Raw genomic sequence first — 114664 nt, 5'->3', positions numbered from 1 at the left:
GCTGATCGAGATGGAACGCATGCGCATGGGCGTCGCGGCCGAATAGATTTTTGAGAATTGCCGGGGAGCCCAGGCTTCCCGGCCCCTTCATCGACAGTTTGACCTCGGGCTCAAGGTTGCCATGGCTGCCTCAAGAGGTTAACGGGTGCGGCGAAAACCGCACCATCTGGACAGCAGGAACTGGACTATGGGCAAGGTAACAGGCTTTCTCGAAATCGACCGGCAGGTGCACAAGTACCAGCCGGCCTCCGACCGCATCCGGCATTTCCGCGAATTCACGCTGCCGATGTCGGACAAGGAGGTGGAGAAACAGGCCGCCCGCTGCATGGATTGCGGCATTCCGTTCTGCCACGGGCCGACCGGCTGCCCGATCCACAACCAGATCCCCGACTGGAACGACCTCGTCTACAACAGGGACTGGGACAACGCGATCCGCAACCTGCACTCGACCAACAACTTCCCGGAGTTCACCGGCCGCATCTGCCCGGCACCTTGCGAGGAAGCCTGCACGCTGAACCTCGAGGACATTCCTGTCGCCATCAAGACGGTGGAGCAGGCGATCGCGGACAAGGCTTATGAGACCGGCCACATCAGGCCCTATCCGCCGGAAAGGAAGACCGGCAAGCGGGTCGCCATCATCGGGTCCGGCCCGGCCGGCATGGCGGCCGCCCAGCAACTCGGCCGCGCCGGCCACGACGTGCATGTCTATGAGCGAGAGAGCCGGCCAGGCGGGCTGATGCGTTACGGCATTCCCGACTTCAAGATCGAGAAGCACTATATCGACCGGCGCATCGAACAGATGCAGGGCGAGGGGGTGACCTTCCACTGTGGCGTCAATGTCGGCGTCGACAAGCCCGTGGCTGAACTCCTCGCAGAACATGATGCCGTGCTCTATTGCGGCGGTTCGGAAACGCCGCGCGCCGCCGGGATACCCGGCGATGATCTCGGCGGTGTGCATGACGCGATGCCCTATCTGGTGCAGCAGAACCGCCGCGTCGGCGGTGAGCCAATCCAGTCCGTGGCATGGCCGTCGCATCCGATCATCGCCGGTGGCCAGCATGTCGTTGTCGTCGGTGGTGGCGATACCGCCTCCGACTGCGTCGGCACCGCCTTCCGCCAGGGCGCCGTGCGCGTCACCCAGCTCGACATCCGCCCGCAGCCGCCCGAGAAGGAAGACAAGCTCGCCGTCTGGCCCTACTGGGCAACCAAGATGCGCACCTCGTCCTCGCAGGCCGAGGGCGCGGAGCGCGAATTCCAGGTGGCGACGCTCGAATTCATCGGCGAGGAAGGCCAGCTTACGGGCGTCAAATGCTGCGAGGTCGACGAGAAGCGTAAGCCGATCGCCGGCACCGAATTCGTCATCCGCGCCGATCTCGCCTTCATCGCCATCGGCTTTGCCGGACCGGCGACGGCAGGCGTTGCGGCGGAACTGGAGGGTGAGATGAAGATCACCACCGACAGCCGCCGTTCCAGGAATGTCGAGGCCAATGACCGCGACTACAGGACCAGCGTCGACCGGCTCTACGCGGCGGGCGACGTGCGCCGTGGCCAGTCGCTGGTCGTCTGGGCGATCCGCGAAGGCCGCCAAGCGGCACGCTCGATCGACGAGGCGCTGATGGGGACGACCGTCCTGCCGCGTTAAGGGGTAATCGCCGTCGTGGTATCGGCGGCCGCCGCCGCGGCTGCCGGACTTGCCTTCGGCGGCCAGGAAAAGTCGTCGGCGCGTCCGGGCGAAGCTTCCGGCGCCTTGCCCTCGATCACCAACCTTTCCCCGGGAAGAGCTGGATCGGCCTTCGGCAGTGGGGCGGCGCCGAGCAATTCGGTGCCGCCGTCGAGCGCGGGATCGCTGAGCAGCATGGGTTGGGTGCGATCGATGACGATGGGGGCGGCGGCCGAACCGGGCGCCTCGACCGGTGCGCCCGCCGGCGCCGCCGTCGGTGCCACGCTTCCCGGCGCGGCCAGTCCAAGGATCTTCACCAGCGACTTTTCGGTGTAGAAGGCGAGTTTGCGCTTGCCTGCCTTGGACACGTTGATGCCGTCATCGGCGCGCAGCCGCACGGGCTGGCCATTCATGTCGGGGCCGCTGGTAATGAAGGCCCCGTTCTCGTCGACGAAACCGTCCCAGACATCGACGAATTCGCCGCCGTGGCTTTCGGCCGCCTTGTGGTAGATGTCGTTGAAGGCCAGCATGTCCGAGGTCATCTTCGGCACCCGGAAGGCCGGCATGCCCACCCATAGGAAAGGCACCTTGGCGGTGGCGATTGCCTTGCCGAACTCATCGGTACGGTGTTCGTACTCCTTGGTCCAGTTTTCGGAACGAGGCTGCTCGCGTACGTCCCCGACCTTCATCTGCTGGCGGTCGTTAGACCCCAGCATGACGACCACCGCGGCGGGCTTTTCGGTTTCGATCAGCGATTTGATCTGTTCGGGCCAGTTGTAGAAATCATCGCGCACGAAGCCTGACGAGCCATTGCTGCGGTCAACGATCCTGACGCCGGTATTCTCGGCGAAGGCTTCGTCCAGACCCTCGGCCAGACCCGCCGCCATGAAGTCGCCGACCACAAGGACGGTGCGGGCGTCCGGCGCTTTTTCGGCCACGAGCGTTGCAGGCTCCTCGGGTGGGCGAGGCGCACGAGGTTTCTTCTTCGGCTTGGGTATCGCCTTCTGGATGTCCAGTGGCGGCTCGACCCGCTCGCTGCGGCGCGGAAACAGAAGGTCGCGCAACGACCAGCCGCGGCTCTGCTGCGGCTGCTCCTGCGCCATGGCTGGGGCGTGGACGGCGCCGGCCACAGCGATGGCGAGCACGGCGAAGGCCAGAATCAGCACCGGCATGCGACGAACGACCGTCCCGATGCGCGCAGGCCAAACCAATCGCCCCCTCCCTACTCAACTACGCCAGGTTTTATTTTTGCCTGAGCCATTTCAGCACTTCCAAGCTCGGATAGCCATCCTGGGCCAAGCCAACCTTCGCCTGATAAGCCATGATGGCCGTCTTCGAGCCGTCACCGATCTTGCCGTCGAATTTGCCATCATAAAGGCCATGCTGGGAAAGTCGCTTCTGCAACTCCTGCCTTTCCTCGAAGCTGAGCTTGGTGAAAGGTCGCTGCCAGTCCTGCACCAGGCCGTTGCCGCCAGCGATCTCATCGGCAAGCAGACCGACAGCGAGCGCGTATTTGTCGGCATTGTTGTAGGCCTTGATGACCGAGAAATTCCTGATCATCAGGAAGGCCGGCCCGCCGCGGCCGTCCGGCACTTTCAGCGTCGCCTTGTCGGTAAGGGTCTTGAACGGTTTGCCGCTGGCCCTGACGACGCCGAGCGCCTGCCATTGCGCCAGGGTCTTCGATCCGCCCGGCAATTTGCCTGCCGGCAAGGTGACTTCGTAGCCCCAGGTCTTGCCGGCCTGCCAGCCATTCTTCTTGAGCAGGTTAGCCGATGTCGCCAACGCATCGGGAATGGAATTCCAGATGTCGCGCTTGCCGTTACCGTCCATGTCGACGGCATAGTGCTGGTAGCTGGTCGGGATGAACTGGGTCTGGCCCATGGCACCCGCCCAGGAGCCCATCAGGTGGCTTTCGTCGATGTCGCCGCTCTGCAGGATCTTCAGCGCCGCGACCAACTGGGTGCGGGCGTATTTCGAACGTTTCGGGTCGCCATATCCCAAAGTCGCCAGCGAACGGACGACATTGCGCATGATGTCGTCGCGCTTGAGGATCTCGCCATAGTTCGATTCCATCGACCAGATGGCCAACAGCACGTAGCGGTCGACACCGAACCTCGCCTCGATCCTGTCCAGCCAAGGTTTCCACTTTTTCGCCATCTGCTGCCCGACGGCGACGGACTGGTCATGGACGCGGTTGTCGAAATAATCCCAGGCGGGTGCGGTGAATTCGGGCTGGGTGCGGGCCTTTTCCAGCACCACCGGATCGGGCTCGTTGATCCCCCGGAAGGCCTGGTCGTAGACGGCGCCGGAAACGCCGCCGGCCACGGCGGTGGCGCGGAAGCCGGCGACCCATTGCCGGAACCCGGCGTCGGCGAAGGCCGGCCCGGTGGGAATGAGCAAAGCGAGCGAGAGGCTTGCGGCCGTCATGACGCTGCTGAAACGTTTTGCGGCATTGCGAACGGACATCTTTTCCTCCTTCTTTGTCTCAGGAAAGACCATTCATCGCCGAACCGGGTTAGGAATTAGTTTACCATAGGCGTCGCCTGGAACGAAAAGACACCTCGATGCTTTAACCGGTGGAAGTTTCCCTCACCCGCTCCAGTAATCTTCAATTCCGGCGTGAAAATGTCGCGAGATGGGGATTGCGGAGCCGGCCAGCAAACGGATAATTGAAAGCATGAAGAGAGTTCGCAAGGCAGTTTTCCCGGTCGCCGGCCTCGGAACCCGGTTTCTCCCGGCCACCAAGGCCGTTCCCAAGGAAATGCTGACCGTCGTCGACAGGCCGGTCATCCAGTATGTCGTCGATGAGGCGCGCGAGGCGGGCATCGAGCATTTCATCTTCGTCACCGGCCGCAACAAGGCGGTCATCGAGGACCATTTCGATATCCAGTTCGAGCTCTATGACACGCTGGCACAGCGCGGCAAGGACGAGCAGCTTGCCCGCCTGCAGCGGCTGCAGCCGGCGCCGGGCCAGACCAGCTTCACCCGCCAGCAGGTGCCGATGGGTCTCGGCCATGCCGTCTGGTGCGCGCGCGAACTGGTCGGCGACGAGCCGTTCGCGCTGTTGTTGCCCGACATGATCATGCAGTCGGAGAAGAGCTGCACGAAGGCGATGGTCGAACTCTACGAGGAAACCGGCAACAACATCATCGCCGTGCAGGAATGCGACCCGGCGGAGGCTCACAAATACGGCATTGTCGGCCGCGGCGAAGACACCCATCACGGCTTCCGCATCACCGAGATGGTGGAAAAGCCGAAGACCGGCACAGCGCCCTCCAACCTCTACATCAACGGCCGCTACATCCTGCAGCCGGAAATCTTCAAAATTCTCGAAGGCCAGGAGAAGGGCGCCGGCAACGAAATCCAGCTCACCGACGCGATGCTGAAGCTGGAAAAGCAGCAAGCCTTCTACGGCTATCATTATCAGGGCCGCACCTTCGATTGCGGCTCGCCGGAAGGTTTTGTCGAGGCCAATGTCGCCTTCGCGCTGTGGCGCAACGACATGAACCAGAGCATGGCCGGCGTGATCCGCACGCTTCTCGACGAGATGAAGCCATCAGAACGGCGCGGGGCAGCGTTTTAGGCCCCATACTTTCGTCATCCTCGGCGAAGCAGGAGCCAGAGAGATGCTCCAGGCCTATCACCGCAGAGGCGACCCATAAGTCGCTGCATGGGTCCTGGGGTCTGCGCCGGGTCGCTTCGCTCCTTGCTACGCCCCAGGATGACGAAGTGCATACGCGTTCAGCGCTGCACTTTCATGCCGAGGTAGATGCTGTTGGCGGTGTAGTCGCGGCCGGGCAGGTTGCTGGTCAGTTTTTCGGTTCTCACCCGGGTGGTGAGGCCGGCATAGCGGTTCAGCCACCAGGTCAGGCCGGCCTCGGCGCTCAAGATCCTGTCATGGCCGTCGATGCCGACATAGTCGCGCCAGTCCAGGCCCAGTGCCGCATTCGCGGTGAGATTGGATCGGATCACGCGTTCGCCCGTCAGGCGTCCGGAGTAGAGGATATCGCCGCTTTCGCCTGATGTGGTCGTGGTCTCGACAGTGGTCTTGCCGGTCAGGCCGATCGTGCTGCCGCGTTCGGGCGACCATTTTAGATCGGCATTGACGGTGGCACCCGAAATCGCTTCAAGGCTTTTGTCGTCGATCGCTTCCCTGAGCCAGCCGGCCGAGAATTCACCCGACAGCTTCTCGCCCATGTCGACTTGCAGGCCCGCGCGGGCGCCGAGGCGCGTCGAGGAGCGCTCGAAGCCTTCATCGTCGATGCGCTGGTCATAGGCCCGGCGGCCGACCTCGATTTCGGTGAAGGGCGTGAGCGCCGGGGAAATCTCGTAGCCGGTGCGCAAGGTTGCCGTGTAGAGCGTGTTGTCTTGATCCTCCTGCGACAGCGAGGTGCCGTCGGCGAGCTTGGCGTCACCGTAGAAGTCGTGTGAGACCGCCCCGGTCAACGTGTACTGCATCTTGCCGACGGCCTTCTCGACGCCGATGCTGCCATCAATCGTCTGCCGCAGCGGCTGGGTGCTGACGCCGGCAATGGCATCGGGCGAAGACGCCGATTCCGGCACGGCTTCGTAGCCGAGCTTGGCGATGGCGCGCAATTCCTTGTCGAGGTCGACATTGAGTTGGCCTTCGATGCGGCCCTGCGCATCGTGAACCGGGTAGCCCGACACGGTTTCGCGGAAATTGCCATAGCCGTCGATGGTCGCGGAGTTTTCGCGCCAGTCGGAAGCGGCGGTAAAGCGCAGCGCCGTCTCGGACAGCAGCGCCGACGTGCCGGCACTGCTCGAATCGCCGTTCGTCGTCGCCGTCAGCCCCTGTTCGATGGTCGGCCGGATGACGAAGGAGCCCCATTTGACACCGGTGGCGGCGAACGGATCGTCCTCGGGCTTCTTGTTCTGGCCTTCGATCGCAGCGGTGCGCTCGGCGCCGGCGTCGAGTTTCTGCCTGTCCACACTGTCGATGGTGAGTGCGCGGCGGTTGGCCGCTTCCTGGTCCGTCGCGGTGTTGTCGGTATCGTCAGTCGTCGCCGTGGTGGTCGCCGTGGCGGTGGTGGTTGGATCCGTAGCCGCCGTGGTGCCCTTTTTCTTCTTGGACTTGTCGGCAGCCTTGTCCTTTGCCTTGTCGGCCGCGTTCTGCCTGGCGGCCGAAGTGCGGCGCGGCTTGGGCGGCGTCGGTGCGTCGGCGGAGATATCGTCACTGGCCTGGGGCGGGTCGAAGACGCTGGTGGTCGAGTTCGCGGCGTCGGTATCGTCAGGCACGGCACCGGCGCTGGCCGGCAGATAGGTGCGCGCCGACGCATCGTCCTGCGCGGCAGCATTGGCCGCCGCTTGCTGGGCAAGAACAAGGTTTCTTGCCTTGCGCTGCTGGTCGGAGAGGATCGCCGATTCCGACACTTCTCCACGCAGTTCCGTTTCCTGGGCCTGGAGTGGCGCAGGACGCAGCAAGGCAAGGACGCTGGTCGCAAGCAGCAAGGCGCAGACCGCGTTGCCCCGTCGTCCTCTCGATTTTTCTGGCTGGACCCCGGACATCGCCACCACTGCTCGCGCGGCGCATGCGCGCCATACTTACCGAACCGTAAATGGGGATGGTTAACGGAGGGTTGAGGCCGCGCGCGTCCCCGGTTCAAACGCGATTTCCGCGGGCGACAATGCGGGTCCGCGTCGTGCCTTCCGTTTTGATCCTTGTCGTTGTCCCAAATTGCCGCACACATTCAGCCGTCATGCGGAAGGCCATTTCTGTTGGACAGGCGGGCGGCAAAGCGCTAATCGCATCAGCCATGCATGCGAGACCTCTCGATAAGAAGCCCCTGGACAGGCAAGCGTCGATCGAATCGGCGCTGAGAACGGTGGCAACCGAGCAGGCCGGGATCGCGGCCCTTGCCGAGGCGCTCGAGAACGGACTGGCGGCGCCCTTTGCCCATGCCGTCGACATGATCTCGAAGATCGAGGGCCGGCTCATCGTCACCGGTGTCGGCAAAAGCGGCCATATCGGTTCGAAGATCGCGGCGACGCTGGCCTCGACCGGCACGCCTGCCTTCTTCGTCCATCCCGCCGAGGCCAATCATGGTGATCTCGGCATGATCGCCAAGGACGATGCCATCATCGCGATCTCGTGGTCGGGCGAGAGCAAGGAGATGATGGGTATCGTCGCCTATTCCCGGCGGTTTTCCATTCCGCTCATCGCCGTCACCTCCGGAGAGACGTCGGCGCTGGCACGCGCGGCCGACGTCGTGCTTTTGTTGCCACGCACCCCCGAGGCCTGCCCGCATGGCCTGGCGCCGACAACATCGACGCTGCTGCAGCTGGTCGTCGGCGACGCGCTGGCGATCGCGCTGCTCGAGGCGCGCGGCTTCACGCCGGACCATTTTCGCACCTTCCATCCCGGCGGCCAGCTTGGCGCCAACCTGACCATGGTCTCCGAGATCATGCGGGTCGGCGACCAGATGCCGCTGGCCGTCGTCGGCACCAAGATGCCGGAAGCGGTGATGACGTTGTCGCAGAAGAAGGTCGGCTGCGTCCTGATCGTCGACGCGAATGGCGAATTGGCCGGGATCATCACCGACGGCGATGTGGCGCGCAACCTGCACCGTAACCTGGCCGATGTCATCGTCGACGAGGTGATGACCCGCACACCCAAGACGGTCGACCCGCAGACGCTAGCAGGTACGGCCATCGCGCTGCTCAACGAGCACAATATCGGCGCACTGGTGGTGACCAGGAACAACATGCCGCTGGGCGTGGTGCATTTTCACGACCTGCTGCGCATCGGCGCAGCCTGAGGTGCGCTGATATTCAGGTGAGGTCGGCCTGCAAATGGCTGATTCCTGGGCTTCCCCGTTCTACTGCGTCGCAGTAGAACTGAGCTCGCGTACGAAAAGTACGCTCCGCTCCGGTTCTCGGCATCAGCCATTTTCGACTCGCCCTGACCTGAATCTCAGCACACCTGCGCGTCGGCGGCATTCAGGTAATGGCGAGCTGAAATTCAGACCTGCTCCACCGTCAATTCCAGATCGGTGTCGGCGGCGGCGGTGACGCGGACTTGGGTGCCGGCGGGCAGGTCCGGGCCGGAAACGCGCCACAGCGTGTCGCCGAGCTTGATGCGGCCACGGCCGTCGCGGATCGGTTCGGCAAGTGTCGCCATCCTGCCGATCATCTGCGCACCACGGCGGTTGAGCAGGGGCTGGTCGGTCGGCTGGTCGCGTCCGCCCATGAGTTTCTTGCCGACAAAGGCTGAAACCAGCGACAGCACGAGGAACAGCAGCACCTGGACCTGCCATGTCCAGATGGCGGCATCCCAGATCAGCAGCGACACCGCGCCGACGATCAGGGCGGCGATGCCGATCCAAAGCATGAAGAAACCCGGCGCGATGACCTCTATAACCAGCAGCACGAAGCCCAGAACCATCCAGTTCCACGGGCCGAGTTCAGAAACGATGCGGTCGATCATGAGCGTGGCCTATCTCAGTTTTCGGAGGGCCTGACGACAGGCGGACGCGCTGCCTGCCTTTGCGCACCGGTCGTGCCTTCGCTGCGGAAGACTTCCTTGGCGATCTCGCCGATACCGCCGAGCGTGCCGATCAGCGAGGAGGCTTCCAGGGGCATCAGCACGACCTTGCTGTTGGTGGCCGAACCGATCCTGGTCAAGGCCTCGGTGTATTTCTGGGCGACGAAGTAGTTCAGCGCTTGCACGTCGCCCTTGGAAATCGCTTCCGACACCACCTGGGTGGCGCGGGCTTCGGCTTCGGCGGAGCGTTCGCGCGCCTCGGCGTCGCGGAAGGCGGCTTCCTTGCGGCCCTCGGCTTCGAGGATCTGCGACTGTTTGAGGCCTTCGGCGGCCAGGATTTGCGCGCGCTTGTTGCGCTCGGCGGTCATCTGGCGGCCCATCGATTCGATCAGGTTCGCCGGCGGGTTTATGTCCTTGATCTCGACGCGGGTGATCTTGATGCCCCACGGATGCGCCGCTTCGTCGACGACGCGCAGCAGGCGCTCGTTGATGGCGTCGCGGTTGGACAACAGCTCATCGAGGTCCATCGAGCCCATGACAGTACGGATGTTGGTCATCGTCAGGTTGAGGATGGCGTTCTGCAGGCCGGCAACCTGATAGGCGGCCTGTGCCGCGTTGAGGATCTGGTAGAAAGCGATGCCGTCGACGCCGACGATGGCGTTGTCGCGGGTGATGATCTCCTGGCTCGGAACGTCGAGCACCTGTTCCATCATGTTCATCTTGGCGCCGATGCGGTCAACGAATGGTGTGATGAGGTTGAGGCCGGGGCTCAGTGTCTTGGTGTAACGACCAAAGCGTTCGACGGTATAGTTGTATCCCTGCGGAATTGTTTTGATGCCCTTGAACAGCACCAGCACGACAAGCGCGACCAGAACAACGACCGCAATATCGAAACCACTGAAATCCATTTGGTTCTCCCTCAGAGGCAGGCCGCGCGAGCCATTCCCACGCAGCCGACTTCACCAAAGACTTAAGTGTGTTTCAGCAACGTTACAATTAGGTGATGAGGGATTGTTTGCGAGTATACACTCAGTGGTTGAAGGCAAACAGGCTTGCATCCGTGTCTTCAAGCCCGCGGATCGAGGCCGGAACGATCTCGGCAGCGATGCGCGAGAAGGTGATGCCGTTGCCGCCATAACCCATCACGGCATGGATGCGCGGATGCCTGGGAATGGCGCCGATGCAAGGGAGGCCAGTGGTCGTCGTGCCGAAGGAGCCGGTCCAGGCAAATTCGGGCCTGGTGTCGAGATGCGGCAACAGCCTGCCAAGCTTTTCGGCAATCCGTTCGCTCTTGTCGGGGATGAGTTCGTCTCGCTGTGTCTCGTCGACGAAATCCTCGTCCTCACCGCCGCATACGACCCGGCCGTCGGTGGTCGCCCTGACATAGAGGTAGGGATCCGACGCCTCCCAGATGAACGTCGCACCCGGCCAGAGCTTTCGTGGCTGTGGGCGCGTCGCGATCGCCCAGGTCGAGATGATCTGGTGGGCCGCCGCCGGCACGATGTCGACCAGTTCGTAACCGGTGGCCAGGACGACATGCCGCGCCGTGATGGTGGGGCCGTCCCTGGTTGCCACGACCACCTCGTCGGCACTGTCCTTGATCGCCGTCGCTTCGACGGGCATGTAGAGACGAGCCTTGCGCCCGAGCGCCTCGAGCAGCAGTCCTGCTGTCAGCTTGCGCGGGTCGAGCGCGATGTTGCCATGGCTGAGGATGGCGCCATCGCGGTCGATGCCGAACGCCTCGGCGAGCGGCCGAGGGGTCAAGTAGGTCGCGGCGATGCCAGCTTGCCGGCGCGCTTTGGCCTCCTCACGCAGTTCCGAGGGGCCGAGCGCGGTGCCGGCCAGATAGAGCGATTGGGTTCGGCTCATGCCGCAGGTGATGCCGAGTTCGGTGACGCGGGCGGCGAGATTGGAAACGGCCAGCCGCGAGCGTCGCCAGGCCTGCCGTGCCTCGGCCTTGCCAATCATTCTCGACAGAATTGAAAGCGGCTGGTCGATTTCGAACTGCACCAGCGCCGTGGTTGCCGCCGTCGAGCCTTTCAGCGGTCCGCGGCGGTCGATGCACGCCACGGAGTGACCGTCTGCTGTCAGCGCCTCGGCCATCATGGCGCCGCTGATCCCCATGCCGATGATCAGCACATCGGTCTTGACGTCCCGGGTCAGACTGTCGGTCGGCACCGTGGGCGCGCGATAGGCCGACCAGACAGGCCGGCCGGTTCTGAGGTCGAGTTTGCGCGGCATCCACGTCTCCGGAAGGTGCGCGTCAACGCCCCGGAGTGGCGGTGGTTCCGGCGTCAGACCCAGCCAGACAGCTCGCGCCGTACCATCGCTTCGATCACCGCCATGCCTTCCGGACTGTCGTTGAGGCAAGGAATATGGGCGAATTTTTCGCCACCGGCATGATGGAAGGTCTCGGCAGCTTCGCGGCCGATCTCGTCCAGCGTCTCGATGCAATCGACGGAAAAGCCGGGATTGACGATGGCGATCGACTTGACGCCGTCCTTGGCGAGTTTCTCCACCGTCTTGTCGGTATAGGGCTGCAGCCATTCCTGCGCGCCAAAACGCGACTGGAAGGTGGTGATCAGCTTGTTCTCGTCCCAGCCGAGCTTTTCGCGCAGCAGCCGCGTCGTTTCCAGGCACTGCGCCTGGTAGGGATCGCCCTTGTCGGAATAGGGTTTCGGGATGCCGTGATAGGAGGTGATGACCACCTCCGGCTCGAAATCCAGCGTTGCCAGATGTTGCTCTATAGAAGCTGCCAGCGCCTCGATGTAGACCGGCTCGTCATAGTAGGGCGGCACGCTACGGATCGCCGGCGCGCGGCGCATCTTCATCAGCGCGCGAAACAGCTGGTCGTTGGCGGTTGCGGTGGTGGTGGCCGAATATTGCGGGTAGAGCGGAAGCGACAGGATGCGGTCGCAGCCTTGCGCGACCAGCCTTTCGACGACGCTTGATGTGGAAGGGTTGCCGTAGCGCATGGCCCAGTCGACGACCACGCCGGGCAGGCCGCGCAATGCCTCGGTCAACTTTTCGGATTGCGCGCGCGTGTAGGTGCGCAGCGGCGACTCGTTCCTCTCCCGGTTCCAGATCCTGGCGTAGTTGGCGCCCGACTTCTTCGGTCGCGTGGTCAGCACCAACCCGTAGAGGATCGGATACCAGATCGCTCTGTTGAGCTCGATGACACGCGGGTCGGACAGGAATTCCCGCAGATAGCGCCACATCGGCTTGAATTCTGTGCCGTCGGGCGTGCCGAGATTGACCAGCATGACGCCGACCTTGCCCGTCCTGACCGGTGGATGGCCTGGCGGCAGCGGGCCAACCGCCTTTGCGGCGTCGGCATCTATCGAGGAAGAAAGCGTCATAAGGGTTCTCCGGATGGCGCGAACCTAACCATCTTGCGCAGGCTTTCAATGCTGCGTCTGGCCGCACCTTAGCCTTAAAAAGCGACACCCGCCCGGTTTCCCGGGCGGGTGGTGTATTCCAGGCTTCGAAGCGAAGGCTATTTCGGCGGGATGGTCAGCGTGCCGCCAATCGGAAGCCGGTGAGGCTTCTGCCCCTTGTTCGCCTCATAGATGAGTTTCCATTTGGTCGCGTCGCCATAGGCCTTCTTCGCCAGATCCCAGTAGGTGTCGCCGGTCACGATGACATGGCTGCCAGTGGCCGGCGCGGCTTCAGCGGGCTTTGCCGGCTCGGCGGGCGCGGGTGCCGCCGGGGCTGGGGCGGCCTCGGCAGGCTTTGCCGGTTCGGCAGGTGCCGGCGGGGCCGGCGGGGGAGGCGCGTTTTCCGTCGATATGGCTGGCGGCGTGTTGGCGATATCGCCTGAGTTGGCAGGCAGTTCAGGCATCGCCGGTGCGGCATCGGCGGGCTTTGCCGGTTCAGCCGGTTTGGCGGCCTCGGCCGGTGCCGGCGCCGCGGGCTTTGCTGGTTCGGCAGGCTTTGCCGGCTCGGCGGCAGGCGCCGCCGCGACCGTCGCCGCGATCTCGGTGATGCGGCCGTCGAGCTTCGGCGTATAGGGCTGGTGGGCGCCTAGATAGTCGGCAACCACCTGTTCGAGACCGGGGCCGTAATCATAGGCACTCTTGGCCTTTTCGGCGAACACCTTGTAGCCGTCGCCGCCCTGGCGGACATAGTTGTTGGTGGCAACCAGATAGTCCTTGTCGGGATTGATCGGCGTCCAGGCGCCGTTTTCCATCACTTCCACCGACTTGACGCGGCCGGCATTGGGCGCGACCGACCTGTCGAAGGAATATTTGAGGCCCGCCACCTGAGGGAAGCGGCCGGCGCCGTCCTCGATCTGGCTGAGCCCGCCTTCGAGCCCGGCGACCAGGTCCTTGCCGGAAATCTGGAAGGTCGCCAGCGTGTTCTGGAACGGCAGCACGGTCAGCACCTCACCCATGGTGACGGTGCCCTTGTCGATCGAGGCGCGCAGGCCACCACCGTTGGAGATGACGATCTCGACGCCCTGTCCCTTGACGCGGTCGAGGATGGCGTCGGAGACGAGGTTGCCCATCGCGCATTCCTTGGCGCGGCAGTTCTCACGGCTGCCGTCGATCACGTCGGTGGTCTCGGCCACTTCCTTGTTCTTCAAAGCCTCGATCGGCGCGCCCAGCTCCTTGATGCGGGCGAGCACCGCGGGATCGGGCGTGATCGACTTGTCGAGATGGATCGGGTCGCCGCTCGCCGATTTGACGACGCCATTGTCGTCAAACACGACCTTGAACTCGCCGAGATATTTCGAATAGGACGCCGCCTGCACCACAGGCACCTTGTAGCCGCCGGGGTTGTCGACCATCGTCGGGTAGGGTCCAGCCGCCTTCGGGTCGGTGTTGGACAGAAGCGTGTGGCTGTGGCCGCCGACGACGACATCGATGCCGGGAATCTTGGCAATGACGTCGCGCTCCCTGTTATAGCCGATATGGGTCACGGCGATGATCTTGTTGACGCCTTCGCCCTTGAGCTTGTCGACCTCCGCCGTGATCGACTTGACGTCGTCCTCGATGGTGATGTTGGGGCCGGGGGAGGCGAGTTCGGGCGTGTCGTTGGTGACGGCGCCGATGATGCCGATCTTCTGGCCGCCGACCTCGACGACGATCGACGGCTTGACGCGGTCGCCGAGCTTGGACTGGGCGTTGGCCTTGACGTTGGCGCCGAGCACGGGGAACTTGATCATGTCGAGGAACGGCGCCAACGCCGTTTCGCCATCGTCGAATTCATGGTTGCCGAGCGCCATGGCGTCGAACTTCATGTCGTTGAGGAACTCGCCTTCGACCTTGCCCTTGTAGGTGGTGTAGAACAGCGAACCCTGGAAATTGTCGCCGGCGCTGAGCAACAGCACGTTCTGGCCTTCCAGCTTCTTGCGTTCCTGGGCGATCGCGGTGATCAGCCGACCGGCGCCGCCGATGCACTCACCCTTGGTCTCCTCCTCGGCCGAGCAGGTCGATTCATATTTGTTGTTGCCTTCGATGCGGCTGTGCCAGTCATTGATGTGCAGGATGTTCAGTGTGTAGTCGGCAAAGGATACGCCGGCCGACAGGCCAAGCGTCGACGCGGAAAGGGCGGCAATGGCGGCAAGCTTCTTCATCTTCGTCTCCCGGCAGGCTGATCCGAGGCGTCTAACGCCCCTACTTGACTGGGATATAACAGCCAGCGTTTCGATCATGTTCCCATCGCGTTCCAGCCGACGCAAGCAGAAATCCAGGTGAGCTTTGCCGGCATAAAAAGAACGGCGGCCAATGGCCGCCGTCCTTGAGCAAGCGGATGTTCGCGGGGTTCAGGTGCGTCGCGTCAGCACGAAATTCTGGCCGCCCGAACTGGTGCAGTTGAGCTGGCTGGTCGACACCAGCAGGCAGTTGAAGCTGACGCCGGTCTGGCGGATCAGCGAGGTGCCGTTGATCTGCACCGAAGTGGCGCCGGTCATCGTGTAGCTGCCATCGGCCAGCTTCTGGCCGGTGTCGGTAGCGACGGTCGTGAACTTGCCGCCGTTGAAGGTCGACAGGCCGGTGCCCTTGGCATCGATCCAGGACCCCTCGACGCCTTTCGGCGTGGTTGCCATCGGCGGCTCGCCGGGGCCGCTGGTGGTACAGGCAGCGAGCATCGAGACAACGGCGCCCGCCACGCCCATAGAAAGAACTTTGCGCGCAATAGTCATATAAAATCCTCTCCAAACGCGTCGGGTCCAAAAATCGGGCCGATTTCTGGAAAGCGCGACGCGAACGTCCAAAGTGCTGGGGTGTGCTTATGCGTCCAACGGGACGCACTCGCCACTCCAGGCCGCATCCCTTCAATCGCCCGATTTCCGGGCGATTGCAAGGCAATGGCATAGGGTCCGCGCGATGCTATCGGACGAGGATGTTGCGGAATTGCCACGGGTCGCTGCGGTCGAGGTCCTCCGGGAAGAGGCCCGGGCGCCTGTCGAGCGGCGTCCAGTCGGTATAATAGCCCTTGACCGGTCCGAGATAGGGCGACTGCACGTCGAGGCAGCGCTTGTAGTCCATCTCGTCGGCCTCGACGATGCCGGCGGCCGGATTTTCCAGCGCCCAGACCATGCCGGCCAGAACCGCCGAGGTGACCTGCATGCCGGTGGCGTTCTGATAGGGGGCCAGCTTGCGCGCCTCGGCGAGCGACAGCTGCGAACCGTACCAGTAGGCATTCTTGTCGTGGCCGTAGAGCAGGACGCCGAGTTCGTCGACACCGTCGACCAGTTCGTTCTCGTCCAGCACATGGTGCACCGGCTGCGGCTTGCCGGCGGCACCGAACATCTCGTCCAGCGACAGCATCGCATCGTTGCAGGGATGGTAGGCGTAGTGGCAGGTCGGGCGGTATTGAACCTTGCCCTTCTTGGAGCGCACGGTGAAGAAATCGGCGATCGAGATTGACTCATTGTGCGTCACCAGCAGGCCATATTGCGGGCCTGATGTCGGGCACCAGGAGCGCACGCGCGTGTTGGCGCCCGGTTGCTCCAGGTAGATCGCGGCCTTGGAGCCGTGCTTGTGCTTCTTGCCGTTCTTCGGCATCCAGGTCTCGTGCGTGCCCCAGCCGAGCTCGGCCGGCTGCAATCCTTCGGAGATGAAGCCCTCGACAGACCAGGTGTTCCAGAACACATCCATCGGCTTGGGCTTCTTGGTGCGCTGGGTGTCGCGCTCGGCGATGTGGATGCCCTTGACGCCGGCCTTCTTCATGAGTTTCGCCCAGCCCTCCCGGTCGTCCTGCGCGGGCTCGGAGAATTCCATGCCGAGATCGGTGGCCAAATTGACCAGCGCCTGCTTGACGAACCAGGACACCATGCCGGGGTTGGCGCCGCAGGTGGAGATTGCCGTCGCGCCGCCGGGCTTGTCGTGCTTTTCCTTGATCAGCGCTTCGCGCAGCGCATAGTTGGTGCGGCTGGCATTGTCGGCCTTGGCGTCGAAATAGAAGCCAAGCCAGGGCTCGACGACGGTGTCGATGTAAAGCACGCCGAGCTTGCGGCAGAGCCGCATCAGGTCCACCGAGCCGGTGTCGACCGACAGGTTGACGCAAAAGCCTTGGCCTGCGCCATTCGTCAGAAGCGGCGTCAAAAGCTTCCTGTAGTTCTTCTCGGTTACCGCTTCCTGGACGAAGGCGATGCCGCGCTCGTCGAGCAGCTTGCGATCGGTATCGCGCGGGTCGAGGACCGTCATGCGCGACTTGTCGAACTTGAAATGGCGTTCGATGAGCGGCAGCGTTCCGCGTCCGATCGAGCCAAAGCCGATCATCACCACGGGGCCGGTGATCTCACCGTAAACGGGCCAGTTTTCATTCGCCATTTTATCGAGCACTCCTTCAACTGCGTGCAAAGCCGGGCAACTCCGTGCAAAAGCCGAGCAACCCCGTGCAAAAGCCGGGCATTTTCGCCCAACGGCCATGCGCTACATCACAGATCATTGTCATAAACCAGCGAAAAGCGCCAACCCGCGACTACGCGTCCTTGGCCATGTGGTTAAGGACAGCGATCAGCCGATCGCGATCCGATGTCAGGCCCTTGTAGTCGAGCTGGGCGATATCGAGCGCTTCGAGTTGGGCGGCGAAGGACGCCGCCAGCGTCGCCCGGTCCGGGTGCCGCGCCAGCACGGCGAGCGGGTCGAGATGGATGCGGATGGTGAACAGGATATCGCGCGAGGCGGGCAGTTTGCGCAGCGTCTGGCGCTCCACCCGAATGAAGGCGTGCGCCTTGACGTCACCGTCGGGGAAACGTGTCGGCCGGCTGGTGGCGCGGTCGATGCGCTCGACATTGGACAGCGGATGGTAGAGCGCGTCCCCTGACTGGATCGACCAATTGTAACGCTCGACCGCCTGGCCCTGCAGGCCATCGAACATCCGGTTGATGAGGTCGGCCGGCCTTGTGCCCGGGCCGAAGCCCGGCACCGGCTCGTGGATCTGCTGCAGCGGCTTGCCGAATTTTTCGGTGAGCGCCCAGGATGAAGGGAAGCACAGCGAACCCGCGGCCAGACGCCAGCCGCTGTCGTCGCGGCGCATGAGGATGAGGTCTTCCTGGACAAGCAGCGAGGCCGCGACCAAGGGAGCGGCGGCGAGGTTGGAGGGGATCGTGGGACGGCCCGTCACGCCCATGACCTCAACGCCCGCATCGCCGCGCCGGTGGATGTCGGGGAATCTTTCCGGCAGGTAGGCGCCGAGCAATTCGAGCACCTCCTGCTGGGCGGCGCGCGTGCCGTCCTCCTCGACGAAAACCCGCTCGGGGATCTCGGCATAGAGCCGGCGCTTCTCGGCGAGATAGGGTAGCAGGTGACCGTCGACCTCGATCCAGTTCGCGGGGTCGAGCGGCTTCAGCCCGATGGTGAAGAGTTTCGACGAGCCATCATAGGGCGTGTGGGCGGGTAGGGACGTCATGCCTCAGATCAGTCTTGCCGGGATCAGTCCGCGCAGCGAATTGCCGACGAACAGCGCTTTGGCGGATTTCAGGTCATCCAAGCTGTAGATCGCTTCACTGGCGCGGCCTTCATCCAGAAGCACGGCTCGCAATACGCCAGGCAGCAGGCCGCAATCGAGTCGGGGCGTCGCCAGGATGCCGTCGCCGAAATCGGCGAAGACATTGGTGATCGTGCCTTCGCAGATCTCGCCGCGCTCATTGGCGAGCAGCACCTCATCGGCCTGGGTGATGAGATATTCGGAGCGGGCATTGGTGTAGAGCTGCCGCCGGCTGGTTTTGTGGCGCAGCAGCATGTTGCTCGAATCGAGCCTCGTCCGTGCCAGCCGCAGCGTCCACACCTTGTCGGCGGCAAGGGGTTCATAGGGTTGCGCAGAGGCGTTGGTCTCGCCATTGCGCGACAGAGCGAGCCGCGTGCGCATGGCGATGGGCGATCGGTTGACCGCGCCGCTCAGGGCCTCGCCGACCTTTTGCGGATCATAGCTGAAGCCCAGCTCCACCGCCGAGCCATAAAGGCGCGCAAGATGGCGATCGAGGCGCAGGAAACCCGAGGCGGGTTCCCAGCGCATGGTCTCGATCAGCTCGAAACCGGCGGTGTCCCCGTCGCGAAGCGGGCTTTGAGCAGACACTCCTGGTACTCCTCTTCCGCGACCGAATCGAAGACGATGCCGCCGCCGACATTGTAGATGGCCTCGCCGCTGGCAAAGAGCGAGATGGTACGGATCGCCACGGAAAAGCGCATCGTGCCGCCGGGTGCGATCCAGCCGATGGCGCCGCAATAGACGTCGCGTGGCGTGCCCTCCAGATCGCGCAGGATCTCCATGGCGCGGATCTTCGGTGCGCCGGTGATCGAGCCGCAGGGAAACAGCGCCGCGAAGATCTGGCGTATGCCGAGGCCGGGCAGCAGCTTGGCCCTGACGTCGCTCACCATCTGGTGGACGGTCGGGTAGGTCTCGATGCGGAACAATTCCGGCACCTCCAGCGTGCCGACCTCGCTGATCAGCGATATGTCGTTGCGCAGCAGGTCGACGATCATCCGGTTTTCGGCCTGGTTCTTCTCGTCGTTACGCAGGAAATTCTTCTGCCGCTCGTCCTCGTCCCTGGTTGCGCCGCGCGGTGCGGTACCTTTCATCGGATGCGTCTCGATCCTCCCCGCCGCATCGATCTCGAAGAACAGTTCGGGCGAGCGCGACAGAACGATGGGATCGCCGAGCGCGATCAGCGCGCCATATTTCACAGGCTGGCGTTCGGTCAGCGCGTCGAAGGCGGCGAGCGGATCGCCCGACCATTGCGCGTGCACCGGAAAGGTGAGGTTGCCTTGGTAGCAATCGCCTTGCCTGATGTGCCGGTGCAGCCGCGAGAACCGCTTCTCGTAATCCTCGAACGACCACGTCGCCCTTGCATCGAAGATCGGGCCATTGGTGGGCGGGCTTGGCGGCGGCACGGCTTCTTCATCAGGAGCATCGAAGACCCCGAGGCAGACCAGCGGGGCTCGGCGCCGGCCGGGCAGCACGGGAACGAGTTTCGGCTCGAGCAGGTAACCGGCCTCATAGGAGAAATAGCCGGCCAGCCATTTGCCGGCGTCGTGCGCGGCCTGCGCCGCTTGCAACGCCGCCGGAAAGTCCTTGGCCTCATGCGCGACGATGATATCGGCCGGCCGCTCGAAAACGAGCTGGCGCGCGCTTTCGTCGTTGCGGAAAATTGCGGCGGGCAGGGACATGGGAACCGGGATCGATGTAGCCGACGATCGCTCTATATGGGGGGCGGTGCGCGCGCAATCGAGGGAACGGCACCCTGTCCCTCAAAGCCGACCTTTGCCGGGTCGAACCTTGCCGGCAAAAAAGAAAGCGGCGGCGCCCTTGGCGCCGCCGCTCACATGATCCCTGGATCCACCGCTCAGGTGTTGCTGGCGGTTCCGGCCGTCGGAAACTGCTTGGCGAATTCGGCCTCGTTGCCGGCGGCAAGCAGCTTGGCCTGCTCGATCCAGCGTTCGCGCGCGATGCGGCCGTCGAAGTTCATCACGTCCTCGATCCGCTTGATGTCGGCGGATGTCCAGGCGGCGATCTGGGCGAAGGTGGTGACGCCTTGCGCCTTGAGCAGCTTTTCGTTGACCGGGCCAATGCCGATCAGCCGGCGCAGATTGTCGGGCTTGCCCGACGCCGGCTTGGCAGCTGCCGGTGCCGTTTTTTTGGCGGCGGGCGCTGCCTTGGGCGCGGCCGAGGTCTTCGCCGGAGCCTTGGCCGCCGGAGCCTTGGCCGCCGGTGCCTTGGCCGCCGGTGCCGAAGCGGTTGCGGATTTGGCCGCGGCGGGCTTCGGCGCCGCTTTTGCCGGCGCGGCCTTCGCCGCGGCTGGCTTGGCTGTCGCCGGAGCGGATTTACCAACGGCAGGCGTCGACATCAGGGCTGCCGGTGGCTGACTTGACGCCTTTGCGCCGCCGGCGCCCGAGGCCTGTGCTTCGCGCAGCTGGCGCTCGAGGTCGGAGCGGGTCTTGCCGCATGCATTGAGTTCGCCGGTCAGGCGGTCGCTGTCGGCGCGCAGCTTGTCGCGCTCGCTGCGGGTGCGATCGAGGTCGCCGCGCAGGCTGTCGAGTTCTCCGCGCAGACGCCCCCAGATGAACCAGCCGACCAACACGCCTACCAGGAACGCCAGGACCACGTAGAAAAAAGTGCCCATTGTCTCTCTCCAGTCAGATCCGTCTGCCGCGGGTCATGACCTTCGGCGAGGGACTACTCGATGATGGTTCCGCTGATACACGGAACAGCCGGCTTCGGTTCGAGCTGTCGGCGATCGGCTTTGCTTGCCCATGGCCAACGGCCTTGTCGCGTTCGCCTGAGCGCACGGCTGGCGGAGACTTTCCCTCGCCGATCCGCATGCGCTCCGGCTGAGCTTAAAGGAAAGCTACCATAGAGCTTGCGGAAAGCTATGGGAAAACGTCCGTGGAGAGTTCTTCAAGAACAAATATTTAGGGCAAGAATAGCGAGGCCCAAACATGCATTCCGGCTAAACTGTTCTTGCCCGACCAGAGGCGTCTCAATCGTCCAGCGTTTCCAGTTCGTCGATCAGGCCGCCGATCACACCGAGCCCGATCTGCCAGAAGGCGGGGTCGGTTGCGTCGAGGCCGAAAGGCGCCAGAAGCTGCGAATGATGCTTGGTGCCGCCGGCACGCAACATATCGAAATATTTGTCCTGAAAGCCCCGCTCGGCATTCTGGTAGACCGCATAGAGCGAGTTCACCAGGCAGTCGCCGAACGCATAGGCATAGACGTAGAAGGGCGAGTGGATGAAATGAGGGATGTAGGTCCAGAACACCTCGTAGCCCTCGCGCAATTTGATCGCCGGTCCCAGGCTTTCGGCCTGAACCTCCAGCCAGAACTGGCCGAGCCTGTCGGATGTCAGTTCGCCGTTGCGGCGCTCGGCATGCACCTTGCGCTCGAATTCATAGAAGGCGATCTGGCGCACCACAGTGTTGATCATGTCCTCGACCTTCTGGGCGAGCATGGCCTTGCGCTCGCGCCGGTCGGTGGTCCGCTCGAGCAGCGAACGGAAGGTCAGCATCTCGCCGAAGACGGATGCCGTCTCCGCCAGCGTCAGCGGCGTCGAGGCCATCAGCGCGCCTTGGCCGGCGGCCAGCACCTGATGCACGCCGTGCCCGAGTTCATGCGCCAGCGTCATCACGTCGCGCGGCTTGCCCATGTAGTTGAGCAGCACATAGGGGTGAGCCGATGGCACGGTCGGGTGGGCAAAGGCGCCGGGTGACTTGCCCGGGCGCACCGGCGCGTCGATCCAGTTGCGGTCGAAAAAGGTGCGCGCGATCTCGGCCATCTCGGGCGAGAAGCGGTGATAGGCCGACAGCACCGTGTTCCTGGCCTCGTCCCAGCCGATCACCGCCTGCGGCGTCTCCGGCAGCGGCGCGTTGCGGTCCCAGTGGTTCATCACCTCCATGCCGAGCCAGCGCGCCTTCATGGCGTAGTAGCGGTGCGACAGGCGCGGATAGGCCTCGCGCACGGCGGTGGCCAGCGCATCGACCACGCCGCGTTCGACGCGATTGGCGAGGTGGCGTGAATCGGCGATGTCCTCGAAGCCCCGCCAGCGATCGGAAATTTCCTTGTCCTTGGCAAGCGTGTTGGTGATCAGCGTGAAGGTGCGCAGGTTCTTGCGGAAGGTGGTGGCTAGCGCCTCCGAGGCGCGCCGGCGGACCTCGCCGTCGGCATCCTGCAGGCGGTTGAGGGCCGGCTCCAGCGTTAGTTCCTCGCCGTCGATATCGAAGCGAAGATCGGTCATCGTCTCGTCGAACAGGCGATTCCAGGCGCCGCGTCCGGTGATCGATTTTTCGTGGAAAAGCTGCTCGACGCGATCCTCGAGCTGATAGGGCTTGTCCATGCGCAGATCGAGCACCCACGGGCGGTAATGCGCAAAGGCGGGGTCGCTGGCCAGCGCGCCTTCGATCGCCGCATCGTCGATCAGGTTCAGTTCGAGCGCGAAGAACAGCAGATGCGCGCTGGCGTCGGTCATCTTCTCCTGGATGTCGCCATAGAGCTTGGCGCGCTGCGGATCGGCGGTGTTGCCGGCATAGACGAGGCCGGCATAGGAGACGATGCGGCCGATCAGTTCCTCGAGCGTCTCGTAGGCGACCAGCGCCTCGCCCAGTCGGCCGGCACTGCCGCGCCCGGCCTCGGCGGCGAGCGTGCCTTTCCAGCGGGCCTCGAATGCGATGGCGTCGGCGGCCGCTTCGGCAATGTCGCGCTTCAGTTCCGGCGCCTCCATGCCGGCATAAAGGTCGGCGAGATTCCATTCCGGCAGATCGCCAAGCCCGGCCGCGCCCTGACCGGACGCTGGCGCCGCAATCCGCCGATCAAACATCACGCGCATCGAAATACCTTCTTTGAACCAAACTGGCCTTCTTTGAATCAACCGGCCTTGTTTGAATCGACTGGCCGCTTCGAATCAAGTGGCTGGAATTAGCGAGCCAGACTCAACGGGAATGGAGAAGCCGGTCAAATCCTAAGGAATTCGTTCACCGGGTTTTTTGAAACCTTATTTAGAACCCTGTGCCAAGATGATCCATGGGGAATTCGGGCGCGGGCAGACCAAGACAGTCATGACAGGTTCCATACTCATAGTCGATGACGATCCCGTGCAGCGCCGGCTGCTCGAGGCGGCGGTGACGCGGTTCGGCCATACCGCGATCGTCGCCGATGGCGGTATGGCCGGCCTCGAAGTTCTCGACGGGCCTGCCGCCCGCGATGTCTCGGTTGTGATCCTCGACCTTGTCATGCCCGGTCTCGACGGCATCGGCGTGCTGAAGGCGATGCGCGAGCGCGACATCAGCGTGCCGGTCATCGTGCAGACCGCGCAGGGCGGCATCGAAACCGTGGTTTCGGCGATGCGCCACGGCGCTTTCGATTTCGTCGTCAAGCCGGCTTCGCCCGACAGGCTGCAGGCCTCGATCTCCAATGCGCTCAAGGTCGAAGCGATCGAGGACGAGGTCAAGCGCACGTCGCGCAAACGCGGCGGGCTGCTGACCTTCAGGGACATGATCACCCATAGTCCGGCCATGGACAGGGTGATACGCCTCGGCCAGAAAGCGGCGGCTTCCCACATTCCGATCCTGATCGAGGGCGAATCCGGCGTCGGCAAGGAGCTGGTGGCGCGTGCGATCCAGGGCAGCGGCGACCGCCGCTCGAAACCCTTCGTTACGGTCAATTGCGGCGCCATTCCCGACAATCTGGTGGAATCCATCCTGTTCGGACACGAGAAAGGCTCGTTCACCGGCGCCACCGACAAGCACACCGGCAAATTCGTCGAGGCGCATACGGGCACGCTGTTCCTCGACGAGATCGGCGACCTGCCGCTCGACGTGCAGGTCAAGCTGCTGCGCGCCGTCCAGGAGGGCGAGGTCGATCCGGTCGGCGGCCGCTCGACCGTCAAGGTCGACATCCGGCTGATTTCGGCGACGCACCGCAACCTCCTGCAGCAGGTCAAGGACGGCAAGTTCCGCGAGGATCTGTTCTACCGGCTGAACGTCTACCCGATCTTCGTGCCGCCGCTGCGCGACCGCCGCGACGACATTCCCCATCTGGTCACGCATTTCATGGAAAAGGTGGCGCCGGCCGACCCGCGCCATCGGCTGAAGGGCATTTCGGCGGCGGCGCTTGGCGTGCTGCAGGCCTATGACTGGCCCGGCAACATCCGGCAGCTCGAAAACGCCGTCTTCCGCGCTTCGGTGCTGTGCGAAGGCGATGTGTTGAGCGCGGATGACTTTCCGCAGATCCGGGCGCAGGTGGAAGGGACCGTCAATCTCGAAGCGGACGACGCGTTGGAAGCAAGCGGGGCTGCCCCTTCGCTGGCGCCGCGCGATGAAGACGTTGTCCCCGACGAGGCCGCTCCGGCACCTGTGCATCCGGCCGGGGCGCAGCCCCGCTTCGGCACGCTGCGGGCGCTCGACGAGCGCGGCAATGTGCGTGCGCTGGCCGATGTCGAACTCGAAATGATCAAGCTCGCCATCGATCACTACAACGGCCAGATGAGCGAGGTCGCCCGCCGGCTCGGCATCGGCCGCTCGACGCTTTACCGCAAGCTCAAGGAATACGGCATCGACCCGGAAACCGGCCGCGTCGACAGGCTTGCTTCCTGAACCGCAAGGCCGGGACCAGTTTCCCTCGTCATTATAGGGGCTGACAGAGTGCCTTCCCCGGACTATGGCGAGTCGGAGGCGGCACTCGATTGGGTGTTGTTCACGCATTGAGGCCAATGGTAACAGATCGTGTTCGGCCAAAGCCGGAATCCTGATCTAAACCAGCGGTTTACCAAGAAACCGTGCGGACAATTTTTGACGGGATATCGCCACGGTGTTACCGCATTTTGGCTTCAATAAGCGATGATTAACCATTAGGATCGATATTCGGATGTGAAAACGACACGTCCGTTTGGGCAAATCCGGGGACAAACGGCAGCCTGCAAGGCCTTTTGATTTGAACAGAATCGAACGACTCACAAACGGGCGGCACTATCATTTGAGCGTCTGGCCGAGATGGTTGGCGGCGGTGATTGTCGCATTTGGTTTTGTTGCCGCGGCCGCCACGGGCGCCCAGGCCGAAGTTCGTTCGCTGAAACTCTACCACCTCCACACGCACGAAAAGGCGGAGATCGTCTACAAGCGCAATGGCCGCTACGTTCCCGAGGGCCTGAGGAAGATTAACATCATCCTGCGCGACTGGCGCCGCAACGAGCCGACCAAGATGGACCCGCGTCTGCTGGATCTGGTCTGGGAGGCGTATCGCGAAAGCGGCGCCACCGACTATATCCAGGTCGTCTGCGGCTACCGTTCGCCGTCGACCAATTCGATGCTGCGCAGCCGCAGCCGTGGTGTCGCCGAGAAGAGCCAGCATATGCTCGGCAAGGCGATGGATTTCTATATTCCCGGCGTGCCGCTGAAGAAGCTACGCAACATCGGCCTCAAGATGCAGGGCGGCGGCGTCGGCTATTACCCGACTTCCGGGTCGCCATTCGTCCACATGGATGTCGGCAATGTGCGCCACTGGCCCGGCATCAGCCGCCAGGAACTGGTCAGCCTGTTCCCCAATGGCAAGACGCTGCATGTGCCGAGCGACGGCCGGCCGCTGCCCGGCTATGAACAGGCGCTCGCCTCCTACAAGTCGCGCAAGGGTTCCGGGACACCGAATATCGAAATGGCCAGCGCTGGCGGCAGCGGCAAGAAATCCGGCGGATTCCTCGCTGCCTTCTTCGGCGGCGGTGGCGCCGATGAGGCCGACGACAGTGCCGACGTGGAGACCGCCTCGGCCGCGCCTGCGCCGAAGGCTGGAAATCTGAAGCCGGCCGCGACCGCCAAGAGCAGCAACCTGCCCGGTATCGCCATCGTCGCCCCCGAGAATGCCCAGCGCGCCGAGATTCCGCAGGTTGCCGACGAGCAGGCTCCGGAACCGGAGAAGAACACGCCGGAGACGATTATCGCGGCGCTGCCGGCCAAGGAAATCCCGCTGCCCGATTTCGCGCCGCGGCCGAAGGCCGATGTGGGCGCACAGCCACCTGAGAATGTTCCCTTCGCCATGGCGGACGCCACGGCCACCACCGGACAGGCAGTGGCGACCGCGCAGGCACCGGCGAACATGCCTTTCGGCAAGTCCGATCCGGCAGCGATCGCGGAAGCCGCGGCTGCCGATCCAGCGCAGGTTGCCCTCAACAACATCCCACTGCCGACATGGCGCCCCGAGCGCTCGCTGCCGGCCGATCTCGCGCCGCCGCCCAGCAAGGATGTGCTGATGGCGCTGGCCGAAACGGCCGACCAGGGCAAGACCGCGACGGACGCCTTCTCCGTGGTGCCGACAGCGCGTCCCGAGCCGACCAAGCCGGATGCCGTCAAGGCCGTGCTCGACGAGGCCAACGCCCAGGTCGGCACCGCCGACGAATATCAGGTGGCCTCGTTGTCCGAAGAACCGCGTTCGGCGTTCAACGATCCGTCTGGTGTCGATGCGGCGTCGCCGCGCCAGGCTGTTGCCGCCCGTCCTGCCGGTTCCGATCCGGCCGCCGCGATCGGCGCCGGCGTGAAGACGACCCGCAAGGAAGCCAGGGCCACCGCCCGCGATCAGAAGCCTGGCCCCAGGGCCGTGGTTGTGGCCGCGGCGCCGCAGGCCGCCCGCTGGGCGCTGACCAGCGGCGAGAACGTCGCCACCGTTTCGAGCGCGACGACCGCGCCGGGCTACGCCTACAGCATCGTGCATACGCCGCCGAGCGAGGTCTATACGGCCGGCTTCCAGCCGAGCAACCAGATGGCCGACGCCAGCCGCTTTACCGGCAATGCCGTCAAGTTCATGTCGGTCGCGCGCTTCCAGACGAAGTAGCGAACAGGCCACAATATTGCCGAAGCCGCGCCGGGCGACCCGCGCGGCTTTTTGCTAGGCACGACACGCGCGGCGCCTTGATCCTGCAGGATCGGCTGAACTTCTCGTGAAGCCGGAACAGCCCAGCCGTTTCCGGGTTGAGGTGGGTCCGTTCCAACCTGGGGATCTTCATGAAAAAAATTCTACTGGCGTCAGTTCTGGCACTGGCGGCGGCATTGGCCGCGCTCGCTCCGTCACAGGCGGAGACAGTTGTCGTCAGACCGACAATCATATGCACATGAAGAAGCACTGCAGGACCAGGATGGTGATGCACTGGCGGCATCATCGCAAGGTGACCGAGACGGTCAAGGTCTGCAACTAACCGCGTCTAGAGCGGCCCTGAGTTTGATAGAATCTCTGACCCGCTCTAACTTTTTGTTTTTACGCAATTCCCAAGGGGAAGCGCTACGCGCTTCTCCCGGGAAAACGGCTACGCACTTTTCCTGGAATTGCTCCAGCCAGTCAAAGAGCCCGGTCGACGCGAGTCATCCGGGTTTTTTCGTGCCGTCCGGAAAGGCTATTTCGCGAGTTTGCTGGCAGCGCGTGCGAGAGCTTCGATCTCGTCCCACTTGCCGGCCTTGACCATGTCGTCGGGCGCCACCCACGAACCGCCGACGCAGATGACATTGGACAGGCTGAGATAGTCGGCCGCGTTCTTGCCGGTGATGCCGCCGGTCGGGCAGAATTTGACGTCGGCCAGCGGCGAGGCAAAAGCCTTGAGCGAAGCGATGCCGCCGGACTGTTCGGCCGGGAAGAATTTCAGGAAGCGCAGGCCAGCTTCGCGCGCCGCCATGATCTCGCCCGGCGTGATGGCGCCGGGCAGCAACGGAACCTGGCTGTCGGCGGCGGCCGCCAGAAGCTCGCGGGTGATGCCTGGGCTGACGATGAAGCGCGAACCGGCACCGGCCGCCTCGTCGAACTGCTTGCTGTCCAGAATGGTGCCGGCGCCGACTATGGCTTCCTCGACCTCGCCCGCCACGCGACGGATCGCTTCGAGCGCATCCGCGGTCCTGAGCGTGATCTCGATCGCCGGCAAGCCGCCACGCGCCAGAGCACGGGCCAGCGGCACCGCATCCGCCACATTGGCGATCTTCAACACCGGAATGACCGGCTGGCCATTGAGGAGCGACAGGAGTTTCTCGGTCTTGCTGGGCATCTGTCTCTCCTTGTCGAGGGCCGCATCGAGGCGAATTTCAACCGATTAGCAGACGGGTATTGCCCTGTCCACGGAACCGGTCGCGGCGCGATGTCACGCGTTGCCTCCGAGCTTAAAGGTTCTTTCCCGACAAGGCCATGACAGTCGGTCCGAACCCGTTTCACCTTGAATCGACTTCCACGAGCGTCTAGTTGCTCTGGCAATGACAACACTGCCCGCGCCATCCCAGCCAGTCCGCGTCGCCGCGCTCTACCGCTTTGCCCGGCTCGACGCTTTCGAGGCGTTGCGCGCGCCGCTTGCGGCCTTCTGCTGCGGACGCGGTATCAAGGGTACGCTGCTCCTGGCGCATGAGGGTATCAACGGCACCGTCGCCGGCAGCGATGAAGCGATCGCCGCGCTGATCGAGCACATCGAAACGATCGACGGCCTGTCGGGCCTCGAGGTCAAGTTCAGCAGCGCCGCGGCCATGCCGTTCCACCGCATGAAGGTGCGGCTGAAGCGCGAGATCGTCACCATGGGTGTCGAGACCATCGACCCGGCGACAAGCGCGGGCACCTATGTGGAGCCGGGCGACTGGAATGCGCTGATCTCGCAGCCCGACACGATCGTCATCGATACGCGCAACGCCTATGAAGTCTCGATCGGCACCTTCAAGGGCGCCGTCGATCCGGCGACGGCGAGCTTCCGCGAATTTCCGGCTTGGGTGGAAGCGCACCGGGCGGATCTCGCAGGCCGCAAGGTGGCGATGTTTTGCACCGGCGGCATACGCTGCGAAAAGGCGACCGCCTATGTGAAGTCGCTCGGCTTCGAGGATGTGTTCCATCTCAAGGGCGGCATCATCAAATATCTCGAGCAGGTGCCGGCGGAACAGAGCCTGTGGCAGGGCGAATGCTTCGTCTTCGACGAGCGGGTTTCGGTGTCGCACGGCCTCGCGGAGGGCGGTGCTGAATTGTGCCGCGCTTGCCGCCATCCGCTGACGGAGAGCGACCTGATGTCGCCGAAACATGCCGCCGGGGTTTCGTGCCCGCACTGCTTCGATGCCCGCTCGGATGAAGACCGCAAGCGTTACGCCGAGCGCCAGCGGCAGGTCGAGCTCGCGCAAGCCCGGGGCAGGGGACCACACATCGGATCCTGATGAGGGGCCGGGCCGGGCAAAGCGGCCACCTGTCATTGCAATGTCAAGCTTCGGGACCTACGTCTTCGGCGTTCGAAACCCGCCCGTTCGGCCGGGCAAATCCTGGAGGCATTGATGTTCGATCCCAAGAAGCTTCTCGACGATCTGCTCGGCTCGCAGGTTCCCGGCACCAGCGGCACCGTCCGCGACAAGGCCGGGCAAGCCGTGCAGATGGCCAAGGACAATCCGCTGGCCGCCGGTGCGCTGGCCGCCGTGCTGCTTGGAACGGGTGCCGGCCGGCAGGTGACGGGTGCCGCGGTGAAGCTCGGCGGCCTGGCCGCCATCGGTGGCCTCGCCTACAAGGCCTATCAGAACTACAAGGCCGGCAACGCACCGGAGCAGGCGCCCGCCGCCGGCGAGCCGGAATTGCTGCCGCCACCCAAGGATACCGCCTTCCACCCGTCGCAGGCGCCGCAAGGCGAGGATGAGTTCACGCTGACCCTGGTGCGGGCGATGATCTCGGCGGCCAAGGCCGACGGCCATGTCGACGACGAGGAGCGCCAGAAGATCGCCGGCAAGCTCAGCCTCGCCGGCATCGGCACCGATGCGGAAAAATTCCTGATGGCGGAGCTGGAGCGCCCGCTCGACCTCGACGCGCTGGTGGCGGGCGCCCACACCGACGCGCAGAAGCTCGAGCTCTATACCGCGTCGCGCCTCACCATCGATCCCGACACGCGCGCCGAGCGCGGTTATCTCGACCTGCTCGCCGGCCGGCTTGGCCTGCCGGACGCGCTGGTCGACCATGTCGAGGCGACGGTTTCGGCGGCCAAGGTGCCGGCGGCAAAGGCTGGGACCTCGCCCAACCCGCGCTGGTAGGCCAAAACGGAGGCGGGGCCTTTCCGGCGTTAACTTTTCGTTAACTCAGGAAGCGCATGATTTTACACAGTCGGATCGGCTTTCCTCCTCCCAAGCCCGGTTCAGATCAGGGCGGTCGCCAATGACCGCCCTTTTTGTCGGCCCTTGCCGGGATTTCTCCGAAAAAACAGGTCGTACCTTTCGAGCGCGTCGCCCGGTGGCCGCGCTTGCCATCACCGCCGTCATTTGCGATGCCTTCCTGTCTTGAGCCAAAACACTGACAATCAGACAGGCACGCGCGGCGCTGCCGGAGGACATCTGCCATGACCGAGCAAAAAACCGCCATCGTCACCGGCGCTGGCACCGGGATCGGCAAGAGCGTCGCCACGGCATTGCTCAAGGCTGGCTGGAACACGGTGTTCTGCGGGCGCCGCAAGCCGGTGCTGGATGCCGCGATCGCCGAGATCGGCCCGACCGAGGCCAAGGCATTGGCGGTTGCCTGCGACATCAGCAAGGCCGGTGAGGTCGACGATCTGTTCGAGACGGTGGTGGAGGCTTTCGGCCGTGTCGACCTGCTCTTCAACAATGCCGGCATGGGATACAAGTCGACACCGATCGACGAGATCCCGGTCGAGGTGTGGAACGATATTGTCGGCGTCAATCTCACCGGTTCGTTCCTGTGCGCGCGCGCCGCCTTCGGCGCCATGCGCAAGCAGAAGCCGATGGGCGGCCGCATCATCAACAACGGCTCGGTATCGGCCTATGCGCCCCGTCCGGGCTCCGTGCCCTATACGGCGACCAAGCATGCGATTACGGGGTTGACCAAGACGCTGGCGTTGGATGGCCGCCCCTATGACATCGCCTGCGGCCAGATCGACATCGGCAATGCGCTGACCGACATGGCACAGCCGATGACCGTCGGCGTGCCGCAGGCCAATGGCTCGATATCAGCCGAAGCGGTGATGGATGTCCAGCGCGTCGCCGATGCGGTGGTGCACATGGCCAGCCTGCCGCTCGACGCCAACGTGCTGTTCATGACTGTGATGGCGACCAAGATGCCATTCGTTGGGCGTGGGTGAACGACGGGCACCGGCATGGCTTTCGCCGCCGGCTCATTTGCCCGCCAACGGCACGCCGGGCTTGAACAGTAGAATCGGCCTGATCTCGTAGACGGCGGTAGGATTGACCCTGCGAAGGTCACGGGCGATCGCGATGGCCGCGTCCCTCGTGGCGCAGTCGACGACATAGAGGCCGAGCAACTGTTCCTTGGTCTCGGCGAAAGGGCCGTCGATGATCACGCCGTCGCCCGGGCCGCGCAAGGTGCAGGCATCCCGTGTCGCCCCCAAACGCGCGGACGGTCCAAGGATGCCCTCGTCACGAAGCCGGGTGTTGATCTTCAGCAACTCAGCCATCAGTGCCGCATCCTCTTGCGGCGTCAGCGCCTTGATCGCATCTTCCACGTGATAGGCAAGGATTGCATAGAACATTGAGGGGCACCTCGGTTGGATCTTGATCCCAAAACCGTAGCTGTTCTCGGCATTTGCGCCCAGCCTTGACCACGCGTCTCCCGACGGCTCATGACACCGCCATGGCGGCCAGCCGCAAATAATCCGGAAGGGCAGCGGGCCGCTTTGAAGCTCACTTGGCGAGGAACGCCCCGATCCGCTCCAGCGCGCGCAGGATGTTCTCCTCGGAGTTGGCGTAGGACAGCCTGATATAGCCTTCGCCCAGAATGCCGAAATCGGGGCCGCCGATCAGCGCCACACCGGCCTCGTCGAGCAGGGCCGAGGCGAGCTTCTTGGCCTTCCAGCCGGTCTTCGAGACGTTGGGGAAGGCATAGAAGGCGCCCTTGGGCGTGATGCAGGAGATGTTTGGCAAGGCATTCAGGCCTTCGACCACGATCTTCCGGCGGTTGTCGAAGGCGCGCATCATCTTGTCGACATCGTCCTGCGGACCGTCAATGGCCGCGATGCCGGCGAACTGGCTCGGCGCGTTGACGCAGGACCAGCAGTTGACCGCCAGCTTGCGCACCTTGTCGTAGAGATGGGCGCCCTTGTCGCCGTTCGGCCAGATCGACCAGCCCATGCGCCAGCCGGTCATCGCCCAGGTCTTCGACCAGCCGTTGAGCACGATCAGCCTGTCGCGGATCTCGGGAAAGCCGAGCAACGAACAATGCGTCTCGCCGTCATAGGTCATGACGTCGTAGATCTCGTCGGAGAGGATCGCGACACCGGGGTGCTTCTCCAGCCCCTTTACCAGTTTTTCGATCTCGGCCCGGGGCGTGACGCCACCGGTCGGATTGGCCGGCGAGTTGAGGATCAACAGCCTGGTCTTCGAGGTGATCAGCGCCAGCGTCTCTTGCGCCGAGAAGGCGAAGCCGTTCTCCTCGCGCATCGGCACGGGAATGGGGGTCGCACCGGTGAATTCGATCATCGAGCGGTAGATGGGAAAGCCGGGGTCGGGATAGAGGATCTCGGCGCCCGGTTCGCCAAACATCAGGATGGCGGCGAACATGGTCGGCTTGCCGCCGGGCATGATCATCACCGCCTCGGGCGAGACCTCGACGCCGGTGGTGGTCAGCGTGCGGCGCACCACCGCCTCGCGCGTTGCCAAGAGGCCGTTGGCCGGCGTGTAGCCATGGTGACCGTCACGCAGTGCCTTGATCGCCGCCTCGACGATGTGCTGCGGCGTCTTGAAATCTGGCTGGCCGATGCCGAGGTTGACGATGTCGCGGCCCTGTTGGGCAAGTGCCGTTGCTCGCGCCAGCACCGCGAATGCATTTTCCTCGCCGAGACGGTCGAAGGCCGAAATCGTGTGGAGCATTTTTCCCGTCCCTGTGGTTCTTACACTGCGGCAGCGTTTTTGTGAGCGTCCGCTCGCAAAAGTCAACGGATTGGAGATTCTGGTGACGGAAAATCTTGAAAACTGGCAGCCACGTCCTCGGCCCGAGCGCAAGGTGCTGGAGGGACGGACCGTCAGGCTCGAGCCGCTGAACGCCGCGAAGCACGGCGACGGTCTCTACGAAGCCTCGTCCGTATCCGACGTCGGTGGCCGCTTTGCCTGGTTGCCCGACTATCCGCCGGAAACCCGCGCTGCCTTCCAGCCATGGCTGGATAAGGTGGAGGCGAGCGAGGATCCGCTGTTCTTCGCCGTCATCGACAAGGCCAGCGGCAAGATCGCGGGACGCCAGACGCTGATGCGCATCGATCCGACCTATGGCGTCATCGAGATCGGCAATATCTATTGGGGACCGCTCATCTCGCGCAAGCCGGCGGCGACGGAAGCCCAGTTCCTGTTCATGAAATACATCTTCGACGAACTCGGCTATCGCCGTTACGAATGGAAGTGCAACAACCGCAACGAGCCGTCGAAGCGCGCGGCGGAACGGTTCGGCTTCAAGTTCGAGGGCATTTTCCGCCAGCATCTCATCGTCAAGGGTGAAAACCGCGACACCGCGTGGTATTCGGTCATCGACAAGGAATGGCCGGCTCTGCGCAAGGCTTATGAAGCTTGGCTCGATCCGGCCAATTTCGATGGCGACGGCCAGCAGAAGAGGCGGCTCGAGGATTTTCGCGCGGAATTCGGCGCCTAACGGGAGTTTGCCATTTGTCGCATACCCACGATCACGGCGGGCATGACCATGGCGCCGGCCATGTGCATGGCTCGACCGACAAGAAGCGCGTCCTGATCGCGGCCTGCCTTACCGCCGGCTTCATGGTCGCCGAGGCGCTCGGCGGTCTGTTTACGGGGTCACTGGCGCTGCTGGCCGATGCCGGCCACATGCTCGCCGACGCCATCGCGCTCGGCCTGGCCTGGTATGCCTTTCATCTGGCAAGCCGCCCGGCGACCGGCCAGCTCACCTACGGTTTCGGCCGGGTCAAGACGCTGGTGGCCTACACCAACGGCATCGCCATCTTCGTCATCGCGCTGTGGATCGTCTACGAGGCTTGGGATCGCCTGCAGACACCGGCGCCGGTGCTGGGTGGACCGATGCTGGTGGTGGCGATCCTTGGCCTGTTGGTCAACATAGGCTCCTTCCTGGTGCTGCATGGCGGCGATCGAGACAACCTCAACATGCGCGGCGCCATCCTGCATGTGCTTGGCGATCTGCTCGGCTCGGCAGCCGCGATCGTGGCGGCACTGGTCATCCTGGCGACCGGCTGGACGCCGATCGACCCGATCCTGTCCGTGCTGGTCTCGTTGCTGATCCTGTCCACCGCCTGGTCGCTGATGCGTGCCGCCGCCCACGTCCTGCTCGAAGGCGTACCGCCGCGCCTCGACCGCGACCTGATCGCCGGGGACATCCAGGCAACGGTCCAGGGTGTGCGCGAAGTGCACCATATGCATATCTGGTCGATCGACGGGACAAGCAGCATGGCGACGCTGCATGCGTGCCTCAACGAGGGCGTCGATGCGCATCAGGCCGTCAGCGCCATCAAGAAGCGGCTTGCCAGCGAACACGGCATCAGCCATGCCACCGTGGAACCGGAATTCGGCCAGTGCGCCGACGATGGTGACGACCACGATCATGAGCATCAGCATGGGCACGATGCGGCTGCGCATCACGGCCACTATCACTAGGTCCGACCGATGACCATCGATCGGACCTGCCTCAGGAGTTCTCCAGCTTTGAAACTCAGCCCGATCAACGACCGCCGCTCCGGTGCGGCATGATGGACCGTGACACGCGCAATGCGGCCATCGCGGCGGTCTGGATCATGCTTGTGTTCGGCATTGCAGCCTTCTACCTGCCGACCATGATGTTGGCACTCGGCAGTTTTTCGACCGTGCTGGCGGGTATCTTCGGCACCGTCTTCGTGCTGGCGTTTTTCTTGGTGTTCTGGCTGCGCGCGCGCACCCAGCGTAATAATCGGGACAAGTAAGGGATATCGGACATGCGCATTCTGATCACTGGCGCCGCGGGCATGGTCGGCCGCAAGCTCATCGCCCGGCTGGCCAAGGACGGCACGCTGCGGGGCAAGAAGATCACCGCGCTCGATCTGCACGACATCGTGCCACCGCAGGCGCCGGCCATGGACGGCGTCAGCGTCGCACTGCACACGGGTGACCTTGCCGAAGCAGGCGCCGCGGAGAGCCTGGTCGCATCACGTCCCGATGTCGTCTTCCATCTCGCCGGCGTCGTGTCGGGTGAGGCGGAAGCGAATTTCGACCTCGGCTACCGCGTCAACCTCGACGGCACGCGCGCGCTGTTCGACGCCATCCGCCTGGGCGGATTCGCGCCGCGCGTCGTCTTCACCTCGTCGATCGCGGTGTTCGGCGCGCCGTTCCCGGATGTCATACCGGACGACTTCCATCCGACGCCGTTGACCTCCTACGGCACTCAGAAGCAGATGAGCGAAGCGCTGCTCGCCGACTATTCCAGGCGCGGTTTCTTCGACGGGATCGGCATAAGGCTGCCGACGATCTGCGTGCGGCCGGGCAAGCCGAACAAGGCGGCCTCCGGCTTCTTCTCCGGGATCATCCGCGAGCCGCTGAGCGGGCAGGAGGCGATCCTGCCGGTGCCGCGCTCGGTCGTGCATACCCATGCCAGCCCGCGCTCGGCGGTGAATTTCCTGATCCATGCGGCTGGCATCGACGGTGCCGCCGTCGGGCCGCGCCGCAACCTGACGATGCCGGGCGTCGCCGTCAGCGTTGGCGAGCAGATCGAGGCGCTGGAACGCATCGCCGGATCGAAGACGGCAAAGCTGATCCGCGAGGTGCCAGACGAGACGATCTGGGCGATCGTCAAGGGCTGGCCGACCCGGTTCGAGGCGCGGCGCTCTCGGGAGCTTGGCTTCAGCGCCGAGAAGAGTTTCGACGAGATCATCCGCGCCCATATCGAGGATGAGCTGGGCGGCAAGATACCCAATTAGAGGTCCGCAGCCACCCGTTCGATCGTGGTGGAGGCCTAGACGCCGCCTGTCAGGCTCGCCGACAGCAGCAGCAGTCCAAACAGGAACACGAAGGCCGCGCCGCCGATCTCGACGATCGAGTGGATGCGGTTGCCCATGCGGCCGTCGCCGGCGAAATAGACCGCCCAGTTCTTAGCGGTCACGGCCATCGTCGCCAGCGCCGAGACGGTGATGGCGGTGCCGATCGACATCGCCAGCACCGACAGCAAGCCGCCGAGCCAGAGCCCGTTCAGCAGCGCGAAACTCAGCACGATCAGCGCGCCGGAGCAGGGGCGGATGCCGACCGCCGCTACCGCCGACCAGGCGGTGCGCCAGTCGAAGCGGTCACCGGACAGCATTGCCGGATCGGGCGCATGCGAGTGGCCGCAGGTTTCGCAGACCTCGCTCGCCCCATGATCGTGATGCGCATGATCATGGTGCGCGTGGTCGTGATGATGGTCATGGTCGCCATGGTCGTGATGATCGTGCGCATGGCCATGGGCATGCTCGTGATCATCATGCGCGTGCGAATGCGCGGCGTGGCTGTGGACGGCATGCGCGTGGCCGGCATGCGAATGGGAATGGGCGCCATGCGAATGACCCGCATGCGAATGGCCCGCGTGCGAATGACCCGCGTGCGCCGCGGACAGGCTGTAGGCCGGGCCTCGCCCGAACAGGCGCAGGACCGAAGGTCCGAGCTTGCGCCATAGCAGCCACGCACCGAACAGGGTGACGAAGACAAAGCTCATGATCTCCATGAACCAGGCGGCGTCGGTCATCGAGACGGCGGTGCCGCGCAGGACGAAATAGGCGACCGCCATCACCGCGACCGCGGTCAGGCCCTGCAACAGCGCCGAGACGAAGGACAAAAGGATGCCGCGCCGCAGCGCCACTTCATTGGCCACCATATAGGACGAGATGACAGCCTTGCCGTGACCGGGGCCGGCGGCGTGGAAAATGCCATAGGCGAAGGACAGGCCGATGAGCACCCAGAGCTTGCTATTGTCCTGGCGCATCGCCTTCATGGCCGTCGCCAGCGCGCGATAGAATTCCTGCTGCCTGAGGTTGATCCACATCAGGATGTGGGCGAACGGACCGGTGCTGGGCGCCATGCCATCATTGACGCCGATGCCGAGCGAACTCTGGGCGTGCGCGGCATTGGCGAAATGCATCGTGGCAAAAGCGATGGCCAACAGGCCGAATGCCAAACGCAGGGACGGTTTCGTCACCGGGTTCATCCTTCTGGCTGACAGGTCAGTTCGAGCTTGGTGGCGAAGATCTTGCTCATGTCGGTGCCTGTCGGATCGTTGAAGAAGGCATCCGTCAGGGTCTTCTGGTTTTCCTTGATCGCTTCGTCCGGATCAGGACGGACCACCTTGCTGGCACAGTTCGAGGGCAGGCCCTCGACCGTGATGTTGGAATCCTCGGTGAAGTCGATCGCGGTGTAGAACGTCGGATCATAGACGCCGATGTCGATCTTGCCGGTCAGCTTGATCGGCGCCTTCGGCTCGGACTCGAACAGGATGATCAACTGGTCGTTGTCGAAATTGGCCATCAGGTGGGGCGGCGGCGTCATCGCCACGTCCTTGCCGTCCTGCGTGACGAGCTGGAAGTAATTGAACTCGGCCAGCGAGGCGTGGACCGTGTCGGCGACCTCCTTCAGCTCCTTGTCGTCAAGCTTCAGGTCGGAGTTCTTGTCGAACTCCATCATCACCGTACTCGAAAACAGATCGTCGAAGCGCCAGAGATGGCGCAGCGCTTTCACACTTTGGTGATCCGGGGCCAGGATCACGTCGAGGCGTGCCTCGGCGAAGACGTGCGGATGCACCTCGGCCGGTCCCGTCGCGGCGAAAGTCGCCGCCAAGGCCGAAGCCAGCGTGATTGCGTGCCGTTTCAAATACATTCGCGGTCGCGATTCCCTTGGCTTTCGGAAAGAGTTGCCGAAGGTTACCAGAAAGGGGGCGAAATTGGGACTGTCGGCGCATGTCACCCAAAAGTGCGCGGCGGTTCAGGGACAAGGGCACGCACGCAACGAGAACTCAAAGCGCATCGCGGCGCGACGCGCCTCGAGGCCTGAGGCAGGTCAGGCGCTCTCACGCGTCCTGAACCACTGCACCAGGAAGTCGACGAAAACGCGCACCTTCGCCGGCAGATAGCGGCGATGCGGGTAGACGGCGAAGATGCCGCCGCCCGATAGGATGCGGTCGTCGAGCACCGCCACCAATTGGCCGCTCTTGAGGTCAGGCGCGGCGATGAAATCCGGCAGGATGCAAAATCCAAGACCCGACAGGGCCGCGGCGCGCGCCGCCATCGGGCTGTTGACCTCGATCGGGCCCGACACGGCAATGCTCACCGGATCGCCATTGTCGCCCTTGAACGGCCAGTTGTTCAGTCCGCGGCCATTGGTGTCGACGATGCAGGGCATGTGGCTGAGATCCTGCGGCCGTGTCGGCATGCCATGCTTGGCGATCAGTTCGGGAGAACCGCAGAGCTTGATCGAGAACGGCGCCAGGCGCCTTGCGATCAGTGACGAATTCTCCAGCCGCGAGATGCGCACCGCGAGGTCGAAGCCTTCCTCGACGAGATCGACGAAGCGGTCGTCGAGCTGGATGTCGAGCACGATGTCGGGATACTGCTTGGCAAAGTCGATCAGCGACTGGCCGATCGGCGCGTCGGCGAAGGTGCGCGGCGCCGACAGCTTGATGCGGCCGCGCACATCGCCGGAGGACTCGCGCACGGCGTCGGCCAGGCTGTCGACTTCGCGCACGATCTCGGAGGCGCGACGGTAGTAGGTGTGGCCGGCCTCGGTCATCGAGAACTGGCGCGTCGTGCGGTTCAGCAGCAGCGCGCCGAGTTCGTCCTCCAGCTCGCGCACATATTTTGACAGCAGCGCCTTGGAGCGGCCGATCTTGCGCGCCGCCGCCGAAAAGCCCTCGGCCTCGACGACGTCGATGAAGGCGCGCATGCGGGTCAGTGTGTCCATTATTCAGGCCCTTTGTGCTGCGTCCAAAGCGCGTCGCGTCGAAACGAATTCACGCGACGCGCTTTGAGTGTTGTTTGATGCATGTCGTCTTCGCAAAACCGAGGTCACTTTTGCGCGACATGCATTAGAAGTTTTCGGCCGAGCCGTATCAGGGCAATGTCGCTGCCGGAAGGGCCAAGCAGCGAAAGTCCAAACGGTGCGCCGGCAACCGAGCCGATCGGCAAGGTGATTTGGGGAAAGCCGGAGAGCCCGGCCAGGCACAGAAGGTGCAAGGCGCGCTCGCGATAGGCCTGGAACTGCTCGGGTGTGCTGTCGACATAAGGCGCCGGACCCGGCACCGTCGGCAGAATAAGGAAACCGTCCTTGCCGAGCAGGGCGCTCAATTCACCGCGAAAGGTCAGCCGGCGCACTTTTTCGGCCTGTGCCGTCCGGTCGTCGACGGCACGGCCGAAGCCGAACCGCTCCTCGACCCCAGGCCCAAGGTCGCGCTCGCCGCTGGTGATCCATTCGCCATGCACCGTCCAGGCCTCCCTGGCCTGCAGCCGGCGAAAGCACCAGTAGAGTTCATCCGGAGAAGAGCTGAAGCGCGACATCGGCGTCGCCGGCGTACCGAACACCGCGCTCGCCAGCGCCTTCATTCCTGCAAATTCGGCGAGCGCCGGCCGGGCGATCATTTCGTCCAGCCAGCCGAGCGTCAGCGGCCGATCCAGGGAATGTTGATGCGGATCGCGGCCAAGCAGCAGCTTGCCGACGGTCTCGTAGGTTTCGATGTCGTCGGCGAACCAGCCGAACGTGTCGAAACTCGGCGCCAACTGCATGGTGCCGTCGAGGGAAATGCGGCCATGCGTGGTGCGGAGGCCAATCAGCCCGCAGAAACTCGCCGGCGCGCGGATAGAACCACCTGTGTCGGACCCCGTTGCGATGTCGGCCAGCCTGCCCGCCACCGCCGCGGCCGACCCCGAAGACGAACCGCCGGTGACGCGGTCGAGAGCCGCCGGGTTCACCGGAAACGGAAAATGCGCGTTCTGGCCGAACAGAGCGAAGGCGAGTTCGTCGGTCTGGGTCTTGCCGACGAAACGCGCGCCCGCGTCGAGAATCATCTGCACGGCGCCTGCCGTGCGCGAAGCGGCGTGGCCTCCGGCGAATTTCTGCAAATTGCCGCAACCGGTGCGGTAGCCGGCGACGTCGTAAATGTCCTTGACCGCCAGCCGCAGCCCGGCCAGCGGCCCAAGCTCGGCATGCGCCACCGGCATCTGGCGGAGATCGAGAAAGGCGTTGAAGGGGCCGTGTGTGCCTGTCATCGTTCGATATCCGGATACGGTTGCGCCAACATTGTTCGATGCCAGAAATTTTACAACCTGGGATACGATTTTTATTGATTGTGAAATGCTTCGCTCTTATATCGCGCTTGCCCAAAGTCGCACGTGCCTGTGGGTGTCCGCCGATCCTCGAATGGTGAGGGAAATCGGTAAGGTAACTGGAGCCAACCCCTCCAGTCGGTTTAGCGGCCAACCGCCAGACCGAGGACACCTTGAAGCAACGACGGTGCGGGCCTTTCTGGTTCTCTGCCGGTTGTCCAAAGACCGGGGTTACTGAAGAGGCACACCTTCATTGCCGGCAGTGCGGAACGGGGTTCTCCCAATCCAAGCCAAGGCAGACAAAGCGAACCGAAGCCGGGCAAGGCCAAGGTTCATCGCCGCGAGACGGCGTTTCATGGTTCCGGGGTCTCCACCGGCTGGTTCCATGGATTTTCCGTCCCGCCTTTGTTTGACCGCGTGTTCGCGAGGCCGACAGCCAGCGCCCGCACCCTTGTGCGCGCCGAAAGGCGCGATGGAGAAACCCGATGGCCACCCAGCGCATTCTCGACTTCCTCGCCACCCGACGTCCGTCCGGCCCCTGCCTCGTCGTCGACCTCGATGTCGTGCGCGACAATTTCCGCGCCTTCGAGAAGGCGCTGCCCGATTCCAAGATCTACTATGCGGTGAAAGCAAACCCGGCGCCGGAAATCCTGCGCCTGCTTGCTGCGATGGGTTCGTCCTTCGACACCGCTTCCGTTGCCGAAGTCGAGATGGCGATGGACGCCGGTGCGCCGGCGGACCGCATCTCCTTCGGCAACACCATCAAGAAGGAGCGTGACATCGCACGCGCCTACCAGCTCGGCATCAAGCTGTTCGCGGTCGATTGCGTCGAGGAGGTCGAGAAGATCGCCCGCGTCGCTCCCGGCGCACGCGTCTTCTGCCGCGTTTTGACAGATGGCGAAGGCGCCGAATGGCCGCTGTCGCGCAAGTTCGGCTGCGTGCCCGACATGGCCGTCGATGTGCTGCGCCATGCCAAGGGCCTGGGCCTCGACGCCTATGGCGTGTCGTTCCATGTCGGCTCGCAGCAGACCGACCTGACCGCATGGGACCGTGCGCTGGCCGACGCCAAGAAGGTGTTCGCGACGCTCGCCGAGGAAGGCATCGTGCTCAAGATGGTCAATATGGGCGGCGGCTTCCCGACCCGCTATTTGCGTGACGTGCCGGCGGCGCAGGCCTATGGCCAGGCGATCTTCTCGGCGCTGCGCAAGCATTTCGGCAACGCCATTCCCGAGACGATCATCGAGCCGGGCCGCGGCATGGTCGGCAATGCCGGCGTCATCAAGTCGGAAGTCGTGCTGATCTCGAAGAAGGCCGACAACGACAATGTACGCTGGGTGTTCCTCGACATCGGCAAGTTCGGCGGCCTAGCCGAGACGATGGACGAGGCGATCCGCTACCCGATCGTCACCGCGCATGACGGCACCGAGACCGCGCCTTGCGTGCTCGCCGGCCCGACCTGCGATTCGGCCGACGTGATGTACGAGAAGACGCCGTATCCGCTGCCTTTGTCGCTGACCATCGGCGACGAGGTGCTGATCGAAGGCACCGGCGCCTACACGACCACCTATTCGGCGGTCGCCTTCAACGGCTTCGAGCCTCTCCGATCCTACGTGATCTGACGGTTCGAAAGAACCGATCAGATCATCCCAGGTGGGCGCCCGTCGCCCGCTTGGGCTCGCCTGTGGAACAGATCTCCGCTCGTGAAGGGATCGCGGAAATGGAAATGTCAGTTGAAATCGTAGCTCATGCGCCGGCCTTCGCCGTGGTCGCCGAAACCGTTGCCGACGTGGCGGCGCGCGAAGCCTTGCTCGATCGCGCCATGGGGCCGAAGCGCAAGACCAAATCGTCGGAAAAGCTGCGGCGTGGCCGTCGGCCCTCGGAGGGTCTTGCCTTCGTCGCGCGCGATGCCTCGGGCGGCGTGGCCGGCACGGTGCGGCTATGGGATGTCACCTTGGGCGAGGGCGGTTCGTCGGCGCTGCTGCTTGGCCCGCTCGCCGTCGACCCCTCGCTCAAGAGTGCCGGCATCGGTTCGGCGCTGATGCGGCATGCCATCGCGGAAGCCGCGCGCCTCGGCCATGCGGCGATCCTGCTGGTCGGCGACGAGCCCTACTATGGCCGCTTCGGCTTTTCGGCCGCCAGGACCGGTGCGCTCGCCATGCCGGGACCTTATGAGCGGCACCGCCTGCTGGCGCTGGAACTGGTGGAGGGCGCGCTCGATGGCGCCGAGGGTACGCTGAAGGCGTCCGGCCGCAAGCTCAAGGCACAGGCGCCGATCCTGGCGCTTGAGGCTTAAGCGCGACTGCCCTTCAAAACAAACGCCGCCTGAAAAGGCGGCGTTTTGTCATCTCAAAGCCGCTTCTGGCGGCCACGTCCGTTCAGCCGATCAACTGGCTCAGCGCCATGGCGACGGTCATGTCGCCTTCGACCTTTATCTTGCCGGTCATGAAGGCCATGGTCGGATTCAGGTCTCCCGCGATCAGCGAATCCAGATCGTCGAGCGAGAGCTTGATGGTGCAGTCGGCAGGGGCGTCCGTGGTCGAGACGGTTGCGCCGTCGATGACGATGACGCCGTCGCTGCCGGTGTCGAATTTCACGGAACGATCGAACCCGCTGCTGGCCACGCGCGACTTGATCTTCTCGGCAATCTCCTGAACGCTCACGCTGTTCTCCTGTCTGGTTGCATCGTCGCGCAACGGCACTTCGGTCCAGCCGGAGGCCATGCTCTTTTCTGGGCGATCATAATCGCTGCCGCATATAGCTTTGGATTGACGTTTACGTCAACGCAAATTGCGGGAATCGGCCCCGGCGCCGACTGCTATGGGGACCGCTGGCGCCGGCCCGACGGCCGATGGCTCAATGCGCGCTGACCGGCTTAGGCGTCTCGGTCGCGGGGGTGCTGGCATCCTGCCGCCGGCGCAGCCAGTTGTCGCGGATCTCATCCTTGCTCAGGAAATTGACCTGATCGATCAGGACCTCATGCACCAGGGTTGCGCCGACACGTGTGTTGATCGTGTCGCGGATGGCGGCGCGAAAGGCGTCGAGGTCGACCGTCGCCTTCTTGGTGAAGTCGATCTGGGGATGGGCGTAGAGATAGCTGTAGACCTCGTCTGTAATCAGCGCCTCGGCCGGGATCGACAGCTTCTTTATCTGCTCGGGCTCGACGGTGTAGACGAGCTTGGCCAGGAAGTAGCCGTCGATCTTTGAATCGTGGATCAGCGGCACCGAAATGACGTCGGTCTTGACGTAGTCCAGCCCGCCCAGCATCGGCTTGGGTTTCTCGCCGACGCCGCGTTCGCCGGCGGCCTGGAACGAATAGAACACCGCGCCGAGCGTGGCGGCGCAGATCCAGACCGCTATGGCGATGACCTTGATCATTTTGAACCCGGGCCCGGCATCGCCGCGCTCTACCCTTTCAGCCTGCCGAATTCGCCGGCGGAGTAGGTGCCGTCGGTTTCGGCGCGCTGGATGGCGCTGCGCAGCAGGCCGGCGACCTCGTTGACGGCGCTCAGATGCGCCAGGATGGCGGCCTCGTTCTTCGCCAGCTTCTGGCGCAGCCGGGTCAGGCCCTCGCGATGCTGCTCGAGGAATTCGGCCTCGCTGCCGCCCTTCATGGCGCGGGTGAGCTCGTAGAGATAACGGCTCTTGCGGGCGTTCGACGCCTTGAGGTCATAGCTTGTATCGCTGCGGATGCCGGCGGTCTCTTCCTCGACCACCTCCTCGATGCGGCCGATGATGGCGGCAAGGTTTCCAGGCCGAGCGAACGGGGCCGGTGTGTCCGGCGCGGTCGCTCGTGCTGGCAGGTTGGCGGTGAATTCGGAAGAGTCGGCCATGGTGTTTCCCAGTCTAGATCTTGATGTCTGTTTTTATGGTTGTCTCGTCGCCGGTCATCGACCTGGCGGCCTTGCGCTGCAATTCCTGGACGAGCGAGGTGGACAGACGGGTTTGCTGGTCGATCTCGGTCTTTTCCGGTCCATTCGAGACCGGGCCGATCGGCACCTTGCGCTTGCCGTCCATGTAGTGGTCGGCGAGCAGCGACTTGGCGATGCCGATGCCGCCGCGATCGGCCATGACGTCGGCGACGCGCTCGGCGAGCTGCGATTTCCACATGTCGCCGGCGAGACCCGTGCCGTAGACGCCCTCGGTGTCCTTGGGCAGCATGTTCTGGATGAAGGTCTGCAAGACCATCGCCTCGAACTTCTTGAACTTCTTGGCAGGATCGGCCGTGGCGGCGGCCTTGTCGGCCGTCGCGCGTGACAGGATCGAGCCGGCATCGACAGAAGCCGCGGTGTCGACCGAAAACGTGGCAGCGACGCCGCCGGCGCGCTTGGTCAGCGCGGCGCGGGCAGCCTCGATATCCATCGGATCGGCAGCTCGGGCGACATCCATCACGATGTCGCTGGGTGGAGAAATCGCCAAGAAAGTCCGCCTTTTGCCGGGTTTCCTTAGCCAGGACCATGCCTCAACAAGCTTGTGGCAGGCTTGCGGAGGTTGGAGGTGGAACGCAGGGATGGGTGGAAGTCTGCCGCGTCCGATTCTCCTCGCAGAAGCGGGCAGCCTCCTTCTCATGCCTGATCCGTCCCGGACTTACACGTTTGGGGCGTTACGTGCAGCTTCGAACACATTGCGTGCGGACGTCGTACCCGCCACGTGCTCCGTACCCTCGACTCCGAGGTCCATCCCTCCGGCGTTGACGGCCTCATACATCGCTTCGGCCGGGCCAGACTGGCCCTTTGGAATGCCGAACTGTTCGAACGTCGCCGGCCACCCGGCCCTCGGGACGGCAAAGGCTTTAACGTCGAGCTTCATGACTTCACCCAATTGCGCGGCGACTTCATCCGCGCTCACCATCGAACCGAGTTCGATGACCCGATGCCCCGACCATGCCGGCCCGCCCAGAAGCGTTGCGACCTCGGCGCCGATGTCGTCGGTCGCGACCATGGTCGATTGCCGATTGGTTGGGTTGTAGAAGACCGGCAACGCGCCGCCCTGGGCGACTTGCAAGCCATAAAGGAAGTTTTCGAAAAACCCGCCGGCTCGCACATATGCGATCGGCAATTTCAGGTTGCCAAAGCCCTGCTCCAGAAGCGACAAGGCCGTGATCAGCCCCATCCCGCTGGTTCTGTCCGCGCCCATCGACGAAAGCGCCACGATCCGCGGCGCCGGCGCTTTGGCGAGCGCCTTGACATAGTTCGCGATGATGCCCTTGGCTTCGTTGAAATCCGGCGTGGGGGCCCAGATGGGAGGCAACATGACAAACGCGCCTTCGACGCTTTCGAGCGCCCGCTCGATCGCCTCTGCATTATTCCAGTCGCCGTCGACCAGTTCGACGCCCTGGTCTGTCCAGCTAGCCGCCTTCGCGCGGTCGCGGACGAGCGCGCGTACTTTCTTGCCCTGCGCCAGCAAATGCCTTGCCGTCGCGCCGCCAACTTTTCCCGTAATTCCCATTACTAAAAACATGCGTTTTCTCCTGATCTTGAGGCACAGAACCCTGTTCCGCGGGTTCAAAGGATGAGCGGCAGAATGGCCCGGATACGGGGATCGCGCAGATAGAGGCCGCCCCATGTCATCGCGCCCAGAAGCAGGGAAATGACTTCCGGCGGCGACCCCAACTCACCAATGCGGACATGGGCGCAGATGGCGCCGCCCAGAAAGCCCGTCACCAGGATCGCGCCGAGGACGGCGGTGGCCGGGATGGCGTAAAGGATGGCGCAGGCGAGTATGATAGGACCCACGACACGGGTCAGCTCCATCGCGAAGCCGGTTTCCAGCAACATGCTCGCGATCCGTGCCGGCGCGAAAAGCTGAACAGTGCCGTCAGCCATCAGAGCAATCACGACAAACGCGCTCATTATCCGGCCGGCCCACACGGCGCGCTGCAAGGTGATGGTTTCAGGCGCCTGATGAAGGTTCATTGTTTCGGGCACCTGTCATTCTCCGATTGGAATATATTCGGAGCTTACTGTGTCTCTTAGATATGATAAACGCCGAGGTTGAGAACTCACTGTTCTCTCTGCGGGGAACAATACCGAGGCGCGAAAATGCAGAATCTCGAACCCATCCTCATCTTCATAACGGTAGCGGAAATGGGGAGCTTCACTCACGCAGCCGACAGCTTGGGCATTCAAAAGGGAAGGGCCTCAATGGCGGTCCGCAAGCTGGAAGAAGATATCGGTGTCAGGCTCCTGCACCGGACGACGCGCAGCGTGCAGTTGACGGAAGACGGACGCGCATTTCATGCCCGTGCCCGCGATCTGCTTGCTGAGGTCGATGACTTACACTCGATGTTCGCAGGCGATCGCGTGGCACTTCGCGGGCGTCTGAGGGTCGATCTTCCGACCGAGGTTGCGCGCACAACGATCGTGCCGGCCTTGCCGGCCTTCATGGCGGCTCACCCCGAGTTGGAGCTGGAGATGTCGAGTACGGATCGGCAAGTCGATCTGGTTCAAGAGGGGTTCGACTGTGTATTGCGGCTTGGAGCCATCCGGGACGAAACGCTGATTGCCCGCCCTCTGGGCCTGTTGCGCATGGTCAACGCCGCCAGTCCCGCCTATCTGGCGCGCCACGGCGTCCCTCTATCGCTGGAAGATCTGCAGCGTCAGGAACATCGGACAATTCATTTTTCGACGGTGCTGGGCGCAAGACCCTTGGGATGGGAATATCCGGAAGGCGACAGCTACGCGACGCTTCAGTTGCCAGGTACGCTACACGTCAACAGCGCGCAGACCTACGACGCCGCTGCGCTCGCCGGCCTTGGCCTGATTCAGGCGCCACTCCTGGGGATTGGCCAATACCTGGAGAGCGGAACGCTTGTGGAGGTCCTACCCGATTTTCGTCGACGGGCGATCGCTGTGTCCCTCGTCGTGGCTCATCGGAGCAATCTGTCGCGCCGGGTCCGCGCATTCATGGCATGGATCGAAGACGTGCTGAGGCCGTATCTGGAATAGCGAGCCGAACATCTTCGTCCGTCCGTCGAAATCAACATTCTGAAGTAATGTCCGCCGTGTCGGCCAGGCGGCCCACCAGAATGGGGCATTGAAACCGGCTGACGTGAGACGCAAAGCGGATGTCCACGCTTCGGCGGACAAAGACCGTCTCTGGATCAACAAAACTCGCCGCTATTCCTGCCGCTTCTGCGCGATTAGGTCCAGCCGCTCGCGGTCTGATCTCTCGCGCTCGTCGCGGTTGCGCACGTCCTTGTAGGCGCGCTCCACCATGTTGGTGCGGGCGCTTGCCGCGGCGATGAGGCCGGCTTCCTGCCTGGCGCTTTCCAGGCTCTCTTCCTGACGCACGACGGCCTGGGCGATGCGGCGATGATAGAGATCGGGAAACAGGCCGGACAGGGAATTGTCCTGGTCGAAATGGCCGATCAATTCTCGGGCCTCGGTCTCGGCGGCGTTTGCCGCGGCCACGAAGGTGGCGTGGCGGGTCTCGTGCAGGGCTTTCAGCTGTTCCTGCACCTTGACGAGTTTCCTCAGACGATCCTTGCGCGTGCTCATTTCACCTCGCCAGTGTGAGGTCGACGAAGCCGTCGACGAACAGCGACAGCATGGTGCCGACGGCGAAATAGAAGATCAGCATGCCGCCGGCGATGACGAAGGGCTGGGAGATGAAATAGATAGGGATCTGCGGGGTCAGCTTGTTGACGAAGCCGATGGTCAGGTTGACGAGAATGGCGTAGGCGACGAACGGGCTGCCGAGGCGGATGACCAGGAAGAACGTGTCCGACACGGTGTCGGTGATGTCGACCAGCGCTGCCTGCGGGTTGAAGAAGACGTTGACCGGTGCGACCGTGTAGGACGCCACCAGGGCGCGGACGATCTCGTGGTCGAAGTCGAAGACAAACAGCATCAGCAGCGCCGAGAACGAAATGATGGCGGCGAGCGCCGCCTGCGGCTCCGGCTCCTCGATCGCCGGCCCGCCGGAGCCGCCATAGCCGATCAGCATGGCGATGGCCGAGCCCATGAAGCGAAGCGCTTCCATGTAGAGCCTGGTCATGGCGCCGATCAGCCCGCCGACCAGCAGTTCCGAAATGATCATCGGCACCAGGATCTGCGGACGCGGATCGACGAAGGGAAAGATCTTGTCCCACAGGAAGGCAAGCAGACCGCCGGTGGCGGCGACCGCCACGAACAGCCTGACCTGAACGGGCACGCGGGCGCTGGACAGGCCCGGCATCAGCATGAAGCAGGCGCCGATGCGGCAGAAGGCGAGGAACGCCGCGATGACGACGGCCTGCGAGAGAACGCTCACGATATGGTCCCGAGCACCCTGATCTCGACGCCCTTGGCGATTTCGACGTGGGAGAGCACCGGCAGCGTGGTGAACAGGCGTTCGATGATCATGCGTACATAGGGGCGAGCGTCGGGCGCGGTGACCAGCACGAAGCGCTCGCCGGCTTCCAGATGTTTCTTGATCGCCTTGGTGGCGTCCTGCCCGAACTCCTCCAACTGGCGCGGATCGATGTCGAACTCGCGCACCTCGCCCTTGGCGTCGCGCTTGAGGCTCTGGTGGAAGGCAAGATCCCAGCGGTTGCCGAGGCGCAGCACCTTGAGCACGCCGCCTTCCGAGAGGTCGCCGCAGATCTGCTGGGCCATTCGGATGCGCACATGTTCGACGATCTGCTCGGTGCGGCGCACATGCGGCGCGATCTCGGCGATGGCCTCGATGATCAGATGCAGATTGCGGATCGAGACGCGTTCGGCCAGCAAAAGCTTCAGCACCGCCTGAAGGCCGGGATAGGAGATGTGGGTGGTGCAGATCTCGTCGGCGAGCTTGCGGTATTCCTGGTCCTGGCGTTCGAGCAACGCCTTCATGTCCTTGTAGGAGAGCAGCTGCGGCAGGTTGTTGCGGATGACTTCCGAGAGATGGGTGAGCAGCACCGACATATTGTCGGCGAAGGTGAAGTTCTCGCGCTTCAGATCCTCGGCGAAGGTTTCCATGACGGAATAGGCGCGCATGCCGAAGGCGGGCTCGCGAATCTCCTCGCCGGGGATTTCGGGTATGTCGCGGTTACCGAGCAGCACCATGATCTCGCCGACGCGCATGGAATATTCGGCGACCACGGTGCCATGCACCTTGATCTGATAGCTTTTCGGCGGGATGGCGAAGTCGTCGGCGACGCGGACTTCCGGAACGACGAAGCCGTATTGCTGCGCGAATTTCTTGCGCATCTTGGACATGCGGAAGACCAGTTCCTGATGCGAGACCAGGAGCCGGGTCGAAAGCTGCTTGCCGATCAGGAGTTCGATCTCGGCGGTGGCGAGAGAGGCCTTGACCGAGTTCTTTTCTTCCTCGGCCTTTGTCGCCTTCTCCTGGCTCTTCAGCGCCTCGGCCTCGGCGACCGCCCGGTTGTGGCGCATCGGAATGACATAGCCGAGGCCGGCCATGCCGGCGGCCAGCGCGAAGAACGGGAACAGCGGCAGGCCGGGCATCAGGCCGAGCAGAACCAGCAGCGCGGCCGCCACATAGAGCGCGCGCGGATGAGCGCCGAGCTGCCCGAACACGGCCTGGTTGGTCGAGCCGCGGGTGCCGCCCTTGGAAACCAAGAGGCCGGCGGCGAGCGAGACGATCAGCGCCGGGATCTGGGTGACGAGACCATCGCCAACCGACAGCTTGATGAACACGTCGGCGGCCTCGCCCATGCCCATGCCGTGCCTGATGTAGCCGATGGCGATGCCGCCGACGATGTTGATGGCGGTGATGATGAGGCCGGCGATGGCGTCGCCGCGCACGAATTTCGAGGCACCGTCCATCGAGCCGAAGAAGGAGCTTTCTTCTTCCAGTTCGCGGCGCCGCAGCTGCGCGGTCTTGTCGTCGATCATGCCGGCGGACAGGTCGGCGTCGATCGACATCTGCTTGCCCGGGATGGCGTCGAGGGTGAAGCGGGCGCCGACCTCGGCGATGCGGGTGGCGCCCTTGGTGATGACGATGAAGTTCACCACGATCAGGATCATGAAGACGATGAGGCCGATGACGAAGTCGCTGGCCATGACCAGCTTGGAGAATCCGGCGATGACATAGCCGGCGGCGTGCGTACCCTCATTGCCATGCGACAGGATCATGCGCGTGGTGGCGATGTTGAGCGACAGGCGCAGCATGGTGGCGATGAGCAGCACGGTCGGGAACGAGGAGAAATCGAGCGGCCGCTGGATCCACAGCGCCACCATCAGGATCAGCACCGAAAGCGCGATCGAGAAGGCCAGCCCGATGTCGATGAGAAAGGCCGGGATCGGCAGGAACAGCACGGCCAGGATGATGACGATGCCGAGCGCGAAGAAGATGTCGCGGCCGTTCTTGGCCACCGCGCCGGGCTGGATGCTTTCGCTGATCGCCATTCTCGTCCTCGAACCCATAGGGCTGCCGAGCATGCGACAGCCCGGCGAGGGTAGCTGGCCAAGCTTGCGCGAGGGTGGGAGAGTGGCCGGATCGACTCTCTCGCGAAGGACTATCCATGCTGCTGATCATCGGTACGATCCGCCTGCCGCCCGGCAGGTTCGACGAGGCAAGGCCGGTGATGGAGCGCATGGTTCGCGCCAGCCGCGCCGAGGACGGATGCCTTGAATATTCCTACGCGCAGGATGTGCTTGATCCCGGCTTGATCCGGGTCACCGAGGTATGGCGCGACCGGCCGGCACTCGATGCGCATTTCCGCTCGCCGCACATCGCCGACTGGCGCGCGAGCTGGCCGGGGCTCGGCATCGGCGAGCGCAATCTGGTGCTCTACGAGGCCGGCGAACCCATGCCGACCTGAACGGTCCGGCGCCTCGCCAGCCGCCAGCAAGCAATCAGGTTTCGGCGGTATCGGCGGTGGCAACGCCGACCAGCCACCGCCTGACGGCTCGTTCCTCCGACGCCGACAGACCGGTGGACAGTTCGGTCTCGATCGCATGCACACGGTCCCGGCATCGCCGCAGCAGCGCCTGTCCACTGGGGCTGAGCTCGATATGCTGGATGCGCCCATGTACGGCGTGGGGCTTGCGCAGCAGCGAGCCGGCGCGCTCCAGATTGGTGACGATGACGCTGAGCGTTTGCGGGGTGAGCAGCGCCAGCCGGGCAAGATCGGCGTTGGAGAGGCCGGGATAGGCCGCCAGCATGGTCAGCGTGACGAATTGCGGCTGCGTCACGCCGAGGTCGGCCAGCGCCCGGTCGACCCTCAGCCGATGCGCGCCGGCGGCCTGCCGCAGGAGATAGCCGAGATAGCCTTGCTCGCCGCGTTTGCCTTCGCCCGGAGCCGGAACCGAGGCATGTTGATCTGGCTTGCGCATGATGTAAGAGCTCTTATATGTTGTTCGAACCCTGAGATTATAGCAGAGCAAGGACGATGACGATGGCCTATCGGATTTTTCTCGCCGGCGCTTCGGGCGCCATCGGGCAGCGGCTGATCCCGCAACTCCTGGCCGCCGGCCATCAGGTGACGGGCACTACGCGCAATGCCGACAGGGCCGCCAAATTAGGGACCCTTGGCGTCGAGCCAGCGGTTGTGGACGTGTTCGATGCCGACGCACTGTCGCGGGCGATGCGTGCTGCCCGCCCCGACATCGTCGTCCACCAATTGACCGACCTGCCGGCAGGCCTGGACCCGAGCCGCATGGCCGAAGCTGTCGTGGGCAACGCCCGCATCCGCGAGGAGGGCACACGCAATCTGGTCGCCGCGGCCGTCGCATCCGGCGTCAGGCGCATGGTGGCGCAAAGCATCGCCTGGGCCTTCGCGCCAGGCTCCGAGCCGCATGCCGAGGCCGATCCGCTGGATAGCGGCGCGAGCGGCAATCGCGGAATCAGCGTCGGCGGGGTCATCGCGCTCGAAACGGCCGTGCTCAATGCACCATTCGCCGGCATCGTCCTGCGCTATGGCCAGCTCTACGGCCCCGGAACAGGAGCGGACACGCCCGCCGGCGCGTCGCCGCTGCATGTCGATGCGGCTGCCTATGCGGCGCTGCTTGCACTGGACAAGGGCGCGCCAGGCATCTTCAACATTGCCGAATCCAATGAGGCCGTCTCGACGCGAAAGGCGGCCGAGGAACTCGGCTGGCGCGCCGATTTCCGCTTGCCCGCCTGAACCAATCCGCTCGGAGACATCGACATGATCACCCATCAAGCTCGTTTGCGGACCGGCCAGTCCCTGATCGCCGTCAGTGCCGTCGCGGTTCTGTTCGCGCTGGCGGCCAAGTGGACCGGTCCGGGTTTGATGGCTGTCGAGCCGGTCGGCATGGAAACGCACATGAACATGGAAGGCGCTGCCGAGGGTAGCTCCGCCGCACGGCCCAAGATGGTCGTCACGCCTGTCTCCTGTGAAAGGCTACCCAACGTACCGGGCAAGTCGATCGCCACGGTCGTCGTCGCATTTCCTCCAAATGCTTATACGCCCCGCCATCGGCATCCGGGCTCGGTCAGCGCCTTCGTGCTGAAGGGTACGCTGCGTTCACAACTGGCGGGCGGCCCCGTCGGCACCTATGCGCAGGGACAAACATGGTTCGAGCCGCCCGGGGCGATCCATCTCTTCGCCGAGAATGCCAGCACGACGGAGCCGGCCGAACTGCTGGCGACCTTCATTGCCGACGACGATTGCGGCCCGCTGACGATCCCGGATTGACCACCGCGCCGGTGGCTTTCCGATCCAGGGCTGGAAAGGCTGGCGGCATCGCGGCCATATTGGCGCCTTCGATGTCGGCATTGTGGTTGTCACGACGTGCCGCCCGGCGTATCAGGCGGGTCTTCCTTTGCCTTTGATATCGGCGAGCCGCCCCGTGCTTTCCAGAAACCAACCCCAAGTCTACGCCCGCCGGCTGCGCGCGGTGCTTCTGAGGTCAATCCCTCTGCTGGAGGCGCGCGGCATTGCCGTGGTCATCCTGGCGGGCGTTGTCGGCGTCATGGCAGGCATGCTGGTCACCGCGATGAGCCAGATCGTGCAGGATCTGCACGGGCTTCTGTTCGGTGTCCAGCCCGGCGGCCGGCTGTCCGGCATGTTCTCACTTGCCGATCCGATGCAGGCACTGATCCCGGCGATCGGCGGCATCCTGCTCGGGATATCGGTGGTCTGGCTCAGGCTTCGGAAATTCCGCACGCCGGTCGACCCGATCGAGGCCAACGCGCTCTATGGCGGGCGCATGTCACTGACCGATACCTTCATCATCGTCGTCCAGACGATGATTTCCAGCGGCTTCGGCGCTTCGGTCGGCCTGGAGGCCGGCTATACGCAGGTCGGCTCCGGCGTCGCCTCGCGGCTGGCGCGCGCCTTCCGGTTGCGCCGCAACGATGTCCGCATCCTGGTCGGCTGCGGCGCCGCCGGCGCCATAGCCGCCGCCTTCGATGCGCCGCTGACCGGCGCCTTCTACGGTTTCGAACTGGTCATCGGCATCTACTCGGTCGCCAATGTCGCACCGGTCATGACCGCGGCGATCTCCGCCTCGCTGACGGCGGAAGTGTTCGGCGGCGTGCCGTTTCCGCTCGAGCTCTCAGGGTTGCCGCAACTCACCGCCAGCCAATATGTGCCGTTCCTGCTGCTCGGCCTGCTTGGCGGGGCGGCCTCGATCGCCATCATGCAACTGGTCACGCTGATCGAACGCGGTTTCAACAGGCTGTCGGTCGATGCCTCGCTGCGCCCCGTCATCGGCGGTGTCCTGGTCGGGCTCCTGGGGCTGATCACGCCGCAGGTCCTGTCCAGCGGCCACGGCGCGCTGCATCGCGAGTTCGCCATGAATTACGGGCTGGCGGTGGTGGCGAGCGTCTTCGTGCTGAAACTGGCGGCGTCGGCCATCTCGCTGGGCTCGGGCTTTCGCGGCGGCCTGTTCTTCGCCTCGCTGTTCCTCGGCGCGCTGCTCGGCAAGGCGTTTGCCGGTGTCATGGCGCTCGTCTCGCCGGCCACTGGCATCGACCCCTCCGTCGCCGCCGTCGTCGGCATGACGTCGCTTGCCGTCGGTGTCGTCGGGGGTCCGCTGACCATGACCTTTCTGGCGCTGGAATCGACCCGCGACCTGACGCTCACCGGCGTGGTGCTGGCCGCCTCGATCATGGCGGCGATCCTGGTGCGCGAGACCTTCGGCTATTCGTTCTCCACCTGGCGCTTCCACCTGCGCGGCGAGACGATCCGCAGCGCCCACGATGTCGGCTGGATGCGCAGCCTGACCGTCGGCTCGATGATGCGCAAGGATATCAAGACCATCGATGCGTCGACGACGCTGGCCGCCTTCCGCAAGGAATTCCCGCTGGGGTCGGCCCAGCGCGTAATCGCCGTCGATCCGGGGGATGAGTATGTCGGCGTGCTGATCGTGGCCGAACTGCACAGCGATCCTTCCGGAGGCGAGGCGACGGTGCGCGATCTTGCCCGGTACAAGGATGCCGTGCTGGTGCCGAGCATGAACGTGCAGGCCGCCGCCGAGACCTTCCAGCGCGCCGGCGCCGAGGAACTGGCCGTGGTCGAGGATTTCGCCGACCACATCGTGCTCGGTCTGCTGACCGAGGGCCATTTGATGCGGCGCTATGCCGAGGAACTCGAAAAGGCGCGCCGGGACCTGTCGGGGGAGGGATAAGCCGCCCGCGTTCTCCGAGTCGTCAGTGCTCGATCGGTCCCTTGGCCGGCACCAGAGCCGTGCCGGCTGTCGTCGGGCGCTCGATGACGCGGCGCACGCGCGGCGGCTCGTCGCCCGAGTGCAGCGCCCGCAAGCGTTCGCCGACCATGGCATCGGCATGGGTGATGCGGCCGTTATGCCTGACATATTCGAGCCAGGTCGGCGTGTGGTAATGCTCGATCCAGATCGACGGATTTTCGAGATCGCGCGCCAGCGTCCAGTTGCGGGCGCCGTCACGGCGGCGGATGCGGCCGCGCTCGGCCATGGTGGCGAGGAATTCCGCCTCGTCCTCGCGCCGGATCACATATTCGATCATGATGGCGATCGGGCCGCTGCGCGGCTTGAGGTCGAGCGCGAGGTGCGGTTCCTTGAAGCGGTTGAGCGGGTCGAGGTTGAGCACCTGCTGCTGCGGCAGCGGCAGTACGAGGCCGATGGCGCCGCCGGCCAGCATGGCGATGGCCGCGGCGATCAGCGCCGTCTCGGCACCATGCGCATCGGCAACGACACCCCAGATCCAGCTGCCCAGCGCGATGCCGCCGAAGGTGGCGGTCTGGTAGACAGACAGGACCCGGCCGACCACCCAGCGCGGTGTCGCCATCTGCACGGTGACGTTGAAATGGGACAGCGCGATCACCCAGCAGGCACCGCCGACCAGCAGGCCGAGCGAGGTCTGCCAGGCATGCTGGCTGATGGCGGCGTTGAAGGCGCAGGCAGCGAAGCCGGCGAAGGCACAGCGCACCATCGTCTCGCTGGAGAGCAACTGCCGCAGCCGCACGCTGATCAGCGCGCCGCAGACGGCACCGATGCCGAAGGCGCCCAGCATGATGCCGTAGGTCAGCGCGTCGCCCTTGACGACGTCGCGCGCCACCAGCGGCAGCAGCGCCAGCACCGCGCCGGCGCTGAAGCCAAAGGCCGCGCCCCTGACCAGCACCTTGCCGATGTTGGGCGACATGGCGACGTAACGCAGGCCGGCGCCCATGGCGGCCCCCAATGACTCGCGCGGCAAGGTCGAGACCGGTAGATCAGGTTTCCAGCGTGCCAGCACGACGATGAGGCCGATATAGCTCACCGCGTTCGCCGCGAAGGCGGCGGCCGCGCCGGCGGCCGCGACGATGATGCCGCCGATCGCCGGGCCGACGCTGCGGGTCAGGTTGAACCCCATGGAATTCAGCGCCACGGCGGCAGGCACCTTGTTGCGCGGAACGATGTCGCCGACGGAGGCCTGCCATGACGGGCTGTTGAGCGCCGTGCCGCTGTCGATCAGGAAGGTAAAGGCCAGCAGCGTCCACGGCGTGATCAGGTCCAGATAGGTGAACGCGGTCAGAAGCACCGAAACGACCAGCATGAAGGTCTGGGCGACCAGCATCACCTTGCGGCGGTCGAAGCTGTCGGCGATGGCGCCGGCGACAAGCGCGAACAGCATGATCGGCAAGGTGGTCGAGGCCTGGACCAGGGCGACCTGATAGGGCGAGGTGGCGATGGTGGTCATCATCCAGGCGGCGCCGACGCCCTGGATCAAGCCGCCGAAATTGGAGACGAGACTTGCGCCCCATACGGCGCGGAAGATGCCGTGCCGGAACGGCGCCAGCGCCGAGACGCTTTCGCTATCCGGCTTTTCGTCAATCATCGGTGGGTTCCTGCCACGGCGCGCTGATCCTTGCGGTGATCCGTTTCCCCGCATGATTTGCCGAAACTATGGCATCGCGGCGCAAAGCGCGAATGCCTTGCGGGGAAGATCATGGTCCAACAAGGGGATAGCGAAGGGCCACACGCCTCCAACCTGACGTTTCAGCGCGCCTCGGCGACGGCCGCGTGCAGTGCCTCGGTCAGGTGGCCGGTGGATTGGCCGCCGGCATGGAGACGAAGGAAAAGCTCCATTCCCACCAGCCGAAGCCTCGAGGCCTGATCGCGCCTGGCGAGGTCGCTCAGGTCCGCGACCGAAGATGCCGGCCACTTCATCGCATCGCGCAGAAAGCCGCCATGCAACAGGGACTCGGTGCCGGCTGTGAAGTTCGCCGATACCTGGAAACCGTTCTTCCTGGCCCTCACGTTCTGAAGCGGAATGTGTTTTTCCGCGACTTTCTTCAAAAGCCATTTTCCTTGCTTCTGGCGGTATTTGTGTCGCCGAGGCAGATGGATCGCGAAGTCGATCAGCCGGTTTTCGAGGAACGGCACCCTGAGTTCAACCGAGGCAGCCATGCTGAGCCGGTCATGCCGGTTCAGCAGATCCTGCAGATGCGAATACATGTCGTGAAGGCAGCATCCGAGGAAGGCGCGGTCGCCAAGCGGCGTCACCGGCTCGAGCCGGTCGAAAATCTTCGCCTGAAGGAAATTCAATTCCGGCGAAAGCGCCCTGAGCACGACGTTGCGATCCCAGGCATGGCCACCCGCGATCGATGTGCGGAAGGGGGCATGACGCTGGCGCTCGAATTTGCGGGTCAGACTTCGCTTCGAAAGAAACAGCCGCCTCGGCCAGGACCAGGGCCGCCACAATTTCAGGCTGGCTTCCTGCCAGTCGTAGCCGCCAAAGAGTTCGTCGGCGCCTTCACCGGTCAGCAGCACCTTGATGCCATCGGCCCGGCACTGCTCGGCGAGCGCGAGCAGGCAGACATGGCTTGCATGCCAACCGTCGCTTTCCAGATGCCAGATGGTCTTCGGCCATAGGTCGAGGAACCGGTCCTTGTCGACCGGCACCCTGTTCAGCGGCACATGGGCTTGGCTGGCGGTGCGCTCGGCGTCATCGGCTTCGCTGTGGCCAATGCCGGGATCGACGACATAGGCCGTCATCTCCGGCCTGAACCGTTTGGCCAGCGTGGTGACGAGACCAGAATCGACACCGCCGCTGCAGGCCGCGGCCAGGCTGGTATCGGCGATGCAATGGAGCTCGATGCTGTCCTTGATCAGCGCTTCCAGCGTTGCCATGTGCTCGGCGTCGCTGGCCGTATCGCCAACGATGCGGGCGGGGTCGAGCGCATCGAGGACATGCCAGAAACAGCGCTTCTCAATGCCGGCATCGCTGATCTTCCACAGGCCTGCCGGCGGCAGCCGCTCTATGCCCTGGAACAGGCTGGAACAGGAGTCACGGCTCTGCCAGGCAAGGCGCAAGGTGATCTCGCGCGCATCCACGCTCCGTGCAACGCCATCGCAGGCCAGGATCGCCTTGTCCTCGGAGGCGAACAGGATTCGCTCGCCCGTCTCGGCCACCGACATCGGCTTGATGCCGAGACGATCGCGCGCGAGCCACAGGGCGCCGGCACGCGCGTCGAAATAGGCGATGGCGAACATGCCGTCGAACATCGGGATCGCCTTGTCCGGCCCCCAGTGATGCAGCGCTTCGAGAACCACCTCTGTATCCGAGACCGTCCGGAACCGCCTGCCATCAGCCTCCAGCGCGTCCCGCAGCGAGCGATAATTGTAGACCTCGCCATTGTAGACCAGCACGCCCTTGCCACAGGCCGTGAGCATGGGCTCGCGCGCCTGCGCGGACAGATCGATGATCGACAGCCGCCGGTGACCGAGCGCCAGCCGGCCGTCGTTCCAGCTGGCATGGTCGTCGGGCCCGCGATGGGCCAGCGCCTGCATCATGCGTGTGACGTCGGCGATGTCGCAGCCGCTGATCGGACCGCGTTTGCGCCAGACGCCGGCTATGCCGCACATGGCGTGCCGGCCGGTCTGGGCTGGTCCGGGGTTCTGCGAGAAGCCATTGGGACAAAACGATCGCCTGGCCGGGAGTGGCCAACACGGCAATCTAGCCGGAACCGGGTCAACCGCAAGCGGGCCACCGCTTTCAGGGCATTCCGAATGGAAGCCGCACCGTCCCGGAAGGTTCTAGATCAGAAACCGTTCTGGATGCGCTCGAAGATGACATTGGTGAAGGCCGATATCTGGCCGCCGATGAAGGGGCCCGTAAGCGCCACCACCAGCATGATGGCAACGATCTTGGGCACGAAGGTCAAGGTGATCTCCTGGACCTGCGTCAGCGCCTGGATGAGCGCGATGCCGATGCCGACCGCCATTGCGACCAGCACCACCGGCGCGGAGGCGGTCAGCACCGTCCACACCGCATACTGGACGATGTCGAGAGCGTCGGCCTCATTCATGTGGCGGTTGGCCTAGCTCGCCGGCTTGATCGATACGCCCGCGCCGACGGGGACCGTGGTGCCATCCTGCAGCACCGCGATCAGTCCGTTGCTGCCAAGCGTCACCGACGCCACCGTGCCCGTGGTCTTGCCATCGGCCGAGGTGATGTTGCGGCCTATGAGAGCGTCGGCCTGCGACAGCGCCGACGACTGCATGATCTGGTCGAGCTTGGTGTTGGTCTGCACCGACTGCTCGACCTGCGAGAAGGTGGCGAGCTGGGCGACGTACTGCGTCGAATCCATCGGCTTGGTCGGATCCTGGTTCTTCATCTCGGCGATCAGAAGTTTCAGGAACGAGTTGTAGTCGACAGCGGTCTTGGCGGTCTGCGTGGTGGTCTGGTTGGCGCCAACCGGTATCGAAGTCGTCATGTCCACGGTCATTGGTATCGTGCTCCCACGGCCAGCGGGCGCGCGGCGCCCGGAACGTCGTCATTGCCGCCAAGCGCGCGGCGTTCGAGAGGATAAAGCGAACGGATCGCCTTCAAGGCCTCGTAGATGTGATCCTCGCCGACCATGCGGTCGACCTGTTTCAGCGCGTTGCCGATCTCGGCGTCTTCGAAGCTTGCAATGAGCAGCGGCAGCGAGTGGCGGAACATCTCGCGCGCTTCATCGGCACCAGCGGGATTCATCAGCATGACCTGCACGATGAAATAGAGCTGCCGCAAAGGCGTCGACGCCTCGTCGGCCTGGATCACGTGGCTCTCGAGCAGGAACTGCACGTCGTTCATCAGCTCGACGGTGACCTTGCGGTCGACGCGGATGACCGCACCGTTGATGTAGATCTTCTCGTTGGGCTTCAGTGATATCTTCAGCGTGTTGGTCATTGAATGCCGTCGCGGATGATCTGGGATACTTCGATCAGCCCCTCGAAATTGTCGGTGCGGCCCTGGCGGATGTCCTCCGCCTCGCGCAGCAGCCACAGGCCGATGGAAATCAGGTTGGCGCGCAATTCCTTGGGGAGCGCATTGTCGCTGGAGCCAAGGTCTTCGACGAAGACGGTCCAGACGCGATTGGTGAAATTCAGTGCCTCCACGGCCTCCATCGAATCCCGGCCGGCCGCCGCCGCGGCCGACAGCATGTCGATCGAGCGGGTCAGCAGCTCGCGCTCACGGTCCTTGGCGTCCGTGACGGAGGTGCTTTGGACGTCGGCGTAGGAGAATTGGTACATCGTTGGCTCTACCGTTCCGGTTCAGAGTGCTTTCAGGTCAGGTAATTCAACAGACTGAGCTGCTGCAGGCGCGCCGTCAGAGCAAAGGACGTCTCGATATGCTGCGTCAGGTCGGCGACGCGGGTCGCGGCTTCCGCCGGATCGACTGCTTCGAGATCCAGAATGTGCCGTTCGAACAGGTCGATCTGCGTTTTCATGCGGTCGCTGGCGTCGGACACGCGCTTCTGGACGATACCGGTCTGGGATTGGACCTGCGCGATGCCGCTCAGCGCCTCGCCGACCAGTTTCTGCGAGTGGTCGATGATGCTGTCCTTTGCCGCCTGGCTGATATTGGTGGACATCAGGCTGGAGACCATGGCCGCCGCCATGGCGAGCTTCCTGATGCCGTCGTTGTTGGCGCCGGTCGAGGTCTCGGTGGTTTCGTTGAGCGCGATGCGGCTGACGATCTGCTGGTCGGTGGCATTCGACATGTTGGTCTGCCAGCCCGGGCCGAGGAACTGCGGCGTGACATAGTTGGTGATGAAATCGTCCATCTGGGCCGCGGTGATGTTGGCCGCGAGCGGGTCAGCGGGCGTGAAGCCGAATTTGGCGACGAAGGAGGCGTCGAAGGCAGCCTTGGCAGGAGAGCCGGCGGCGGTGAAATCGTTGATCGGCTTGACGTCGGTGTTGGTGCCAGCGAATAGATATTCGCCGTTGACGCTCGTGTTGAGGATCGACGTAAGCTGCTGGATAGTTGTCTGGCCGGTCGATTGGGTCAGGCTGTCTGAGTTGTCGCCCGACGATGCGGTGGTCAGGCTGGACAGGAAAGTCTGCGCGACGTTGGAGAGCTGGCCGAGCGAGGTCTGGGTCGACGAGAGCCGGGCGGCCACCAGTCCGTTGGAATCGACAATGACGTTGAGCCGGTCGAGGTCGCGCGAAAAGGTAACGGACTGGGCGGTACGTCCACCAAGTGCCAGACCGACATCGGCGACCTTGCCGGTCGAGGACTCCTTCGTGGCTTTGACGAGATCGGCTTGCATGCGCATCTGCTGATAGCGCATGGCATTCGTAAGGGCAGCAGAGGAGACGAAGGTCATGGCTTATCCCACCGCGTTCAACAGCGCCGTCATCATGTCGTCGACGGTCTTCATCATCCGGGCGGATGCCTGATAGGTGTGCTCGAGATCGAGCATCAGCGACATTTCCTGATCGACATTGACGCCGGTTGCGTTGGACAAGGCATCGGCACTGCGCTGTGCCAGGGCTTCTTTGGCGTCGGCGGCGGTCGAAGCCTGCTGACGAATGCCCTGCAACCAGCCTATCGAATTGGCGGCGTAGTCGGCAACGCTGGAGGTTGCCGAAATCCCGGCCGAGGGATCGAACGTCATCGGCTTGTCGAGCTGGTCGCCATAGGCGACCAGAAGATTGGAGTATGAAGGCCCGCCAGTGGTGTTGGCGACGTAGGCGGCGCCGTTGGCGCCCCCATCGCGCAGCAATGTCGGGTTGCCGCCGGCGCTGGGGTCCATCGCGGCATTGATCTTGATCGTTCCAGCAAGGCCATCGACGAGCGTGCCTGCGGCTGGCACCGCCGGTGCGCCCGGCCAGGTGAACAGGCCGGCTGCGTTGGGCATGGACGGTGCGGTTTCGGCAAAGGCGGTGATCAGGCCGCGCGCGGTTTCGTCGAGCTGGCCCTGCATTGTCGAGGCGACGCCGTCACGCAATTGCAGCAGGCCGGCAATCGTGCCGCTGGCGGTGGTGTTGCCGCCGCTGCCCGCCGAGACCGGTACGTTGTCGATATAGACGGTGTTGCCGGCCGCACCCGCGGCATAGCCCGAAGATGGGGCGAAGCTGACGGTGCGTGGGATCGTCTCGAACAATGTCGTGCCGTCACCCGTGGTGATGACCATGTCATTGTCGCCACGCGTGAAGGTCGATACCGGAATGTAATTGGCGATCTTCTTCAACAATGCGTCGCGTTGGTCTAGCGCATCGGAAACGTCGGTGCCGGAACGGGTTCCGGACATGACCGCCGTGTTGGCATCCTGGAACTGGTTGAGCAGCGAGTTGAGATCTTTGACGGCGGTATCGATCTGGCCGTCGGTTTGGGTACGAAAGTCCTGAATGGCCTTGGAGCCTTCATTCAGGGACCGCACGACCTGTTTGGCCGCGTCGATGACGCTCGCGCCAAGATTCTGGTTGGACGGCGAGGTCGCGTATAGTTGCAGCGCCTGCTGCAGGTTGCCGATCGCAGTCGATGGTGAGGAGGCGTTGTCGACGCCATTCACTGAAACGTCGAGCTGATCCATGCCGCTGTAAAGCGCGCTCTGGCCGGCGTAGGCGGACAGGGCGCCGAGGTTCTGGCGAAACAGCAGGTCGTTGGCTGCACGCTGGACATCAACCGAACGTGCGCCGGGGCTCGTGCTGGTGACGAGCGCGATGCGGCGCGAATAGTTCGGATTGTCGGCGTCTGCCACATTGCGCGTGACGACGCTTGTCTGCCGCGAGGTGGCCAGAAGCGCCGATTGGGCGATGCTCAGTGCGGTGGAAAGCGACATGCTGGTCTTTCACGGGCGGAGCCCGGTTATCTCTTCAGGTTGACAAGGACGTCCATCAGATCGGAACCGGTCTGGAAGACTTTCGAATTGGCGGTGTAGCTGCGCTGGGCCGCGATCATGTCGGTCAATTCCTCGGCGATATCGACGTTGGAATTCTCGAGCGCGCCGGAGATGATCGAGCCGGCCTTGCCTTCATTGGCAAAGCCGACACGGACCGCGCCGGACTCAGTGCCTTGCGCGTAGACGTTGCCAGGCAGCGCCTTGAGCTGGTCGGGGCTCTGCACGTCGGCCAGCGGAATCTTGTAGAGCGGCTTGGAGGTGCCATCCTTGTACTGAGCGTAGATGGTGCCATCCTTGCTGATCTGGATCTTGTCGATGGTGCTCGGCGCATTGCCGTTGACCTGGGCATCGGAAACGGTGAATCCGGTCCCGAGCTGGGTCAGCTTCGACAAGTCGAGATTGAGGCTGGCGCCACCCGGCACGGTGAATGAAATGCCTGTGGGTGTGCCGGTCAGCTTGCCCGTCGTGGTATCGAAGGTCAGGTTGGCTGAGCCGAGCGCGCCGCCGGCGGCGTAGGGAAAACCGGTTCCAGGCGTTGCCTTCGACTGATCGAAGACTGCTACCTCCCAGGTGCCGGTGCCGGTGTTGGTGAAATAGACGTCGAGCAGCTTCTTGTTGCCGAGATTGTCATAGGCGACCATCGACGTTTTCTGAGTGTACTGTGCGGTGGCGGCGTTGGCGCTGGGCAGGTTGGCGGCAGCGACCGGTGTCGCGCCCGCCGGCAGATTGCCACTGAAATTACCCTCGGTGCTCGGTGTCGCGGTCAGTCCCTGGTCGGAGATGACGACCGGCTCGAGACCTTCGAAGCCGTTCACTGTCGCCGCCGGCGTGCCATTGGCGTAGCTGTAGGCCATCAGCTGAAAGCCGGCGGCATTGACCAGCCGGCCCTGTGCGTCGGGCACGAAGGCGCCGGCGCGGGTCAGGAAAGGCGTGCCGCTGGGATCCTGGACGACGAAGAAGCCATCGCCGCTGACGGCAAGGTCGGAAACCGATGTCGTGTATTGAAGCACGCCCGGATCGCTGACCGCCTGGCGGATCGTCGTGGTGACGCCGCCGGAATTATAGGCGCCGCCTGTCGACGGCATGATCAGCGTCGAAAATTCAGCCGAGGACCGCTTGTAGCCGGTGGTGTCGGAGTTGGCGATGTTGTCGGCTGTCGTCGACAAGCGGTTTGCCTGTGCGTTCATGCCGGAAACGCCGGTCCGCATCATTCCGTAGAGGCTCATCGAGATGTCTCCGCAATATCCATGCCACTGGCTTCGAGGCTACGCGTCCTGTCTTGCGCGAGGCTGGCGCGGCGCCGCATCAGAACACGAGCCGGTAGCCGAGGAAGCGCTTGGAATCGATAGGGTCGGTGCCCAGCTTCTCGCGCAGTTTCTTGCGCAACTTGCTGATGTGGCTCTCCACCACGTTCTCCTCGACCTCTTCGTCGAAGATGCCGTAGATGGCGTTGAACACCTGGGTCTTGGTGACGCGGCGGCCGCGGTTGCTCGCCAGATATTCCAGGATACGGCGCTCGCGGCGCGGCAAGGGCAAAGGCTGGCCGTCGATCTCGGGATCGCGGCCGTCCATGAAGATGCGCATGGCGCCGATCTCGGTATAGGCGACGTCTTCGCTGGCGCGTCGGCGGATGGCGGTGATGCGGGCCAGGATTTCACGGATGTGCACCGGCTTGCGGATGACGTCGTCGACGCCGCTCTCGAACAACCGCAGCGTGTTTTCCAGCGAATGCTGCTCGCTGAGCGCAATGACCGGAGCCCCGGTGCGGTCGCGGATCTGGCGCGGCGAGATCGCGCCGTCACGGCAGTCGCCGATCAGGAAGGCCCGGACCGAGCGCAGATCGGTGTCGGCGGCCGAGTTGACCCACTCGCCGAATTCGCCCGGTGCGAAACCGGCGCAGGCGATCCCCTCGCGGTCGAAAAGTGAATTGTAGCCCTCTGTCACGAGCTCTCGCTCGTCAACGATAACGATCATCGGCCCCGCCTCCGAATCAGCACATTTGCCCCGTGGGGAAAGGCGTATCCGCTGCCGGGAATCCTGAACAACCGTCATTTCTTATAACTAGTTTCTTGGGAGTCTGGAATCGGATCGGTTGCATTAGCGTGCAGCCAGATATGCTTGCGGGTGCAAGTCTTGACCAAGTCGTGCCGAACCGCTCCGCAGTCGGGGATTGATGTATTAGAAGCAGAAAATGCGCTTACGGGTTGCAGAAGGTGCGCGCGTTCGTGGTCCATTTGCCAAAGCCGGTGGCAACCATGTTGGCGATCACCCTGCAGACATAGACCTTCTGCGCCGGGTCGTTGTCGGGACCGGCATGATAGCGGGCGACGGCCATCGACCAGGTCTCGTGGCGGGCATGGAGGCTGGCCAGGAAGCGCGCCGCGTAGTCGACGTTCTGGCGTGGGTCGAGCATGTCCTCGACGCTGCGGAAATGCGAGGCGTGGTAGTGATGGTTGATCTGCATGCAGCCGAGATCGATCAGCGTCTTGCCCTCGCGCTGGGCGTTGGCGAAGGCGGCAAGCGCTTCGGTTCGGCTTCTCGGAAAGACTGCTTTTCCTTCTATATTCAATGCGTTGGGCTGAAGACTGCCCTTGTTGCCGGTTTCCGTCAACCCGACGGCATAGAGGATGCCGGCGGGCACGCCATAGCGGTCGGCGGCACGCAGGATCTCGGGTTCGCAGGGATTGGTGGCGGCGCCGGCGCTGCTCGCGAGGCTAGATAAATATATCGCCGCCAGCGCGCTCGCGAGAAGGCGAAGCGACGCGGCCGTGTGTTTGCGCATCATCATGGCTACCCCTTGCGGAATGCTGACCCGACTGCTGGCCACCGGCCCCATTATTGCCGCCGCCGGAGTTTCCGGGCTGGAAGGATGATGGATCGCGGCCGGGTGCCGCGCTCACGGAGGCGGTTGTATCCGTCCGGATTGTGGAGGTGACTGCAATCGATGGTTGCAAGATGGTCACCTTGTCAACCTCGAAACCGAGCCCGCGCAGCGACTTGACGATCGCTTCGCTGTCGCTGGAAAGCCGGCGATAGGCATCGTGTGTTTCGGGCTTCAACTCAATCGACAGTTGTTCTCCGGAGAGCCGAAGATGGGCCGTGACCATGCCCAGTTCGGCCGGGTGAAGTTCGATCTTCAAGACATGTGTCGGAACGGCAACAGAGCCCGTCAGCTGAGCGGTCGCGGACGCCGTGGCGAGCGCCTGGTTCGGGCCGCCGTCGGCTGAAATGGCGCCGATCACGTTGAGGGCCGCCTGGCTCATCGGGGCCTGCGGCGGCGCGGGGAAGCTGCGCTCGGAAACGACGTCGATGCGTGCCGCCGCCGACTGCTGTTTTCCTGGTTCGGACCGCAATGAAGACTGAAGGTCGGCGATGGATTTCAGCTGCGGCGCCGCCTGCTTCGTCTCCACGCCCGGCACCTCCGCGGATGTCTCGGGCAGGGGGCCGGCCTCGATCATGCCGTCGTGTCTTGGCGCGCCGGCGGCATCGCGGACGAGCTGACCGTCGAGTTTGGTCAACGGCCCGTCTGCGAGCGATACCCGCTCAGGCTTGGAGATGGGGTCGAGACCGTCACTCGCGGCGGCGGATTTCTGCCGATAGCCCTTCGAGGGAAGCTGTCCAACGACAGCGGCGTCCTGTCCTGTTTCGCCCGCGCTCGAGTCGGCCGACTTGGCTGACCTCGAGAAATGGCGCAGGTCTTGAAACGCCATCAGCAGCGGCAGATGCTCGTCGAGCGCGGTTGCACCCGGTTCGATGGCCGACGCGTCGGCATCGGCATCCTTGTCCGTCCCGGTGTCCTTGCCGTCCTTCATGGATTTCGCGGCAGATGATCCACTCGGCGTGGTCCTTGCCTTGCCTGCGGGCATCGGCTCATCCTCGCCAGTCTTCGCCGCAAGGTCTGCCGCAAGCCTGCTCCAGCGCGGATCGCGAGAGCCGGCCTCGGCCGGTGGCTGCTTTTCCGAATTGGCAGGGCTCGCGCCGCCGTGCACCATCTTGCCGAAACCGGTGTCGTCCTTCTTTCCAGGCGCGGCCTGCTGCTCGGCCGTGCGCGCGGCGGTAAATCCTGGCAGGGCCGGGCCGAGGCTGGGGGTCATTTTGGGGCGGCTCCAAGCATCTGGTCGATCAGGTCGAGCTGTCGACGGGTTTTTGTCATGGCGGCGTCGGTCGGGTCTGTCGTGTCGGCGCTGGCCGAAGTCGCCGGCGCCGATGCCGGCAGGGCGGTTGCCGCGTCGGTTGCCGGCGCGGATGCGTTCGGCGCAGCAGGCGCGGCGGCCAGGGATGGCGCCACGGCCGGCCGTTCGGAGACGGCGCCCTCGACGGGGGGCAATCCGGCGGCATCAGTGGTCGGCACCGCCGCAGCCTCCGGTTCGGGTGCCGGCACCACTGGTGCGGGCGCCGGGTTTGCGGCCGCAAGTGAGGCAGGCGGCGCCACCACTTCGCCGGCGATGGCCTGGGCCGCGTCGAGCAAGGCGCGGTCGCTGTCCGACAATTTGCCGCGGTCGATCTTGCCCAGTTTGGCGCGCACGTCCTCGATGGTATCGGAGGTCACCGTGGACAGGCTGGAATAGAGCAGGGCGCGCGGATCGCCCTGATTGGTGTTGCCGTCGCGACCCTGTTCGGCCCGTGCCGAGGCGAAGGCCGATAAGTCGCTCATGCCGTCGATCGCGGCGCGGCGGGCGATGCGCAGATAGATCACCTTCTCGCGCTCGGGATCCATCATCGAGGTGATGTCGGCAAGCTTGTCCTGGCTGATCGACATGTGCAGTGCGATGACGCCGGAGACGAAGGAGTCGGCGAACTGGCTGGCGTAAGGCGAATAGAGATAGCGCTCGACATATTGGGTCGAGGCAAGCGCGAACCGTGCCGCGTCGCCTTGCGTCACCGCAATGCCGACCGAGCGCCGCAAAGCCGCTTCCTCGACCAGAGTGCCGGGGCTGAGCAGCTTGGCCTCATCGAGCAGCATCAGCGCGGCGGCCGGCTGGTCCGTGGCGAGCAGTGACCCTTTGACCAAAGCGAGGAACGCGCCGAGATCGCTTGGCTGGGTCATCGGGTCGATCGGCCTCAAGGCTTCGATCGCCTCGCCGGGCCGGCCGTTCAGATAGCCGATCACGCCTTTGGCGATGGCAAGGTTCCGCGGATCGGAGGCGGCGCGCGATACGGCCGCCTCGACGGTCACCGGATTGCCGCCGCTCATGCCGTAGACCAGCAGCGCGCGAAAATTCTTGGGGTCCTTGAAATCCTCGGCATCCGCGGCGCGCAACCGGGCATCGGTCATCTCGAGCAATTTGGCCTGCATCGGCATCGCGGCATGATCGCCGGCCGCGATACGGTCCTGGACGAGCTGCAACGAGCGCACCAGCTGATAGGGCTGCAGCGTATCCTGGGCGAGGCCCGCCGACGGACATGCCGCGGCCAGCAGCAACAGGCCTGTCAGGCGGCTGGTCAGCGCCGCCCGCTTCATCCGCCGGTCGCCATCAGGATCTCGATGCGGCGGTTGGCCGCCGACATCGGGTCCGCCGGATCCTTGGGCTGGCGATCCGCGAAACCGGCAACCTCGGTGATACGGCGTTCATCGACGCCACCACGCACGAGCATGTAATAGGCCGAATGCGCGCGCGCCGTCGACAGCCGCCAATTGTCGTAGCTGTCGCTGCGGAAAGGGCGCGCATCGGTGTGGCCGTTGATGCTGATGGTGCCCTTCTGGCTGTTGACGATGCGGCCGATCTTTTCCATCGCCAGCACCAGTTCACGGCTCGGCACCGCCGATCCGACCTCGAACATGCCGAAGTCGAGCTGATCGGTGATGGAGATGACGACACCCTTGTCAGTGGCTTCGACCGAGACACCGTCATGCAGCTTGTCGCCGGGCTTGAAGGCATCGGCGAGCTGCTGCTTGACGTCGGCAGCCGCCTTCACCGCGGCGGCGGTCGGAGCCCTGTCCGCCGCCTCGGGCTTTGCGGCCTCCTGCTTCGCGACGGCCGTGCCCGCCTTGGCCGTATCCGCGGCCTTGCTGTCTCCAGCCTTGGCGTTGCCCGCCTTGGCATCCCCGGCCTTGGCATCCCCGGCCTTGGCATCCCCGACCTTGGCATCCCCGGCTTTCACATCGCCGGCCTTGGCCATTGCCGCGGCGGCATCCTTGGCATCCCCGGCCAGGGGTTCCAGCGGTGCGTCCTGGACCGGCGGTGCCGGCTGCACGGCCTTGACCTTGGCGATCTGCGTCTCGGCAGCCTTGTCGCCGGGCTTGAGCGGGTCGCCCTCGACCCTGGGGCGCTGGGCACTCGCCTCGGCGCCGGGCGCGGCAACCTGCTGCGACCAGAAGTCAGGCTCGAAGGGATCGCGGTAGGACGCGCCGCCCGAGGCGCCGGTCGCCGGGCCGGAATTCTGCGCGCCGCCATCGCCCTTCTGGCTGACATTCTGCATGACGCCGGTATCAGTGGCGATCTCTGACAGCACCGCATAGGGGTCGGCGAAGAGATGCTCGTCGGACTGTTGCGACTGCTGCGCCTCCTGCTTGTTCTGCTTACGGTTGGATGAGCCCGCTGCGCCGATGCCGTCCTGTCCGGCCTTGGTTGTCGCTTCCTGCGGGTCGTCGGCCGTCAGCCCGACCGCGCGCGGTCCGTTGCCGAGATCCTCGAGGCCCTTGCGGCTCGACTCACGGTCGACCAGCTTGACGGGGTTGAAGTAGCTGGCGACGGCCGCCTTGGTCTGCTCGTTGGCGGCATTGATCAGCCACATGACCAGGAAGAAGCACATCATCGCGGTCATGAAGTCGGCGAAGGCGATCTTCCAGACGCCGCCATGATGACCTTCGTCGTGGTCGTCATGCCCGCGCCGCACGATGATGATCTCGTGCCTGCCGTGATCGGCATCGGCGACGCTCATGACAGGACCTCGGAAAGGGTTGCCGACCATTCGGCCATGCGCGTCTCGAACACGGCCTCGTCGATGGTGACCGTCAGGTCGAAGCCGGGCGCCTCGATGAAGTCGAGATTTTCGGCGCGCGGCCCAAGCGATGCCTTCAGCGTTTCGAACAGCGAGAGTGGCCCGCGGACGGCGATGCGCACGGCTTCGCCATCGCGAACGGCTTCGCGGATCGCGCCGGCGAGCGCTTCAAGCGAGCGCTTGCGCAGATCGTCGCTGACAACGCCGCCGATGACGCGGGCGACCGTGGCGCCGACAAGATCCGTCACGCGCGCCTCCATGGCGTCGAGCCGCGACGAAACCGCCTTACCGACATCGCCACCGAAGCTGTCGAGAAACGCCCTCGCTTCCTCGGCATTTGCCTGGCGTTCCGCTTCCAGCGCTGCTTGATGGGTCGCGGCAAGCCGTTCGCCGAGCGCCGCCTCCGCCTGGGCAACCGCCTCGGCGATCAGCGTGCCGATATCGGCCGGCGGTGCCGCCGCCTCGGGCATGTGCTCGGCGGCGGGCTGGGGCTGGCTGGCGCGTTGCGCGCGCGCGCCGAAGTCCGGAAGAAGATCGAAGAGGGCTGCGGAGGGCATGGTCTACGCCGCGACTTCCTGGGCCGCCCATTTGCGCAGGATCTGCGCGGTGCGTTCCTCGTTGATGTCGACCATGCGGGCAAGCCGCTCCTGCGGGGCCGGCCTGATCTTCTGGCGCAAATCGTCGAGCGGGGTGGCGCCGGCACGCGTGCCGGGCAAGGCGCCGACGGCGGCACCCGCATCGGCGGAAGCGGCTGCCTCCGGGGTCGGCAGAGAGCGTTGGACTTCATCGAAATTGGGGCCTGCTATGGCGGGCGTCGCCTTGGCCGTCAGCGCGGCCGCCATCGGCCGCAAGCCGAAGAAGGCGACCAGGAACACCACGACAATGAAGGCGCCGGCATTGATCAACGTGCCGGCATGCTGGCCGATGGAATCGAGCATTCCCCCCTGCGGGATCGCCTCGCCGTCCAGCCCGTCGATGAACTCGACCGCCGAGACGTCGATGACGTCGCCACGCTTGTCGTCGAAGCCGGTGGCGGAACTCACCATCTTCTGGATTTCGGCGACGCGCTTGGCGATCTGGTCGGGCGTCGCGTCCTTGCCCAGGATCGCCTTCAGCCGGTCCTGGTTGACGACGACTGCGATCGACATCTTGGTGACGCTGTAGCCATTGGAGACGGTGGCGATCTTCTTGGAGTTGATCTCGTAATTGGTGATTTCCTCCTTGCGGTCGTTCGCCGAGGAGGTCTGCGGACCCTCGGTGCTGGTCGCCTGGGTCTCGGGCAGGTTCTGCTCGACGCTGGCCGGGGTGGAGGCCTGTTTCTGATTGCTGTTCTCGTTGGCGCGCACCGACTGCACCGAGCGTTCGACGCGGGACTCCGGATCGAAGATCGTCTCTTCGGTCTGGCGGGTGTCGGTGTTGACGTCGGCCTTGACGCTGGCGCGGAAATTGTCAGGCCCGAGATAGGGCGTCAGCGCGCGGCGGATGTTGTCGCCGATCTGCGCCTCCACGGTCTGCTCGACGCCGAGTGTGCGGGCGGCGCTGGTGTTGGAGGGATCATCGCCCGCGGCCAGCAGATTGCCGTTGGAATCGAGCACCGTCACCTTGTCGGCCGACAGGCCAGGGACGGCGGCGGCGACGAGGTGGCGGATCGACATGGCGCTCTTCTCCGCGTCGATGCCGGAGTAGCGAATGACGACCGAGGCGGATGGCTGCTGTTCATCGCGGCGGAAATTGGCGCGCTCGGACATGACGATGTGGACGCGTGCCGCCTTGATGCCGGCGATGGACTGGATGGTGCGGGCGATCTCGCCTTCGAGCGCACGCACGCGGGTAATCTGCTGCATGAAGGAGGTGAGGCCCATCGCGCCGACATTGTCGAACAGCTCGTAGCCGGCATTGGCGCTGGTCGGCAGGCCCTTCTCGGCAAGCAGCATGCGGGTCTGCGCCGTGGTGCCGGCCGGCACCAGCACGGAGGTTCCGTCGGAGCCGACGTCGAAGCCGATGCCAGCCTCGCCCAGCACGAGGCCGATCTGGTTCACGTCGGAGCGGTCGAGCCCGACATAGAGCGTGTCATAGGCCGGGCGGTTGAGGTAGACCGAGGCAATGCCGATGACGCCCATCACCAGGACAGCGATGCCCGCCAGCATGGCGAGGCGCCTGACGCCAAAGCCGCGGAGATTCGAGATGATGCTCTGGATCTGTTGCGGCACGGTTGAGCGACTCCCAGCATGACTGTCCGCCGGAACACTAAGCCTCGAAGCTTGTGCGAAAATGAAATCGGGCCGCGCTTGCGGCGCGGCCCGTGAATTGGAAGTCGAAGTATCCGTCGGCTAAGGCTGAACTAGCCGTTCTTGAACAGCGACAGGATCGACTGCGAGGAGCTGTTGGCGATAGACAGCGACTGGATGCCGAGCTGCTGCTGCACCTGCAGCGCCTGGAGGCGGGTCGATTCCTTGTTCATGTCGGCATCGACGAGCTGGCCGACGCCGCGGTCGATGGAGTCCATCAGGCTCTGCGTGAAGGTCTTCTGCAGATCGATGCTGCTCTTGGCCGAACCGAGGATGGTGGCCTGGTCGGTCAACTGAGCCATGACGTTGTCGATCTTGCCGATCATCTGGGTGATGATGTCGTCGGTCACGCCGGCCGCGGTGATGTCGAGATTGAACGCGGAGACGTTGTCGATCTTCGTGGCCGTGCTCGCCGCGGCCGCGGTCTGGCCAGCGGTGTTGGCGGCGGCGTCCGTGCCGCCGCCAGCGAGTGCTGTCGCATAGGCGGCGTCGTACAAGGCCTGGGCGGCGGCGGTGGAGTAGACCGAGGTCTGGCGGTCGAGCGTGCCCTGGTTCTTGACGACGGCAGGAAGGCCGGAATCGAACAGCTTGGTGCTCTCCAAATTGATGTCGATCGTTCCGAGCGAGATGGCGCCCGAGGAGGAGCGATTGAAGGACGAGACGATCTTGGCGTCAGATTGGACGCCACCATTGGCGGCGTTGGACGTCACCGAAAGATAATTCGAACCAGAAAAAGTGGCGGCGTCGGCGAAGGACTTCATCTGCGCCTGAAGCGTCGTGATCTCGGTCTGCGTCTTTGCCTTGGCGGCTGCCGTCTGGCCAATGGTCGAAAGCAACTTGGTCTTGATCTTGCCGATCGTATCCAGCGCATTGTTCATGCCAGTATAGGCAATGTCCACTTTCGAGGCGCCGAGGCCGAGCGCGTCCTGCACTGTCGACAGCGCCTGGTTGTCGGAGCGCATCGTCGTGGCGATCGACCAGTAGGCGGCGTTGTCGGATGCTTCGGAGACCCTGTAACCGGTCGAGATCCTGGCCTGGGTCTGCTCGAGCGACTTGTTGGTGGCGTTAAGGCTTTGAAGTGCGGTCAACGCCGCGGCGTTTGTCATGATGCTCGCCAAGAAACTCGCTCCTTTTTTCAGACCGGTCTTTCTCAAAGACCGGCGTTGCCCTCGCGAGCCGCTCGACCCGCCCCTGGATTGCCGCCACCCCGATCGGGCCGATTCGGCAATCCGTTGTAGTCATTGGTTAACCATGACTAGCTCGTTATGGTTAATGGCCTGTTAAAAGCCAGCTTCAGAGGGTTAAGGAACGAGGGTTGCGCGGGGCTGGAGCAAACGCAAAACGGGCCGCGCTTTTGGCGCGGCCCGTTTGCCTGGTTTGGTCGGTCGAGAGGGATCAGCCGCGGAAGAGCGACAGGATCGACTGCGAGGAGCCGTTGGCGATCGACAGCGCCTGGACGCCGAGCTGCTGCTGGACCTGCAGAGCCTGGAGGCGGGTCGATTCCTTGTTCATGTCGGCATCGACGAGCTGGCCGACGCCGCGATCGATGGAGTCCATCAGGCTCTGCGTGAAGGTCTTCTGCAGGTCGATGGAGCTCTTGGCGGCGCCGAGCTTGGTAGCGGCGGTCGTCATGTCCTTGAGCGCGGCGTCGACGACGGTCATCATCTGCGAGATCTGAGCGTCGCTGGCGGCCGTGGTGCCCGAGAAGATGGCCAGGCTGGCGACCGAATAGGTATCGCCGGCAACGATAGGGCCACCAAGGGTCGGGGCCTGTGCTGTGGTGGTTGCAGCGCCAGTGGTGCCAAGGCGGGCTGTGTCGAGGATACCCTTGGCGGTCGGCGCGGCGCCGGAGTCATAGAGCTTGATGCTTTCGACTTTGACGTCGATCGTCGAGATCGAAACCGCGCCGGCGGAGGTGCGGTTGAAAGCCGAAACGACCTTGACGTCGGCTGCCGTGCCCGAGGCGGTGGACACCGACAGCATGTTGGTGCCGGAGAAGGTGGCGGAGTCGGCGTAACCCTTGAGCTGTGCCTGAAGGGCGGCGATTTCGACCTGGGTCTTTTCCTTGGCGGCGTCGGTCTGACCGTAGGACGCGGTCAGCTTCTGCTGGATCGAGTTGATGGTGGTGATCGCGCTGTTCATGCCAGTGTAGGCGGTGTCGACCTTCGAAGCGCCGAGGCCGAGCGAGTCCGAAACGGTGGACATGGCCTGGTTGTCGGAGCGCATCGTGGTGGCGATCGACCAGTAGGCGGCATTGTCCGAAGCCTGGGAGACGCGATAGCCCGTCGAGATGCGGGACTGGGTGGTGTCGAGGCTCTTCTGGGTGGCGTTCAAGCTCTGCAGCGCGGTCAACGCTGCGGCGTTGGTCATGATACTGGCCATGGCTACTCGTACCTTGTTTTTACAGGTGTTTTTTGCATACCGGTTTGTCCGGTATGACGGAGCGGCATCATGCCAATGACCGTTGCGTTTGGGTCACCCGCCATCTGCGAGCGACTATGGCGGCGAGTCCCTACCAAAGGACTAAATCGGACGGTTAATCGAAAATAATTCGGAGAAAATTCGATGATGCTCGCGCCGTCCGATTCCTCGGGCGCGCGATGCCTGATGTCGAGCGCGGACGATCAGGTGAAAGAGCGCACCAGGCTGCCGACGAGCAGGTTCCAGCCGTCGATCAGGACGAAGAACAGGATCTTGAACGGCAGCGACACCACTGTTGGCGGCAGCATCATCATGCCCATCGCCATGGTGATGGTGGCCACGATCAGGTCGATGACCAGGAATGGCAGCACGATCAGGAAGCCAATCTCGAAGCCGCGGCGTATCTCGGAGATCATGAAAGCAGGCACCAGGATGCGCAGGTCGACCGTCTCCTTGGCAACGACCTGGCCGCGCTCGCGGGCGAGGTCGGCGAAAAGGTCGAAGTCCTTGTCGCGCACATTGTGCAGCATGAAGGTGCGGAAGGGATCGGAAATCTTCTCGAAGGCCTCGGTCTGGCTGATCTGGTTGTCCATCAACGGTTTGACGCCGGTGTTCCACGCCTGATCGAAGGTCGGCGCCATGACATAGAAGGTCATGAACAGCGACAGCGAAATGAGGATGAGGTTCGCCGGCGTCGATTGCAGGCCGATGCCGGCACGCAGGATCGAGAAGGCGATGACGAAGCGGGTGAAGCTCGTCACCATGATCAGAAGCCCCGGTGCAACCGACAAGACGGTAAGCAGGCCGAACATCTGGATGATGTAGCCGACGGTGGTGCCATCGGCCTTGCCGATGCCACCGAGGTCGAGTTGCTGGGCCGCCGCGACAGAGGTGGCGGCACCGATCAGTACCGCGGCAAGAAGGAATTTTCTCATTCGAGCAGCAATGTCCTGATAAGAACCTGTTTGACGTGCCCCTGACTGCGGATCGAGGCGCGTTCGTCGAGATCGGCCTTCAGGTGCTGGTAGCCGCTGGCGCCTTCGATCTGGTGCATTTTCAGGGTGCGCACGAAAGCCAGAAGATCCTGTTGAATATCCTCCGCCATGGCCGGCGGCTGCGGCGCGTCATAGACCACGGATACTTCCATCCTGATCCATGTATCGGCAGGCGAGGCGATATTGGTGGTGATCGGCGCCAGTGCGACAAGCGTCGGGCCCGTGCCCGGTTGTTGCGTGGCGGCGGGCTGCGCGACCTTGCCTTCATTTTCAGGCGCAACCGGCACCGATGATGGTGCGCCGACGCCTTTGAGATAGCCACCCGACATCCAGCCCATGCCGATGGCGGCGGCCGTCACCACGAGCAGCATGGCGCCCTGGATGGCAAGGGAAGGACCCTTGCGAGGCTGAACCTGTTCGACATTGGCCACGGTGCTTTGCTCTCCAATCCCCAGAAGGCCAAGACCTAGAACGGCAGAACCTGGTCGAGGACCTGCTGGCCGTAGGCCGGCTGCTGGACCTCACTGACGCGACCGCGGCCGCCATAGGAGATCCGCGCCTCGGCGATACGTTCATAGGAGATGGTGTTCTCCGCGCCGATGTCCGACGGACGCACCATGCCGGCGATGGTGAGCACTCTGAGTTCGTAGTTGACGCGCACTTCCTGTGAACCCCTGATCATCAAATTGCCGTTGGGCAGGACCTCGGTGACGACGGCGGCGACGTTGAGCTCAAGGTTCTCCGAGCGCTTGATTTCGCCGTCGGCGTTGGTCTCGGTGCTGGAGCTCAAGCCGGCGTCGCCCTTGCCGCTCGTGCTGTTGCCTTCCCATCCCAGCGTGACGTCATAGCCCAGCTTGCGCGCGGCAGTCCGGCTCCTGTCGTTCTGGTTCTTGAAGTTGGCCTTGTCGTTGAGCTTGATCCTGACGGTCAGGATGTCGCCTTCGCGCAGCGCCCTGGGATCGGTGAACAGCCGGCTCTGACGATCGTCCCACAGAGAGAACTTCTTGACCGGCGTGGCGGGCGGCTGAGGATAGCTGTAGGGCGCTGCCCCGTCGCTGCCGATGCCCGACCCGACCGGCGACATGGTCGGTTCCCTGCCGATCTCCTTGAAGTTGGTTCCGCAGCCCGACAGCGCTGCGGCCGCGCACAGGATGAGCATTTTGCGGATCATGACGGATCTACCCTTCGGGCTGCGCTGGCCATGATGCCGGTGAGCGTCGCCGCCGCCTTCTGGTCCATTTCGTTGAGGATGACGCCGGCCTTGCGTGAATCGAGCTTCATCAGGATGGCCGCGGCGAGGTCCGCATTGACGATTGCCAGGCGTTCGGCAGCCGCATCGGGCTTCATGCCGGCATAGATCTTGACGACGCCGTCCTCGGCCCTGGCCAGGAACACTTCGCGCCGCTTCAGCCAGGTCTCGTATTCGGCTTTCTTTGCGTCCAGCGCCTTCATGCGCTCGTCAATGCCGGCCTGCAGCTGCTTCAACTCCTCCGCCTGCAAGGCATAGCGGCGGTCGCGGGCGGCGTCGGCGATGTTGGAACAGAAGCGCTCTATCTCGCTTTGGTCCGGTGCTTTCTCCCGCGTCAATTGCTGCGGCGCGACCGTGGGCTGCCCACCGGGCAGAACCTGCCGCACGGCATCGTCCGCGTGTGCGCCGCCAAGGACAGGCATGGCCGCCAGCGCGGCCGCCAACAGGAATATGCGGGAGCGGCGTCTTTCACGAGACGAGAGGGAGGAGATCATCGGCATCGCTATTGGAGAACCAGATCGGCTTGCAGGGCGCCGGCCGACTTGATGCCTTGCAGGATGGCAATGATGCCGTCCGGCTTGACGCCGAGACGATTGAGGCCGGAAACGAGGGTTTGCAGGTCGGGTCCATCGAGCACGGCAACGCGGGCGTCGGGCCGGCTGGCATCGATGGCGGTGAACGGCTCGACGGCGGTTTCACCCTTGGAGAAGGGTTCCGGCTGCACGACGCGCGGCGCTTCCGTGATGCGCACCGTCAGCGTGCCGTGGCTGATGGCGACACGCGAGATCTTGACGTCGTTGCCGATGACGATGGTGCCGGTGCGCTCGTCGATGACGACGCGAGCCGGCGTGTCGGACTCGACCACCAGATTCTCGATCTCGGCATAGAAGCGGGCCGCCGACACGCTCTTCGGCCGCCTGATCTGCACGGTGCGGGAATCGCGCTCGGCCGCCACGCGCATGCCGAAGCGCTGGGCGGTGTAGTCGTTGATCGCATCGGCGATGCGGATGGCGGTCGAAAAATCTGGATTGCGCAATTGCAGCGTCAGCGTCGACTGGTCGTCGAATTCGGCCTTCACCTGCCGCTCGACGATGGCGCCGTTCGGCACGCGGCCGGCGGTCGGCACGCCTTGCGTCAACTGCTCGGCCTGGCCCTGCGCGGTGAAACCGGAAACGATGACCGCGCCCTGGCCGACGGCGTAAATCTCGCCGTCCGCCGCCTTGAGCGGCGTCATGATCAGCGTGCCGCCGGCAAGCGAGGTGGCGTCGCCCATCGAGGAGACGTCGATGTCGATGCGTGCGCCCGACTGCACATAGGGTGGCATGTTGGCGGTGACGATGACGGCGGCGACGTTCTTGGCGCGCGCGCTGCCGCCTTCGGTGGCGATGCCGAGATTTTCGAGCATGGCGCGGATCGACTGTTCGGTGAACGGCGAGTTGCGCAGGCTGTCGCCGGATCCGGCGAGCCCGATGACGAGGCCGTAGCCGACGAGCTGGTTGTCGCGCGAGCTCTGCAGCTGCGCGATGTCCTTGATGCGCGAGGCGACCTGGCCTGGCGGCAGCGAACTCGGCCCGGGCGAAACGCGGAACATGCGCGTGGTGGTGGCCGGATCATATTCCGGATCGTCGTAGACACCGCCATTCTTGGCGGCGAGCTCGCGCTTGGCCTTGGGCGTTAAGCCATCGGCCAGCGCCGGCTGCAGGCCAAGTGCCGCCGCGAGCAGAAGGGCAAACGGCCGCATCATGAAGCGCCGACCTGGATGGTGCCGTCGGCCATCACCGTGCCGGAGAGGATCTTGCCGCTGTCGCTGTTGCGAACCTTGATGAAGTCGCCGGCCGAGCCCGGTTGCAAGGTCACGGCGGTGGCCGTGATCGTCAGCCCGCCGGCGACGAAGAAGACCTGCACGGCCGCACCCTGTTCGACCAGCCAGGCCTCGCGGATGGCGGCGGAAGGAATGTAGCGGCCCGGCAGCAGCGTGCGCTTGGCGATCTTGCCCTGGAGTTCCTCGGAACGGGTCGCTACCGCATCGGGCTTGTGCTTGCCCGTGATGAGGGTGACCTGTTTCAGCGCGGCGAGTTCGATGGTCTCACCGGGATAGATGACGCGGTTGGGAATCAGCACGACCTCGCCGGCGGGCTGATTGGTGGCAATCTGGTTGGCCGACTGGCCCGTCGATTGGCTTGCCGATTGACTCGTCGATTCCTGGGCGAAAGCCGGCATGCCGCCGGCCACCAGCGCAAGGGTCAGCGCGGCGCGGCGGAATGCGGAGCGGGAGATCGGCATGGCCATCCGTTACCTGATGTTCTTGGACACAACGGAGGCCATGTCGTCGGCGGCCTGGATGACCTTGGAATTCATCTCATAGGCGCGCTGCGCCGAGATCAGTTCGGTGATTTCCTTGACCGGATCGACGTTGGAAGCCTCGAGATAGCCTTGCTGGATGGTGGCGAAGCCTGGATCGCCGGGCACGCCGACATTGGCGGGACCGGAGGCTGTCGTTTCCTGGAACAGATTGTCGCCGAGCGGTGCCAGGCCTGCCTCGTTGGCGAAGTTGACGATCTGGAGCTGGCCGAGATTCTGCAGGTCGGTCTGACCGTCGATGCGGGCAAAGACCTGGCCGGTCTTGTTGACGATGACCTCGACCGCGTCGACCGGCACGGTGATGGCCGGAATGACGTTGGCGCCGTCGACCGTCACCAGCTGGCCGGTGGCGTTGGTGTTGAAGGCGCCGGCGCGCGTATAGAGCGTGCCGCCATCCGCACCTTCGATCTGGAACCAGCCCCTGCCGGTGAGCGCCATGTCGAAACTGTTGCCGGTGCTGGTCAGTTCGCCCTGTGTGTGGACGTTGCGCACGGCGGTCGTCTTGACGCCGAGACCGATCGAAACGCCTTCCGGCACCAGCGAGGCGTTGGAACGGTTCGGCACACCTTGCGTGCGATCGACCTGGTAGAGCAGGTCGGAGAATTCGGCGCGCGCGCGTTTGTAGCCGGTGGTGTTGATGTTGGCGATGTTGTTGGCGATGACTTCCAGATTGGTCTGCTGGGCATTCATGCCGGTGGCGGCGATGGCGAGTGCTTTCATGGCCTGCTCCTCAGATGCCCATACGACTGACTTCGAGATAGGCCGAAACGACCTTGTCGCGGATAGCAACGGCGGTCTGCAGCGCCTGCTGGGCGCTCATCACGGCATCGACCACCTGGCGGGTGTCGGCGTCGCCCTTGAGCGCCTGCAGCGACACCTGCTCGGCATTCTGCATGGTGCTGACGGTCTTGGAGGCTGCCTGGCTCACCGCCTCGGCAAAGGAGGTGCCGAGGTTTCCCGATGCCGCCGGCGCAACGCCACCCTGCAGCAGGTCGGTGGCCGTGTCGCCCAGCCCAGGCTTCAGGTTAAGCGCGCCGATGCCGTTGACGATCATTGGTTCCTCATCAGGTCGATGGTCATTGAAATGAGGTCGCGCGCCTGCTTCACGACTTGCAGGTTGGCCTCGTAGGAGCGGTTGGCCTCGGTCATGTCGGCCATTTCGATCAGCACGTTCACATTGGGCATCTTGACATAGCCCTTGTCGTCGGCGGCCTCGTTGCCGGGCTGGAATTCGACGGGAAAGTCGCTCGGGTCGCGGTCGATCGAGTTCACCTCAACGGTCGAACTGCCGGAGGCCCGGTCGAGTTCGGAGACGAAGCTGATGGTCTTGCGGCGATACGGGTCGGCGCCCGGCGTGGTTCCCGTCGACTGGGCGTTGGCGAGGTTTTCCGAAACCACGCGCAAGCGCTCGGACTGGGCGCCGAGGCCTGATGCTGCGACTTTGAGGGCTGCGGTCAGCGCGTCCATGGTCAGCTCTTCACCGCCATCATCATCATTGAATGGAATGCCTTGACGATGGCCGTGTTGAGCTCGAAGGAGCGGCGCACCTCGCCGGCCTTGAGAAGCTGGTCTTCAAGCACGACCGTGTTCTTGGACGGCAAGATCACGCCGTCGTCTTCCTGCGGCTTGATGGCGAAGCCGGCATTGGTGGCAGCGCTGCCGAGATGGCCGGGCTCGGTGATCTCAAGCGACACCGCGGTACGGTCGAGCACCTTCTCGAACGGCTCGACATCGTTTGCCGTGTAGCCCGGCGTGTTGGCATTGGCGATGTTGCCGGCCACGGCCGACTGACGCACGGACAGCCACTGCGCTTGCTTGGCGGCGAGATCGAAAAGGGAAACAGGCTCCATGGGAATCTCCGGGCATGTGCCCAAAGACTAGGCCGCCAGTCTTGCGTGGACCTTGCGGACGGTCGCTAGAGCAGGATGCCGAAAAGTATGAAGCGGTTTTCGGACGATATTCTGCTCTATCTTGGATCCGGCTCTGGGCAAGGCCGAGACGGCATTACCTGGAAAGCTCGATCACCTGGTTGGCGCTGGTGAGCATGACCCATTTGCCGTTGCGCTGTTCGATCGCCGAGACCTTGCTGGAATCCGGCAGCGTCGAACCGCGTTGGACCATCCACAGGCCGGTGTCGTCCTCGATCATGGCGCGGCCGTTGGCGACATGGACCATGCGGAACTTCGCGATATCGGCGGGGAAGGGCTGGTCGCCGGGCGGCTCCGTTTTGGCATCGTCCTGCACCGCGCCGGTGGCGAGCAGGTCGACACCTGCGTTGGGAACGTCCTTGGCGGTCAGCGGCGCGCTGCGTGCCGCGACCACGCCGCCGCCCACGCGTCCTGAATTGGTGCCGGTGCCGCCGAACTTGATCGCCTGGACGCCGAACTGGTCCTGGTTGAAGAAAATGTACCAGGGAAACAGAGCGCAGATCAGGCCGAGCGTGATGCCGAGCGCGGCGATGACGACGTCGCTGCGACGGTCCGCCTTCTTTCGCAATTTTGGAAATTGCGCCTTTGGCGGTTGCGGCCATTCGGCGACCGGAAAAAGGTCTTCGATCAGCAATTCGCGGCTGGCCTGCATCATCTCCGGAGCATCGACGCCGGGAGCCACATGCGTTGATGAAAGGGCGGTCCGGCCCAGAACAGGTTCGGATCTGGGGAGAGCCGGTTTGACGGCCCTGGCCAGAACAGCCGCGGTCCTGGCAGCAATGGCGCCGGCGGCGTTTGCTTTGGCGACCCTGGCCTCCTCCGCTCGAGCCTGTTCCGCGGCGTTCGCCTCGGCGATCATCTCGTTCAGGAGGCGCTCCGTGTACTGGCGTTCAGTCTCCTGGTTCGACATTCTGCTTTCCCTTGAGATGGCGGGCAAGGTCGGAGAACGGATCGGCGGACGGACGGTCCCTGGGTGATTGCGTCAGCGCCTCATAGATCAGGGGCACCTGGCGCACCGCCATGTCGAGTTCGGCGTCGACGCCGCCCTGATAGGCGCCGAGCAGGCGGATGTCGCGGGTGTCCTCGAAGCGGGAGATCATCGACTTCAGCCGCGTCACCAGGGCTCGCTGCTCGATGTTCCAGGCCTTGCCTGCCAGCCGCGATATGGATGACAGCGGATTGACGGGCGGATAGCGGCCCTGTTCGGCGATCGCGCGGTCGAGCACGACATGGCCGTCGAGAATGCCGCGGACGGAATCGGCGACCGGATCATTGTGGTCGTCGCCGTCGACCAGCACGGAAATGATGGCGGTTATAGAGCCTTTACCTTCGGCCCCGGGGCCGGCGCGCTCGAGCAGCTTGGGCAGTTCGGTGAAGACCGAGGCGGGATAGCCGCGCGCGACCGGCGGCTCGCCGGTTCCCGTCGCCACCTCGCGCAGCGCGTGAGCGAAGCGGGTGATCGAATCCAGCACCAGAAGCACACGGTGGCCCTGGTCGCGAAAATGCTCGGCCACACGCATGGCGGTGTCGGGCGCGCGCCGGCGCATCATGGCGCTCTCGTCGCTGGTGGCGACGACGGCGACGGTCTTGGCCATGCTGTCGCCGATCGTGTCCTCGAGGAATTCGCGGACCTCGCGGCCACGTTCCCCGATCAGCGCCACGACGACGGTGTCGAACGCGTCGGCGCCGGCGAGCATGGCTAACAGCGTCGACTTGCCGACGCCGGAGCCGGCGAAAACGCCCATGCGCTGGCCAAAGCAGAGTGGCGTGAAGATGTCGATGACCTTGACGCCGGTCATGAAGGCTGTGCCGACACGCTGCCGCGCCATGGCGCCGGGCGTCGCGGCTATCGCCGCCATGTCGTCGCCCCTCATCAAGGGCGGACCACCATCGATCGCCCGGGTGAGCGCGTCGATGGCGCGGCCGCGCCACGAGGCATGCGGCGCCACCGCGAGCGGACCCCTGCGGAACACGGCATCGCCGATGCCGGCGTCGGCACTGCGTTCGAAGGGGGCGATCACAACCTCGTCACGGCTGATCTTGACGATCTCGCCGCGACGCGCGCCGGCCTGGCCGCGCTGTTCGACAATGTCGCCCAGCCGGGTGAAATCGGAAAGGCCGCGCACCTTGTAGTGCGTGGGCGTGACTTCGGTGACGAGGCCGCCGCGCTTGACCAGCCCGTCACCATCGCCGAAGCGTCTGATGACCCGCTCCAAAGCGGCAAGCCGATCTTTCGGCGCCGGCTGGAGCTGTCTTTCGGGTGCGCGGATGGTTGGCTGCTCTGACGACATGCTACGACTTCGAGCCGAGCGTCTTTATCGCCTCATCGGTGGAGGAATCGGTCTGCCGCATCAGCGCGGCGGTGTTCTCGAAGGCGCGCTGGACCATGATCAGCCGGGTCATTTCCAGCACCGGATTGACGTTGGATTCCTCGACGAAACCTTGCGCTATGCCGACATCGGAACGGTCGGTGACCGGTTCGGGCGTGCGTGCGGGCACAATGCCGGAATTGCCGTAGCGCACGAAATTCTGGCCCGGGTCGAAATTGTAGAGGCCGATCGAGCCGACGAGCTGTTCGTTCTGGCGCAGCGAGCCGTCGGCGCCCGCCTTGGGCGGGCCGTTGCGGGGATCGAGCTGGATCGGCGCGCCGCCGGCGTCGAGCACCGGGTGGCCCTCGACCGACATCAGCTCGCCATTCTCGTTCATGGAGAAGCGGCCGTCGCGAGTCATGACGGTGCCGGCCGGCGTGTCGATGGCGAACCAGGCGTCGCCCTGGATGGCGAAATCGAATGGGTTGCCGGTTTCTGTCATGGCGCCGTGAGCCCCCGACAGATAGGTCTTGCCGGAGGAAGCGAACGATACCGACTTCTGCCCTGCACCCGACACCACATCCTCGAATTTCACGCCGGTGGCGCGAAAGCCGACGGTGCTGGCGTTGGCGACATTGTCGGCGATCGTATCGAGCCGCCGCTCGAGGGCCATCTGCGCGGAGAGGGCGACGTAAAGACTGTCTCGCATGATCAGAACTTCAGTTTCTGCATGGCCATCATCAGGTCGGTGGAGATGCCCGATGTGACCGGTTTGGCGAAGAGCACGCTGATCGATGTCACGGCCGTCGAGGTCGGGTTGTTGATCTCGTACATGCTGGTGAAGCGGGTCAGGAACTTGTTCAGTTTCACGGAATCCGTGAAATCCGAGATGTCGAGCTTCTGCTCGAACAGTTGCGCCTGCTTGTCGATGTCGGCGGTGGCGAAGGAATCAGGCAGCCCCAGCGCGGTGCGCACCACGCTGGCCAGCGCGGTGTCGGCCAACACGTCGTACCAACTGGTGATGTCGGGCGCCTTACGGTTGAAATAGAGGGCCAGCCGCACGCCCTCATTGGTTTGGCCGGCATCCTCTTCCAGCGTCTGGCGCATGTATTTGTCGACGGTCGGCTGCTGCGCCGGATTGATGGTGGTGGCATTTTCGCCGTATTGTTCGAAGTTAAGGGCCGTGGCCAGTCCCGCGTAAGCCGGGTTCGTCTGCTTGTTGGCGACACTGTTGGGGTCGCGCACGCCACCCTGCAGGACCTGCTTGATAAGGTCCTTGTTCTCCGTCGCCGAATCGAGGCCGTACGCCGCCAGCGCGTAGGTGTAGAGCCGGCTGTTCGACATCAGATCGTCGACCGACTTCACCTTGGTGATGTTGGCAAGATAGTAGGTCGTCTCGCCCTTCACATAGGCGGAATTCGGATCGAGGCCGGCGATTTGCGCCTGCGTGGCGTAGTTCTTCGCCACCAGCTGCTGCGCCTTGTTGTAGATGGTCGCATCGGCACCGTTGGCGGCGAAGTTGAAGGCGGTGACGAACGCGGCGTAGCGCTTGTCGGTGAGCTTGTTGGCGAAACTGTTGGGATTGGAAACGCCTTCCTTGAGCGCCTTGACCATGAACGCCTTGGCGTAGTCCATGTCCCCCAGCCCGTAGGCCTTCATGGCATATTTGAACAAGCGGTCGTTGTTGACGAAATCGTCGATCGATTTCACCTTGGTGATGTTGGCGAGATAATATTTGGTATCGCGATCGACCGTCGGCTGTTGCTCGATACGGTCGATCGACTTGTTGATGTCTTTGGTGATCAACTGGTAGCTGGTATAGGTACTGAGCAAGGACGCGCCTCCGGCCGAAGCTATGCCAGCACAATAAGCGCACTTCCTTGCGCGAAACTGAATCGCCAACATTCGGCCCCATGGCGGCTCCGATTCAAGCCTCACACAAGGCACGGGGGCTATCCCTTGTCCGACGTGAAATGCGGAAGGACCGGTCGTGGGCATTCTGATTGGACTTGTGGTGACGCTCGGCTGCGTCCTTGGCGGCTTCATGGCCATGGGCGGGCATCTGCACGTGCTGGTGCAGCCATGGGAAGCCGTGGTCATCTGCGGCGCCGCGCTCGGCACCTTCCTGGTCGCCAATCCGATGAAGACGGTCAAGGATACCGGCAAGGGCATTCTCGAAGCTTTCAAGCAGGCTGTGCCGAAGGAGCAGGACTATCTGGAAACGCTTGGCGTGCTGCACAGCCTGATGCGCGAGCTGCGCTCCAAGTCGCGCAGCGAGGTCGAGGCACATATCGACAATCCGGAGGAGTCGGCGATCTTCCAGGCCTTTCCGACCGTGCTCAAGAATCACGACCTGATGAATTTCATCTGCGACTACTGCCGCATCATCATCATCGGCAATGCCCGCTCGCACGAGATCGAGGCGCTGATGGACGAGGAAATCCAGACCATCAAGTCCGACAAGATGAAGGCCTATCACGCGCTGGTCGCGGTGGGCGACGGCCTGCCGGCGCTCGGCATCGTCGCCGCTGTGCTCGGCGTGGTCAAGGCGATGGGAGCGCTCGACCAGTCGCCGGAAATCCTCGGCGGCCTGATCGGCGCCGCGCTGGTCGGCACCTTCCTCGGCATCTTCCTGTCCTATGCGGTGGTCGGGCCTGTCGCCACCAAGATCAAGACGGTGCGCGAGAAGAAGAACCGCCTCTACATCATCGTCAAGCAGACGCTGCTCGCCTACATGAACGGCGCGCTGCCGCAGGTGGCGATCGAGTTCGGCCGCAAGACCATCTCCTCCTATGAGCGGCCGACCATCGACGCCGTCGAGCAGAGCACGATGAACACCGGCAGCGCCGAGAAGAAGGCCGCCTGAGCGATGCGCGACAGACCGGTGCCAAAACTGTCATGACGAGTCCGGGCAGCCCCTCGCAAGCGCGTTCGCTGATCATCGAGCGCCTGGTCGGCGACAGCGGCGAGGCCGACCAGGTCATCGACGCCGGCCGCGCCATGGCCGAACGGGCCGTACCGCTGCTGCAGAAGGCGCTCTCGAGCGAGCTTGGAACTCCCGTGAGCGTCGACCTCAGGACCGTGGAAATCAGCCGTGTCCCCGAGGCGCGTTCGCGCGCCGGCGAGACGTTCGCCATGACCGTTGTCGGCTCACCGGCATCCTCCGATGCGATGACCCTCGTCATCGACGCTGCCGCGATCGCGATCATCGTCTCGACGCTGTTCGGCGGCGACCCGGACATGCCGGTGTCGCCGATCGAGCGCGACCTGTCGCAGATCGAAGCCGATGTCTCGTCCATGGTGTTCCAGGAGGTTGCGCAGGCGCTGAACGGATCGGGGCAGCGCTCGCTCGAACTGCGGCTGCCCGCGCCGCGCGCAATGTCGGGCCTCGAGGCCAGGCGGCACGTGTTGCGCGACGGCGCCGCGATCCGCATCGTCCTCGGCATCTCGACGCCGGTCGACAGCGGCTCGATCACGGTGATGATGCCGCAGCGTATCGTGCTGGCCGGCCGCGACGGTACGGCCGGCGTCAGCGAAGACGATCACGGCACCAGCTGGCGGGCTCGCTTTTCGGAAGAGGTGATGCGCTCGACCGTGGCGCTCGAAGCCACCATGCCGCTGACGCGGCTGACGCTTGGGGACCTCGCCAATCTCGAAGTGGGCCAGGTCATCGATTTCGATGAGACGGCGCAATCACGGGCTCGCCTCGGCGCGCGCGGCCAGACGCTGTTCGTATGCGAGTTCGGCAAACTGGGGCAGAATTACACCGTCCGAATCAGGCATCCTTTCGATGCCGGGCAGGATTTCATCGATGGGCTCATGCCGGCCGGTGCCGGGCGCGCCTGAGCTTTTGGAGACGACGCATGGCCAAGACCAAGGTAGAACCAGAGCTCGATCAGCCGGACGAGCAACTCGATCGCGCCATCGAGGAATTGCGCGGGGTCCTGCATGAGGAAGAGCAGCGCCCCGAGATGGCAGCCAGGGCCGCGGCATCGGCCAATTCCAGCGTCATCATGAATATCCCCGTCGATGTCCAGATCATCCTCGGCAGCACCGAGATGGCGGTTGCCGATCTGATGGCGCTGCAGAAGGGTTCGACGGTCGCGCTCAACCGCCGCATCGGCGAACCGGTCGATGTCGTGGTGAATGGCCGCAAGATAGCGCGCGGCGAGATCACCGTGCTCGAAAGCGACCCTTCGCGCTTCGGCATCAGGCTGACCGAAATCATCGCCGGCACGAAGGGCGCCTAGACATGGCTGGCAGGGCTTGCCGATGGCAGCGGAGGCGAAAGGCATGACAACGCCGCTGACGACCCTGACACGCGCACAGAAGGCGGCCGCCATACTGGTGGCGATGGGCAAACCGTCCGCCAGCCGCCTGCTGAAATTCTTCAAGCAGGAAGAGCTGAAGGCGCTGATCGAGGGCGCCCGGCTGCTCAGGACCATTCCGCAGAGCGATCTCGAGCGTATCGTCGCCGAATTCGAGGCCGAGTTCACCGAAGGCGCGGGCCTGCTCGATTCCGCCGACAGGATGGACACCATCCTCAACGAGTCGCTCTCGCCCGAAGAGATGAGCGCCATCATGGGCAACAAGAAGCCGGAGGCTGCGCCCGAAGGGCCGCCGCCGATCTGGCCCGATCTCGAAAAGCTCGAACCCGCGCGGCTCGGCGCCTTCCTCGCGGGCGAACATCCGCAGACGGCGGCCATGGTGCTGTCGAAACTGGCGCCGCAGGCGGCGGCAAGCGTGCTTTTGACGCTGACGAAGCCAATGCGCGGCGAAATCATCAAGCGCATGGTGACGATGGCCAACGTTCCGGCCGCCGCCACCAGGATCGTCGAGAACAGGCTGCGCGCCAGCGTGCTGTCGGACACCTCGACCAAGGACACGTCGGCCGGGCAGGCGCGCGTCGCCAGCGTGCTCAACGAGTTGGAAAAGCCCCTGCTCGACGAGGTCATGCAGGATCTCGAAGCCGCCGGCACGCCCGACCTCGACGGTGTTCGGGCCCGGCTGTTCGCTTTCGACGACCTGCCGCTGCTCACCCAGAAGGCGCGCGTGCTTTTGTTCGACGGGCTGTCGACCGAGCTTGTCACGCTGGCGCTGCGCGGCACGTCGGCGGCACTGGCCGAAGCGGTGCTGTCGGCGATCGGCGCCCGCTCCCGGCGCATGATCGAGGCCGAACTCGGGCAAGGGTCGGAGGGTGTCCCCGCCGCCGACATCATGGCGGCACGCAAGACGATCGTGACCACCACCATCCGGCTGTCGCGCGAAGGCGCATTCGAACTTCCCTCGACGCAGAACGCCGCCTAAGGCATGTCCGACGCCGTCGACAAGGATTCGAAAACCGAAGAGGCGACGGAAAAGAAGATCCGCGACACCATCGAACAGGGCAAGTTGCCCCATTCGAGGGAAACCGCGATCCTGGCCTCCTTTGTCGCCATACTGGTGTTCACCGTCTTCTATGCCAAGGACGCCATCGTCGAGCTCGGCATGTTCCTGTCGATGTTTCTCGAGAAGCCCGAGGCCTGGCCGATGGACACCGAGACAGATGTCATCGAGCTCTACAAGATCGTCATGCTGGAAGTGGGCCGCGCCGTGCTCAGCCTGCTGGTGCTGCTGACCGTTGCCGGCATCGGCGCCTCGGTGCTGCAGAACATCCCGCAATTCGTCGGTGAGCGGATCAGGCCGCAGATGTCACGCATCTCGATCGTCAAGGGCTGGAACCGGATGTTCGGCGCCCAGGGCTGGGTCGAATTCCTGAAGTCCCTTGCAAAAGTCGGTTTTGCCATCGCCGTGCTCGCCTTCACGCTGTCGGAGGATCACCGCAAGCTGCTTGCCGGGATGATCACCAATCCGGTCGCTTTCGGCCTGGTCATCCGCGGCATCGCCGTCGACATACTGGTGGCGATCGTCTTCGTCATGGGACTGATCGCGGCGGTCGACATCGTCTGGTCGCGCTTCCACTGGAGGCAGGACCTGCGCATGAGCAAGCAGGAGGTCAAGGACGAGTTCAAGCAGTCAGAGGGCGACCCGATCGTCAAGTCGCGGCTGCGGTCATTGGCCCGCGATCGGGCGCGCAAGCGGATGATGACGGCGGTGCCGCGCGCGACGCTTGTCATCGCCAACCCGACCCACTTCTCGATCGCGCTGAAATATGTGCGCGACGAGGATTCGGCGCCGCTCGTGGTGGCGAAGGGGCAGGACCTCGTGGCGCTGAAAATTCGTGAAATCGCAAAGGAACATAACATCCCGATCTTCGAGGACGTGGCGCTCGCCCGCTCCATGTACAAGCAAGTTTCGGTCGATAATGTGATCCCGTCGCAATTCTACCAGGCCGTCGCCGAACTGGTGCGGATCGTCTACTCGAAAAAGGCTGAGCGCAGACAGATTTCATGAACCGCCAACCGCACGCAAAATCCCGCGAGATCATCGTCGCCAGCGCCATCGAACAGGTGGTGATGGAACTGAGGCTGATCGACGTCGCCGACTATATCGCCTTCATCCGGCTGGAGCATTTCGCCTGCCTGTCGGATCTGGTCGATTCAGCGGCGGAGCTGTTCTTCATGCCGGGTACGCTGAGGCTCGGCCATGGCGGCGAGGCGCATGTCGACTGGAGCGGCAGCCCGCGCATCGTGCTGGACCTAGAGCTCAGGCCACCTGGCGTGACCGTCTATTTCCAGCTGACGCTGAGCGAGACCGGCAACACGGTCGTGGTCAATTACGTGTCGTTTGAAAAACCGGGCGAAGACCCCCAGCATAATACGGCGCTGCTGGAGGCTGTGATTGAACAGGCCCGCATCCGCAAGGTCGAAGCTCTTACTCGATAAGCCCCAGCCGCAGCGCCTTGGCGACCGCCTGGTTGCGGTTGACGGCGTTGAGCTTCTGGGTCGACTGGGTGAGGTACTGGTTGGCGGTATGCACCGACAGTTTCAGCAGCCGCGCGATCTCCTCGCTGGTGTTGCCGTTGGCGGTCAGCTTCAGGCACTCAAGCTCGCGCTTGGAGATCGAGCGCATTCTGCCGGTATCGCCCGGACGCATGCGCGCAACGGCGGCGAACAGCGAGAAGCAGCGAGCGTGGATTTCGTAGAGCGCATCCTGTGGCAGCGCGATCTCCGATCCCAGGAAGACGACGAGGCCGCATTGACCGCGATCGGCATGGACGGGAAAGGCAATGCCGCTCGATCCGGGTGTCAGCGGCGCCATCTGTCCGGTCCAGGCGAGATTGCCGAACATGTCGGCCATGGCCGCCACGCCATCATCCGTCCACCAGCGCGGCTCGGTCGAAATCCGGCTATGGCGCACGATCTCCTCGCCATTGGCGCCCGAAATGAACTTCGTCGCCACCGCGGTGCCGGGATAATCGGAATCAAAACACGGGACCAGCCGCGCGCGCTCGGGCGACGGGCTGACGAAGAACAGGCCGAAGGCCGAGGCGTTGATGTCGACTGATATCCAGCGGCAGCGGCGCACCGCATCGGGAATGGTGACGGCGTGATGCGTTTCGGAGCCCAGCGAGAAGGCGCCGAAAGGGCTGCGCTGCTCGTTGAAAAGGGCTTCCGCGGCGTCCTTGATGTCGGCGTGTTTCAAATGATGCCACTCCTGATCGCCGTGGCGATGGCCATCGCACGGTTCGAGGCCGCGAATTTCTGGATGGCGTGGGTGATGTAGCTGTTGACGGTGTTGGAGGAGACGCCAAGGATGACTGCCACCTCGTCGGTGGTCTTGCCTTCCGAGACCCAGAACAGGCATTCGCGCTCGCGGTCCGACAGCGGATCCTGCATGGCCGCGGCGGCGATCAACTGCGGAATATGCGAAAGCGCGTAGCAGCATTTCAGCTGCGCCCTCATCAGCGCTGGCTGGTCGATCCGGCCGGCGGCCGCCGCCGAGAACAAGGCGAACAGGCGCTGACGGCCGACATTCAGCCGCAGCGAATAGATTTCGGCATGGCCGAGCACGTCGAGGAGCCGGGCCTCTTCGCCCGAGACCAGCCCGTCGGCATCCGGCGCCTGGGCCGCCACCAACGGTGTCGGACGGATACCGGGTGCCGCGGTGAGCGGTCCCTGGGCAAGGCCGGCGATCAGCCGCTTGCCGATCAACTCGATGGCGTCGAAGATCCAGTTCGAGGAGACGATACGCGCATCGTTGCGGTCCTGGTCATGGACGATGGCGACCAGCATGTAGCTGTCGGCGCCGATCTCGGCGGTCAGCTCCATGAAGAAGCTGGTGAGATCACCGCGCGACGTCAGGCGCGAGCCTAATGTGTCGGATTGAAGAGGCGCGGCGGGACTGCTCATCTGCTGCTTTTGGCCGGAATCGGTTCTGATGTCCGGTTGCTGGAGAGCCAGCCGCCGAACTCGAAAACGCGTTACTTTTACGAGACACACACGAGGCGCGGGGCCGCGCCCAACCAGACGGAATCCATTCAGGGAACGCGAAGACGTCCGCGTCTGGCGCCGGAAAAGTCCGGAACTGAGACTTTGGGTGGTCGCCGCGCCCCCCGAGGACCGGCTGATTCGGGTCTAATCTACCCGCAGATGAATCCGACATCAAACGCGATTTGACAAAATCGAATCTGGGGGACTCTGCCTGCGACTCAGGGGCTGGTTTCCGTGCCTTTCCATGGGCGGGAACGTCGAGCCGCACAGGCCGGGCATGGCGTTTGCGATGGCCTCATGGGGTGTCGGCGGACGCAAGAAAGGGCGGCTGACGCCACCCTTCCTTTGTCCGTCTTCCGCGCAGCCGGCCGCGTTCCCTGGACGACGATCTACCGATCCTCGAAGCCGGTCAGCACGCCGACGGCATTGATGCCGATCTCTTCGACGGCATAGCCGCCTTCCTGGACGAACAGCGTCGGCAGGCCGAGCTTGGCGATGCGCCGGCCGATCTTGGGATAGTCTGATGTCTTCAGCTTGAACTGGCTGATCGGGTCCTTCTCGAATGTGTCGACGCCGAGCGAGACGACGACGATGTCGGGCGCGTAAGCGGCGAGCCTGGCGCAGGCGTCTTCCAGTGAGGCGTTCCAGGCGTCCCAGCCGGTGCCGAACGGCATGGGATAGTTGATATTGAAGCCTTCGCCGGCACCCGCGCCACGCTCGTCGGCATGGCCGAGGAAGAACGGGTATTCCACCATCGGATCGCCGTGCAGGTTGATCACCTGCACGTCGGCGCGGTCATAGAAGATCTCCTGCGTCCCGTTGCCGTGGTGATAGTCGACGTCGAGGATCGAGACGCGTTTGGCGCCCTGGTCGCGGAACCATTGCGCGGCGACCGCCGCGTTGTTGATGTAGCAGTAGCCGCCCATGAAGCCGGCCCCGGCATGGTGGCCGGGCGGTCGGCAGAGCGCAAAGGCCGCTCTCTCGCCGTCCTTGACCAGGCCGGCGGCGGTCCGCGCCACGTCATAGGATGATTTGATCGCGGCCCAGGTGCCCTCGACGAAGGTGGCGCCGCCGTCGAAGGAATAATAGCCGAGCAGGGCGTCGATGCGCTTGGGCGGCACGTCGCCACGCAGGCCGCGCGTCGGCCAGGTGAAGGGCATCGCCGTACCCGTGTGGCCCTCGGCGATCCATTGCGGCCAGACGGTCGGCAGGAAGTCGATATAGTCTGACCTGTGGACGCGCTTGGCCGCGGCAAGGTCGTGCTCGACCGGTGCGATGATCGCGCCGAGCTTCTCGCTTTCGACCCGCGCCTTGATGAACTCCGCGCGCGAGGGCTTCTCGAAGCCGGGCACGATGGCTGAGGTAACCAGTTCCATCTGGCCGGCATGGCCGGCGTGAAGCGGCGAATAGACAGTCTTCATAAGGTTCCTCTCGAAATGCGAAATTAATCAAGATTGAGATAGGGGGTCACCAAGGCGAGCCACATGACTTCCACATCGTCCTCGATGAGGTCGAACGTCCTGCGATCTTTTTTCAGCCCCACAAGGCGGCAGACGTGCCCGACCTCCATCATCAGCACGCCGAGCCGGCTGGCGATCTTGTCTTCAAGGGCCGGGTTCACATGCCGCAGCCATGCGGCGTAGAGGGCGATGATCTGGTCGTCATATTCGTTCTGGATCGGCCGCAGGTCGGCGTTGCCCGAAATGGCCTCGATCACCGGCATCAGGGTGGCGTTTTCGAGGTAGAGCTTCGAGGTGTCGATGAAGAGCTTGCGCACTTCACGCCGAAACTCTTCCCGGTTGGTCGGCGGGGCGACCTTGATGCGCCGCGCGATCACTTCGGGAAAGGATGACAGCCAGCGCCTGGCGAGGTCCAGAAGAATGGCTTCCTTGTTGGGAAAGTACTGGTAGACCGAACCGACCGACAGGCCGGCGCGCTGCGCGATGGCGAGCGTCGTCGGCGTCTTGGTTCCTTGCTCCCGCGTCAGGATCAGCGCGGCGTCGAGAATCCTGTCGACCACCTTGCTGGACCGTTGTTGCCGCGGCTGCTTGCGCGGTTCAAGCGCTATCCTGGTTTTGCGGTCGAGACTGCGCTTCACTGCTTGATGCCCTCGTTCCCCGCCTGGTCCCAACACAGGCGGAGCGTGCTGTCCACAATACATTCTAAATCCGGCATGTTGACAAACGCGAATAATCAGTCGCATTCTTTTATCCACACTGTCTCTCGGGATAACAAGGGGAATCTCGAAGACAGCGCGCCGGCATCATTCGTTGTCCGATAGCCCACGCTCCGTGGTGTGGCGGGTCGTTGGGCACGAGCTTTGCCGGTCTCAGTCAGTCGTCAAAAGCGCGGAGTCGCGATGTCGGTCACGGGTGCGGGTCTTAGTGCGGATCTGATTGTCCTCAACGGTCGTGTACTGACCATGGACAATGACAATCCCGCCGCCGAAGCCGTTGCCGTCAAGGACGGCGCCATCATCGCCATCGGCAGCAGCACCTCCATCGAAGAGTTCAAGGGACCGGCTACCAAGGTCATCGATGCTCTTGGCGGATCAGTCCTGCCCGGCTTCATCGAAGCCCACATGCATCTGTTTTCCGGCGCCGCCGAGCTCGCCCATCTGCAACTGGCTGGCGTGCATGGGTTCGAGGCGCTGCAGAAGGCGATCCGCGACTATGCAGCGACGCACCCCGACGCGCGGATGCTGGTTGGCCAGAGCGTCGACTACACCGTGCTCGACGACGAGCGGGTGACGCGTCACCATCTCGATGCGATCCTGCCGGACCGGCCTTTCGTCATGGCCGCCCCCGACCACCATACGATGTGGGCCAACACCAAGGCGCTTGAACTGGCCGGCATCCTCAATGGGCGCACGCTTGGGCCGGGCAATGAGATCGTCATGGGCGACGATGGCCTGGCAGCGGGCGAATTGCGCGAAGGCGAGGCCTTCGGCCCGGTTCTCGACCTTGCCGGCGAAGGCCGCGTGCGGCTGGGCCTGGCGACTGGCGGCGAGCCCGACCCGATGCCGTCGGCGGAAGAACGGGCTTTCGACCGCGACATCATGCGGCGCGGGCTTGCCTGGTGCGCGCGCCACGGCATCACCTCGATCCAGAACATGGACGGGAACCTCTACCAGCTCGAGCTGCTGGCCGAGATCGAGGCCGAGGAAGGCCTGCCATGCCGCGTGCGAATGCCTTTCCACTACAAGAATTTCATGACGCTCGACATGCTCGGCAAGGCCTCCGTCATGGCCGAACGCTACGACAGCGAGTGGCTGTCATCGGGCATGGTCAAGGTGTTCTACGACGGAGTGCTCGATTCCTGGACGGCGGTCATGATCGAGCCTTATGCCGATCGGCCCGACTGGGTCGGCGAGCCATTGTTCACGCCGCAGCAGTTCATCGATCTGGCAGTCGCCATCGACAGGCGCGGGCTGCAGATCGCGGTGCACTCGATCGGTGACGGCGCGGTGCGCGCCGTGCTCGACGGCTACGAGGCGGCGCAGAAGGCCAATGGCAAGCGTGACAGCCGGCATCGCGTCGAACATATCGAGGTTACCACCACCGCGGACGTACCACGTTTTGCCGAACTCGGCGTCATCGCTTCCATGCAGCCGCCGCATCCGCCCGGCGCCATGGATTTTCCGCTGGAGCCGACAGTGTCGCGCATCGGGCCGGCCCGCTGGCCGCTCAGCTATGCCTGGCGGACGTTGAAGGATGCCGGCGCCCACGTCGTGTTCGCGTCGGACTGGCCGGTATCGCCGATCGATCCTATCCTGGGCATCAAGGCGGCAGTGCTGCGCAAACCGTGGGCAGAAAACGATCCCGACCAGAGCTTCTCGCTGCTTGAATCGATCGCCGCCTACACGGTCGAGGGCGCCTACGCGGAATTCGCCGAGCATCGCAAGGGCATGCTGAAATCAGGCTACATGGCGGATCTGGTGGTGCTGTCGGCCGATATCGAGAAGACGGCGCCGGCCGATCTGCACAAGCTGCGGCCGGTGACGACGATCTGCGGCGGCAAGATCACCTATCAGGCCTGACAATGGCATGAGGCTTGCTGTCTAAGACTGACTGAACTGTGATTCAATGCCGGGCTTGCCATCCTACCGGCCATGTGGTCACATCCAACAGGGGACAAACTCCGCCAGCAAGAGCGGGGTCAACAGTGAGGCGTAATCGTGCCGGACAAACCGGATCGGAATGCGATTGAAGTAGTAAACGTCAGCAAAATTTTCGGATCGGGTGAAGGGCAGGTCGCTGCCCTCGACAAGGTCTCGGTGTCCATCCGCGAAAACGAGTTCTTCACGCTGCTGGGACCGTCCGGCTGCGGCAAGACCACCTTGCTGCGGCTGATTGCCGGCTTCGACTTTCCAACCGCCGGCGAGATCCTGCTCTACGGCCAGGACATCGCGCCATTGCCGCCCTTCAAGCGGCCGGTCAACACCGTCTTCCAGTCCTACGCGCTGTTCCCGCACATGACGGTCGCCGACAATATCGGCTTTGGCCTTGAAATGCTGGGCAAGCCGAGGGCCGAGATCAAGGCGCGCGTCGCCGAGATGTTGAAGCTGGTCAAGATGGAAGCGCTGGCCGGTCGTCGCACCGGCCAGATTTCCGGCGGCCAGCAGCAGCGCGTGGCGCTGGCCCGGGCGCTGGCGCCGCAGCCGAAGGTGCTGTTGCTCGACGAACCGCTCTCGGCGCTCGACTACAAGCTGCGCAAGGAGATGCAGATCGAGCTGAAGCGGCTACAGCACGAGACCGGCATCACCTTCATCTTCGTCACCCACGACCAGGAAGAAGCGTTGACCATGTCGGACCGCATCGCGGTGATGTCGTCGGGCAAGATCCTGCAGGTCGGCTCGCCTTGGGACATCTACGACAAGCCGGCGGAACGCTTCGTGGCCGACTTCATCGGCGAAACCAATTTCCTCACCGCCGCCATCTCGGGCGTCGGCAGTGGCAAGGCGCGCGCGACGCTCAAATCCGGTACCACCATCGAGGCGACCGTTGCCGAAGGCTTTCAGCCGAAGGACAACGCCACCGTGGTGGTGAGGCCCGAGCATGCCAAGCTGACCAAGGACAAGGGCGACCTGTCGGGCACGGTCGAGAACATCGTCTATTTCGGCACCGACACGCATATTCATGTCCATCTCGACAGCGGCGAGGCCTTCACCGTGCGCCAGCAGAACACGCGCAGCGCCGGCTGCGGTTTCGAGCGCGGCGACAAGGTCGGCATCATCGTCGGCAACGACGCCGCGCAAGTGCTGAGGGACTGATGGCGACCGCGGAAGAAGTCGCCAAGGCAGCGGAACGGCGCGATGTCCGTGACCGCTGGCTTTTGTCAGCGCCGGCGCTGCTGGTCATTCTGTTTGCCGCGACCGGCCCGTTGCTGATCGTGCTGGTCTATTCGTTCCTGACCCCCGGCGCCTATGGCGACGTGAAATGGCAATTCTCGGCCGATGCCTGGACGTCGGTATTCCTGGAACGTGATATTTTCGACGATACGCTGTCGCTCGCGGCGGCGCATGTCACCATCTTCTGGCGCTCGATCAAGCTTGCGGTGGTGACGACGCTCGCCACGCTGGCGCTCGGTTTCCCAACCGCCTATTTCATGGCCACGCGTAGTGAGAAAACACGCGACCTCTGGCTGTTCCTGATCACCATCCCGTTCTGGACGAACCTGTTGATCCGGACCTTCGCCGTGCTGCAGATCATCCGCAACGAAGGCATCGTCAACACCATCCTTCTGAAGCTCGGCATCGTCTCGGCGCCGATCCAGATCCTCTATACCGACACGGCGATCCTGATCGGCATGGCCTATGTCTACCTGCCGCTGATGGTGCTGCCGATCTACGCCAGCATGGAGAAGCTCGACTTCCGGCTGGTCGAGGCGGGTTACGATCTCTACGCGACGCGCTTCAAGGTGCTGCGCAAGATCATTTTTCCGCTGGTCAAACCCGGCGTCATCGCCGGCTCGATCCTGGTCTTCATTCCGGCGCTCGGCGCCTATGTGACGCCGAGCGTCCTCGGCGGCGGCAAGAACATGATGCTGTCCAACCTGATCGAATTGCAGTTCGGACAGGGCCGCAACTGGCCGCTCGGCTCGGCCCTGTCGATCACGGTGATGATCATCGTCATGGCGGCGCTGCTTGCCTATGTGCGCAATGCCGGCAAGTCAGGGGTGCGGCATGGCTAGCAACTTCTCCATCAAGCACCAGCCGGGCTTCACCGCGATCGCGGCGACATGCTTCATCGTGCTCTACCTGCCGATTTTCGTGCTGGTGGTCTATGCCTTCAATGCGGCAAGCTCGACCTCGGAGTGGGGCGGCTTTTCGCTGAAATGGTTCCAGTCGGCATACCAGAACACGCAAGTCATCGATGCGACGCTGCGCTCGTTCCAGATCGGCGCCATCGCGGCGGTGCTGTCGACCATCTTCGCCACCATGGCCGCGCTCGCCACCACGCGCACGGCGTCCTATCCCGGTCTCACCTTCAAATACGCGGCGATCAACCAGCCGCTGATGGTGCCCGAGATCGTCACCGGCGTGGCGCTGTTGATCTTCTTCTCGCGCATCAAGATCTTCACCGGCTATTCCGGCATCGGCTATCTGGTCGCCGCGCATACGGCGTTCTGCATTCCCTTTGCCTATCTGCCGATCCGGGCGCGGCTGGAGAACATGGACCTAACGCTGGAACGCGCCGCGGCAGATCTCTACGCCACGCCGTGGAAGACCTTCCGCCGCATCACGCTGCCGCTTTTGTGGCCCGGCATCCTGGCCGGGCTGATGCTGGCCTTCGTCATCTCGCTCGATGACGTCGTCATCACCGAATTCGTCAAATCGGGCGGCCAGGACACGCTACCCACCTACATGCTCGGCCAGATCCGCCGCGGCATCACACCCGAGATCAACGCGATATCGACCGCCTTCCTGCTGCTTTCGGTCGCGATCGTCACGTTGTTTTTCTTCGTCAGCAGGAAACGAGACTGAACCTGAAATGGGAGTTAGAACGATGAACTGGAAGACAACGGCGAGCGCCATGGGGTTGGCGCTGCTCGCTTCGACGGGCCTTGCCCGCGCCGATGGCGTGCTCAACATCTACAATTGGGGCAACTACACCAGTCCCGACGTGATCAAGAAGTTCGAAGCCAAATACAACGTCAAGGTCACGATCACCGACTACGATTCCAACGATACGGCGCTGGCCAAGGTCCGCCAGGGCGGCACCGGCTTCGACATTGCCGTGCCGTCGCAGACCTACGTGCCGATCTGGATCAAGGAGGGCCTCGTCCAGGAGACCGACCCGGGCCAGATGGAGAACGCCAAGAACATCGCGCCCGAATGGGCCAATCCCGACTTCGACCCCGGCCGTAAATACACTGTTCCGTGGGCCTGGGGCACGATCGGCGTCGTCGTCAATACCGATGCCTACAAGGGCCCGGCCAACACCTGGGGCATCATCTTCAACACGCCTGACGAACTGAAGGGCAAGACCAACGTCGTGCCGGAGATGGGCGACGTGATGTTCGCCGCGATCAAGTATGTCGGCGGCCAGCAGTGCACCAACGACAAGGCGGTGCTGAAGAAGGTGCGTGATCTCCTGGTGGCGGCCAAGCCGAACTGGATCGCCATGGAATACAACACCATCGAGAAGATGGGCGCCGGCGACTTCAAGGCAACCAGCGACTGGAACGGCTCGGCGCTGCGCCAGCGCCTGGCCAATCCGGCCATCCACTTCAACTATCCGAAGGAAGGCTACGGCCTGTGGAGCGACAACGTCGTCGTCCTGAAGGAAGCCAAGAACGTCGAGAACGCCAAGCTGTTCCAGAACTTCATCATGGATCCGGAAAACGCGGCGGGCCTGTCGGCCTTCCACCGTTACGCCAATGCCATCACCGGTTCGGACAAGTATATGCCGGCCGACATGAAGGACGCTCCGGAAGTCGTCATCCCGGCCGACGCCAAGCCGCTTGGTGAACTGCAGCAGATGTGCGCCCCAGAGACGCAGGAGCTCTACACCAAGATCTGGACCGAACTGCAGAAGTAATCGCTGCATGACGAACCCGGCGGCGGATGCCGCCGGGCTTTTTCTTTCCGGGAATGGCCTATCATGGACTCCTATCGCAACAGCGATCCGCGGCCGCCGATCATGCAGGGCTCGCCGCCCGCCATGGTGCCGCCGAAGCTCGATTGGGACAGGCCGCCATGGAACCGCTGGGCCTTCCAGCACATCAGGGAAATTCTGCCGACCGTTGAAGTCTGGCGCGGCACTGGCCACCGCCGTCGTCTCGAACGCGCCGAGGTCGATCTCGACGGACTGGCGGTCGAGGACAGCGAGGGCAGGCCCTCGACGCTCGCCGGCTTGCTCGACGAGACCTATACGGACGGGTTCCTGGTGCTCAAGCACGGCAAGGTCGCCTATGAGCGTTATTTCAACGGCATGGACGAACGCACGCTGCATCTGTCGCAATCGATGGCCAAGTCCGTCACCGGCTCGGTGTTCGGCATACTGGCCGGCCGCGGCCTGATCGACCCGGCCAGGCCGGTCACCGATTATCTGCCGGAGCTCGGCGCTACCGGCTGGGCCGGGGCCAGCGTCCAGCACGTGCTGGACATGACGACGGGCGTGCGGTTCTCCGAGGAATATACCGACCGCTATTCCGACATCGGTCAGGTCGATGTCGCCACCGGCTGGAAGCCGGTGCCACCGGGCAGCGATCCGGATTTCCGCTGGCCTTCACACATGTTCGAGCTGATCCTGGGCTTGAAAGAGACGGTGCGCCCGCACGGCGCTCAGTTCGAATACCGCTCGATCGAGACGGATGTGCTCGCCTTCATCATGGAACGGGTGACCGGCAAGCGGCTGGCGCAACTGGTTTCCGAGGAACTCTGGCAAAAGCTCGGCGCCGACGAAAGCGCCTGCTTCACCGTCGACAGCGCCGGCTATGCGCTGGCCGATGGCGGCTTCAACGCGACGCTGCGCGACTACGCCCGCTTTGGCCAGTTGATCCTCGACAATGGCGGCGGCATCGTGCCGGCCGACTGGATCGAGGCGACGCGCACTGGCACGCATGGTCCGGATTTCTCCGCCAGCCTGCCCGATGGCAGCTACCGCAACCAGTTCTGGATCGAGAATTCCAGGTCGCGGGCACTGATGTGCCGGGGTGTGTTCGGGCAGTTGATCCACATCGACTGGAACACCGGAATGGTGGTTGTGAAGCTGTCGACGTACCCGGATTTCAGCAACATGGCCTATTCCGTGGCGACGCTGAAGGCCGTGCACGCCATCGCCGCGGCGCTCGCCTGAACCTCAAGAAAGAAAAGACTGGGAGGAAACGCCATGACCGGCAAGACCGCGTTCGAGACCCGCTACGGCTTCCGCCGCAACGAGGTGCTGCTCGGCAACTGGCGCGAGAACCCGTTCAACCGCTGGACATTCCAGAATCTCGGCGAACTGGTGCCGACGGCACGTGTGGCCGCGGCACCGGGCGTCGTCGAAGCTCCTGTGCGGGACTTGGCCGGCTTGCTCGGCGAAAAGGTTTCGGTTGCCGGTGCGCCAGAGACGGTGGCCGAGTTTCTCTTGCGCTCCAGCACCGACGCGCTGACGGTGATGAAAGGCGGCAAGATCATAGGTGACTGGTTCGCCCCGTATATGGATTTCGGCGCCCGCCACATCATCTTCTCGATCAGCAAATCGGTGACCGCCATCATCGCCGGCATGCTGGAAGGCGAGGGGGTGTTCGACCCCAAGGCGCCGGTGACGCACTATATCCCCGAAGCCGTCGGTTCGGCCTATGGCGATGCGAGCGCGCGGCATGTGCTCGACATGAGCGTCAGCCTCGATTTCGAGGAGGCCTATCTCGATCCGGAAAGCGCCTTCGCCCGCTATCGCCGCGCCACGCTGTGGAATCCCGGCGGCGGCACCGAAAGCCTGCGCGAATTCATCCTGACCTTGCAGCGGCTTGCCGAGCCGCATGGCCAGACCTTCCGCTACCGCTCGCCCAATTCCGACCTGCTCGGCCTGCTGTTGGAGCGGGCGTCGGGACAGCGCTTCCCCGATCTGATGCGAGAGAAACTGTGGCTGCCGCTCGGCGCCGTCAGCGAAGCCTCGATCGGCGTCGACATGGAAGGCACGGCACGCACCGCCGGCGGCATTTCGGTGACGCCGCGTGACCTGGCGCGCATCGGCGAGATGATGCGGCAGGGCGGCACGGCCAACGGCCGCCGCATCGTGCCCGAGGCCTGGGTGCGCGACACCACGGTCACCGGCGGCAGCTCGGAAGCCTGGCAGCGCGGTGCGATGCTGCCGTTGTTCCCGAAGGGCCGCTACCGCAACAAATGGTATCAGACCGGCTTCGAAAATGGCGCCTATTGCGGCATCGGCATCCATGGCCAGTGGCTTTATGTCGATCCCAGGACCGAAGTGGTGATCGCCAAGATGTCGTCGCAGCCGGAGCCGGTCGACGATCCGCTGGATGTCGAGATCGTCGCGTTCTTCGAGGCGCTGAGCCGGATGATTTGAGTTGGGGGTGGTGAGCCGGTTTATCAAACGGTAGCGCCGCCCCTCATCGCCCTGCCGGGCACTTCTCCCGGTATAGGGACGGGGAGAAGGAGCTGGCAGCAATGTCGGCTCACTTCTTGCGACGTTGGTGATTGGCGAAGCCAGTGAGACAGCGCCCTCTCCCCGTCACTATACGGGGACAGGATGCCGGCAGGCAGGTGAGGGGCAACGCTGACGTTCGATAGCAGACATGCTTTCCTGTGGACCTCGCGCACCGGCGAAGCGCTCAGCAGTTGGCGATGTGAACGTCGGCGCCTATGGTCGCCGCTCTTTTCGAAAAGAGTGGGAATAACATGGCATCCGACATCAAGCGCATCGCAGCCATCATCGCGGCCGAAATCAAGGCGCGGCCCGAACAGGCGGCCGCAGCGATCGGACTGCTCGATGAGGGTGCGACGGTGCCGTTCGTGGCGCGCTACCGCAAGGAAGTGACCGGCGGGCTGGACGACACGCAGCTGCGCGACCTTGCCGAGCGGCTCGCCTATCTGCGCGAGCTCGATGCGCGCCGCGACACCATCCTTGGCTCGATCCGCGAACAGGGCAAGCTGACCGAAGAGCTTGAAACCAAGATCGCGGCGGCGGTCACCAAGGCGGAGCTGGAAGACATCTATCTCCCCTACAAGCCGAAGCGCCGCACCAAGGCCGAGATCGCCCGCGAGCGAGGCCTGGGGCCTTTGGCGGAGGCAATCCTCGCAGACCGCTCGCTGGTGCCCGCTGAGGTGGCGCTGGCGTATGTGACCGAGGAGGTGGCCGACGCCAAGGCGGCGCTCGAGGGCGCGCGCGACATCCTGTCGGAGCAGTTCGCGGAAAATGCCGATCTGGTCGGCAAGCTGCGGACCTACATGAAGGAGCGCGCCTTCCTGCGCGCCAGGGTGGTCGATGGCAAGCAGGAAGCCGGCGCGAAATTCTCGGACTATTTCGACCATGTCGAGCGATGGTCCACGGCGCCAAGCCACCGCGCGCTGGCCATGCTGCGCGGCCGCAACGAGGAAGTGCTGTCGCTGGACATCGAGGTCGACGCGGATGACACCTCGCCGGTGAAGCCGGTCGAGCGGATGATCGCCAACGCCTATGCCATCGGCGGCAGCCTGCCGGGCGACCGCTGGCTGATGGAGGTCGCCGGCTGGACCTGGCGGATAAAACTGTCGCTGCACCTGACGCTCGATCTGATGCGCGACCTGCGCGAACGGGCCGAGGAAGAGGCGATCCACGTCTTTGCCCGCAACCTGAAGGATCTGCTGCTGGCGGCACCCGCCGGCTCGCGGCCGACGATGGGGCTCGATCCCGGCATCCGCACCGGCGTCAAGGTGGCGGTGGTGGATGGCACCGGCAAGCTGGTGGCGACGACAACGGTCTATCCGTTCCCGCCGAGGAACGATGTGCGTGGCACGCAGGCCGAGCTTGCCGCGCTGATCCGCCAGCACAAGGTGGAACTGATCTCGATCGGCAACGGCACCGGCAGCAGAGAAACGGAAAAGCTGGTGGCCGACATGCTGTCCGATATGCCCGCGGGGGCAGGTCCGAAGCCGCTCAAGGTGATCGTCAGCGAGGCGGGTGCCTCGGTCTATTCGGCCTCGGCGGCGGCGGCGGCCGAGTTTCCCGGCCTCGACGTGTCGCTGCGCGGCGCGGTGTCGATCGCTCGGCGCCTGCAGGACCCGCTGGCCGAGCTGGTCAAGATCGAGCCGAAATCCATCGGTGTCGGCCAGTATCAGCACGATGTCGACCAGTACCGGCTCGGCCGCTCGCTGGAAGCTGTCGTGGAGGACGCCGTCAACGCGGTCGGCGTTGATCTCAACACCGCCTCGGCGCCGTTGCTGGCGCGCGTCTCGGGCCTCGGCGCGTCGCTCGCCGACGCCATTGTCGCACATCGCGATGCGACCGGACCATTCGCCAGCCGCAAGGAACTGCTCAAGGTGGCGCGGCTTGGACCGCGCGCCTTTGAACAGTCCGCCGGCTTCCTGCGCATTGCCAATGGCAGCGAGCCGCTCGATGCCTCGTCGGTGCATCCGGAAGCTTATGGCGTGGCCAAGAAGATCGTGGCGGCCTGCGGCCGCGACGTGCGTTCGCTGATGGGCGACAGCGCGGCGCTCAAGGCGCTCGATCCCCGTGTCTTCGTCGACGAGCGTTTCGGCCTGCCGACGGTGCGCGATATTCTGGCGGAGTTGGAGAAGCCCGGCCGCGACCCGCGCCCCGGCTTCAAGACCGCGACCTTCGCCGACGGCATCGACGACATCAAGGACCTGAAGCCCGGCATGCTGCTGGAAGGGACGGTGACCAACGTGGCGGCGTTTGGCGCCTTCGTCGATATCGGCGTCCACCAGGACGGGCTGGTGCATGTCTCGCAGCTTGCCGACCGTTTCATCAAGGACGCGCATGAGGTGGTCAAGGCCGGCGACGTGGTCAAGGTGCGCGTCGTCGATGTCGACATCAAGCGCAAGCGCATCGCGCTGTCCATGCGCAGGGATGGCGGCGAGGGCGGCGCATCGAAGGGCGGACCGCGCGACAATGGCGGCGGCAGGCCGGCGCCACGCTCGCCGGCGCCGCAGCGCCAGCCGGAGCGGCCGGCAGAGCAAGGTGCGTTTGGCGCGGCGCTGGCGGACGCGCTGAAGCGGAAGTAGCTACCACGCCAGAACAGCCGGCTCCTTCTCGAGCCGGCCCAGCAGCCAGTCTCGAAAACTGGCAACCGGTGGATAGCCGCGCTTGTCGTGGGGAACGACGAGGTAATAGGCGCTGCGGCTTTGCATCGGCTGGCCGGGCGCTGGCACAAGCTGGCCGCGCTGTAATTCACCCTCGATGAGGAGCAGCGGCAACAGCGCCACGCCGAGCCCTGCCATGCAGGCCTGGGCGGCGGTGCCGAACTGTTCGAACTGCATTCCGGGTCCGGTCGGAGCGCTCAGGCCCTGATGCTCGAACCATTCCGTCCAGGCGCCTGGGCGCGTCGTCATGTGCAGCAGCGGCAAACGGCCGATGTCGGCCGGCGTGGCGATGGCGCGGCCGGCGAGGAATTCGGGCGACACCACCGGCGCCACCGTTTCGCGCACCAGAAGCGTCGAGTCGGCTTCCGGCCAGTCCGGCAGGCCGAAGTGGATGGCCGCATCCAGCCTCTCCCTGGCGAAGTCGAAGCGGCCGACGCGGGTGACGAAGTTGATGGTTATGTCGGGATTGCTTTCGACGAAATCGGGGATCATCGGCATCAGCCAGCGCGTGCCGAAGGTCGGCAGAATGGCGAGGTTCAGGATGCCGCTATGCTGATTGCTCATCAATCCGAGCGCCGCGTCGCGCAATTGGCCAAGGGCGGAACGCACCGTCTCGGCATAGATTTCGCCTGCCGTGGACAGGCGGACGTTGCGGCTGTCGCGCTCGAACAATCGGCGGCCGAACTGATCTTCCAATAGCCTGATCTGCCGGCTGACCGCACCCTGGGTCAAATCCAGCTCCTGGGCAGCGGCGGTGAAGGAGCCGAGCCGGGCCACCGCCTCGAAGGCGGCGAGGGCACTGATGTTGGGCAAAAGGCGACGCTGGACACTCATGATCCATTCCTAACGCTCATTGATCGGTGAAGCAATTTCGTTTGATTTTTTCAAGGCACAGGCCGATAAGCCGGGCTTCACCCTTCGAAGGATCGAAAAGCCATGGCCGCCGACAAGAATGCATTCGTCTGGGAAGACCCGTTCCTGATCGAGGGCCAGCTTTCGGAAGATGAGCGTATGGTGCGCGACGGCGCTGCCGCCTTTGCCGCCGACAAGCTCGCGCCGCGCATCGAGGAAGCGTATCTCAACGAGACTTTCGACACGGCGATCTTCCGCGAGATGGGCGAGGCCGGCCTGCTCGGCATCAACATCCCGGAGGAGTTCGGTGGCCTCGGCGCAAACTATGTCACCTATGGGCTGGTGGCGCGGGAAGTCGAACGTGTCGATTCCGGCTACCGCTCGATGATGTCGGTGCAGTCGTCGCTGGTGATGTATCCAATTTACGCCTATGGCTCGGATGAACAGCGCAAGAAGTACCTGCCGAAGCTCGCCAGTGGCGAATGGATCGGCTGTTTTGGCCTGACCGAGCCGGATGCCGGCTCCGACCCCGGCGGCATGAAGACCCGCGCCGAAAAGACCGCCAACGGTTACAAGCTGACCGGCTCCAAGATGTGGATTTCCAATGCGCCGGTCGCCGACGTGTTCGTCGTCTGGGCGAAGGTGAAGGGCGAGAACGGCAAGGACGAGATCCGCGGTTTCGTGCTGGAAAAGGGCATGAAGGGGCTTTCGGCCCCCAAGATCGGCGGCAAGCTCTCGCTGCGCGCCTCGATCACCGGCGAAGTGGTGATGGAAGGCGTCGAGGTCGGCGAGGACGCGCTGCTGCCCAATGCCAAGGGCCTCGGCGGACCGTTCGGTTGCCTCAACCGGGCCCGCTTCGGCATTTCCTGGGGCTCGATGGGAGCGGCGGAAGATTGCTGGCATCGCGCTCGCCAGTATGGCCTGGACCGCAAGCAGTTCGGCAAGCCGCTGGCCGGCACCCAGCTTTACCAGAAGAAGCTCGCCGACATGCAAACCGAGATCGCGCTTGGGCTGCAGGCATCCTTGCGCGTCGGGCGGCTGCTCGACGAGGGCAAGATGGCGCCGGAGATGATCTCGATCGTCAAGCGCAACAATTGCGGCAAGGCGCTCGATATCGCCCGCCAGGCCCGCGACATGCATGGCGGCAACGGCATCCAGATCGGCTACCACGTCATGCGCCACGCGCAGAACCTCGAGACCGTCAACACCTATGAGGGCACGCATGACGTGCATGCGCTGATCCTTGGACGGGCGCAGACGGGGATACAGGCGTTCTTTTGAGCGACTTTAAGCCGGCAACGGGTTCTTTAGTTTAGGTGCGCCGCAACATCCGCTTGGAGAATGGCGGCCAGATGTGGCAGGGTTCGGCCAGCTAAACGCCGATCCCGGGGCCCCATGGCAATTCTGGCAGCCGTCTACCACCTGACCCACTACAAATATGACCGGCCGGTGGTGCTCGGCCCTCAAATCATCAGGCTTCAGCCTGCACCGCATTCCCGCACCAAGGTGTTGAGCCATTCGCTGAAGGTCGAACCGGCGAACCATTTCGTCAATCTGCAACAGGATCCCTACGGCAATTTCCTCGCCCGGTTCGTCTTTCCCGAGCCGGTGACGGAGCTGAAGATCGAGGTCGACCTCGTCGCCGACATGACCGTCTACAATCCGTTCGACTTCTTCGTCGAACCGTCGGCGGAGGCGTTCCCGTTCGATTATCCCGAGGAAATCAGGGAGGATCTGGCCATCTACCGGACACCGGAGCCGGCGGGGCCGCTTCTCTCGGCTTTCCTGGAATCCGTCGACCGCAGCGCGCCCAACACGGTCAATTTCCTCGTCGACCTCAATGCAAGGCTGCAGCGCGAGATCGCCTATATCGTGCGCATGGAGACCGGCGTCTTCTCGCCGGAGGAAACGCTGGCCGCGGGCAAGGGTTCGTGCCGCGATTCAAGCTGGCTTCTGGTGCAGATCCTGCGCAATCTCGGCATCGCCGCGCGCTTCGTCTCGGGCTACCTGATCCAACTCAAGCCCGACCTTGTCGCGCTGGATGGGCCCGCAGGTACATCGGTCGATTTCACCGACCTGCATGCCTGGTGCGAGGTCTATCTTCCCGGCGCCGGCTGGATCGGCTTCGACCCGACCTCCGGCCTGCTCACCGGCGAGAGCCATGTGCCGCTGGCCGCGACACCGCATTTCCGCAATGCGGCACCGATTTCGGGCATGGCGAGCTTTGCCAATGTCGAGTTCGGCTTCGACATGCGGGTCGATCGCATCGCCGAACATCCGCGCATCACCAAGCCGTTCTCGGATGAAAGCTGGCAGGCGCTGGACGCGCTCGGCAACAAGGTCGATGCCGCGCTCGCGGCCGGGGATGTACGGCTGACGATGGGCGGCGAGCCGACCTTCGTGTCGATCGACGATTTTGAATCCGCCGAGTGGAACACGGCCGCCGTCGGGCCGACCAAGCGCGAAAAGGCCGACGCGCTGATCCGCCGGCTGCGCGAGCGCTTCGCGCCGGGAGGCTTTCTGCACTACGGCCAGGGCAAATGGTATCCCGGTGAAAGCCTGCCGCGCTGGACGTTTTCGCTCTACTGGCGCGCCGACGGCGAGCCGGTATGGAGCGACCCGTCGCTGATCGCGCGGGAGAAAAGCTCGGCCGATATCGGGCCGAAACAGGCCGAAAGCCTGCTGACGGCGATCGCCGGCGAGCTCGGCATCGACACCTCCATGGTCAGCGAAGCCTATGAGGACCCAGCCGAATGGCTGCTCAAGGAAGGCAAGCTGCCCGAGAATGTCGACCCGTCCAACTCCAAGCTGGAAGACCCGGAAGAGCGCAGCCGCATGGCGAAGGTGTTCGAGCGCGGGCTGACCAAGCCGTCCGGCTATGTGCTGCCGGTTCAGCGCTGGAACAGCCAGGCGTCCGGCCAGCGCTGGCGGTCGGAAAAATGGACGACGCGGCGCGGCCGGTTGTTCCTGGTGCCCGGCGATTCGCCGGTCGGCTATCGTCTGCCGTTGGGAACGCTGCCCTATGTGCCGCCGGCGCAATTTCCCTACATCGTGCCTGTCGATCCGTCGCTGCCGCGTGGGCCGCTCCCCGTGCGGGAAGCGATCTTGCCGACGGCCGCTCCGGCCGAACTGGAAGGCGCCGACGAAATGGCCCGCCGCCAGCAGGCGGTATCCTTCACCGCTGTCAGTGGCCAGCAGGACCGCGTCGAGCAGGAGATCACCGAGATCGGCGGGGCGGTGCGCACGGCACTTTCGGTCGAACCGCGTGACGGAAGGCTGTGCGTTTTCATGCCGCCGGTCGAGGCGCTGGAAGACTATCTCGAACTCGTGGCCGCTGCCGAGAACGCTGCAAAGGCGATAGGCCTTCCCGTGCATATCGAGGGCTACGGCCCGCCGCACGATCCGCGCCTCAACGTCATCCGCGTGGCACCCGATCCCGGCGTCATCGAGGTCAACATCCATCCCGCCTCGAACTGGCAGGATTGCGTGGCGACCACGACGGCGATCTACGAGGAGGCGCGGCAGACGCGGCTGGGCGCCGACAAGTTCATGATCGACGGCCGCCACACCGGTACCGGCGGCGGCAACCATGTCGTGGTCGGCGGCGCCACGCCCAACGACAGCCCGTTCCTGCGCCGGCCCGATCTGTTGAAAAGCCTGGTGCTGCAATGGCAGCGGCGTCCCTCGCTGTCCTATCTCTTCTCCGGCCTGTTCATCGGCCCGACCAGCCAGGCGCCGCGCTTCGACGAGGCCCGACACGATTCGCTCTATGAGCTCGAGATCGCGATGGCGCAGGTGCCGCATCCCGACCAGGGTAATCCACCTCTGCCATGGCTGGTCGACCGCCTGTTCCGCAATCTGTTGACCGACGTCACCGGCAATACGCACCGCTCGGAAATCTGTATCGACAAGCTGTTTTCCCCCGATGGCCCAACTGGCCGGCTTGGCCTTGTCGAATTCCGTGGATTCGAGATGCCACCCAATGCGCGCATGTCTCTGGCGCAGCAGTTGCTGGTCAGGGCAATCATCGCACGCGCCTGGAAGAACCCGCTCGACGGGCGCTTCGTGCGCTGGGGCACCTCGCTGCATGACCGCTTCATGCTGCCGCACTATGTCTGGGCGGATTTTCTCGAGGTGCTCGACGACCTCAAGCTCAACGGCTTCGAGTTTCGGCCCGAATGGTTCGACGCCCAGCTCGAATTCCGCTTTCCCTTCTGCGGCGAAGTCCAGCATGCCGGCATCAAGCTGGAGCTCAGGCAGGCGCTGGAGCCGTGGCATGTGATGGGCGAGCAGGGCGCGATCGGCGGCACGGTGCGTTTCGTCGATTCCTCGGTCGAACGGCTGCAGGTCAAGACCGAAGGTCTCAATCCGGAGCGCCACGCGATCGTCTGCAACGGCCGCATCGTGCCGATGAAGGTTACCGACGACAGGGAGGTCGCGGTGGCGGGCGTGCGCTTCAAGGCCTGGCAGCCGGCCTCGGGGCTGCATCCCGCGCTGCCGGTCAACACACCGCTGGTGTTCGACATCTATGATCGCTGGTCCGGCAGGGCGGTTGGCGGCTGCGTCTACCATGTCGCGCATCCCGGTGGGCGCAACTACGACACGTTCCCGGTCAACGGCAACGAGGCGGAGGCACGGCGGCTCGCCCGCTTCGAACCACGCGGCCATACGCCGTCCGGCTATGTGTTGCGCGAGGAACAGCCGGCGGAAGATTTCCCGATGACCCTTGACCTCAGGCGTCCACCAAGACTGTGATCTGACATGGCAAAGGGGAATCACAAAAGGGTGCGCGGCAAGCCGCAGGCCCACAGCCTGCTGGAGCACTACCAGCCGATCGATGGCGTCGTCGACGAGATGGTCGACGCTTCGGGCAATCCCCGTCCGGTCTGGAAGCATTTTGTCGAGGCGCTGGACGAACTCGGGGCCGAAAAGCTCGGTCAGCGCTTCGCCCGCGCCGACCAGTATCTGCGTGATGCCGGTGTTTACTACCGCGTCTATGACAAGGCGGGCGCCAACGAGCGCGAATGGCCGCTGGCGCATATTCCCGTGCTCATCGAGGACAGCGAGTGGCAGGCGATCAGCGCCGGCCTGGTGCAGCGCGCCGACCTGTTCGAGGAAATTGTCGCCGATATCCATGGGCAGAACCGGCTGATCGACAAAGGCATCCTGCCGGCAGGGCTGATCGCGGCGAGCCCCGAATATTTGCGGCCCGTGGTTGGCACCACGCCGGCGGGGGGGCATTTCCTGCACTTCTGCGCCTTCGAACTCGGCCGGGGCCCTGACGGCCGCTGGTGGGTGCTGGGCGACCGCACCCAGGCGCCTTCAGGCGCCGGTTTCGCGCTGGAGAACCGCGTCGCCACCACGCGCGCCTTGTCCGACATCTATGGCGAGATGCATGTGCACCGGCTCGCCGGCTTCTTCCGCCGCTTCCGCGATGCGCTGATCGGCATGGCAAAGGAGAGCGACGGCCGCGTCGCCATCCTGACGCCGGGCCCCCTCAACGAAACCTACTACGAACACGCCTATATCGCCCGCTACCTCGGCATCATGCTGCTCGAAGGCGAGGATCTGACCGTTTCCGGCGGCAGGCTGATGGTGCGCACCGTGTCCGGCCTGATGCCGATCAGCGTGCTGTGGCGGCGGCTCGACGCCGCCTTCGCCGATCCGCTCGAACTGCGCCCGGATTCGCAGATCGGCACGCCGGGCCTGGTCGAAGCGATCCGGCAAGGCACGGTGTCCACCGTCAATGCGCTTGGCTCTGGCCTGATGGAGACGCGTGCGCTGCTTGCCTTCCTGCCCAAGATCGCGCGCGAATTGTGGGGCGAGGAGCTGCTTTTGCCCAGTGTGGCGACATGGTGGTGCGGGCAGGAGACGGAGCGCGCCCATGTGCTCGCCAATATCGATCGCATGGTGGTCGGCCCGGCGCTGTCGACAAGACTTGCCTTTGAGGATGACGGACAGACAAAGCTCGGCTCGGCGCTGTCGGTCGGGGAACGGGCGGAGCTGGTGGCGCGCATCGAACGCGATGGCGAGGCCTTCGTTGGCCAGGAAGCGGTGACGCTTTCGACGACGCCCGTCTATGTCGGCGGCTGGCTGGAGCCCCGGCCGGCGAGCCTGCGCGTCTATCTGGCGCGCACGCCCGAGGGCTGGACGGTGATGCCGGGCGGTTTTGCCCGTGTCGGCCTGTCGCTCGACCCGACGGCGATCGCCATGCAGCGCGGCGGCCAGGCGGCCGATGTCTGGGTGGTCAGTGACAAACCGGTCGAGCGCGAGACGCTGCTGCCGCAAGAGGGTGACAGCTTCAACCGCACCAAGCCGGGCAGCCTGCCCAGCCGCGCGGCGGAAAACCTGACCTGGCTCGGCCGCTACATCGAACGTTCGGAAGACACCGTGCGCATCTTGCGCGCCTATCATGTGCGGCTCGCCGAAACATCCGATCCCGATATGCCGCTGTTGGCCGACATCAGGGACTATCTCGAACCGTTCGGCATCGATGTCGAGACGGCGATCCCGTCAGGATTGATCGGTACGCTCGACAGCGCCGTCTACAGCGCCGGCCAGATCCGCGATCGTTTCTCGCCGGATGGCTGGCTGGCGCTCAAGGATTTGTCGAAGACCATCCATCAGTTCGCTACCACCGTGGCGCCCGGCGACGACGCGACGCGGGCCATGACCGTCATCCTGCGCAAGCTTGCCGGATTCTCAGGCCTTTTGCATGAGAACATGTACCGTTTCGCGGGCTGGCGCTTCCTCGAGATCGGCCGGCGGCTGGAGCGCGGCATCCAGATCGCCGGCACGCTGGCCCGACTGACCGGCAGCAAGGCGCCGGATGGCGCGCTGGATATGATGCTGGAGATCGGCGACAGCGTCATGACCCATCGCCGGCAATATCCGGTGCAGGCCGGCCGGCGCACGGTGATCGATCTCCTGGCGCTCGATCCGCTCAATCCACGCTCCATCCTGTTCCAGTTGGAAAGGCTGAAGGCCGAGATCGGGCTGTTGCCGACGACAGGCGGCGAGGGGCATATGTCGGCAGCGGCCAAGGAGATCCTGCAGCTCAACACGGCCATCGCCATCAAGGAACCGGCCGACATGACGACGAAGGCGCTGAACGAACTCGCCAGCGAAATCGGCGGCCTCTACAACAGCCTCGCCAGAGCCTATTTCGGCTAGAAAGCAATGGCCATGCTGTACGACATCCGGCTTCTGCTCCATTACGACTACGCCGCCGCTGCCGGCGGCGGCCGGCATCAGGTGCGGGTGCTGCCGCCGACCATCAGCGGCGTGCAACGGGTCATCGCCGCTTCGCTGTCCTTCGAGCCGGCGCCCAATGAACGATCCGACTTCACCGATTTTTTCGGCAACAACGTCACCTCGATCGCGTTTCGCGACGCGCATGAAGCGCTCGACATAAGGATGAGCGCGCGCGTGGCGGTGTCGCGGCCCGAGCCCGGGCTCGACGTGTCGCCCGATATCGGCCGGCTCAGGCGGGAACTGGCCGCCGTGCGGTCGCTGGCGCCCGCCTCGCCGCACCATTTCCTGGCCGCCAGCAGCCATGCGGGTATCGATGCGGCGATCACCGCATTCGCGCAAGACAGCGTCGGAAACTCGGCCGCTGGGACGGCGACGGACCTATGTAACCGCATCCATCGCGATTTCACCTATGATGGCGAAGCGACCACGGTGCGGACCCGGGCCAGCGATGCCTTCCGGCTGAAGCGCGGGGTCTGCCAGGATTTCTCCCACATCATGATCGCCGGGCTGCGCGGTCTCGGCATTCCGGCCGGCTATGTCAGCGGCTTCCTGCGCACCATTCCGCCCAAGGGCAAGCCCCGGCTGGAAGGTGCGGATGCCATGCATGCCTGGGTCAAGGTCTGGTGCGGGCGTGATGCCGGCTGGCAGGAGTTCGACCCGACCAACGGCATGCGGGCTTCCAACGACCATATCACTGTCGGTTACGGGCGCGACTATTCGGATGTGGCGCCCATCGTCGGTGTGCTGAAGACGACCGGCGGCCAGGTCGGGGAGCAGGCTGTCGACGTCATCCCGGTGGTGCTCGAAAAGGCGTGAAAACGGGCGTGCCGACTTGCCCGGCGCCGCGAGTGCCCGCGATAGATGGAGTAGACTTCTCAAACATCGATGAGGCCATTGGAGCAGTTCACCGTTTCACGGAAACGGCGAGCCGCTCTAACCCCTTGATTTGGCGCAATTCCGAACGGAAAAACCGTTTCGCACTTTACCTGGAATTGCTTTAGTCTGTATTCGTTCCGAGGGAGAATAGTCTTAAGCGGCTGCGTACAGGTGCGGGTTTGTCATTGAAAACTGTCAGCGTCGTCATACCCGCGCACAATGCGGCGGCAACGATTGCCAAAACGCTGGCGTCGCTTGGCGGAGAGGCCGGGTTTATCGGCGAGATTCTGCTGGTCGACGATCAATCGACCGATGGCACGGCCGATGCTGCGCGGCAGGCGGCGGCGCGATCCTCCCTGCCGCTCCGTGTGCTGCCGGCCAATTGCCGCGACGCCGGCGGCGCCCGCAACCTGGCGCTCGATGAGGCGATCCATCCATGGGTCTACCTGATCGATGCAGACGACCTGCATCTTCAGGGTGGCTTGCGCTCCTTGCTGTCGCAAGCGGAAAGCCAGCCCAAGGCCGACATGATCGTCGGCGCCTTCCGGCGCAGGGTGAACGGCGAGGACCGGCAGATCAAGGTGCCAAACGGATATACCGCGGCCTGCCTCACCAATGCCTCCGCCTATGTGAAGGGGGATATACGCTCGGTGGCGGTGGGCAGTGTGCTGGCTTCCCGGCGTCTCATCGGCGAGACCCGGTTCCCGGTCGGGCTCGCCTTCGATGAGGACACGCTGTTCTGGGCGCGGCTGATGAGCAAGGCGTCGCTGGCCATGGTTCAGCGTCCCG

108 protein-coding genes (2 of these 108 running past the window's edge) are annotated in these 114664 nt (G+C 64.1%); 39 read left to right on the top strand and 69 right to left on the bottom strand.

The window, feature by feature from the left end; all coding sequences use genetic code 11:
• Both gltB and EN851_RS12160 read left to right on the top strand, forming a co-directional pair.
• Window positions 1-46 carry the end of a glutamate synthase large subunit gene (gene gltB / locus EN851_RS12165; protein ID WP_135929308.1) on the top strand. Its footprint begins 4688 nt before the window's first position, so the window shows 46 of its 4734 coding nt (coding positions 4689-4734); its start codon lies beyond the left edge, outside the window; its stop codon occupies window positions 44-46.
• A 141-nt stretch (window positions 47-187) separates the two neighbouring features.
• The gene (locus EN851_RS12160) at window positions 188-1642 is read left to right on the top strand and encodes a glutamate synthase subunit beta (RefSeq protein ID WP_127869907.1); all 1455 of its coding nucleotides are present in this window, start codon (window positions 188-190) and stop codon (window positions 1640-1642) included.
• Here EN851_RS12160 and EN851_RS12155 read toward each other — a convergent pair.
• Both EN851_RS12155 and EN851_RS12150 read right to left on the bottom strand, forming a co-directional pair.
• Complete coding sequence (locus EN851_RS12155) at window positions 1639-2871, bottom strand: DUF459 domain-containing protein (RefSeq protein ID WP_135929307.1); 1233 nt, start codon at window positions 2869-2871, stop codon at window positions 1639-1641. The genes EN851_RS12160 and EN851_RS12155 overlap by 4 nt on opposite strands.
• A gap of 31 nt (window positions 2872-2902) precedes the next feature.
• Window positions 2903-4126, bottom strand: a complete 1224-nt coding sequence (locus EN851_RS12150; protein ID WP_135918988.1) for a lytic murein transglycosylase — start codon at window positions 4124-4126, stop codon at window positions 2903-2905.
• Between the two features lie 202 nt (window positions 4127-4328).
• On the opposite strand from EN851_RS12150, the gene galU reads away from it, so the two are divergent.
• Window positions 4329-5243, top strand: coding sequence for a UTP--glucose-1-phosphate uridylyltransferase GalU (galU, locus tag EN851_RS12145; protein WP_189521863.1), 915 nt, complete (start codon window positions 4329-4331; stop codon window positions 5241-5243).
• Between the two features lie 158 nt (window positions 5244-5401).
• On the opposite strand, the gene EN851_RS12140 is transcribed toward galU, so the two are convergent.
• On the bottom strand, window positions 5402-7186 hold the full coding sequence (locus EN851_RS12140; protein ID WP_189521837.1) for an outer membrane beta-barrel protein: 1785 nt from the start codon (window positions 7184-7186) through the stop codon (window positions 5402-5404).
• Between the two features lie 248 nt (window positions 7187-7434).
• Between EN851_RS12140 and EN851_RS12135 the strand changes: the two genes are divergently transcribed.
• On the top strand, window positions 7435-8436 hold the full coding sequence (locus EN851_RS12135; protein WP_127278885.1) for a KpsF/GutQ family sugar-phosphate isomerase: 1002 nt from the start codon (window positions 7435-7437) through the stop codon (window positions 8434-8436).
• Window positions 8437-8639: 203 nt separating this feature from the next.
• On the opposite strand, the gene EN851_RS12130 is transcribed toward EN851_RS12135, so the two are convergent.
• The 12 genes from EN851_RS12130 to EN851_RS12075 form a co-directional block, all read right to left on the bottom strand.
• On the bottom strand, window positions 8640-9104 hold the full coding sequence (locus EN851_RS12130) for an NfeD family protein (protein ID WP_135929306.1): 465 nt from the start codon (window positions 9102-9104) through the stop codon (window positions 8640-8642).
• Window positions 9105-9118: 14 nt separating this feature from the next.
• Window positions 9119-10069: an SPFH domain-containing protein gene (locus tag EN851_RS12125; RefSeq protein WP_127278883.1), complete on the bottom strand. Its 951-nt coding sequence runs from the start codon at window positions 10067-10069 to the stop codon at window positions 9119-9121.
• Between the two features lie 121 nt (window positions 10070-10190).
• Window positions 10191-11402: an FAD-dependent oxidoreductase gene (locus EN851_RS12120; RefSeq protein ID WP_135929305.1), complete on the bottom strand. Its 1212-nt coding sequence runs from the start codon at window positions 11400-11402 to the stop codon at window positions 10191-10193.
• Window positions 11403-11455: 53 nt separating this feature from the next.
• Complete coding sequence (hemH, locus tag EN851_RS12115) at window positions 11456-12520, bottom strand: ferrochelatase (RefSeq protein ID WP_135929304.1); 1065 nt, start codon at window positions 12518-12520, stop codon at window positions 11456-11458.
• Between the two features lie 137 nt (window positions 12521-12657).
• Entirely contained in the window at window positions 12658-14739 is a 2082-nt protein-coding gene (locus EN851_RS12110) for a bifunctional UDP-sugar hydrolase/5'-nucleotidase (protein WP_135929303.1), read from the bottom strand.
• Between the two features lie 189 nt (window positions 14740-14928).
• Entirely contained in the window at window positions 14929-15306 is a 378-nt protein-coding gene (locus tag EN851_RS12105; protein ID WP_127276968.1) for a hypothetical protein, read from the bottom strand.
• A gap of 187 nt (window positions 15307-15493) precedes the next feature.
• Entirely contained in the window at window positions 15494-16939 is a 1446-nt protein-coding gene (locus EN851_RS12100) for a homospermidine synthase (protein WP_135929302.1), read from the bottom strand.
• A gap of 151 nt (window positions 16940-17090) precedes the next feature.
• Window positions 17091-18020, bottom strand: a complete 930-nt coding sequence (locus EN851_RS12095) for a DUF3445 domain-containing protein (protein ID WP_135929301.1) — start codon at window positions 18018-18020, stop codon at window positions 17091-17093.
• Window positions 18021-18023: 3 nt separating this feature from the next.
• On the bottom strand, window positions 18024-18686 hold the full coding sequence (locus EN851_RS12090; protein ID WP_135929300.1) for an aminotransferase class IV family protein: 663 nt from the start codon (window positions 18684-18686) through the stop codon (window positions 18024-18026).
• Window positions 18635-19777 (bottom strand): aminodeoxychorismate synthase component I, encoded by a 1143-nt coding sequence (locus EN851_RS12085; protein ID WP_135929299.1) that lies wholly within the window; start codon window positions 19775-19777, stop codon window positions 18635-18637. The genes EN851_RS12090 and EN851_RS12085 overlap by 52 nt, the downstream gene beginning before the upstream one ends.
• A 176-nt stretch (window positions 19778-19953) precedes the next feature.
• Window positions 19954-20730, bottom strand: coding sequence for a proton-conducting membrane transporter (locus tag EN851_RS12080; RefSeq protein ID WP_135929298.1), 777 nt, complete (start codon window positions 20728-20730; stop codon window positions 19954-19956).
• 357 nt (window positions 20731-21087) lie between these two features.
• Window positions 21088-22926 carry a M3 family oligoendopeptidase gene (locus EN851_RS12075; RefSeq protein WP_189521836.1) on the bottom strand — a complete coding sequence of 613 codons (1839 nt, stop codon included), beginning with the start codon at window positions 22924-22926 and terminating at the stop codon, window positions 21088-21090.
• Between the two features lie 229 nt (window positions 22927-23155).
• On the opposite strand from EN851_RS12075, the gene EN851_RS12070 reads away from it, so the two are divergent.
• Together EN851_RS12070 and EN851_RS12065 are read left to right on the top strand one after the other, a co-directional pair.
• Window positions 23156-24691 (top strand): sigma-54 dependent transcriptional regulator, encoded by a 1536-nt coding sequence (locus tag EN851_RS12070; RefSeq protein ID WP_135929297.1) that lies wholly within the window; start codon window positions 23156-23158, stop codon window positions 24689-24691.
• 409 nt (window positions 24692-25100) lie between these two features.
• Window positions 25101-26915, top strand: a complete 1815-nt coding sequence (locus EN851_RS12065; RefSeq protein WP_245520734.1) for a DUF882 domain-containing protein — start codon at window positions 25101-25103, stop codon at window positions 26913-26915.
• Between the two features lie 556 nt (window positions 26916-27471).
• Here EN851_RS12065 and EN851_RS12055 read toward each other — a convergent pair.
• Window positions 27472-28110, bottom strand: a complete 639-nt coding sequence (locus EN851_RS12055) for a 2-dehydro-3-deoxy-phosphogluconate aldolase (RefSeq protein ID WP_127276952.1) — start codon at window positions 28108-28110, stop codon at window positions 27472-27474.
• 202 nt (window positions 28111-28312) lie between these two features.
• Here EN851_RS12055 and EN851_RS12050 point away from each other — a divergent pair, with 202 nt between their 5' ends.
• The 3 genes from EN851_RS12050 (at window position 28313) to EN851_RS12040 (ending at window position 31158) form a co-directional block, all read left to right on the top strand.
• Complete coding sequence (locus EN851_RS12050; protein ID WP_135929295.1) at window positions 28313-29245, top strand: rhodanese-related sulfurtransferase; 933 nt, start codon at window positions 28313-28315, stop codon at window positions 29243-29245.
• A 114-nt stretch (window positions 29246-29359) separates the two neighbouring features.
• Window positions 29360-30100, top strand: a complete 741-nt coding sequence (locus EN851_RS12045; RefSeq protein WP_135929294.1) for a tellurite resistance TerB family protein — start codon at window positions 29360-29362, stop codon at window positions 30098-30100.
• A 302-nt stretch (window positions 30101-30402) separates the two neighbouring features.
• On the top strand, window positions 30403-31158 hold the full coding sequence (locus EN851_RS12040) for an SDR family oxidoreductase (protein WP_127275848.1): 756 nt from the start codon (window positions 30403-30405) through the stop codon (window positions 31156-31158).
• Between the two features lie 33 nt (window positions 31159-31191).
• Here EN851_RS12040 and EN851_RS12035 read toward each other — a convergent pair whose 3' ends face one another.
• Both EN851_RS12035 and EN851_RS12030 read right to left on the bottom strand, forming a co-directional pair.
• Entirely contained in the window at window positions 31192-31566 is a 375-nt protein-coding gene (locus tag EN851_RS12035) for a YciI family protein (protein ID WP_127869900.1), read from the bottom strand.
• 151 nt (window positions 31567-31717) lie between these two features.
• Window positions 31718-32902, bottom strand: a complete 1185-nt coding sequence (locus EN851_RS12030) for a pyridoxal phosphate-dependent aminotransferase (RefSeq protein WP_127275850.1) — start codon at window positions 32900-32902, stop codon at window positions 31718-31720.
• A gap of 82 nt (window positions 32903-32984) precedes the next feature.
• Here EN851_RS12030 and EN851_RS12025 point away from each other — a divergent pair, with 82 nt between their 5' ends.
• The 4 genes from EN851_RS12025 to denD all read left to right on the top strand — a co-directional run bounded on the left by EN851_RS12025 (window position 32985) and on the right by denD (window position 35952).
• On the top strand, window positions 32985-33671 hold the full coding sequence (locus EN851_RS12025) for a GNAT family protein (protein ID WP_127275851.1): 687 nt from the start codon (window positions 32985-32987) through the stop codon (window positions 33669-33671).
• A gap of 14 nt (window positions 33672-33685) precedes the next feature.
• A complete protein-coding gene (locus tag EN851_RS12020) occupies window positions 33686-34660 on the top strand; it encodes a cation diffusion facilitator family transporter (protein WP_135929293.1) in 975 nt (324 codons plus the stop codon).
• 89 nt (window positions 34661-34749) lie between these two features.
• A complete protein-coding gene (locus EN851_RS12015) occupies window positions 34750-34962 on the top strand; it encodes a hypothetical protein (protein WP_127869897.1) in 213 nt (70 codons plus the stop codon).
• 12 nt (window positions 34963-34974) lie between these two features.
• Window positions 34975-35952 (top strand): D-erythronate dehydrogenase, encoded by a 978-nt coding sequence (gene denD, locus EN851_RS12010; RefSeq protein ID WP_135929292.1) that lies wholly within the window; start codon window positions 34975-34977, stop codon window positions 35950-35952.
• A 35-nt stretch (window positions 35953-35987) separates the two neighbouring features.
• On the opposite strand, the gene EN851_RS12005 is transcribed toward denD, so the two are convergent.
• The 4 genes from EN851_RS12005 to EN851_RS11990 all read right to left on the bottom strand — a co-directional run bounded on the left by EN851_RS12005 (window position 35988) and on the right by EN851_RS11990 (window position 40254).
• Complete coding sequence (locus tag EN851_RS12005) at window positions 35988-37208, bottom strand: nickel/cobalt transporter (protein WP_135929291.1); 1221 nt, start codon at window positions 37206-37208, stop codon at window positions 35988-35990.
• Window positions 37205-37873, bottom strand: coding sequence for a DUF1007 family protein (locus tag EN851_RS12000; RefSeq protein ID WP_127275855.1), 669 nt, complete (start codon window positions 37871-37873; stop codon window positions 37205-37207). The genes EN851_RS12005 and EN851_RS12000 overlap by 4 nt, the downstream gene beginning before the upstream one ends.
• 180 nt (window positions 37874-38053) lie before the next feature.
• Window positions 38054-38953: a LysR family transcriptional regulator gene (locus tag EN851_RS11995; protein WP_127275856.1), complete on the bottom strand. Its 900-nt coding sequence runs from the start codon at window positions 38951-38953 to the stop codon at window positions 38054-38056.
• 104 nt (window positions 38954-39057) lie between these two features.
• Window positions 39058-40254: an amidase gene (locus tag EN851_RS11990; RefSeq protein WP_127275857.1), complete on the bottom strand. Its 1197-nt coding sequence runs from the start codon at window positions 40252-40254 to the stop codon at window positions 39058-39060.
• A gap of 542 nt (window positions 40255-40796) precedes the next feature.
• On the opposite strand from EN851_RS11990, the gene odc2 reads away from it, so the two are divergent.
• Both odc2 and EN851_RS11980 read left to right on the top strand, forming a co-directional pair.
• Window positions 40797-41930: an ornithine/lysine decarboxylase gene (gene odc2, locus EN851_RS11985; RefSeq protein WP_135881309.1), complete on the top strand. Its 1134-nt coding sequence runs from the start codon at window positions 40797-40799 to the stop codon at window positions 41928-41930.
• A 98-nt stretch (window positions 41931-42028) separates the two neighbouring features.
• Window positions 42029-42604 carry an N-acetyltransferase gene (locus EN851_RS11980; RefSeq protein ID WP_135881308.1) on the top strand — a complete coding sequence of 192 codons (576 nt, stop codon included), beginning with the start codon at window positions 42029-42031 and terminating at the stop codon, window positions 42602-42604.
• 82 nt (window positions 42605-42686) lie between these two features.
• Here the strand turns inward: EN851_RS11980 and EN851_RS11975 are convergent, their stop codons facing one another.
• From EN851_RS11975 to EN851_RS11950, 6 genes are all read right to left on the bottom strand, one after another.
• Window positions 42687-42971, bottom strand: coding sequence for an SCP2 sterol-binding domain-containing protein (locus tag EN851_RS11975; protein WP_027144782.1), 285 nt, complete (start codon window positions 42969-42971; stop codon window positions 42687-42689).
• Window positions 42972-43164: 193 nt separating this feature from the next.
• Window positions 43165-43686, bottom strand: coding sequence for a hypothetical protein (locus tag EN851_RS11970; RefSeq protein ID WP_127869893.1), 522 nt, complete (start codon window positions 43684-43686; stop codon window positions 43165-43167).
• A gap of 29 nt (window positions 43687-43715) precedes the next feature.
• Window positions 43716-44141, bottom strand: coding sequence for a hypothetical protein (locus EN851_RS11965; protein WP_127869892.1), 426 nt, complete (start codon window positions 44139-44141; stop codon window positions 43716-43718).
• 13 nt (window positions 44142-44154) lie between these two features.
• A complete protein-coding gene (locus EN851_RS11960) occupies window positions 44155-44727 on the bottom strand; it encodes a rod-binding protein (protein ID WP_189521835.1) in 573 nt (190 codons plus the stop codon).
• A 168-nt stretch (window positions 44728-44895) separates the two neighbouring features.
• On the bottom strand, window positions 44896-45768 hold the full coding sequence (locus tag EN851_RS11955) for an NmrA family NAD(P)-binding protein (RefSeq protein ID WP_135929290.1): 873 nt from the start codon (window positions 45766-45768) through the stop codon (window positions 44896-44898).
• A 44-nt stretch (window positions 45769-45812) separates the two neighbouring features.
• Entirely contained in the window at window positions 45813-46235 is a 423-nt protein-coding gene (locus EN851_RS11950; protein WP_135929289.1) for a DoxX family protein, read from the bottom strand.
• Between the two features lie 114 nt (window positions 46236-46349).
• On the opposite strand from EN851_RS11950, the gene EN851_RS11945 reads away from it, so the two are divergent.
• A complete protein-coding gene (locus EN851_RS11945; protein WP_135915045.1) occupies window positions 46350-47255 on the top strand; it encodes a LysR family transcriptional regulator in 906 nt (301 codons plus the stop codon).
• Window positions 47256-47426: 171 nt separating this feature from the next.
• On the opposite strand, the gene EN851_RS11940 is transcribed toward EN851_RS11945, so the two are convergent.
• From EN851_RS11940 to flhA, 3 genes are read right to left on the bottom strand one after another with little or no spacing between them, the layout of a single operon-like run.
• Window positions 47427-47807, bottom strand: coding sequence for a hypothetical protein (locus EN851_RS11940; RefSeq protein ID WP_135929288.1), 381 nt, complete (start codon window positions 47805-47807; stop codon window positions 47427-47429).
• Window position 47808: 1 nt separating this feature from the next.
• Entirely contained in the window at window positions 47809-48561 is a 753-nt protein-coding gene (fliR, locus tag EN851_RS11935) for a flagellar biosynthetic protein FliR (protein WP_127275865.1), read from the bottom strand.
• On the bottom strand, window positions 48558-50645 hold the full coding sequence (gene flhA / locus EN851_RS11930; protein ID WP_127869888.1) for a flagellar biosynthesis protein FlhA: 2088 nt from the start codon (window positions 50643-50645) through the stop codon (window positions 48558-48560). The genes fliR and flhA overlap by 4 nt, the downstream gene beginning before the upstream one ends.
• A 116-nt stretch (window positions 50646-50761) precedes the next feature.
• Between flhA and EN851_RS11925 the strand changes: the two genes are divergently transcribed.
• Window positions 50762-51061: a putative quinol monooxygenase gene (locus tag EN851_RS11925; RefSeq protein WP_135929287.1), complete on the top strand. Its 300-nt coding sequence runs from the start codon at window positions 50762-50764 to the stop codon at window positions 51059-51061.
• Window positions 51062-51095: 34 nt separating this feature from the next.
• Here EN851_RS11925 and EN851_RS11920 read toward each other — a convergent pair whose 3' ends face one another.
• The gene (locus EN851_RS11920) at window positions 51096-51575 is read right to left on the bottom strand and encodes a MarR family transcriptional regulator (RefSeq protein ID WP_135929286.1); all 480 of its coding nucleotides are present in this window, start codon (window positions 51573-51575) and stop codon (window positions 51096-51098) included.
• 62 nt (window positions 51576-51637) lie between these two features.
• Between EN851_RS11920 and EN851_RS11915 the strand changes: the two genes are divergently transcribed.
• The 3 genes from EN851_RS11915 (at window position 51638) to EN851_RS11905 (ending at window position 54836) form a co-directional block, all read left to right on the top strand.
• Entirely contained in the window at window positions 51638-52366 is a 729-nt protein-coding gene (locus EN851_RS11915) for an NAD(P)-dependent oxidoreductase (protein WP_135929285.1), read from the top strand.
• Window positions 52367-52390: 24 nt separating this feature from the next.
• Complete coding sequence (locus EN851_RS11910) at window positions 52391-52900, top strand: cupin domain-containing protein (RefSeq protein WP_135929284.1); 510 nt, start codon at window positions 52391-52393, stop codon at window positions 52898-52900.
• 154 nt (window positions 52901-53054) lie between these two features.
• Window positions 53055-54836: a chloride channel protein gene (locus EN851_RS11905; protein WP_127869883.1), complete on the top strand. Its 1782-nt coding sequence runs from the start codon at window positions 53055-53057 to the stop codon at window positions 54834-54836.
• Between the two features lie 22 nt (window positions 54837-54858).
• Here EN851_RS11905 and EN851_RS11900 read toward each other — a convergent pair whose 3' ends face one another.
• The 32 genes from EN851_RS11900 to EN851_RS11745 all read right to left on the bottom strand — a co-directional run bounded on the left by EN851_RS11900 (window position 54859) and on the right by EN851_RS11745 (window position 85102).
• Entirely contained in the window at window positions 54859-56502 is a 1644-nt protein-coding gene (locus tag EN851_RS11900) for an MFS transporter (protein ID WP_135929283.1), read from the bottom strand.
• 161 nt (window positions 56503-56663) lie between these two features.
• A complete protein-coding gene (gene asnB / locus EN851_RS11895) occupies window positions 56664-58532 on the bottom strand; it encodes an asparagine synthase (glutamine-hydrolyzing) (RefSeq protein WP_135929282.1) in 1869 nt (622 codons plus the stop codon).
• A gap of 176 nt (window positions 58533-58708) precedes the next feature.
• A complete protein-coding gene (fliQ, locus tag EN851_RS11890) occupies window positions 58709-58975 on the bottom strand; it encodes a flagellar biosynthesis protein FliQ (protein WP_013893193.1) in 267 nt (88 codons plus the stop codon).
• Window positions 58976-58987: 12 nt separating this feature from the next.
• On the bottom strand, window positions 58988-59395 hold the full coding sequence (flgD, locus tag EN851_RS11885) for a flagellar hook assembly protein FlgD (protein WP_127280391.1): 408 nt from the start codon (window positions 59393-59395) through the stop codon (window positions 58988-58990).
• On the bottom strand, window positions 59392-59838 hold the full coding sequence (gene flbT / locus EN851_RS11880) for a flagellar biosynthesis repressor FlbT (RefSeq protein WP_135865569.1): 447 nt from the start codon (window positions 59836-59838) through the stop codon (window positions 59392-59394). Before flbT ends, flgD begins: the two co-directional genes overlap by 4 nt.
• The gene (gene flaF / locus EN851_RS11875; RefSeq protein WP_127280389.1) at window positions 59835-60182 is read right to left on the bottom strand and encodes a flagellar biosynthesis regulator FlaF; all 348 of its coding nucleotides are present in this window, start codon (window positions 60180-60182) and stop codon (window positions 59835-59837) included. Before flaF ends, flbT begins: the two co-directional genes overlap by 4 nt.
• 32 nt (window positions 60183-60214) lie before the next feature.
• Window positions 60215-61258, bottom strand: coding sequence for a flagellar hook-associated family protein (locus EN851_RS11870; RefSeq protein WP_135915051.1), 1044 nt, complete (start codon window positions 61256-61258; stop codon window positions 60215-60217).
• Between the two features lie 3 nt (window positions 61259-61261).
• Entirely contained in the window at window positions 61262-62716 is a 1455-nt protein-coding gene (flgK, locus tag EN851_RS11865; protein ID WP_135929281.1) for a flagellar hook-associated protein FlgK, read from the bottom strand.
• 26 nt (window positions 62717-62742) lie between these two features.
• Entirely contained in the window at window positions 62743-64002 is a 1260-nt protein-coding gene (locus tag EN851_RS11860; protein WP_135881293.1) for a flagellar hook protein FlgE, read from the bottom strand.
• A gap of 79 nt (window positions 64003-64081) precedes the next feature.
• Window positions 64082-64750, bottom strand: coding sequence for a response regulator transcription factor (locus EN851_RS11855; protein ID WP_015315897.1), 669 nt, complete (start codon window positions 64748-64750; stop codon window positions 64082-64084).
• A gap of 223 nt (window positions 64751-64973) precedes the next feature.
• The gene (locus tag EN851_RS11850) at window positions 64974-65561 is read right to left on the bottom strand and encodes a transglycosylase SLT domain-containing protein (protein ID WP_167531313.1); all 588 of its coding nucleotides are present in this window, start codon (window positions 65559-65561) and stop codon (window positions 64974-64976) included.
• The gene (locus tag EN851_RS11845) at window positions 65491-66768 is read right to left on the bottom strand and encodes a flagellar hook-length control protein FliK (RefSeq protein WP_245520732.1); all 1278 of its coding nucleotides are present in this window, start codon (window positions 66766-66768) and stop codon (window positions 65491-65493) included. The genes EN851_RS11850 and EN851_RS11845 overlap by 71 nt, the downstream gene beginning before the upstream one ends.
• Before the next feature lie 98 nt (window positions 66769-66866).
• Window positions 66867-68237, bottom strand: coding sequence for a chemotaxis protein MotC (locus EN851_RS11840; RefSeq protein WP_127277940.1), 1371 nt, complete (start codon window positions 68235-68237; stop codon window positions 66867-66869).
• Window positions 68234-69658, bottom strand: coding sequence for a MotB family protein (locus EN851_RS11835; protein ID WP_135865563.1), 1425 nt, complete (start codon window positions 69656-69658; stop codon window positions 68234-68236). Before EN851_RS11835 ends, EN851_RS11840 begins: the two co-directional genes overlap by 4 nt.
• Complete coding sequence (locus EN851_RS11830; protein ID WP_135865561.1) at window positions 69655-70275, bottom strand: hypothetical protein; 621 nt, start codon at window positions 70273-70275, stop codon at window positions 69655-69657. The genes EN851_RS11835 and EN851_RS11830 overlap by 4 nt, the downstream gene beginning before the upstream one ends.
• 3 nt (window positions 70276-70278) lie before the next feature.
• Window positions 70279-71928: a flagellar basal-body MS-ring/collar protein FliF gene (fliF, locus tag EN851_RS11825; protein WP_135929279.1), complete on the bottom strand. Its 1650-nt coding sequence runs from the start codon at window positions 71926-71928 to the stop codon at window positions 70279-70281.
• Window positions 71929-72059: 131 nt separating this feature from the next.
• Window positions 72060-73124 (bottom strand): flagellin, encoded by a 1065-nt coding sequence (locus EN851_RS11820; protein WP_127277944.1) that lies wholly within the window; start codon window positions 73122-73124, stop codon window positions 72060-72062.
• Between the two features lie 277 nt (window positions 73125-73401).
• The gene (locus EN851_RS11815) at window positions 73402-74388 is read right to left on the bottom strand and encodes a flagellin (protein ID WP_127869874.1); all 987 of its coding nucleotides are present in this window, start codon (window positions 74386-74388) and stop codon (window positions 73402-73404) included.
• A 242-nt stretch (window positions 74389-74630) separates the two neighbouring features.
• Window positions 74631-75362 carry a flagellar type III secretion system pore protein FliP gene (fliP, locus tag EN851_RS11810; RefSeq protein ID WP_027144757.1) on the bottom strand — a complete coding sequence of 244 codons (732 nt, stop codon included), beginning with the start codon at window positions 75360-75362 and terminating at the stop codon, window positions 74631-74633.
• Window positions 75359-75853 (bottom strand): flagellar basal body-associated FliL family protein, encoded by a 495-nt coding sequence (locus tag EN851_RS11805; RefSeq protein ID WP_127869873.1) that lies wholly within the window; start codon window positions 75851-75853, stop codon window positions 75359-75361. Before EN851_RS11805 ends, fliP begins: the two co-directional genes overlap by 4 nt.
• Window positions 75854-75888: 35 nt before the next feature.
• On the bottom strand, window positions 75889-76593 hold the full coding sequence (gene flgH / locus EN851_RS11800) for a flagellar basal body L-ring protein FlgH (protein ID WP_127281130.1): 705 nt from the start codon (window positions 76591-76593) through the stop codon (window positions 75889-75891).
• Entirely contained in the window at window positions 76590-77171 is a 582-nt protein-coding gene (locus tag EN851_RS11795) for a MotE family protein (RefSeq protein ID WP_167531302.1), read from the bottom strand. Before EN851_RS11795 ends, flgH begins: the two co-directional genes overlap by 4 nt.
• Window positions 77172-77173: 2 nt before the next feature.
• Window positions 77174-78415, bottom strand: coding sequence for a flagellar basal body P-ring protein FlgI (locus tag EN851_RS11790; RefSeq protein WP_127275718.1), 1242 nt, complete (start codon window positions 78413-78415; stop codon window positions 77174-77176).
• The gene (gene flgA, locus EN851_RS11785) at window positions 78412-78960 is read right to left on the bottom strand and encodes a flagellar basal body P-ring formation chaperone FlgA (RefSeq protein WP_135865557.1); all 549 of its coding nucleotides are present in this window, start codon (window positions 78958-78960) and stop codon (window positions 78412-78414) included. Before flgA ends, EN851_RS11790 begins: the two co-directional genes overlap by 4 nt.
• Window positions 78961-78963: 3 nt before the next feature.
• On the bottom strand, window positions 78964-79752 hold the full coding sequence (gene flgG / locus EN851_RS11780; RefSeq protein WP_127275716.1) for a flagellar basal-body rod protein FlgG: 789 nt from the start codon (window positions 79750-79752) through the stop codon (window positions 78964-78966).
• A 10-nt stretch (window positions 79753-79762) separates the two neighbouring features.
• Window positions 79763-80086 carry a flagellar hook-basal body complex protein FliE gene (locus EN851_RS11775; RefSeq protein WP_189343701.1) on the bottom strand — a complete coding sequence of 108 codons (324 nt, stop codon included), beginning with the start codon at window positions 80084-80086 and terminating at the stop codon, window positions 79763-79765.
• Entirely contained in the window at window positions 80083-80499 is a 417-nt protein-coding gene (gene flgC / locus EN851_RS11770) for a flagellar basal body rod protein FlgC (protein WP_127275715.1), read from the bottom strand. Before flgC ends, EN851_RS11775 begins: the two co-directional genes overlap by 4 nt.
• Window positions 80500-80501: 2 nt before the next feature.
• The gene (gene flgB, locus EN851_RS11765) at window positions 80502-80882 is read right to left on the bottom strand and encodes a flagellar basal body rod protein FlgB (protein WP_127275714.1); all 381 of its coding nucleotides are present in this window, start codon (window positions 80880-80882) and stop codon (window positions 80502-80504) included.
• A gap of 154 nt (window positions 80883-81036) precedes the next feature.
• Complete coding sequence (locus EN851_RS11760) at window positions 81037-81870, bottom strand: hypothetical protein (RefSeq protein ID WP_127275713.1); 834 nt, start codon at window positions 81868-81870, stop codon at window positions 81037-81039.
• Complete coding sequence (fliI, locus tag EN851_RS11755; RefSeq protein ID WP_127275712.1) at window positions 81851-83251, bottom strand: flagellar protein export ATPase FliI; 1401 nt, start codon at window positions 83249-83251, stop codon at window positions 81851-81853. Before fliI ends, EN851_RS11760 begins: the two co-directional genes overlap by 20 nt.
• A 1-nt stretch (window position 83252) precedes the next feature.
• On the bottom strand, window positions 83253-83978 hold the full coding sequence (gene flgF / locus EN851_RS11750) for a flagellar basal-body rod protein FlgF (protein WP_027144745.1): 726 nt from the start codon (window positions 83976-83978) through the stop codon (window positions 83253-83255).
• A gap of 2 nt (window positions 83979-83980) precedes the next feature.
• Complete coding sequence (locus tag EN851_RS11745; RefSeq protein WP_135918959.1) at window positions 83981-85102, bottom strand: DUF1217 domain-containing protein; 1122 nt, start codon at window positions 85100-85102, stop codon at window positions 83981-83983.
• Window positions 85103-85259: 157 nt separating this feature from the next.
• Between EN851_RS11745 and motA the strand changes: the two genes are divergently transcribed.
• Genes motA through EN851_RS11715 form a run of 6 tightly spaced genes read left to right on the top strand, consistent with a single transcriptional unit; the run spans window position 85260 to window position 90093 of the window.
• Window positions 85260-86135: a flagellar motor stator protein MotA gene (gene motA / locus EN851_RS11740; RefSeq protein ID WP_015315920.1), complete on the top strand. Its 876-nt coding sequence runs from the start codon at window positions 85260-85262 to the stop codon at window positions 86133-86135.
• 32 nt (window positions 86136-86167) lie between these two features.
• Window positions 86168-87115, top strand: coding sequence for a FliM/FliN family flagellar motor switch protein (locus EN851_RS11735; protein WP_127275710.1), 948 nt, complete (start codon window positions 86168-86170; stop codon window positions 87113-87115).
• A 17-nt stretch (window positions 87116-87132) separates the two neighbouring features.
• Window positions 87133-87519 carry a flagellar motor switch protein FliN gene (gene fliN, locus EN851_RS11730; RefSeq protein WP_127275709.1) on the top strand — a complete coding sequence of 129 codons (387 nt, stop codon included), beginning with the start codon at window positions 87133-87135 and terminating at the stop codon, window positions 87517-87519.
• 43 nt (window positions 87520-87562) lie between these two features.
• Complete coding sequence (locus EN851_RS11725) at window positions 87563-88576, top strand: flagellar motor switch protein FliG (protein ID WP_127275708.1); 1014 nt, start codon at window positions 87563-87565, stop codon at window positions 88574-88576.
• Between the two features lie 3 nt (window positions 88577-88579).
• Window positions 88580-89662, top strand: a complete 1083-nt coding sequence (gene flhB, locus EN851_RS11720) for a flagellar biosynthesis protein FlhB (protein ID WP_135929278.1) — start codon at window positions 88580-88582, stop codon at window positions 89660-89662.
• Window positions 89659-90093, top strand: a complete 435-nt coding sequence (locus EN851_RS11715) for a hypothetical protein (protein WP_135929277.1) — start codon at window positions 89659-89661, stop codon at window positions 90091-90093. The genes flhB and EN851_RS11715 overlap by 4 nt, the downstream gene beginning before the upstream one ends.
• Here EN851_RS11715 and EN851_RS11710 read toward each other — a convergent pair.
• The 4 genes from EN851_RS11710 to EN851_RS11695 form a co-directional block, all read right to left on the bottom strand.
• Complete coding sequence (locus tag EN851_RS11710; RefSeq protein ID WP_135929276.1) at window positions 90083-90853, bottom strand: helix-turn-helix transcriptional regulator; 771 nt, start codon at window positions 90851-90853, stop codon at window positions 90083-90085. The genes EN851_RS11715 and EN851_RS11710 overlap by 11 nt on opposite strands.
• Window positions 90850-91560, bottom strand: coding sequence for a helix-turn-helix transcriptional regulator (locus tag EN851_RS11705; protein ID WP_135929275.1), 711 nt, complete (start codon window positions 91558-91560; stop codon window positions 90850-90852). The genes EN851_RS11710 and EN851_RS11705 overlap by 4 nt, the downstream gene beginning before the upstream one ends.
• Before the next feature lie 470 nt (window positions 91561-92030).
• Complete coding sequence (locus tag EN851_RS11700; protein WP_135929274.1) at window positions 92031-93062, bottom strand: histone deacetylase family protein; 1032 nt, start codon at window positions 93060-93062, stop codon at window positions 92031-92033.
• A 23-nt stretch (window positions 93063-93085) separates the two neighbouring features.
• Window positions 93086-93739 (bottom strand): TetR/AcrR family transcriptional regulator, encoded by a 654-nt coding sequence (locus tag EN851_RS11695; RefSeq protein ID WP_127275702.1) that lies wholly within the window; start codon window positions 93737-93739, stop codon window positions 93086-93088.
• A 261-nt stretch (window positions 93740-94000) separates the two neighbouring features.
• Between EN851_RS11695 and EN851_RS11690 the strand changes: the two genes are divergently transcribed.
• The 8 genes from EN851_RS11690 (at window position 94001) to EN851_RS11650 (ending at window position 104815) form a co-directional block, all read left to right on the top strand.
• A complete protein-coding gene (locus tag EN851_RS11690) occupies window positions 94001-95680 on the top strand; it encodes an amidohydrolase (RefSeq protein ID WP_135929273.1) in 1680 nt (559 codons plus the stop codon).
• Between the two features lie 138 nt (window positions 95681-95818).
• The gene (locus tag EN851_RS11685) at window positions 95819-96913 is read left to right on the top strand and encodes an ABC transporter ATP-binding protein (RefSeq protein ID WP_127869862.1); all 1095 of its coding nucleotides are present in this window, start codon (window positions 95819-95821) and stop codon (window positions 96911-96913) included.
• Window positions 96913-97833 (top strand): ABC transporter permease, encoded by a 921-nt coding sequence (locus EN851_RS11680; protein WP_127275699.1) that lies wholly within the window; start codon window positions 96913-96915, stop codon window positions 97831-97833. Before EN851_RS11685 ends, EN851_RS11680 begins: the two co-directional genes overlap by 1 nt.
• Window positions 97826-98626, top strand: coding sequence for an ABC transporter permease (locus EN851_RS11675; RefSeq protein WP_127275698.1), 801 nt, complete (start codon window positions 97826-97828; stop codon window positions 98624-98626). Before EN851_RS11680 ends, EN851_RS11675 begins: the two co-directional genes overlap by 8 nt.
• Before the next feature lie 22 nt (window positions 98627-98648).
• Entirely contained in the window at window positions 98649-99683 is a 1035-nt protein-coding gene (locus tag EN851_RS11670) for an extracellular solute-binding protein (RefSeq protein WP_127275697.1), read from the top strand.
• Between the two features lie 63 nt (window positions 99684-99746).
• On the top strand, window positions 99747-100943 hold the full coding sequence (locus tag EN851_RS11665; protein WP_135929272.1) for a serine hydrolase: 1197 nt from the start codon (window positions 99747-99749) through the stop codon (window positions 100941-100943).
• A 33-nt stretch (window positions 100944-100976) separates the two neighbouring features.
• Complete coding sequence (locus EN851_RS11660) at window positions 100977-102158, top strand: serine hydrolase (RefSeq protein ID WP_135929271.1); 1182 nt, start codon at window positions 100977-100979, stop codon at window positions 102156-102158.
• 332 nt (window positions 102159-102490) lie between these two features.
• Window positions 102491-104815: a Tex family protein gene (locus tag EN851_RS11650; protein WP_135929270.1), complete on the top strand. Its 2325-nt coding sequence runs from the start codon at window positions 102491-102493 to the stop codon at window positions 104813-104815.
• Here the strand turns inward: EN851_RS11650 and EN851_RS11645 are convergent, their stop codons facing one another.
• Window positions 104816-105727 (bottom strand): LysR family transcriptional regulator, encoded by a 912-nt coding sequence (locus tag EN851_RS11645; RefSeq protein WP_135929269.1) that lies wholly within the window; start codon window positions 105725-105727, stop codon window positions 104816-104818.
• 102 nt (window positions 105728-105829) lie between these two features.
• Here EN851_RS11645 and EN851_RS11640 point away from each other — a divergent pair, with 102 nt between their 5' ends.
• The 5 genes from EN851_RS11640 to EN851_RS11620 all read left to right on the top strand — a co-directional run.
• Window positions 105830-107026, top strand: a complete 1197-nt coding sequence (locus EN851_RS11640) for an acyl-CoA dehydrogenase (RefSeq protein WP_127279617.1) — start codon at window positions 105830-105832, stop codon at window positions 107024-107026.
• 114 nt (window positions 107027-107140) lie between these two features.
• Entirely contained in the window at window positions 107141-110500 is a 3360-nt protein-coding gene (locus tag EN851_RS11635; RefSeq protein ID WP_135929268.1) for a transglutaminase family protein, read from the top strand.
• A gap of 6 nt (window positions 110501-110506) precedes the next feature.
• Window positions 110507-112918 carry a circularly permuted type 2 ATP-grasp protein gene (locus tag EN851_RS11630; RefSeq protein WP_127869855.1) on the top strand — a complete coding sequence of 804 codons (2412 nt, stop codon included), beginning with the start codon at window positions 110507-110509 and terminating at the stop codon, window positions 112916-112918.
• A gap of 12 nt (window positions 112919-112930) precedes the next feature.
• Entirely contained in the window at window positions 112931-113815 is an 885-nt protein-coding gene (locus EN851_RS11625) for a transglutaminase family protein (protein ID WP_127275605.1), read from the top strand.
• Between the two features lie 245 nt (window positions 113816-114060).
• A protein-coding gene (locus tag EN851_RS11620) for a glycosyltransferase family 2 protein (RefSeq protein WP_135929267.1) crosses the window boundary here: on the top strand, window positions 114061-114664 show its 5' portion. It continues 335 nt past the right edge of the window; only the first 604 of its 939 coding nucleotides appear in the window; it begins with the start codon at window positions 114061-114063; its stop codon lies beyond the right edge, outside the window.

This window comes from Mesorhizobium sp. M8A.F.Ca.ET.208.01.1.1 (genome assembly GCF_004791315.1).
GTDB lineage: Bacteria > Pseudomonadota > Alphaproteobacteria > Rhizobiales > Rhizobiaceae > Mesorhizobium.
This window is presented reverse-complemented; position numbering and strand designations above follow the sequence as displayed.

Excerpts from the sequence above, each read along its gene's own strand:
- EN851_RS12005 (WP_135929291.1), bottom strand. The coding sequence starts at position 37,208 with ATGAACCCGGTGACGAAACCGTCCCTGCGTTTGGCATTCGGCCTGTTG.
- EN851_RS11830 (WP_135865561.1), bottom strand. The coding sequence starts at position 70,275 with ATGCCCTCCGCAGCCCTCTTCGATCTTCTTCCGGACTTCGGCGCGCGC.
- EN851_RS12150 (WP_135918988.1), bottom strand. The coding sequence starts at position 4,126 with ATGTCCGTTCGCAATGCCGCAAAACGTTTCAGCAGCGTCATGACGGCC.
- fliQ (WP_013893193.1), bottom strand. The coding sequence starts at position 58,975 with ATGAATGAGGCCGACGCTCTCGACATCGTCCAGTATGCGGTGTGGACG.
- EN851_RS11675 (WP_127275698.1), top strand. The coding sequence starts at position 97,826 with ATGGCTAGCAACTTCTCCATCAAGCACCAGCCGGGCTTCACCGCGATC.
- EN851_RS11690 (WP_135929273.1), top strand. The coding sequence starts at position 94,001 with ATGTCGGTCACGGGTGCGGGTCTTAGTGCGGATCTGATTGTCCTCAAC.
- EN851_RS12160 (WP_127869907.1), top strand. The coding sequence starts at position 188 with ATGGGCAAGGTAACAGGCTTTCTCGAAATCGACCGGCAGGTGCACAAG.
- EN851_RS12080 (WP_135929298.1), bottom strand. The coding sequence starts at position 20,730 with ATGGGCACTTTTTTCTACGTGGTCCTGGCGTTCCTGGTAGGCGTGTTG.
- EN851_RS11840 (WP_127277940.1), bottom strand. The coding sequence starts at position 68,237 with ATGAAGCGGGCGGCGCTGACCAGCCGCCTGACAGGCCTGTTGCTGCTG.
- EN851_RS11725 (WP_127275708.1), top strand. The coding sequence starts at position 87,563 with ATGACAACGCCGCTGACGACCCTGACACGCGCACAGAAGGCGGCCGCC.
- flgG (WP_127275716.1), bottom strand. The coding sequence starts at position 79,752 with ATGAAAGCACTCGCCATCGCCGCCACCGGCATGAATGCCCAGCAGACC.
- EN851_RS11715 (WP_135929277.1), top strand. The coding sequence starts at position 89,659 with ATGAACCGCCAACCGCACGCAAAATCCCGCGAGATCATCGTCGCCAGC.
- EN851_RS11735 (WP_127275710.1), top strand. The coding sequence starts at position 86,168 with ATGACGAGTCCGGGCAGCCCCTCGCAAGCGCGTTCGCTGATCATCGAG.
- EN851_RS11910 (WP_135929284.1), top strand. The coding sequence starts at position 52,391 with ATGATCACCCATCAAGCTCGTTTGCGGACCGGCCAGTCCCTGATCGCC.
- EN851_RS11940 (WP_135929288.1), bottom strand. The coding sequence starts at position 47,807 with ATGAGCACGCGCAAGGATCGTCTGAGGAAACTCGTCAAGGTGCAGGAA.
- EN851_RS12100 (WP_135929302.1), bottom strand. The coding sequence starts at position 16,939 with ATGGCGAATGAAAACTGGCCCGTTTACGGTGAGATCACCGGCCCCGTG.
- EN851_RS12000 (WP_127275855.1), bottom strand. The coding sequence starts at position 37,873 with ATGTATTTGAAACGGCACGCAATCACGCTGGCTTCGGCCTTGGCGGCG.
- flaF (WP_127280389.1), bottom strand. The coding sequence starts at position 60,182 with ATGTACCAATTCTCCTACGCCGACGTCCAAAGCACCTCCGTCACGGAC.
- EN851_RS12070 (WP_135929297.1), top strand. The coding sequence starts at position 23,156 with ATGACAGGTTCCATACTCATAGTCGATGACGATCCCGTGCAGCGCCGG.
- EN851_RS11700 (WP_135929274.1), bottom strand. The coding sequence starts at position 93,062 with ATGAAGACTGTCTATTCGCCGCTTCACGCCGGCCATGCCGGCCAGATG.
- flgD (WP_127280391.1), bottom strand. The coding sequence starts at position 59,395 with ATGACCGTGGACATGACGACTTCGATACCGGTTGGCGCCAACCAGACC.
- hemH (WP_135929304.1), bottom strand. The coding sequence starts at position 12,520 with ATGACGCTTTCTTCCTCGATAGATGCCGACGCCGCAAAGGCGGTTGGC.
- EN851_RS11970 (WP_127869893.1), bottom strand. The coding sequence starts at position 43,686 with ATGATCAAGGTCATCGCCATAGCGGTCTGGATCTGCGCCGCCACGCTC.
- flbT (WP_135865569.1), bottom strand. The coding sequence starts at position 59,838 with ATGACCAACACGCTGAAGATATCACTGAAGCCCAACGAGAAGATCTAC.
- EN851_RS12140 (WP_189521837.1), bottom strand. The coding sequence starts at position 7,186 with ATGTCCGGGGTCCAGCCAGAAAAATCGAGAGGACGACGGGGCAACGCG.
- EN851_RS11955 (WP_135929290.1), bottom strand. The coding sequence starts at position 45,768 with ATGTTTTTAGTAATGGGAATTACGGGAAAAGTTGGCGGCGCGACGGCA.
- EN851_RS11855 (WP_015315897.1), bottom strand. The coding sequence starts at position 64,750 with ATGATCGTTATCGTTGACGAGCGAGAGCTCGTGACAGAGGGCTACAAT.
- EN851_RS11990 (WP_127275857.1), bottom strand. The coding sequence starts at position 40,254 with ATGACAGGCACACACGGCCCCTTCAACGCCTTTCTCGATCTCCGCCAG.
- EN851_RS11625 (WP_127275605.1), top strand. The coding sequence starts at position 112,931 with ATGCTGTACGACATCCGGCTTCTGCTCCATTACGACTACGCCGCCGCT.
- EN851_RS11760 (WP_127275713.1), bottom strand. The coding sequence starts at position 81,870 with ATGTCGAACCAGGAGACTGAACGCCAGTACACGGAGCGCCTCCTGAAC.
- EN851_RS12135 (WP_127278885.1), top strand. The coding sequence starts at position 7,435 with ATGCATGCGAGACCTCTCGATAAGAAGCCCCTGGACAGGCAAGCGTCG.
- EN851_RS12105 (WP_127276968.1), bottom strand. The coding sequence starts at position 15,306 with ATGACTATTGCGCGCAAAGTTCTTTCTATGGGCGTGGCGGGCGCCGTT.
- EN851_RS12120 (WP_135929305.1), bottom strand. The coding sequence starts at position 11,402 with ATGCCGCGCAAACTCGACCTCAGAACCGGCCGGCCTGTCTGGTCGGCC.
- EN851_RS11660 (WP_135929271.1), top strand. The coding sequence starts at position 100,977 with ATGACCGGCAAGACCGCGTTCGAGACCCGCTACGGCTTCCGCCGCAAC.
- EN851_RS12130 (WP_135929306.1), bottom strand. The coding sequence starts at position 9,104 with ATGATCGACCGCATCGTTTCTGAACTCGGCCCGTGGAACTGGATGGTT.
- EN851_RS11835 (WP_135865563.1), bottom strand. The coding sequence starts at position 69,658 with ATGAGCGTCGCCGATGCCGATCACGGCAGGCACGAGATCATCATCGTG.
- EN851_RS11925 (WP_135929287.1), top strand. The coding sequence starts at position 50,762 with ATGCTGCTGATCATCGGTACGATCCGCCTGCCGCCCGGCAGGTTCGAC.
- flgH (WP_127281130.1), bottom strand. The coding sequence starts at position 76,593 with ATGATCCGCAAAATGCTCATCCTGTGCGCGGCCGCAGCGCTGTCGGGC.
- EN851_RS11815 (WP_127869874.1), bottom strand. The coding sequence starts at position 74,388 with ATGGCCAGTATCATGACCAACGCCGCAGCGTTGACCGCGCTGCAGAGC.
- fliN (WP_127275709.1), top strand. The coding sequence starts at position 87,133 with ATGGCCAAGACCAAGGTAGAACCAGAGCTCGATCAGCCGGACGAGCAA.
- EN851_RS11965 (WP_127869892.1), bottom strand. The coding sequence starts at position 44,141 with ATGGCCGACTCTTCCGAATTCACCGCCAACCTGCCAGCACGAGCGACC.
- EN851_RS12030 (WP_127275850.1), bottom strand. The coding sequence starts at position 32,902 with ATGCTCCACACGATTTCGGCCTTCGACCGTCTCGGCGAGGAAAATGCA.
- EN851_RS11995 (WP_127275856.1), bottom strand. The coding sequence starts at position 38,953 with ATGGACACACTGACCCGCATGCGCGCCTTCATCGACGTCGTCGAGGCC.
- EN851_RS12110 (WP_135929303.1), bottom strand. The coding sequence starts at position 14,739 with ATGAAGAAGCTTGCCGCCATTGCCGCCCTTTCCGCGTCGACGCTTGGC.
- flgF (WP_027144745.1), bottom strand. The coding sequence starts at position 83,978 with ATGCGAGACAGTCTTTACGTCGCCCTCTCCGCGCAGATGGCCCTCGAG.
- EN851_RS11795 (WP_167531302.1), bottom strand. The coding sequence starts at position 77,171 with ATGCCGATGATCTCCTCCCTCTCGTCTCGTGAAAGACGCCGCTCCCGC.
- EN851_RS12015 (WP_127869897.1), top strand. The coding sequence starts at position 34,750 with ATGATGGACCGTGACACGCGCAATGCGGCCATCGCGGCGGTCTGGATC.
- asnB (WP_135929282.1), bottom strand. The coding sequence starts at position 58,532 with ATGTGCGGCATAGCCGGCGTCTGGCGCAAACGCGGTCCGATCAGCGGC.
- EN851_RS11775 (WP_189343701.1), bottom strand. The coding sequence starts at position 80,086 with ATGATCGTCAACGGCATCGGCGCGCTTAACCTGAAGCCTGGGCTGGGC.
- EN851_RS11945 (WP_135915045.1), top strand. The coding sequence starts at position 46,350 with ATGCAGAATCTCGAACCCATCCTCATCTTCATAACGGTAGCGGAAATG.
- EN851_RS11845 (WP_245520732.1), bottom strand. The coding sequence starts at position 66,768 with ATGGTGCACGGCGGCGCGAGCCCTGCCAATTCGGAAAAGCAGCCACCG.
- EN851_RS12050 (WP_135929295.1), top strand. The coding sequence starts at position 28,313 with ATGACAACACTGCCCGCGCCATCCCAGCCAGTCCGCGTCGCCGCGCTC.
- EN851_RS11860 (WP_135881293.1), bottom strand. The coding sequence starts at position 64,002 with ATGAGCCTCTACGGAATGATGCGGACCGGCGTTTCCGGCATGAACGCA.
- EN851_RS11635 (WP_135929268.1), top strand. The coding sequence starts at position 107,141 with ATGGCAATTCTGGCAGCCGTCTACCACCTGACCCACTACAAATATGAC.
- EN851_RS11870 (WP_135915051.1), bottom strand. The coding sequence starts at position 61,258 with ATGACCTTCGTCTCCTCTGCTGCCCTTACGAATGCCATGCGCTATCAG.
- EN851_RS11920 (WP_135929286.1), bottom strand. The coding sequence starts at position 51,575 with ATGCGCAAGCCAGATCAACATGCCTCGGTTCCGGCTCCGGGCGAAGGC.
- EN851_RS12045 (WP_135929294.1), top strand. The coding sequence starts at position 29,360 with ATGTTCGATCCCAAGAAGCTTCTCGACGATCTGCTCGGCTCGCAGGTT.
- EN851_RS11670 (WP_127275697.1), top strand. The coding sequence starts at position 98,649 with ATGAACTGGAAGACAACGGCGAGCGCCATGGGGTTGGCGCTGCTCGCT.
- EN851_RS11915 (WP_135929285.1), top strand. The coding sequence starts at position 51,638 with ATGGCCTATCGGATTTTTCTCGCCGGCGCTTCGGGCGCCATCGGGCAG.
- flgB (WP_127275714.1), bottom strand. The coding sequence starts at position 80,882 with ATGGAGCCTGTTTCCCTTTTCGATCTCGCCGCCAAGCAAGCGCAGTGG.
- flgC (WP_127275715.1), bottom strand. The coding sequence starts at position 80,499 with ATGGACGCGCTGACCGCAGCCCTCAAAGTCGCAGCATCAGGCCTCGGC.
- EN851_RS11640 (WP_127279617.1), top strand. The coding sequence starts at position 105,830 with ATGGCCGCCGACAAGAATGCATTCGTCTGGGAAGACCCGTTCCTGATC.
- flhA (WP_127869888.1), bottom strand. The coding sequence starts at position 50,645 with ATGGCGATCAGCGAAAGCATCCAGCCCGGCGCGGTGGCCAAGAACGGC.
- EN851_RS11630 (WP_127869855.1), top strand. The coding sequence starts at position 110,507 with ATGGCAAAGGGGAATCACAAAAGGGTGCGCGGCAAGCCGCAGGCCCAC.
- EN851_RS12095 (WP_135929301.1), bottom strand. The coding sequence starts at position 18,020 with ATGACGTCCCTACCCGCCCACACGCCCTATGATGGCTCGTCGAAACTC.
- EN851_RS11900 (WP_135929283.1), bottom strand. The coding sequence starts at position 56,502 with ATGATTGACGAAAAGCCGGATAGCGAAAGCGTCTCGGCGCTGGCGCCG.
- EN851_RS11650 (WP_135929270.1), top strand. The coding sequence starts at position 102,491 with ATGGCATCCGACATCAAGCGCATCGCAGCCATCATCGCGGCCGAAATC.
- flgK (WP_135929281.1), bottom strand. The coding sequence starts at position 62,716 with ATGTCGCTTTCCACCGCACTGAGCATCGCCCAATCGGCGCTTCTGGCC.
- odc2 (WP_135881309.1), top strand. The coding sequence starts at position 40,797 with ATGGCCACCCAGCGCATTCTCGACTTCCTCGCCACCCGACGTCCGTCC.
- EN851_RS11680 (WP_127275699.1), top strand. The coding sequence starts at position 96,913 with ATGGCGACCGCGGAAGAAGTCGCCAAGGCAGCGGAACGGCGCGATGTC.
- EN851_RS11790 (WP_127275718.1), bottom strand. The coding sequence starts at position 78,415 with ATGATGCGGCCGTTTGCCCTTCTGCTCGCGGCGGCACTTGGCCTGCAG.
- fliP (WP_027144757.1), bottom strand. The coding sequence starts at position 75,362 with ATGAGAAAATTCCTTCTTGCCGCGGTACTGATCGGTGCCGCCACCTCT.
- EN851_RS11645 (WP_135929269.1), bottom strand. The coding sequence starts at position 105,727 with ATGAGTGTCCAGCGTCGCCTTTTGCCCAACATCAGTGCCCTCGCCGCC.
- EN851_RS11850 (WP_167531313.1), bottom strand. The coding sequence starts at position 65,561 with ATGATGCGCAAACACACGGCCGCGTCGCTTCGCCTTCTCGCGAGCGCG.
- flhB (WP_135929278.1), top strand. The coding sequence starts at position 88,580 with ATGTCCGACGCCGTCGACAAGGATTCGAAAACCGAAGAGGCGACGGAA.
- fliI (WP_127275712.1), bottom strand. The coding sequence starts at position 83,251 with ATGTCGTCAGAGCAGCCAACCATCCGCGCACCCGAAAGACAGCTCCAG.
- EN851_RS12055 (WP_127276952.1), bottom strand. The coding sequence starts at position 28,110 with ATGCCCAGCAAGACCGAGAAACTCCTGTCGCTCCTCAATGGCCAGCCG.
- EN851_RS12075 (WP_189521836.1), bottom strand. The coding sequence starts at position 22,926 with ATGCGCGTGATGTTTGATCGGCGGATTGCGGCGCCAGCGTCCGGTCAG.
- EN851_RS11705 (WP_135929275.1), bottom strand. The coding sequence starts at position 91,560 with ATGAGCAGTCCCGCCGCGCCTCTTCAATCCGACACATTAGGCTCGCGC.
- EN851_RS11665 (WP_135929272.1), top strand. The coding sequence starts at position 99,747 with ATGGACTCCTATCGCAACAGCGATCCGCGGCCGCCGATCATGCAGGGC.
- denD (WP_135929292.1), top strand. The coding sequence starts at position 34,975 with ATGCGCATTCTGATCACTGGCGCCGCGGGCATGGTCGGCCGCAAGCTC.
- EN851_RS12040 (WP_127275848.1), top strand. The coding sequence starts at position 30,403 with ATGACCGAGCAAAAAACCGCCATCGTCACCGGCGCTGGCACCGGGATC.
- EN851_RS12125 (WP_127278883.1), bottom strand. The coding sequence starts at position 10,069 with ATGGATTTCAGTGGTTTCGATATTGCGGTCGTTGTTCTGGTCGCGCTT.
- EN851_RS12085 (WP_135929299.1), bottom strand. The coding sequence starts at position 19,777 with ATGTCCCTGCCCGCCGCAATTTTCCGCAACGACGAAAGCGCGCGCCAG.
- flgA (WP_135865557.1), bottom strand. The coding sequence starts at position 78,960 with ATGGCCATGCCGATCTCCCGCTCCGCATTCCGCCGCGCCGCGCTGACC.
- EN851_RS12035 (WP_127869900.1), bottom strand. The coding sequence starts at position 31,566 with ATGTTCTATGCAATCCTTGCCTATCACGTGGAAGATGCGATCAAGGCG.
- EN851_RS11980 (WP_135881308.1), top strand. The coding sequence starts at position 42,029 with ATGGAAATGTCAGTTGAAATCGTAGCTCATGCGCCGGCCTTCGCCGTG.